We start from the raw sequence: 115,343 nt of genomic DNA, 5'->3' as shown, positions 1-115,343 counted from the left end.
GAGCAGATACTTCCCGGGCGTGTCGCGCACCGTCCACCACGACCGCGCCTCGCCCTGCGCAGGCCACGCAGCAGCGAAGGCATCGATGACGCCCTCACCGACTTCGTAGACGTGAGGTCCGATGCAGGGGCCGACGGCGGCGACCAGGTCGTCGGCGCGCGTCCCGAACCGTTCGCGCATGACGTCCACCATCCTGCCGGCCGCGCCCGCAACGGTCCCGCGCCATCCGGCATGCACGGCGGCCACGACGCCCGTCCGGCGATCGGCCAACAGGATCGGCACGCAATCGGCCGTCCGAACGGCAACGGCGACCTCAGGCTGGTCAGTCGCCAGGAGATCGCCATCGGGCCACGTGCCGTCACACGGCAGCGCATCCGTGTGAGCCGCCACACCGTGGACCTGCTTCAGCCGCCACACGTGTGACGCCGGAACGCCGAACCAGTCGGCGATCGCCAGCCAGCCCGTCCCCTCGTCTGCATGTGGCACGTCGATGCCTCGCGCCGTGAAGACATGGGTGGCGAACTCATTCAGCGACTCGCACTGCAGCGCAGGCCCCCATGGAGTCTCGACCCACATGAACGGCGCTCGCGGCTGCGGCAATGTCACGCCCGCGATCATGCAACGCGCGGTTCCCGACGCCAACTGTCGTTCCCCTGTCCCGAACGACACAAGACGCCGGCGCTTCGCGATAACTCGAATCGCTACGTCACGCCGACGACAACGCGCGTTCACAGCGATCGCGCTCCTGCCGGAGTTGGAGCGATGCCACCCATCGCCGATACGGCCAGACAAGTCATTCATTCACAGCGTGTTACAGGCCTGTACCGATGCCGATACGACATTTGGCAAGAAGGTTGAATTGACCTCGCGCAAGAGAACGCGACGCAGCGGAGGGGCCGGGCTTGCCCGGCCCGGCGATACGCGCCCGAGGAGAGACAGGCCATGACGATCAGGATCATCGCCGCCAACGAGCAGGCCAGCCCCGCAGGAAAACTTGCTGACGCCGAACTGCTCTTCACACAAGGCCAGTTGGATGGCCTCAAGCTGATCGGTTTCGCCATCTGGGAACGCCGAACCCCTGCAGGACGGCGCAACGTGACGTTTCCGGCGCGCAGCTATTCGGTCAATGGAGAGCGACGGAGCTTCGCGCTGCTGCGCCCGATGGCCGACTCGACGGCGCAGGAACCGTTGCGGGAGGCCATCCTGGCGGCCTACACCGAGTACGAGGCGCAGAACGCGCTCGCTACCGCGGACTCCGCGTGAGTCTCGCCGTGGACACATGGCCACCGGCGTCGTGGACGGCCTTGTCGCCGGCGAGCCACACGCGTGTGGTGACGGGTCTTCCGATCTCGGCACGCGGCGGCCAGTCGAAACGGGCGATGGCGCTGTCGGCGAACCGGTGCAGCAACTCCGCGCGTTCGGACTCGTCGAGCACGAACGCGAGCGGGCGGCTCTCACGGGCGGCCCAGTCGATCACGCGGTTGAAGGCGTCGGGCGAAAGGATGTCCGGCCGGATGACGGGCCGTCCGCTGTAGTACGGCGCCGAGGCGCTGTGCTGGGCGGCCACGATCACGACGTCCGCGGGTAGTTGAGTGCGCACGAATTCGCCCGCTGCCAGGTAGCGGTACTCGCGCGCGCGCACATCGAACACGCCGAGGTCGCGCGCGAGACGCAGGTTCGTGATGGTCAGGGCAAGGACGAGACAGGCGACGACAGGGAACGTCCATCGAGCGAGGCGACCATGCGCCAGACGACCGACGAGATGCGCGACACCGAGCGGCGCGATCACCAGAGGCATCAGTACGAAACGGAGATACGTCCACGAGTCGAACGGCTGGTACATCGCGTAGAGCACCACGGTGATGGCGGCCATCGCCGTGAGCGGACGCCAGGCCGCATCGCGCGAGGCGACCACGACGAGCCACACGGCGCCGGCAGCGAGAGCCACGCACGCGGGGCCGGCAATCGCCTCGCGCAGCCACGACGCGTAGCGGACGACGTTGGCGGGCGCGTGCGCGAGTGCGAACAACTCGGAGGCACGGCCGTAGCCGGACTGCATCGGCGATCCGTAGAGGAACGCCTGCACGCACGCCACTGTCACGACGGCGACGAGCGTGGCGGCGGCGATCGCGAGGACGCGTCGCAGGGCCTCGGAACGAAGGCCTGCCTGCCACGCGACGGCACATGCGAGTGGCGCGAGGTTGGGCCGGATCAGGATCGCGACGAGCGTTGCCACGGCAGCGCCGCCGAGCGACATCCACGCGCGGCCCGCGCGGGTGTGGCGCGACGCACGATCGGCCAGCGCGAGCGCGGCCAGCCACGCAGCGAGCGCAGGGACGTCGGACATCGGCTGGAGGGCCTGGTACAGGAACGGCGGCAGCGACGCCACGTCCGCAACGGCCACCGCGGCGCCGGTCATACCGGTCCGCGACAGGGCGAGGCACCAGAGCGCCAGGAGTGCGATGAGGGTCGCAACAGCGGGTATCACGCGAACGGCGGCAGCATGGCCGGCCGCGACGGAACCGCCCGCAGACAGGGCCACGGCTTCGAGCCAGGGCAGGCCGGGAGGGTATGTCGGCACTGTCGCCATGCCCGTCGCGTCCGGACGCACGCCAAGTCCGCTCTGCGCCCACGGGTCGGCCACGCCGGGGATCGACAGGGGCAGCGGCTCGTGCAACCGGCCGTTGCGCCACCGCTGCGCCTGCGCGAGATATCCGGCCGAGTCCGCGCCGCCAACGCTCACGGCGCCGCGTGCGTGCAGCAGCGCCGCCAACGCCAGCACGATGAGCACGAGCGTGGTCACGTAGGGCCCGCGCGCCCGCGCCAGGTCGTCGAGCAGTCGGCCAACGCCCCCACGGCACCACGCAGCCGCGAGTACGGCGATCGCCGCCATGGCGAGCAGACGGAAAGGATGCGAGATGGACAGCCCGATCGCCGGCACCGACAGCGGCCCGAGTCCGATCACCAGTGACGCAACAGCTGCGGCCGCCCAGGCGAGGACGAACAGCGGGATGGCCAGCCGGGCGCGCACGGAACAGGAGTGCCGGTCAGGAGATGACCGGGAGGAGACGTGCGTTGTCCTGCTGGCGCTTCGGCGGAAGTGTCCACTCGGCGCGCATGGCCTTGTCGAACTCGCTGCGGAAGAACGACGCCTTCATCCCGCCATCGATGACGTCCCACGGCAGGAACGCGTCGCGACTGCGGTCGCGGAAGATGTAGAAGTTCGCGTCGACGCCGGTCGCGGCAACGGCCTCGCGCCACTGGCCGCCGTTGCGCTCCGCCATGTCGATGACCGGCGCCACGCGCCTGTCGCCGAGCGACATGAGCGCCTGATAGTAGGAGTGCCGCTCGGACTTCACCGTGAAGTACACGTTGTCGAGACCGGAGACGAGTGTCTTCAGTCGTTTGGCCTTGCGATCGGTGATCGCCGGATCCTCCATCGGTAGCCACTGGTACGCCGTCCCGGGCTTCGGGATGAGCGGGTTGACGCTGGCCACGATGCGTCCGAGACGACCGCGCGTGCGCCCGTACTGGAGCATGACGGTGCGCAACTGCTCGGTCAGGTCGCGCATGGCGACGAGATCCTCGTCAGTCTCGCTCGGCAACCCGATCATGAAATACAGCTTCAGGTTCTCGACGCCGTTCGAGAACAGCAGGTGCGCCTTGGCGAGGATCTCCTCGTTGGTGAACGTCTTGTTGATCACCCGGCGCAGGCGATCGGACCCGGCTTCGGGCGCGATGGTGACGCCGCGTTCCCCGCTCTTCACGAGGCGCGAGACGATCGACGCGCTCAGGTCGTCGAGCCGCAGCGAGGCAGGGCTGATCGAGTAGCCCATGCCGGCCAGGCTCTCGAGGATGTGGTCGATCTCGGGGTGATCGCACAGCGCGATCGACACGAGGCCGGCACGCGTGGCGTGCGGCCGCGCCCGTTCGGCGAGCGCCAGAATGCGCTCCGCGTCGAACGCACGGACCGGCAGGTAGTTGTACCCGGCCCAGCAGAACCGACACAGGTTCGCGCACCCGCGCACGACTTCGACGAGGAACCGCGACCCGAACTCCGTGTCTGGCGTGAAGACCTGCGTGTGCGGCGGATCGAGCAACTCGGTGGTCCGCACCGCGGCTTTCTGCACCGGCGCCACGCCGCCGCGAGCGGGGTCGCCGATCATCCCGCGCAGCGACCCGTCTTCGGCGTAATCGGGGGTCCAGGCCGAGGGGATGTAAAACCCCCTGTCGTGCCCGAGCGCCTGCAGCAGGCCCGCGCGTCCGGTGGCCTCCCTGATCCGCTGCACCAGCGTGGGCACGAGCACCTCGCCCTCGCCGGCGGCAATCACGTCGGCAAAGAGCGCCAGCGGTTCAGGATTGACGAACGTGACGGCGCCGCCGAGCACGACGAGCGGATCGTGTCCGGCCTGTCGATCGGCCGCATACACCGGCAACCCCGCCAGCCGCAGCAACGTGAGGACGTTGGGATAGTCCCACTCGAACGACACCGACAGCGCGAAGACGTCGAAGTCCTTGACCGGCGTCTGCGACTCGATGGTGAGGAGCGAGAGGCCGGCGGCGCGCTGCGCCTGCAGTTCCTGTCGAGGCGGCAGGAACACGCGCTCACACACCACATCGTCCATCTCGTTGAAGAGACGGTAGACAGTCTGGAAGCCCAGATTGGACATCCCGATGTGGTAGGTGTTCGGGAACGCGAGGGCCACGCGGAGCCGCTGGCCGTGCGGCTTCGCGATCACGCCGGCTTCGCGGGCCAGCGTGGCCCGGGCCCGATCGCGGAGGTCCTGTGCCTTCATCGAGAGAATGCCTCGCGCACTCGACAGGACACGTCGATCGCGCATGGGGAATCCCTCGAAGATACCACGCGGGCCGGCGCCTCATCGCGAGGGTCGGGCCCGGCCCTCGACTCGGCTCTGGTCGCCCTGAGCCGGCCGAAGGGCCGACTCAGGCTACTGATGGCCGCGGTTGCTCAGGAACGCCGGGTAGTCGAGCGGCGACGCCGCATCGGTGCCGGTGGCGAGTTCCTCGTCGATCGAGAACGCCGTCGGCCCGATCTCGACAGGCAGCCGCCGCGTGAAGGGCGGTGCCACGCTCGGGACCGCGGGTGCGGCAGCGCCAGGCGGCGCCTGCCACACGCCCTCGCTCTGGTAGTGGGTCAGATCGGCAGGCGTGCGATGGGTCGCGCCGCGGTGCAGCGCATCAGTCCTGTCAAACCCCGTCGCAATCACCGTGATCTTGATCGTCCCCGCCATCGCCGGGTCGACCACCGCGCCGAAGATGATGTTGGCATCTTCGTGCGCGGCTTCCTGGATGATGGCGGAGGCTTCGCTCACTTCCGTGAGCGAGATGTCGGAGCCGCCCGTCACATTGATGATCACGCCGCGCGCGCCGCGCACGGAGGCGTCTTCGAGCAACGGGCTGGAGATGGCGCGATTGGCGGCCTGCATCGCTCGGTCTTCACCCTCGGCCACGCCGGTGCCCATGATCGCCAGGCCCATGCCCGACATGATCGTCTTCACGTCGGCGAAGTCGAGATTGATGAGCCCAGGCACCAGGATCAGGTCGGAGATGCCCTGGATGGCCTGGCGCAGGATGTCGTCGGCGGCGGCGAACGCCTCCGGCAGCGGCGTGCGGCGATCGATCGTCGCGAGCAGGCGCTCGTTCGGGATCGTGATGACGGTGTCCACGCACTCGCGCAGATCGTCGAGCCCGCGCTCGGCCTGCTGCGCGCGGCGCTTGCCCTCGAACTTGAACGGCTTGGTGACCACGGCGATCGTCAGCGCGCCGAGTTCGGTCGCCAGGCTCGCGATCACCGGCGCGGCACCGGTACCGGTCCCGCCACCGAGCCCTGTCGTCACGAACACCATGTCCGCGCCGTCGAGCACCTCGATGAGCCGATCCGTGTCTTCGAGCGCGGCGTTGCGGCCGACATTCGGGTCGGCCCCCGCGCCGAGTCCCTTGGTCAGCTTGCCGCCGATCTGGATCTTGGTCGACGCGGGACTCTGCTGCAGCGCCTGCACGTCGGTGTTGGCGACGACGAACTCGACGCCGGTGAGACCGGAGCGCACCATCCTGTTGACGGCATTGCTGCCGCCGCCGCCCACGCCCACGACCTTGATGCGCGCGCCGGCCCGTACTTCCGTGTCGAGCGTCAGGCGCAGTGCCTGCTCGTCGGTGATTCCCGCCAGTCGCCGCCGGCCGATGCCGCCCTGTCCGTTGCTGTCCATGCCTCCCCCGTCCCCTTGCCCCGCCGTCATCGCCCGATGAAGAAGTTGTTGAACATGGAGCTCACCGATTCCAGCAGACGCCGCCAGCCCATGGGCTTTGGTGTCACCTGGTTCCTGTTGCGGCTCGCATACATGACGGCACCGACGGCCGTCGCGTAGATGGGGCTGCTGGCCTGATCGCCAAGCCCGTACGCCCCCGTCGGCACGCCGCGGCGCACCGGCAGGTCGAAGATCTGCTCGGCGATCTCGGCCATGCCGTCGAGCGCCGCTCCGCCGCCCGTCAGCACGATGCCCGAGTGCAGCGAGTTGCTGCAGCCGGCCTTCTCGATCTCGTCCCACAGCATGTGACACACCTGCTCGGCGCGTGGTTGCAGGATCTGCGAGAGGATGCGGCGCGACATCACCCGCGGACGGCGGCCGCCCACGCTGGCCACCTCCATCGTCTCGTCCTCGCCCACCATCGAGTTGAGCGCGCACCCGCAACGGCGCTTCAGTTTCTCGGCGTCTGGCACCGGCGTGCGCAATCCGACGGCGATGTCGTTGGTGAAGTGATCGCCGCCGATCGCCACCACGCCCGTATGCCACAGGCTGCCGCGCTCGAAGATCGCGAAGTCCGTGGTGCCGCCGCCGATGTCGACGACAGCCACGCCGAGTTCGCGCTCGTCTGGCGTGAGCACCGCTTCGGCCGCGGCGATCTGCTCGAGCACCGTGTCCACCACCGTCACGCCCGCGCGATTCACGCAGGCGATGAGGTTCTGCATGGACGCGGCGCCGCCCGTCACGATGTGCACGTTGACGTCGAGCCGCGATCCCGTCATGCCAACCGGATCCGCGATGCCCTCCTCGTCGTCGACGGCGAAGTCCTGCGGGAGCACGTGCAGGATCTCGCGGCCGCTCGGCAGCGCGAACGCCTTGGCGGCGTCGATCGCGCGACGGACGTCCTCGCGCGTGATCTCTCGTGTCTTGCCCGAGACGGCAACCACGCCGCGGCTGTTGAAGCCCTTGATGTGGGCGCCAGACAGCGTCATGTAGACCGAGTCGATCTCGATGCCGGCGGTCAACTCGGCTTCCTCGATCGCCTTCTTGATCGACTCGACGGCTTCCTCGAGGTTGACCACGGCGCCGCGCCGGATCCCCCTCGCATCTGCCGTGCCGATGCCGATGATCTCGACGCCGCTTTCGTCAGTCACTTCTCCGACGATCACGGCGACCTTGGTGGTGCCCACGTCGAGCCCAACCAGGTAGCGTTCACTCCGCGCCACGGCGCCCTCCCCCCGTATCCATCCCGCCCTCACTGCTGCCCGTCATCGTCATCTGGCTCCGCCAGCGCCTCTTCCACGGTGCCCACGTCGGTCACCTGCGGCATCGACGCAAATGTCACCCCCGGCTTGCGGGGTCGTACGTACACGCGGTCTCCGAACCGCAAGTCCACCGACGCGACCTGATCGACCATGCGGGTCAACCGATCGCCCATCTCGAGGTACGCCTGCACGCGTTCGGCGAACCGCTCGCGTCCGAGGTGGAGCACCGCGGGATCGCCCATCAGCATCACGGCGAGATCCCGTGCGTCGGAGACGTCGATCTGCGACACGCGATCGAGCAGCGACGCGTCTCGCAGCGAGGCGACCGCCGCGGCCACGAGCGCGACGCGCGCTTGGTCGAACGGACCGTCGCCCGCCCTTCCGGCGGCGAGACCTTCGACGATCGGCAGGTCGATCGCGCCGTAACGGGGTCCGAACTCGTCCACGATCGCGCCCAGTTCATCGACCAGGAGCAGCGCGTCCCCCGCGCGCGCGATGACCATCGGCAGGCGTTCGACGATGCGGACCTCGATGGTACCCGGCAGCGCGCGCCGCAGGCTGGCTTCACGTACCCACGGCGACGCGAGCAGCTTCTCGCGCCACGTCTCGAGCGGCGTGGTCACGATGTTGTGGCCTTTCAGGCCATCAAGCAGTGCCTCGACCTCGCCCTCCGACAACCGCTGCGCGCCGATCACCTTCAACTCGCGCACGGCGAACGCCCGCGAACTGGTCATCACGTCCTGCACGTACCAACCCGATCCCAGGAGCAGCGCCACGATTGCGCCCACGCGCAGTACGTCGGGCGCGTACGTGCGCCACGCGCCGCCTCGGCGGTGTCCGCCGTCACGCGCACGCAACAGGCGCGGATCGCGCGTCGCTGACGGCACCCGACGCGTGCCCTGTGCCGTCTGGCGGCGAGGCATCAGGCCTGCACCTCCAGCGCGTCGAGCAGGCGCGGGCCGAGCGTGCCGATCGAACCGGCACCGAGCGTCACGACGAGATCGCCTTCGCGCAGGAGCGACGCCACTGTGGCCGGCGCCTCGACAAGATCTGCAACGAGGTGCACCGGTGCGCCGCCGTGCTTCGCGATGGCATCACCGAGCACTCCCGACGACACGCCGGCGATCGGATCCTCGCTCGCCGCGTAGATCGGGAGCAGGCACACCATGTCTGCCCGCGCCAGGACCTCGGCGAACTCCGGCAGCAAGCCCGCGGTGCGCGTGTAGCGATGCGGCTGGAACACGAGCACGAGGCGCCGGTTCCACGCCTCACGACAGGCCGCGATGACGGCCGCGATTTCCGTGGGGTGATGCCCGTAGTCGTCCACGACAAGCACGCCCGCGCGTTCACCCACCACCTGCAGCCGTCGCTCGGCACCGCGGAAGTCCGCGAGTCCTGCTGCGATCTGGTCGAACGCGAGTCCGAGCTCGAGTCCCACGCCGACGGCCGCGAGCGCATTGCGCAGGTTGTGGCGGCCGGGCACGTGCAGGCGCAGCGTACCGAGGTACTCAGCGGCGTCCACGCCCGGCGGACGCCGCCACACCTCGCACGACGATGAGCCCTGGCCCGACGTGATCGCGCGCGCGACGATCGTGGCGTCGTCGCGATCGGTGGCGTACGTCACGACGCGGCGTGTCATCCGCGACACGAGGCCCGCCAGCACCGGGTCGTCGACGCCCACGATCACGGCACCGTCGAACGGGACCGTGTTGGCGAACGTCACGAACGCGTCGAGCGCGCGCTCGAACGTGCCGTAGTGATCGAGGTGCTCGCGATCGACGTTCGTGATCACGCTGATTGCGGGCGAGAGCTTCAGGAACGAGCCGTCGCTCTCGTCGGCTTCGGCCACGATCACGTCGCCGCCGCCGAGGCGCGCATTGCTGCCGAACGCGCTCAGGCGGCCGCCGATGACGGCTGTCGGATCCAGTCCGGCGCGTTCGAGCATCAGCGCGACCATCGACGTGGTGGTGGTCTTGCCGTGCGCGCCGCCGATCGCCACGCCGATGCGGCGCAGCCGCATCAACTCGGCGAGCATCTCCGCGCGCGCGATCACCGGAATCCCGCGCCGGCGCGCCTCGACGATCTCCGGGTTGTCTTCACGGGCCGCCGACGTCACGACCACCACGGAGGCGTCGCCGAGATGGTCGGCGGCATGCCCCTCGTGGATGCGTGCGCCCATCGACGCGAGCCGTCGCGTGATGTCGGTGGCTCGCGCATCGGATCCGCTCACGCGGTAGCCGAGGTTCACGAGCAGTTCGGCGATGCCGCTCATGCCGATGCCGCCGATGCCGACAAAGTGCACGTGACGGGTCTTGGTGGCCATGTCAGTGCACCCCCGCCATCAGCGCATCGGCACGCGCGGCGATCACGTCGGCTGCGTCCGGTCGCGCCAGCCCGCGCGCGCGTGTGGCCATCGCCTGGCGTCTGGCATCGTCGGTGAGCAGCGCGCGCAGTTCGGCGGCGAGTCGCTCCCCGGTGAGCACCGGCTCCTCGAGCATCACCGCGGCACCCGCGGCTTCGAGCGTGCGGGCGTTGGCACGCTGGTGATCGTCGGTGGCGTGCGGGAACGGGATGAGGATGCCCACGCGGCCAGCGGCCGTGAGCTCGGCAAGCGTGGTGGCGCCGGCCCTGCACACCACCACATCGGCCTCGGCCATCTGGTGCGGCATGTCGTCGATGAACGCGCGCACGTCGGCCTCCACGCCGGCCTCCGCGTATCCCGCCTTCACCGTCTCGAGATCGCGCACTCCCGTCTGGTGCACGATGGCACACGGGCCCTGTATGTCACGTACGTGCGTCGCTGCCGCCACCATCGCCTGATTGATCGCGTGTGCACCCTGTGACCCTCCGAAGACGAGGACCCTCCGTTCACCGCCACTCGCGGCTGGCCGCGGCCCGATGGCGAGAAACGCCTCGCGCACGGGGTTGCCGGACACGAACCCGTGTCCATGGAAGAAGCGCAGCGACGACTCGTACGTGACGCCTGCCGCGTCGACGAGCCTGGCCAGCCACCTGTTGGTGAGGCCTGGCGTCGCGTTCTGCTCGAGCAGGAGCGTGGGGATGCCGCGGGCCGCCGCCAGCGCGACGACGGGCCCGGAGCTGTAGCCCCCCACGCCGATCACGAGATCGGGGCGGCGGCGCGACAGCGCCTGCCACGCGTCGAGGGCGCTGAGCGGCAGCAGGCCCACGCCGCGCGCAACGGCCCCCGCGCTCTTGCCCTTCAGTCCCGCGCTCCTGATCACGTCCAGGTCGAAACCCTCCTGCGGAACCACGCGCGCCTCGATGCCGCGCGCGGTCCCCACGAAACTCACCACCGTGCGCCCGTCGCGCCGGCGCAGCGCGTGCGCCACGGCCAGCCCCGGGTACAGGTGTCCCCCCGTGCCGCCCCCCGCGATCACCACGCGGCGTCCCCGTCCCTCACCGGTGCGCACATCCACGTCGTCACGCATCGATTGCCGCGTGCTGCGACACGTTGAGGAGGATGCCGAGGCCGATCAGGTTGACCAGCATCGACGACCCTCCGGCGCTCACGAACGGCAGCGGCAGGCCCTTGGTGGGCAGCAGGCCCAGCACCACGCTGATGTTGATGAGGCCCTGTATGGCCATCATCGTGGTCAGCCCGATCGCGAGGAACGCGCCGAAGCGGTCCTGCGCGTTGGCGGCGATGCGCAGGCCGCGCCAGGCGATGACGAGGAGCGCGAGGAGCACCGCCGTCGCACCCATCAGTCCTGTCTCTTCGGAAATCACCGCGTAGATGAAGTCGGTCTGCGGCTCGGGCAGGAAGCGGGCTTTCTGCACGCCCTCCATGAGGCCACGCCCGAACACGCCTCCGGTCCCCACCGCGATGAGCGACTGGATCACCTGGAAGCCGCTCCCGAGCGGGTCGGCCCACGGGTCGAGGAACGCCAATACGCGCGCGCGGCGATACGGGACCGTCCACACGAGGAGATAGACCGCCGGCGCCGCGGCCAGCGCGGAGAGCCCGAGATGTTGCAGGCTCAACCCCGCCGCGAACAGCATCGTGAACGCCACGATACAGATCGAGATGGTGGTCCCCAGGTCCGGCTGGTAGAGGATCAGCAGCGCCATCGCGCCGAGCACGCCACCGACGGGCACCAGGACGCTCCGCATGTCGTTGACGCGGTCCATGCGCTGGCTGAGGAGCCGTGCCACGAACAGGATCACGGCCAGCTTGGCGAACTCCGACGGCTGGATGCCGACGCTGCCCACGCCCAGCCACCGCACGGCGCCCTTCACGCTGTGTCCCAGGCCGGCCAGCTTCATCAGCGCGAGCAGCATGAGGGCCGCGAAGACGCCACCCAGTGCGGCGTTGATCACCGTCGAGTGCTGCCACACGCGGTAGTCCACGCGCATCACGACCACGGTGAGGAGGCCACCGAGCAGCGCCCACGTCGCCTGGCGCGCCAGCAACTGCGCCGACGCGGCGTCGATGGAACGGCCGGCCAGCGCGCTGTAGACCATCACCACGCTCACGCACACGAGGAAGAAGGCGGCCGCGAACAGCCACTTGTCCGATTTCAGCTTGCGAGCCATGGCCCCTCCCCTCTAAAGCCGCGGCGCGATGCGCCCGAAACGATGGGGTGCGGAACGAACGATGAGCAGCCAGCAGTCATCAGCAGACGTACGGGCCGAGACACCGACCTCGCAGACCGGGGCAGCCTGCGTTCCCAGCGGCCAGCTCTTGACCGCGTCACGCCTGCTGATGACTGCTCGCCGCTCACGCGTTCCGCACCTCCTGTGCCCCATCGCGCGCAAGCCGCGCCGCGATGGCCTTGAATGCGCGACCACGATCCGCGTAGTCGCTGAACATGTCGAAGCTCGCGCACGCAGGCGCGAGCAGCACCACGCCACCTTCGCGCCGTTGCGCGAGGGCTTCGACGACCGCGGCGTCGAGCGAGGACGCGCGCGTCACCGGCACGAACGGCGCGAGCGAACGTTCGACCAGCGGCGCAGACTCGCCGATGGCCACGACGGACCCGCCGCGCGCCCGCAACGGCTGACCGAGACGTCCGAGATCGCCGCCCTTGTACACACCACCCACGATGGCCGTCACCGGCACGTCGAACGCCTCGACGGCCATGAGCGCCGCTTCGACGTTGGTGGCCTTCGAGTCGTTGAAGAAGCGCGTCGCGCCGATCGCCGTCACGTACTCGAGCGCGTGCTCGAGCCCCGTGAACCCCTCGACGGCCTGCGTCATCTGCACGCCTGACACGCCAGCCAGATCCGCAACGGCGCACGCCGCCATCACGTTGCCGAGCATGTGACGCCCCGTGAGCTTCACGGCGGCCACCGGCACCAGCGGTTCGGTGGGCTCGCGCGATCGACGCCGCGCGATGACGTCGCCGGCAACGCCCACGCCATCCTCCACAGCGAGGTCGGCGCCGAACGCCACCACGCGCGCACCCGATCGCGACGCGTGCGCCGTGATGCGCGCGTCCGACGCAGGCACCACCGCCCAGTCCTCGGCCCCCTGGTTCTCGAACACGCGAGCCTTCGCGCGTTCGTACGCGTCCTCGGTCACATGACGATCGAGATGGTCGGGCGAGAAGTTGAGCCACGCCGCGATGTGCGGGTGATAGCGCTCGATGGTCTCGAGCTGGAAACTGCTCGTCTCCACGACGTGCCACGTCGCGGGCGTCGACGCCTCGACGAGTGCCGAGAGCGGCACTCCGATGTTGCCGCCGACGAGCACGGGCCGTCCCGACGCTTCGATCATCCGGCCCACCAGCGTTGTCGTCGTGGACTTCCCCTTCGAACCCGTGATCGCGATCACGGGTCCCGCAAGGAACGACGAGGCGAACTCGAGTTCGCCGATCACATGGACGCCCCGCGTGCGTGCGGCCCGCAGCAGCGGCGCGTCCGTCCGCACGCCGGGACTCACCACCACGAGCGTCGCGTCTTCGGGCACGTCGGCGGGCATCGGCCCGAGTTGCAGCGTCGCGCCGATCGCGTCGAGGGCATCACGCTCGGCCAGGTCGGGCTTGGCATCGATGAGCGTCACTCGCCCGCCACGACGCACGACGAGCGTGCTGGCGGCCAGGCCGCTCCTGCCTCCACCCACCACCGCCACGTGGCGCCCGTTGACGTCGATCGCGTGCATCCTCATCGCAGCTTGAGCGTGGTGAGGCTGAACAGCGCGCAGACGATCGCGATGATCAGGAAGCGGGTGATGACCTTCGGCTCGCTCCAGCCGATGAGCTCGAAGTGGTGATGCAGGGGCGCCATCCTGAAGATGCGCTTGCCGCGGAGCTTGAAGGAGCCGACCTGCAGGATGACCGACGCGGCTTCGAGCACGAACACGCCCCCGACAATCACGAGCAGCAGTTCCTGCTTGATCAGGATCGCAACGGTGCCCAGCGCGCCGCCGAGCGCGAGCGACCCGACGTCGCCCATGAAGATCTCGGCCGGGTACGAGTTGAACCAGAGGAACCCGAGGCTCGCGCCCACCAGCGCACCGCAGAACACCGTGAGTTCCGCGGCGGGAGCGAAGCGCACGAGCAGCAGGTAGTCGGCGAGCACGCGGTGCCCTGTGACGTACGCGAGCGCGGTGAACGCCGCCGCCGCGACAGCGAAGCAGCTGATGGCGAGCCCGTCGAGGCCGTCCGTGAGGTTCACCGCGTTGGATGCCCCCACCAGCACGAGCACCGCGAACGGCACGTACAGCAACCCGAGGTCCGGAATCAGGTCCTTGAAGAACGGGAAGATCAGCCGCGTGTTGTAGAGGCCCTTGTTCGCGAGGACGATGAGCGCCACACCGACGAGGAGCGCCACGGCGATCTGGCCGCCCATCTTGTAGCGCGGCAGCAGGCCGTGGTGGTTGCGGCGTGTGACCTTCAGGTAGTCGTCGACAAAGCCGATCGCCCCGAACCCGGCCGTGGCGAGCACGGCGATCCAGATGTACGCGTTGGTGAGATCGGCCCACAACAACGTCGGCACGATGGACGCCGCCAGGATCAGCAGCCCGCCCATCGTCGGCGTCCCGGCCTTGGGCCTGTGACTCTCCGGCCCTTCGTGGCGGATCACCTGCCCGACCTGGAACTCGCGCAGCTTGCGGATCAGCACGCCGCCGAACGCCAGGCTGATGACGAGCGCCGTGATGCTCGCCGCGGCCGTCCTGAACGTGATGTAGCGCGTGACGTTCAGGATCGAGAACGTGTCGTGGAAGCGGAACAGGAGGTGGTACAGCATCAGCGCCCCCCCTCCGTCAGTGCCTGCACCACGGCTTCCATGCGGATGCCGCGCGATCCCTTCACGAGCACCGTGTCGCCGGCGCGCACGATCGAACACACCAGGTCCGCTGCGGCAGCGCTGTCGGCCACGTGGTGAACGATGCGCACCTTCGCGGCGCGTGCTGCACGGGCCAGCGCCTCGGCCGACGACCCACCGACGGCGATGACGGCTTCGACACCTGCGTCACCCGCAACAGTTCCGCATTCCGCGTGCAGGCGTTCGCTGAAGTCGCCCAGTTCCAGCATCTCGCCGAGCACCGCCACGTGCCGGCCGGGCGTGGTGGCCAGCGTGTGCAACGCGCGCGTCAGCGCCGATGGACTCGAGTTGTACGCATCGTCGATGACCGTCCACCCGGCAGCCGTGCGGACCACCTCGCCACGATGCGATGGAGGCACGAGGCTCGCCACACCCGCGACGATGTCGTCAGCGGACAGGCCGGCGGAGAGCGCGACAGCCGATGCTGCGGCGATGTTGGCGAGGTTCGCCGTCCCCAGCAGGCGCGTCTCGATCGCGTGCACGTCGCCGCGCAGCGACAGGCGTGCCGTCGTCCCGTCGAAGCCGCGCGGTTGGATCGACGCGATCGACACGTCGGCCGGCACGTCGACACCGAACGTGACCACCTGACCGGCGAAGTCCGCCGCGCGTGCGATCACGCGCGAGTCGGCGGCGTTGGCCACGAACACGTCGCCGGCTGCCGCGCCTTCGAGGATCTCCGCCTTGGCCTCGGCAATCGCGTCGACCGACGAGAAGAATCCGATGTGCGCGTCGCCGACGTTCGTCCAGACGCGCACCTGGGGTTCGGCGATCGAGACCAGCCTGCTGATCTCGCCCGCACCGCTCATGCCGAGCTCGACGACGGCCCAGGCCGGCGCCGTGTGCAGTTCGAACAACGAGAGCGGCAGCCCGATGTGGTTGTTCAGGTTGCCGCGATTGCGGAACGTCGTGAAGCGCTGCGCGAGCAGCGTCGCCGTGATCTCCTTGGTCGTCGTCTTGCCGGCGCTTCCGGTGATCGCCACCACCGTCGATGCGGCGCGGCGACGGATCACGCGCGCCGCATCCTGCAGACCGATCAGTGTGTCGTCGACGGCGATGACGGGCAGCGTTGTCGACGTGACGGCTGACGCGTCGCTCACGACGACAGCACCCGCTCCGCGCGCGACGGCATCGGTCACGAACGCGTGCCCGTCGAACCGCGGGCCGCGAATCGCGACGAACATGTCGCCCGGCGCGATGGTCCGCGTGTCGATCGATACGGTCGGCAGCAGTCGATCGGCGGGCCCGCGCGCGAGCACGCCGCCGAAGGCAGCGGCCATCTCGGCGGCCGTGAGCGCGAACGGCGTGGTGCGCATCACGCGCCTCCCCGCCTGCGGCGAAGCGCCGTGCGCGCCACGCTGCCGTCCTCGAACGGCAGCACGCGATCGCCGATGGTCTGCGTGGATTCGTGTCCCTTGCCGGCGATGAGCACCACGTCACCGGGCTGTGCGTCGACGATGGCGCGTGCGATCGCCTCTTCGCGATCGACGATGGCGAGCCACGGCGTCGATTGCACGGCGGCCACCGCCTGGCCGGCGTGGCGCGTCGGACGCTCGGGCTGGACGAGCCCGCGCTTGATGTCCTCGATGATCGCCGCGGGATCCTCCGAACGCGGGTTGTCCGACGTGAGGATCACGAGGTCGCTCAGTCGCGCGGCAACGGCGCCCATCAGCGGCCGCTTGGTGCGGTCGCGGTCGCCGCCGCATCCGAACACGGTGACCACCCGCCGCGGGGCCAGCGCACGCGCGGTCTCCAGCAGGTTCCGCAGCGCATCGTCGGTGTGCGCGTAGTCGACGACGACGCTGATGTCGTCGGCGTCGGACGACACCAGTTCGAAGCGTCCCGGCACGGCCTTGACGTTCGCGAGGCCTTCCTCGATCGAGGCCACGGGCACGCCGAGGCCGATCGCCGCCGCGACGACGCCGAGCGCGTTGTAGGCGTTCGGGCGTCCGGGCAGGCGCGTGCGCAGGCGCAACGGGCCCGCGGGCGTCCGCACCATGGCGTCGATGCCGGTGAGCGTGAGATCGAGCGACGTGGGCCACACGTCGGCCTCGCGCGTGAGCGCGTACGTCACCGGACGGGCGACGAGACCGACGAGCGCGTCGGCGCGCGGATCATCGATGTTGATGGCGGCCGGCGCCTCTGGCGGCAGCATCTCGAACAGGCGACGCTTGGCGGCGAAGTACGTCTCCATGTCGCCGTGGTAGTCGAGGTGGTCCCGCGTCAGGTTGGTGAAGATCGCGGCACCGAAGCGCGTGAACGTGACGCGTTCGAGATCGAGTGCGTGCGACGACACTTCCATCGCGCACGCGCGACAGCCCTCGTCGACCATCTGGCGCAGCAGGTGCTGCAGGTCGGGCGCCTCCGGCGTCGTGCGCGCCGAGGCATGCTCCACGGCACCGATGCGGGATCCTGTGGTGCCGATGCGGCCACTCGTCCATCCGCACGCCTGGAACACGCCCTCGCACAGGTACATCGACGTCGTCTTGCCGTTGGTACCGGTGACGCCGACGAGCAGCAGGTGATCGCTCGGATGGCCGTAGAAGGACGCCGCAAACGCCGCGAGCGCCACGCGGCCGTTGTCGGCCACGATGCACGGCACGCCGGCGCCGGCGACGGCGCGGTCGGCGACGATCGCGATCGCGCCGTTCTTCACGGCCTGCTCGACGTACTCGGTGCCGTCGCGGTGCGCGCCGCGAAGCGCCACGAACACGGCACCGGGCGTGACGGCGCGCGAGTCGTACGCCACGGCCGTCACGGGCCGCGCCGCGGCGGGTCCGAGCTCGGGCACCTGCAACGGCGTCAGCCGCGCTGTGGCGGCCACGAGATCGTCGAGCGCATGCGCGGTCATCAGCGTCGCTCGCTCCGTTCGATCGGATCCGGGTCGGCAGGAAATGGGGCGAGATCGAGCAGGCACACGCCGCCGTGGCCGGCAGGCGTGCCTGCCGGCACGCTCTGCCGCGTCACGAACGACCCGGCCCCGCGCAGCCGCGGTTCCCACCCGAGATCGATCAGCGTGCGCACCGCTTCACGGGCACTCGTGCCGGCGAGGTCGGGGATCGTGTGCGGCGCGGCGGACGTCACCGTGGCTTCCGCGACGCGCACGGTGCTGGCGGGGGCGAGCGTCGGTCCGTCGGGCCCGCGGGCCACCACGATCGGCGGCTGCCGCTTCACGTTCGGCGCGATCGCGAGGTGCCGCAGCGCGGCGTCGGCGATGCGCTGGAACACGGGCGCGGCCACGGCGCCGCCGTAGTAGCCCTTCTTCTTCGGGCTGTCGACCACGACGATCATCGCCACCGCGGGATTGCGCGAAGGGAAGAACCCCGCCGTCGACGCCATGTACTCCATCACGTACCCGCGCCCGTTCGGATTCAGCTTGCGCGCGGTGCCCGTCTTGGCGGCGAGCGAGTAACCGTCGACGCGTGCCGACCTGGCCGTACCCACCTCGACGACGGACTCCATCATCGTGGTGAGCCGAGCCGCGGTCTCCGCCGAGATGGCGCGCCGCACGACGTCACGCGTCGTTTCCGTCCGCGTGGCACCCGCGATCCTGGCGCGCACGATGCGCGGTTTCAGCAACTCGCCACCGTTGGCCACCGCGCTCATCGCCGCCGCCATCTGCAACGGCGTCACGGCCACGGAATAGCCGATGGCCACGCGAGCCAGATCGTGTTCCCTGATCCGCGCCACGGGCATCACGATGCCGCTGCTCTCGGCCGGGAAATCGCGCGTGGCACGCACGCCGAAGCCGAACCGCTGCACGTACCGCATCAGCCGCTCGGTGCCAAGGCGGCCGACGGCCACGCGGGCCGTGCCACAGTTGCTCGATTTGGCGAACACCGTCTCGAACGACGTCACGCCAACCTGCTTCACGTCGGTGATCGGCTTGGCCGATCCGAACCGGCATGGCATCGTCGCGTCGACGATGTCGCCAGGACCGATGACGCCCTCTTCGAGTGCGGCAGCGGCAGTGAACGTCTTGAAGGTGGACCCGGGCTCGTAGATCGATTCGACGGCGCGGTTCACGCGCGACTGGCGATCGACGTGGCTCGAATCGTTCGGGTTGAAGTGCGGCTCGCTCACGAGCGCGAGGATCTCGCCCGTGTGCGGATCCATCATCACGACTGTGCCGCCCACCGCGCCGTGTTCGTCGACCGCCGCGCGCAGCTCGCGCTCGGCGATGTACTGGAGGCCGGAGTCGATCGTGAGCTCGAGCGAGACGCCCGCCGTCGGCTTCTCGCGCAGGCTCGTGGCGAGCACGCGGCGCTGCGCGTCGTGCTGGACGATCAACGTGCCGCCCGTGCCGCTCACGGCCTTGTCGTGCGTGAGCTCGAGCCCGCCGACGCCGGTGTTGCGCGCATCGACGAACCCGATCAACGACGAGGCGAGATCGCGATTCGGGTAGTAGCGCCGGCTCTCCTTCATGAAGCCGATGCCGGGCAGGTTCTGGGACGCCACGCGCTGCGCCTCCGATGGCGTCGCGCGCTTGCGGATGTAGACGAAGTCCTTCTTGCCCTGCAGGCGCTTCTGGATCGTCTCCTCGATGTCCTCGCTGCAGCGCGTGAGCCTGGCGCACACCCGCGTGGCGAGCGCCGCGGGGTCGGTGATCCCGCGCGTGAGCACCTTGAGCGTTCCCGTGCGCCCGCCCCTGCCGCGATCGACGACAAAACCGTCGACGCCGAGCGCCGCGATGCCATCGGCTTCTTCCGCCGAGAGCGTGCTCAGCACGATGGCCGTGTCGCGCCGGCTGTCCAGACGCTGCGCGAGTTCCTGACGCTCGACCGCGTCGCAGTTCTCGAGCGCGTCACAGAGTCGCGTGGCGAGCCCGGCGGGATCCGTGACGTCGCTCGGGACCGCATAGATGACGTCGCCGTCGACGCTGTAGGCCAGCACGCGCCCGTGCCGATCCAGGATGCGGCCACGCTGCGGGTTGAGGTCGATGGTCTGGCTCTGCTGCCGCTCCGCGCGCGCGACGAGCGAGTCGTACTGGTACACCTGCAGGTACACGAGGCGCGCGACGATGCCCGCCGACCAGAGCATCAGCAGCACGCCCAGGAACGCGAGGCGAGGCCTGACGACGGCGTGCCAGTCGCCGGCGACTTCCACCGGCTCCCCGACGGGGTCCGCACGCTGCGCGTCGCGCACCACGCGCGCGTTGTTGTGCGCGGCAGCGCTCGAATCGAGCCCGCTCAGAAGGTCCGGCGCGTTCCTCGACGATCGCGTCACCGGGCCGCCACCACGGAACGCGACGGCGACGGTGTCACGGTGACGCGCTCGATCACGGCAGACGTCTCCCGCGTCGGCGCCTTCATGTGCAGCTGGCGCGTCGCGATCGCCTGCACGCGCGCAAGACTTTCGAGCGACTGCAGCTCGAGCTCGAGATGACGACGCACTTCCATGTGCCGGCTGCGCGCCGTGGCGAGATCGACCGCCTCCTTCGCGAGCCGGCGCCCGTCGAGGTGCATCCACGCGGTGAAGAGCACCGTCGCGAGCACGCAGGCGCCGCCGACCGTCGTACGCACGAGGTCGCGCTGCCGCGCGTGATCCACTTCGCGCACGATGGGACGGTTCTGGACCGGCTTGCGCAGGACGTATTCGCGGTCCATGTCAGGCCAGCCTCTCGGCCACGCGCAGCTTGGCGCTGCGGGCGCGCGGGTTGCGCGCGACTTCCTCGTCGCCGGCTTCGACGGGACGGCGCGTGAGCAGCGCGATCAGCGGCTCGGGGCCCTGGGCCAGCGCACGGAACGTGTGCTTGACAATGCGGTCTTCGAGCGAGTGGAAGGCGATGATTGCCAGGCGGGCGCCGGCACACAGGCGGCTCACGGCGAGCCTGATGAACGCATCGAGATCGTCGAGCTCGCGGTTGACCCAGATGCGAATCGCCTGGAACGTACGCGTCGCAGGGTCGATGCGCTGCCAGCCGCGGGACGGCACGGCGCGACGCACGATCGACGCCAGCTGGCCCGTGGTTTCGATGGCGCCCGTCTGGCGGGCACCGACGATGGCGCGCGCGATGCGGCGTGAGAAGCGCTCCTCGCCGTAGCGGTAGATCACGTCGGCCAGGACCGTCTCGTCGACTTCCTGCAGCATCGCCGACGCCGGCAGACCACTGTCGCGATCCATCCGCATGTCGAGCGGGGCGTCTGCGCGAAAACTGAACCCGCGCGCCGCATCGTCAAGTTGCATGGAGGACACGCCGAGATCGGCCAGGACGCCGCCGTCGACGAGGCTGATGGCCCGGGCATCCAGGACGTCGCCGAGCGTCCTGTAGTCGGCGTGCACCATGTCCACGCGAGCGCGGTACGCGTCGAGCGACGCGGAGGCGAGCGCGAGCGCGCTGCTGTCGCGATCGAACGCGAGCACGCGGGACGCGCCGGCGTCGAGCAGAGCCCGGGTGTGCCCGCCCGCGCCGAGCGTGCAGTCGACGAACAGCCCGCCCCGAGCGGGTGCCAGGTGGCTGATGACCTCCGCGACGAGTACTGGTTCGTGCATGGGGATCTCAGATGCCGAGAGCGGCCAACTCGTCGAGGAATGTGTCGTTCAGTCCGTGCGATTCGACCTTGGCGCGGAGCCTGTCGGCGTTCCAGACTTCGATGGAGGTCTGCAGACCGAGCACGTCGACGTCGGCCAGCGCGGCGGCCGCGTCGCGAAGGGCGGGAGGGATGACGACCCGTCCCTGGGTATCGAACTCGGCCATGTGCCCCCAGTAGGACGTGGTCATCTCGAACGCCTTCCGGGCCTGGCTGAGCTGCGGGAGGGTCGCGAGCTTCTGCTCGATGCGTTCCCAGACCGCGAGGGGGTACAGACGCACGAACTCCCCGGTGGGAGACAGGCTGGTCAGGAACAGCGCCGGCCCGTATTCCGCTTCGATATGCGCCCGAAAGGCGCTGGGCACCTTCAGGCGCCCCTTGTCGTCAATCTTTGCCGGGATGCGTCCGCGGAGCACCAGAGATCTCCACTTTGGTCCACTTTGGTCCACGGCGAGAATAGGCACACCATCAACACGTGTCAACTTCGCTCAAGCTTCGCCAGGTGGCTGGCGTGCTAGCATGCGGCCGCTTGGCCCTGACGGTTGTCGTCTGCGAAGCGCAGGTGCCCTTCGTCCGGGGGGGTGCCGAGGCGCTGGTGCGCGAGCTGGTTCACCAGCTGGAACGCCACGGGTGCCTCGTCGAGCGGGTCAGCGTTCCGTTCAAGTGGTATCCGAAGCGCGAGCTGATGGCCCACGCCGCCGCGTGGCGGCTCCTCGACCTGTCCGAGAGCTGCGGACGGGCCATCGACCTGGTGATTCCCACCAAGTTCCCCGCCTACTGCGTGCGGCATCCCCACAAGGTCACGTGGCTGATGCACCAGTACCGGGCCGCCTACGACCTGTGCGGCACCGAGTACGCCGATTTCGACCACAGGGAGGAAGACACCGAGGTTCGCGAGCGCCTGCGCGCGCTGGACCGCGAGATGCTCGGTGAATGCGCCGCCGTCTACACGATTTCGCAGACGACCTCCGACAGGTTGACGCGCTTCAACGACGTCGCCTCGACGCCGCTGTATCACCCGTCACCCCTTGCGCCGAAGCTCCGGCCCGGTCCGTACGGCGACTACTTCCTCTCGGTGGGCCGGCTGGAAACGGTCAAGCGCGTCGAGCTCGCGATCGCCGCGATGGCGCACGTCCCGCCGCCGACGCGATTGCTGGTGGCCGGGGAAGGCACGTTCAGGCACGGCCTGGAGCAGCGGATCGAGGACCTGGGTCTCGGAGACCGCGTGGTCCTGCTCGGCGCCGTCGACGAACCGACGCTCATCGACCTGTACGCCGGCGCGCGGGGCGTGATTTTCGCCCCGTTCGACGAGGACTACGGGTACGTGACGCTCGAAGCGTTCCAATCCCGTAAACCTGTGATCACCGCTACCGACAGCGGCGGCGTGCTGGAGTTCGTCGTCCACGGCGTGAACGGCCTTGTCGCCGAGCCGGACGCCGAGGCGCTGGGGGCATGTCTGGCCGACCTCGCCGCGTACGAGGCGCGCGCTGTGGCCCTCGGAGAGGCGGGGTACGATAGCACCCGCGCGATTTCCTGGGATGGAGTCGTTGCCGCGCTCACCGCCGGGCTGGCGTGACGCGAGGAACCCGCTCGTCACCTCACATTCGTGGCTGCTCCCGAAACCGTCTCCATCCTGATCCCCGCGTACGACGAGGGCGCCGTCGTGGGCGACGTGATTCGCGCTCTGCGCGACGCCGCGCCGTGGCACGAGATCCTGCTCATCGACGATGGGTCGACCGATGAGACGGCGGCGGCGGCCACGGCGGCCGGCGGACGCGTGCTGCGGCATCCCTACAACAAGGGCAACGGTGCGGCGGTCAAGACAGGTATCCGCGCGGCAACGGGCGAGTTCGTGCTGGTGATCGACGGCGATGGCCAGCACAAGCCCGAGGACGCCTGCCGTCTCGTGGCGCAGCTCGGCGAGTACGACCTCGTGGTGGGCGCTCGGGCCGGCCACACGCAGGCGACGGGCATGCGGCGGTTCGGCAACGGACTGCTGAACGCGTTCGCGACGTACATGACGGGGCGCGAGATCCCCGATCTCACGTCGGGGCTCAGGGGGGCGCGGCGGTCGGTGCTCCGCGAGTTCCTGCACCTCATCCCGAACGGGTTCTCGACACCCACGACGACCACGCTCGCCTTCATCAAGGCGGGCTACAGCGTCGAGTTCCTGCCGATCGAGGCGCGCCAGCGGACGGGCGTCTCGAAAATCCGTCTCGCGCGCGACGGCACCAAGTTCCTGCTGATCATCCTGAAGATCGTCACGATCTTCAGCCCGATGAAGATCTTCCTGCCCGTGAGCGCCGGCTCGTGCCTGCTCGGTGTCTGCTACGGCGCGTGGACGGTCGCGACGTCGGGACGGATCGCGAACGGCTCGGTACTGCTGCTGATGCTGTCGGTGCTGGTCTTCCTCGTGGGTCTGGTGTCCGAGCAGATCTCGGCCCTGCGCTTCGAGGGCCGCCAGTGACGTCGCCGCCGCGCGTCCTGGTCGTCACGCCGACCTACAACGAGCGCGACAACCTTCCGGTGCTCGTCGAGCAGGTGCTCGCGCGCGGGCCGGAATTCTCGTTGCTCGTGGTGGACGATGCGTCGCCTGATGGCACGGGCGCGGTGGCCGACGCCCTGGTGCAGGCCCATCCGGGGCGCGTCCACGTGATGCACCGCGCGGGCAAGCGAGGCCTCGGCCGCTCGTACGTGGACGCCCTGTCGCGGGCCGTCACCATGGACGTCGACATCGTCTGCCAGATGGACGCCGACTTCTCGCACGACCCGCAGTACCTGCCCGATCTCGTGCGCGGCGTGACGGAGGGCGGCCTCGATCTCGTGGTGGGGTCTCGCTATCTGCACGGCGTGAGCGTGGTGAACTGGCCGCTGAGCCGGTTGATCCTGAGTACGTTCGCCAACAGGTACGTGCGTGCGATCACGGGTCTGCCGGCGCGCGACTGCACGAGCGGGTATCGCTGCTGGCGCCGCGACGCGCTCGCGCGCCTGCCGTTGCGGCGGTTCGTGTCCGATGGGTACGCGTTCCTCGTCGAGATGCTCTTCGAGGCGATGGGGGCGGGATGCCGGATCGGCGAAGTGCCGATCATCTACGTCGAGCGGCGCGAGGGGCAATCGAAGATGTCGCGGGGCGTGATTCTCGAGTCGATCTTCGTGCCGTGGCGGCTCGTGGCGCGACATCCGTCGTGGCGCGGCCGGCGCGGCTGAGGTGTGCTAAGGTCTTCTGTTCGCGTATGCCTGAAACGCCTGCCAGCACGCCTGCCGGACTGAGTCTGTTCTTCCCGGCCTACAACGACAGCGGCACCATCGCCAGCATGGTGGTGTCGGCGTTGCTGGCGGCGCGTGCGCTGACGCCCGATCACGAAGTCATCGTCGTCAACGATGGCAGCCGCGACAACACGCCGCAGATCCTCGACGAACTGGCCCGCATGTATCCGCAGGTCCGCATCGTCCACCACGTGAAGAACCGCGGGTACGGCGGCGCGCTGCGCAGCGGATTCGCGGCGGCCACCAAGGAGTACGTGTTCTACACGGACGGCGATGCACAGTACGACCCGTCGGAGGTGGCGCTCCTGTGGCAGCGGCTCGGGCCCGACGTGGATCTGGTGAACGGCTACAAGATCTCGCGATCGGATCCGCTGCACCGCATCGTGATCGGACGGCTGTACCACCACACCGTGAAGCTGCTGTTCGGTCTTCGCGTGCGCGACGTGGATTGCGATTTCCGGCTGATGCGCCGGTCCGTCTTCGACAAGGTCACGCTCACCAAGGACAGCGGCGTGATCTGCCTGGAGATGATGAAGAAGATCACCGACGCCGGCTTCCGCATCGCGGAAGTCCCCGTCCATCATTTCCACCGCGCGTATGGCAAGTCTCAGTTCTTCAACTTCCCCCGCATCTTCCGCACGGGCATCGACGTGCTGCAGCTCTGGTACGAGCTCGTGATACGCAAGCCGCAGGCGACACAGGCGAAGGGATGACCGACCACCGTGCGTTCTTTGCCGGGCGCCCCGTGATGATCACGGGCGGGCTCGGGTTCATCGGCAGCAATCTGGCGCGCCAGCTCGTGGACGCCGGCGCCGACGTGCTGCTCGTGGATTCGCTCATCCCTGAATACGGCGGAGCGCTCGAGAACATCAGGGGCATCGAGGATCGCGTCCGCGTCAACATCGCCGACATCCGCCAGCAGACCACGATGAACTGCCTCGTGCAGGGACGCGAGGTGATCTTCAACCTGGCTGGCCAGGTGAGCCACATCGACAGCATGCGGGATCCGTACACGGATCTCGAGATCAACTGCCGCAGTCAGATGACGGTGCTCGAGGCGTGCCGCCGCAACAATCCCGGCGCCAAGGTGGTGTTTGCCGGCACGCGACAGATCTACGGCAAGCCCGATTACCTGCCCGTCGACGAACGGCATCTCGTGCGGCCGACCGACATCAACGGGATCAACAAGGCCGCCGGCGAGCAGTATCACCTGGTCTACAACAACGTCTTCGGCGTACGGGCGTGCTCGCTGCGCCTGACCAACATCTACGGCCCACGTCAGCTCATCAAGCACAACCGCCAGGGTTTCGTCGGCTGGTTCATCCGCAGGATCGTCGAGGATCAGGAGATCGAGATCTTCGGCGACGGCATGCAGATGCGCGACTTCGCGTTCGTCGACGACGCGTGCGATGCGTTCCTGCGCGCGGGCGCAACGGATGCGGTCAATGGAGGCGTGTTCAACGTCGGTGGGTCTGAGCCCATCACGCACCGCGACCTCGTGGAACTGATGATCGACGTCGCGGGCTCCGGCCGCCGCCGCTTCGTGGACTGGCCCGCCGAGAAGAAGGCCATCGACATCGGCAGCTTCTACGCGGACTCCTCGCGCTTCACGGCAACGACGGGATGGGCGCCAACGGTGCCGCTCCGCGAAGGCCTCACGCGCACGATCGCGTTCTACCGCGAACACCTCGCCAAGTACCTCTGATGCACACCGATATCCGCGTACCCTTCCTGTCGCTGAAGCCCGGCGACGATGATGCGGCGATCAGAGCGGCGATCGCCCGCGTGATCGATCGCGGGTGGTTCATCCTCGGACCGGAACTCGAGGCCTTCGAGGCGGAGTTCGCGGCGGCCTGCGGCACGACGCACTCGGTGGGCGTCAACACAGGCACCGATGCCATCGCCCTGCTGCTGCGCGCCATGGGGATCGGCGCCGGCGACGAAGTGATCACCGCGCCGCTCTCGGCGGCGTATACGGGCCTCGCCGTGATGATGGCCGGCGCGCGTCCCGTGTTCGCCGACATCGATCCGCAGCGCCACACGATCGACCCGCGGGCCGTCGAAGCCGCGATCACGCCGCGAACGGCGGCGATCATGCCCGTGCACCTGTACGGGCAGTCGGCCGACATGACGGCGCTGTGCGCCATCGCCGAGCGACACGGCCTGGCGATCGTCGAAGACGCGGCGCAGGCGCATCTCTGCACGCACGAGGGCCGTCCCGTCGGCACGTTCGGCGCAGGGGCGGCGTTCAGCTTCTATCCGACGAAGAATCTCGGTGCGCTGGGCGATGGCGGAGCCGTGGTGACCAACGACGCGGCGATTGCCGACAGGCTGCGGCGCCTGCGCAATGGCGGACAGCGCGTCACCTACCAGCACGAGTCGTTCGGCGTGAACTCACGGCTCGACGAGATGCAGGCCGCCGTGCTGCGTGAACGTCTGCAGCGGCTGCCAGCGTGGACGGCACAGCGCCGGACGCTCGCGGTGCGCTACCGGACGCTCCTGCGGGACGCGCCCGTCCGCGTGCCGCGGGAGTTCGACACCGGGCACGTCTACCACCTGTTCCCTGTCCGCGTGGACAACCGGGCCGCGTTCCAGTCGCACATGACGGCCAGAGGGATCCAGACGCTCGTCCACTACCCGCACGCGCTCACGCGACAGCCCGCCTTCGCCGATCAGTCACCCGCGCCGTGCCCAGAGGCCGAGCGAGCCGCGGCCGAGGTCGTGTCGCTGCCGCTGCACCCGTTGCTGACCGCGGCCGATATCAATCTCGTGGCCGAGGCCGCGCGTACCTTCACGGAATAGCGCCCGGTGCGCGCTGCCCGGTGCCTGGCGCCCGGTGCATCACAGGTCTATACTCGATCCTCATGTGCCGGCACATCCTGTTGGGGGTCGCGCTGGCGCTGGCGGGCGTCGTGCCCGCCGGCGCGCAGACAGTGTCGTTGAGCCTGCATGATGGCCGCGTGACGCTCGTCACGCAGAACGCCACGCCATCGGCCATCCTCGCCGAGTGGGCGCGCCAGGGGCAGGTGAAGGTCGTCGACGGGGAGCGCGTTCCCGGCACGCCGCTCACGCTGCGCCTCGAGAACGTGCCGGAGCGCGAAGCGCTCGACATCATCCTGCGTGGAGCGGCCGGCTACATCGCGGCGCCGCGCGCGCAGGCGATGGCGGGCATGTCGCGGTTCGACCGCGTCATCGTGATGCCGACGTCGCCAGGTGCGGCCGTCGCGGCCCGCGCGGGCACAGGCACCAACGCCCGTACGATGAATCCCATCCCGCCGGCCGCGCAGATGCCGCCCCAGACCGACGCGGACTTCGGCCAGATGGCCGCCGCGCCGGTCGACGAGGGGCCGGCGCCCATGCCCGCCCCCGAACAGCCTGCATCGTCCACCGACTTCGACTACGCCAACCCGCAGCGGTACTTCGCCGCGCGACAGGCGGCCGAGGCCGCCGACACAGCGGCGGCGCAGCAGCAACAGCAGCAGGTGAACCAGCCGTCGACGTCGCCGTTGGGCAACCTGTCGCAGACCAGCGCCCGCCCGGGTTTCGCCCCGGCGCCACCGCCGCCGGATCCCGCCAGCGCGAACAATCCGGCGGCGATCAACCCGTACGGCCTTCCCGCCGGCCAGCAGCCGGGCTCGTCCACGACCCCGTCGACGCTCGAACCCGACCGCGCGAAGTACATCAACCCGTATTCGCCGACACCACCACGTCCGTAGCGGCCGTCGACACGGGGGCCCTACGCCTGCCGTACACTGCTCTCATGACCGGACAATCGCTGGCGGCGCGGGTCAATACGGACCTGGGCGTGGCACTGCGGGCGCGGGATCAGGAGACGCTCGACGCGCTACGGATGCTCAAGACGGCGCTCACCAACAAGCGCGTCGAACTCATGCGTGAGCTCGACGACAAGGAAGCGCTCCAGGTGGTGACCTCGCTCGTCAAGCAGCGCAAGGACAGCGTTGCGCAGTTCACGGCAGCGGGGCGACAGGCCCTGGCCGACAAGGAGCAGCGCGAGGCGGCAATCCTCGAGCACTACCTGCCCGCGGCCCTCGATCCGGAGGCGCTGTCGGCCCTCATCAACGAAGCCGTGGCCGAGAGCGGTGCCACGGGACCGAAGGACATGGGCAAGGTGATGAAGGTGCTCATGCCGAGGCTGGCGGGTCAGGTCGTCGACGGCAAGGCCGTGAACGAGCAGGTCCGTGCGCGTCTCGGCTCCGCCTGAGGCCGTCTTCCATCATTCCGACGCCTGATCGCACTCGCGCGTAAACTTTCCTGGCCGGGGAACGTCATATAGGAACGAGGTTCTGCAAGGAGCCTCTCATCCATCCTCCTTTGACGGCCTCGTCCCTCAACGAGGCCGTCCTTTTGTCAGCGCGCTCCCGCATCTCCGCCTGTGCCGTCCTGGTCGTGGCTGCTGCCACCGCGGCGAGCATGCAGGCTCCGATCCCGCAGTTCGAGAACGTTCAGCCGTCGAGTGGTGTCGGCTTCGTCCTCGCCAACGCGCCCACGCCCGACAAGCGCCTCATCGAGACGATGCCCGGCGGGTTCGCGGCATTCGACTACGACGGCGACGGCAAGGTGGACCTGTTCTTCGCCAACGGCAACGCGACGCACGCACTCGCCAAGGCCTCGCCCACGTTCCACAACCGGCTCTACCGCAACCTCGGCGACTTCCGGTTCGAGGACGTGACGGAGGCGGCTGGGCTCCAGGGACGCGGATTCGCGATGGGTGCGGCCGTGGCCGACTACGACAACGACGGGCACCCCGACCTCCTGGTGCCGGGCGTTGGGGCGCCCACGCTGTATCGCAACACCGGCAAGGGCACGTTCGAGGACGTGACGGGCGCGGCGGGTATCGGCCCGTCGGCGTGGTCGGTCGCCGCCGCGTGGGTGGACGTCGACGCCGACGGATGGCTCGACCTCTTCCTCGTCAACTACCTCGACTGGCACGAGAAGGCCGATCGCTTCTGCGGCGACCGCGTGCGCGGCCTGCGCGTGTACTGCCATCCGAAGTACTACAACGGCCTGCCGAACCAGTTGTACCGGAACAAGCGTGACGGCACGTTCGAGGACATCTCGAAGGCCAGCGGCGTCGGCGCGCACGTCGGCAAGGGCATGAGCGTGGGCGTGGCCGACTTCGACGGGGACGGCAGGCCCGACCTGTTCGTCTCCAACGACGCCGTGCCGAACTTCCTGTTCCGCAACGTGGACGGCACGCGCTTCGAGGAAACCGCCCTGCTCGCGGGCGTCGCGCTCCCTGGCTTCGGCAGGCCCGTGTCGAGCATGGGCGTTGCGGCGCGGGACTTCACGGCAGACGGGCGTCCCGACATCCTCGTCACCGCCCTCAGGGGCGAGACGTTCCCGCTCTTTGTCAACGACGGCACGCTCACCTTCCACGACGGCACGCACAAGGCCCTGCTCACGGCGGCGAGCAGCAACCACAGCGGTTGGGGCGTCGTCGCCGCCGACGTCGACAACGACGGTCGACCCGACATCCTCATCGCCAACTCGCACGTGAACGACCTCATCGACAGGTTCGAGGCGTCGCCGTATCACGAGGCCAACCAGGTCCTCATGAATCGCGGGGCGACGTTCGAGGACGTGACGGCGAAGGCCGGCGCGGGGGTGGCGCGCGCGATCTCGGCGCATCGCGGTCTCGTGGCCGTGGATCTCGACGGCGACGGTCGGCTCGACTGGGTCACGACGAGCCTCGGCGGCCCCGTGGAGATCTGGAAGAACGCCGGGCCGGCCGGCCACTGGATTCGCGTGCAGCTGCGCGGAGGCACGTCCAACAGGGATGGCCTTGGCGCCACAGTCACCGTTGGCGGCCAGACGTTCCCCGTCTCATCGGCCGTCGGCTACGCGTCGTCCTTGCTGCAGGGCACCCACATCGGCCTCGGGACGTCGACGACAGCGCCGCGGATCGAAGTGCGATGGCCGTCGGGCCGGACGCAGGTGGTCGACGCGCCAGGCGTCGACACGGTGGTGACGGTCACGGAACCGGAGGCGTGATCGTCGGGGCGCTGGCGGGCGAGACGGGCTCTGGCGGTGCGGCGGCCTCCGCGCGCTTCTGATACTCGGCCAGCAGGACCTTCGCACGCTCCGCGTTGCCCGTACGCTGCACCGCCTGCGCGAGCTGGTAGTGGACGCTGCCGTCCTGGTCCGCGGCCAATGCCGCTTCGAGGTGCGGGATGGACCCCGCGGCGTCGCCCGCCTGGAGCAGCGCGCGCCCGAGCAGCCCCTGCGCGGCCGTCTGCGACGGATCGAGGCTCACCGCCTTCTTCAACAGCGTGACGGCCCGCTCCACCTGCGTCCCCCGCAGCAGGCCGTCGCCAACGGCGATCAGCAGATCTGGGGCGTTCGGGTTCGACGCCAGGAGCTTCTCGAGCAGCGGCAGCGCCTGCTCGACGTCGCCCGACGCGTACAGCGCGCCTGCCAGATCGCGTTCGAGCCCCGGATCGCCGGGTGCGAGCTTCAACGCCTCGCGCAACTGCGCCGCGGCTTCCAGTGGCTGGCCCTGATCGCGCGCGATGCCGGCCCGCACGACGAAGCGATCGACGGAGGGAGGCAGTTGCTCCAACGTGCCGAACGCGCCGATGGCCAGGTCGTTGGCCGCACGCGCACGCCAGTAGAGCGCCGTGGCCTGTGTTGCCGTCGCCGTGCGCGTGATCACGTCGCGGTACTTGCCAGCGAGATACGCGCAGGCCACCGGCACCGTCGCGCACGCGGGCTTCTCGGCGTCGGCGCGCTGCTGTTCCACGGCCGCCCAGTCCGCATGACCGCTCGCGGCATACACGGTCGCGAGTTGGCGATGGACGCCCGGCAGCGTCGGCAGCGCCTCCTGCGCCTTCCTGATCAGATCGAAGGCCTGCGCGTGCTTCTCTTCCACCACCATCACGTCGGCGACGAGCAGCCATACGTACGGCGAGTCGGGATCGATCTCCTGGAGGCGTGCGAACGCGGCGCGCGAGATCCCTTCGTAGGTGCGTCCGAGCGCCGCCCATACCTGCGGCAGCGCCGGCTGCGCCTTCGTCACGGCCTCGAGTTGCACGCTCGCCTCGCCGAACTGCTCCAGCGCGAGCAGCGCTTCGGCCAGCGCCTGACGTGCGTTGACGTTGCTGCCGTCGGCCTGCACCACCTGCCGCAGCGGAGCCACGGCGTCCTTCGGCCTGTTCACTTCCATGTAGGCGATGCCGAGGAACAGCTTCGCGGGCAGGAGGTCCGGGCGCAGACGCAGGGCCTCACGCAATGGGGCAATTGCCTCGGCCGCACGCCCGCTCATCGTCCGCGCCATTCCGAGTTGCAGGCGCGCGATCGGATCGGCGGGCGTGAGGCCCACGAGCTTCTCGAAGATCGCTTCCGCGTCTTCGAACCGCGAGGCGTCCATCGCCGCCTCGCCGTTGGCGCGCAGCGTCGCGATGTCACCGCCGGCAGGCGCCTGGCGGGCCTGCGCGTCAGGCGCGCGATGCGCGTAGCCGGTCGAGGCGGGCAGCCACAGGACACCCGACGCGAGGAGGACGATGAAGCTGCCACGGCGACTGCGCATCATCCCCTTGTAGGTCCCAAACCCCAGCCGCGTCAACGGCTGCGTGCGATGATGACGTGGTGACATCGCCGCGCGGCGCCTCGCTGACTCGTGCTGCAGGACTCATCGGCAGCGCGACGATGGCGAGCCGGATCCTGGGACTCGTGCGCGAGCAGGTCCTGGCGCACGCGTTCGGCGCGAGTCATCAGATGGACGCCTTCAACGCGGCGTTCCGCCTCCCGAACCTGGTCCGCGATCTCTTCGCCGAGGGCGCCATGACGGCCGCCTTCGTCCCCACCTTCAGCCGGACGCTCGCGCGCGATGGCCGCGAGGCCGCCTGGACGCTCGGACGACGGGCCATCACCGCGTTGCTCGTGGTCACGTCGGTAATCGCCGGTGTCGGCATGGTGTGCGCCGAGCCCATGACGCGCGCGTTTGCCGGAGGCTTCGCGAGCGTGCCTGGCAAGCTCGAACTGACGGTGCAGCTCACACGGCTCATGTTCCCGTTCCTGCCGCTCGTGGCGGCGGCGGTGGCGGCGATGGGCATGCTGAACGCGCTCGGCCGGTTCTTCATGCCGGCGCTCGCGCCCGCGATGTTCAACGTCGCGTCGATTGCGGCCATCCTCCTGCTCGTGCCACTGATGCCGGCGTTCGGGATGGAGCCGGTGACGGCGCTGGCATTCGCCGTGCTCCTTGGCGGGCTCGGACAGATCGCGCTCCAGTGGCCGCAACTGCGGCGCGAAGGCTTCAGGTATCGCTTCGACTTCGCGCCCAACGATCCCGGCCTGCGCGAGATCCTCCTGCTGATGGGGCCAGGCACGCTCGGCGTTGCCGCCACGCAGTTCAACGTCTACGTGGGCACCGTTCTGGCGACAAGCGAGGTGGCCGGATCGGTGTCGTGGCTGAACTACGCGTTCAGAATCATGTACCTCCCCATCGGCATCTTCGGCGTGGCGATCGCGGGCGCATCCCTGGCGCTGCTCTCGCAGCACGCCGCGCGCGAGGACATGGACGCGCTGCGCGCCACGCTGGCTCACGCCCTGCGACTCATGCTGGCGCTGACGGTACCGGCGACCGTCGGCCTCGTGGTCCTGGGCGTGCCGATCGTCAGGCTGATCTTCGAACGCGGCCAGTTCCAGCCGTCCGACACGCAGAACGTGGCGCTGGCCCTCATGGGGTATTCGCCGGGTCTCATCGGCTATTCGGCCGTGAAGGTTCTCTCGCCGACCTTCTACGCGCTGCGCGACACCCGCACGCCCGTGGCAGTGAGCGTGGCGGCCGTGCTGATCAACGCGCTGCTCAGCGTGACGCTCGCCCGCGTGCTCGGGTTCGGATTCGTGGGCCTGAGCCTGGCGACGGCGCTCGCGTCGCTGGTGAACGCCGGTCTGCTGCTGATCCTGTTGCGGCGGCGTCTCGGATCGATCGGGGCGCGCGCCATCCTCTCGACATTGGTCAGGATCACGCTGGCGAGCCTGGTGATGGCCGGTGCGGCATGGGCGCTGCACGGGTGGCTCGACACACGCGTGCTGACGGGCGATGCGTTCGTCGTACAGGCCGTCCGCGTCGGCGTCACGATCGGCGCAGCGCTCGTGGTGCTCGCCGGGGCGGCACGCCTGTTCGGCGTGCGCGAGTTCGACGAGGCGTTCGGCAGGATCGTGGGCCGACTGATGAAGCGGCGCGCGCCGAAGGATGCCCGTGAATGAGATGACGCAGGTCCGTCGTGTCGACGCACGGCCGCTCGGCATCGTGTCGTCGGCGCACTTCATGGTCGACGCGTACTCCAACATGTACGCGCCGCTGTTGCCGCTGTTGATGCCGCGGCTCGGCATGAGCCTGCAGGCGGCCGGCACGCTGATGATGGTCTATCAGGCCGCCGCGTCGCTGTCGCAGCTGCTGTTCGGCCGTCTGGCCGATCGCGGCTACGCGCGCGTGTTGCTGATGGCGGGTCCGCTCGTCAGCGCCGTCGCCCTGAGCCTGCTGGGGCTGGTCCACCACCAGACCACGCTGGCGATCATGCTGGTGTTCGGCGGGTTCGGCATCGCCGCGTTCCATCCGCCGGGCGCGATGGTGGCGCATACGGCGGGCCACGCGCGGCCGGGCACCGCGATGAGCGTGTTCGTGACCACAGGTACGCTCGGCTTCGCGCTCGCGCCATTGCTCGTGGCCAACGCCGCCGAGCGGTTCGGCCTGAGCGCCACGGCGTGGTTCCTGCTGCCGGGCGTGACGTGCGCGCTGCTCTTCGCTCGCACGGTGCCCACGCTGCCACTCGCGCCTCCGCGGCCACACGGCGGCGGCCTGCGGACGTTGCGGCCGCACGCCCGTCCCCTGTTCCTGCTGTACACGCTCGTGGTGCTGCGCACGGTGGTGTCGCTCTCGTTCGCGACGTTCGTGCCGGTACTCCTCACCAGCCAGGGCATGAGCGTCGGCGAGGCGGGCACGGCGATGGCGCTCTACCTGTTCATGTCGAGCATCGGCGGGTTCTGGGGCGGGACGCTCGCCGACCGCTTCGGTCCGCGACAGGTCATCGTGTGGTCGCTCGTGCTGGCCACGCCGTTCCTGCTCGGCGCGCCGCAGACCACGGGCTGGACGTTCGCAACGCTGCTCGCCGTGGGCGGGCTGTTCCTGCAGTCGACGCTGCCGGTGAACGTGAGCTTCGGCCAGGCCCTCGCGCCGCACAGCGCGGCCACCGTGTCGTCACTGATGATGGGCGTGGCGTGGGGCACGGGGGGCATGCTCGTCCCGGTGACAGGCATGATGGCCGACGCGATCGGACTGCCGCTCACGCTGACCCTCCTTGCAGGTCTCCCGCTCGGGGCCGCAGCCCTCGCCACACGCCTTCCCGCCGCACCACCGAGAACGGTCCACGTTCAGGGAAATGCCGGGAATGCCGCGATGCCTGGGGCTGAGTCCTGAGTACACTGACTCGGTGACTCGATCCTACTCGCGCATCTCGTATCAGTTCGGACCGGGCCGTGTGACGCCGGCCGTCAAGGCGCTGCTCATCGCCAACGGCGTCCTGTTCCTGGTGCAGATCGTGATGCCGATGATCACCGTGTACGGCGGGCTCACGCCTGCGGCCGTGATCGAGTCGCTGTGGCTCTGGCAGCCGTTCTCGTACATGTTCCTGCACGCGGGGCTGTCGCACCTCGTGTTCAACATGCTCGCGCTGTGGATGTTCGGCACCGAGCTGGAGCAGATCTGGGGCACGCGCGCCTTCGTGCGGTTCTACATGGCCTGCGGGCTCGGCGCGGCGGCGACGACGATGGTCGCGTCGCTGCTGCCGTTCTCGTTCGCCGACTTCATGTACGTGACGCCCACCGTAGGTGCGTCAGGCGCCATCTACGGCCTGCTCGCGGCTTACGGGATCATCTTCGCGAACCGGCCGATCTACATGTACTTCCTGTTCCCCGTGCCGGCGCGCATCTTCGTGCTGATCACCGGGGCCATCACGCTGCTGATGTCGGTCACGTCTTCAGGCGGCGGCATCGCGCATCTCGCGCATCTCGGAGGGCTCGCGACGGGTGCCGTGCTGATGCTGCGCGGCAGCGGCAGTGGCGGCCTCATGACCGAGATCAAGTACCGCTACACCAAGTGGCGACTCCAGCGCGCCCGCCGCAACTTCGACGTCCACCGCGGCGGCCGTGGCGGATGGAACGTGCACTAGCAGTGCAAACGGGCAATCGGCAACCGGTCAGCATTGATGGCGACGACTATCGGTTGCCCATTGCCGGTTGCCCGTTGCCGGTCATGCTGAAGGCCCCCAGAACGAATGTGTCGTCCAGCGCGACGGCCTGGTGGGCCACGCCGGCGGGGATGTGCAGGACTTCCCCTTCTTCGACGCGGATGTCCTCACCACCGACGAGGAATTGCAGCGCGCCCTGGAGCACGTACGTCATCTGCTCCTCGTCGTGCGCGTGCAGCGGCACGAGCGCGCCCTTCTTGAGGTAGACCTGCGTCAGCATCTCGCGCTCGCCGCGCACCACCTTGCGCGACACCATCTCTGTCACCTTCTCGAGCGCGATCTCATCCCAGCGATAGAGAGCCACGGAGGGAATCGTAGCCTGTGCGGGCCGGGCCCGGATGGCGAAGTCGGGCCGGTTGCCGGTTGCCGGTTGCCGGTTGCCGGTTGCCGGAGACTATAATCCCCCGTCATCGAATCAGTGGTGTTCGTTATGCCAGAGTTCGTCTCGAATCGTCTCGCCGGGGCCGCCGCATAATGGGGGGCGTGGCGCTGCAGTCGTCTCCCTCGCACCCGGTCCACGCGACGCTCCCGCCTCGTGACGAGCGGCTGTTGCGGGCATACCGCCTGATGGTCTTGTCGCGTCGCCTCGACGACAAGGAGATCCAGCTCAAGAACCAGAGCCAGATCTTCTTCCAGGTGAGCGGCGCCGGGCACGAAGCCATCCTCGTGGCGGCGGGACTCGCGCTCAGGCCGGGCGTCGACTGGGCCTATCCCTACTATCGCGACCGCGCCTTCTGTCTCGCCCTCGGCGTGACGCCGCTCGAGATGCTCCTCCAGGGCGTGGGCGCCAAGGACGACCCCGCGTCGGGCGGCAGGCAGATGCCGTCGCACTGGGGACACACGCGCTGGAACATCGTGTCGGGATCGAGTCCCACTGGCTCGCAGTGCCTCCAGGCCATCGGCTGCGCGGAGGCGACGCGACTGCTCACCGAGTTGCCCGGCCTCCCCGATCACGCGCGACCCGCGCCAGACGCCGTCACGTACGTCTCGGTTGGCGACGGCACCACGAGCGAGGGCGAGTTCTGGGAATCGCTCAACACGGCGAGCAACGCGCAACTGCCCGTCGTGTATGTCGTGGAAGACAACGGTTACGCGATTTCGGTGCCGGTCGAGGTGCAGACACCTGGCGGCGACATCTCCCGCCTCGTCGAGAGCTTCCCGCACCTGAAGGTCTTCCGCGTCGACGGCACCGACATCCAGGCCAGTCTCGCGGCGATGGACGAGGCGGTGGCGTACGCGAGGAGCGGCGAAGGCCCGGCGTTCGTCCACGCGAAGGTCACGCGCCCGTACTCGCACTCGCTCTCCGACGATGAGCGTCTGTACAAGACGGCCGCGGAACGTGCCGACGAAGCCGCGCGCGATCCGATCGCGCGCGCAGCGGAGTTCCTGCTCGCCGAGGGCCTCGTCACGCGCGAGCAGCTCGACGCGATCCACGCGTCGGTGGATGCCGAAATCGATGCCGCGACGGACATCGCGCTGAAGGCCGAACGCCCCGCGCGCGACACCGCCGGACTCTACGTCTACTCGCCGGATGTCGACGTCACGGCCTCGTCGTGGGACTCGGAGCCCGCGACCGACGGCAAGCCCGACACGATGGTGGCCGCGATCAATCGCACGCTGCGCGACGAGTTGCACGCCAACCCGCGCATGATCGTGTTCGGCGAGGACGTCGCCGACGCGAGCCGCGAGAGTGCGCTCGCCGAGGTCGCGGGCAAGGGCGGCGTGTTCAAGGTCACGCACGGACTGCAGCGCGAGTTCGGCGGTCAGCGCGTGTTCAACTCACCGCTCGCCGAAGCCAACATCGTCGGCCGCGCAACGGGCATGGCCACGCGCGGGCTCAAGCCGGTGGTCGAGATCCAGTTCTTCGACTACATCTGGCCCGCGATGATGCAGATTCGCGACGAGCTCACGATGCTGCGCTACAGATCGAACAACACGTTCTCGGCGCCCGTCGTGATCCGCACGCCGATCGGGGGGTATCTGCGCGGCGGGTCGCTGTATCACAGCCAGTCCGGCGAGAGCATCTTCGCGCACTGCCCCGGCATCCACGTCGTGTTCCCGAGCAACGCCGTCGACGCCGCGGGGTTGTTGCGCACGTCGATCCGCTGCGACGACCCCGTGCTGTTCCTCGAGCACAAGCACCTGTATCGGCAGACGTACAACAAGGGCGTCTACCCGGGGGCCGACTTCACGATTCCGTTCGGGAAGGCCGCGGTACGTCGGCCCGGCACGGACCTGACGGTGATCACGTGGGGCGCGCTCGTGCAGCGATCGCTGCTCGCGGCGCAGCAGGCCGAGAAGGACGGCATCAGCGTGCGCGTGATCGACCTGCGGACGATCGCGCCGTGCGACTGGGAAACCATCGGCACCGCCGTCCGCGAAACCAATCGCATCATCGTGGCGCACGAGGATTCGCTGACCGCCGGGTTCGGCGGCGAGATCGTCGCACGGATCGCCGAGCATCACTTCGAGCACCTCGACGCCCCGGTGCTGCGCGTGGCCGCCATGGACACGCCGATTGCGTACTGTCCCGACCTCGAGGAGGAGATCCTCCCGCAGTCGTCGGACGTCCTCACCGCGATCCGTAAACTCGCCGCGTATTGAGCCGACGATCGGGTTGAACCCCGCCTGCTCCATCTGCAGCGGATGGAGACCGGGGGCCATGAAGGCGCCGTTCCGCTGGCAGGTTGGGAACACGCTCATCTCAGACGCTGACGCAGTGTGTTCATCATGGGAACACTTGCGCTATTGACACGCCCTGCATTGTCGATCAGTATCCTGCCACTGTTAGTCAAAACTTGAGAGCTCGCTCGCCGCCGGGTGTGCCGCGGTGTTCATCATGTGAACACCGCGGCGATCCGCATCAGGGAGGGTAGTGTCATGGGTTCACCTGTGATGACGATGGCGGGCGTGATGCTCGTCGCGGGGCTACCGCTGGGGGTGCGCAGCGCCGCGCGTCGGCGACGGCGGGCGCGAGGACAGCGGCGTCTTCCGATCCAACGAGCCGGCCACGCCGATCGACGTGATGTTGAAGACACAGAGGTTGCGCGAGATGGACGGCCACGTCGAGTCCGAGCGCGTGCTGCGGGAACGCGAGGGGACACATGCACCGCCCCGTCCGCTGCCCGTCCCGTGACCGGTGCGATTGTTCGAGGAGCCATGATGTTTCACGACGCGTTGTCGCGCAGCCAGCAGGTCATTCGATCGGTCGTCGTCGTCGGCCTTCTCTCGTGCCTTGCCGCCCAGCCCTCACTGGGCCAGGGCATCACGGGACGCATCGATGGCATGGTGTCCGATTCGCAGGGTGGTGTCCTCCCCGGAGCGAGTGTCACGATCGTCAACGAGAACACCGGCCTCACGGTGGCGCGCGTCACCGACGGGCAGGGCATCTTCACGGTGACGAACCTGCCGGTCGGCATCTACACGATCACTGCCGAATTGCAGGGATTCCGCCGCCAGCAGAAGACCGGTTTCGACCTCACGGCCGATGGCCGGTTGACCGCCGACTTCGCGCTCGGCGTGGGCGAGTTGAGCGAGTCGGTCGACGTCACGGCCGTCGCCGGCGAGATTGTCAACAGGACCTCCGGTGAGGTGTCGCGCACGATCGACACGCAGCAGATCAAGGACCTGGCGTTCAACGGCCGCAACTACATGGAACTGGCCTCGCTCATCCCGGGTTCGGTCGCGACGACCTTCGATCCGCTCGAACTGGCGACCAGCCTTGCCACGACCGGGCAGTCGATCAACGGCGCACGCGCCAATACGAACAACCTGACAATCGACGGCACGTCCAACGTCGACTCTGGTTCCAACGGCGGTCAGGTGAACAACGTCAGTCTGTCCTTCATCGACCAGGTCAAGATCCAGACGTCGAACTTCTCGGCGGAACTCGGACGCAGCAGCGGCGCGGCGATCAACGTGGTCACGCGCAGCGGCACCAACAGATATCGCGGCACCGCACGCTTCGACATCCGCGATGAGGCGTTCGACGAGGCCAACTACTTCGCGCCGCGAGACGCCAACGGGGCACGCATCAAGGCGCCCCTCGAGTTCCGCAATTTCGAAGGTGCCCTCGGCGGCCCCATCGTTCGCAATCGACTCTTCTTCTTCGTCGGCCAGCAGTACCGCACGATCAATCGGTTCACCAACCCGTCGCGGCACACGCTGCCGACGTCGGCCGAACTCAACGGTGATTTCAGCGTCCGTCTCCGCGGTGCCGACGGTATCGTCGGGACGGCCGACGATGGCGTGCTGCGCGATGCGGCGACCGGCCAGCCGTTTCCCGGGAACGTGATCCCGCAGAACCGTATCTCGCCGAACGGCCGTGCCTTTGCCAACATCTATCGCGCCCTGCAGGGCCGTGCAGCGCAGTGGTCCGACACGCCCACCGTCAACAACGCGACGTTCCAGGAGTTCAACCCGTTCAAGCACCGGGAGGACATCGTCCGCCTGGATTGGCAGGCGACGGGCACGCAGCGCTTCTACGGGCGATACATTCACGACCAGTACACCCTGATTGACCCGCTGGGGACATTCTCGGGGACGACCTTGCCGACCGTCCCGACCGACAGGTCGCGCCCGGGGACGAGCTACCAGATCGGCCACACATACGTCGCGAGCACGAACCTGATCAACGAAGTGAAGATCGGTGCCTCGTGGAACGGTCAGCGCATCAGGCCGGTTGGCGATCTGTGGCTCCGGGACACGCACGGCATCACGTTCCAGGAACTGTTCGACACGCCGGGGTTTGTCGCCGGCGGTATTCCGAACGTCGCGGTGACGGGCTTCTCCAGTATCCGCGGTCCGGACTTCGCGCTGCTGTCGCCGACCACCGACATCACCGTGCAGGACACGCTGACCTGGGTGCGCGGGCGCCATTCACTGCGTAGCGGCGTGGCGATCTCGCGCAACCGGAAGGATCAGAACGGGCGGGGCAACTACTTCGGCTCACTCGCCTTCAACCCCTCAGGCAATCCCAGGAGCAGCGGCAATGCCGTGGCCGACATGCTGCTCGGGAACTTCCGCACGTACGGCGAGGCCTCGGCCGATCCGGTGGGCTTCTTCCGGTTCACGACGTACCAGGCGTTCGTGTCCGACACGTGGCGCATCCGCGACAACCTGAGCGTTGAAGTCGGCCTGCGGTATGAGTACACGACGCCGACATACACGCAGCAGAACAATCTGGTGAACTTCGACCCGTCGCGATACGACCCGAGCCAGGCGGTGCAACTGCGCACCAACGGTCTGCTGGTGCCTGGCATCGGCAACCGCTTCAACGGGCTGGTCATGGGCGGTGACGGCGTTCCCCAGGATCAGCAGGGCCGCGTCAGCCTGCTGACGGGGGGCGACTACGACCGGATTCCGTACGGCGCGCCCCGCGGCCTGTACGAGGCGCAGCACCTGTTCATGCCGCGCCTCAGCTTCTCGTACTCCATCAATCCGACAACTGTCGTGCGCGGCGGGGTGGGTCTCTTCTACGACAAGCCGGAGGGCAATCTCGTCTACTCGCAGATGAACCTGGCACCGGTCCTGGAGAGCCTGGTCTACGAGAACTTCAACATCGACACCCTGGCCGATGCCACCGCCGGTGCCGCCGGTGCGATGGGTGGCATCAATGCCATCGACCCGAACCTCACCCTGCCTCACCAGACCAACTACAGTCTCGGTGTGCAGCGCGAACTCGGCGGCGGCTACTTCGTCGAGGCGAGTTATGTCGGCAACACCGGGCGCGATCTCCTCCGGCTGCCGGACATCAACCGCGCCAGCTTCGACGATCTGCGCGCCAACGCCGCCCTCCCCGCAGCCCAGCGGGTGTCCGAGAACTACCTGCGGCCGTACAAGGGATACTCGTCCATCCGCCTGCGGGTGAGCGACGCGAGTTCACAGTACCACTCGATGCAGCTGTACGGAGCCAAACGCCGCGGCGACCTGCAGTTCACCGTGTCCTACACCCTGGGCCGGGCCATGACCGATGCGAGTGGCAACGCCGACAACGACACCGCCGACGGTGCGGGCGACCTGCGCTTCTTCTATGGGCCGGCGACGTTCGACCGTCGGCACGCGTTGGTCAACACGCTGACCTATCGCCTGCCGTGGCTGCGTGATCGCGGCGGCGTCCTCGAAGCCGTCGCCGGAGGCTGGGAGGCCAGCAGCAAGTTCCGCTTCCAGTCAGGTCAGTACCTGACGGCGACAGGCAACTCGTCGATCGGCAACCGCCGGGCCGAGTATCTCGGAGGCGAGATCGATGTCGACGGCGACGAGAATGGCTGGTTCAACCGCGACGCCTTTGCCAACCCGCCCGAGGACCGGCGCGGCACCGCCACCGTCGGGCAGATCGAGGGCCCCGGCTTCAAGCAGCTCGACCTGTCGTTCCGCAAGAACTTCCGCTTCGGCAAGCGGTACAACCTCACGCCGATCGTCGACGTGTTCAACGTCTTCAACACGGTCAACTTCGGAAACCCGAACGTCGTTCGGGACAACGCCGCGTTTGCCACGATCAGCACCGCGCAGCCGCCGCGCCAGTTCCAGCTCGGCGTGCGGTTCGACTTCTGACATGGGACCGGCGGGAGTGTTCGACATGGGCATGAACGGGCAGCCATCGTCGCGACCGCGAGCCTGGGCACCATGGTCGGCTGTTCGGTGCCATCGCGTGGAGGTCGTCGGCCAGTGGGGCATCGCGTGGTTCGCCAGGCGGCGCGGGGGCCAGCCATGACGCGTCTCGGCGGTCCGGCGGGGGCAGCGTGCGTGGCCGCGATCGCGACGTGGGTGTCGGTCCATGCGGCCACTCCGGCCGTGGGCCGCCATGTCGCTCACCGCCAGGCGGCCGCGCCGCCGCAGGCTGGTGGCGCGTGTATCGGTGCCCCCTTCACCCCGGGCGGGCCGGATCCATGGGGTGGCTGCTGGCCAGGCCCCGGCAACACCGGCGTGCCGGCCGGGACGACGCTCACGCCGTATGTCGGTTCGTGCACCATCACGACCGCCGGCACCGTCATCGATGCGCGGACGGTCGATTGCAGCCCACTCGAGGTGCGTGCGTCCGGTGTCACCATCACGAGATCCCGGCTGAACGGCGGCGTCGACATCGCGTCGGACGACTGCGACACGGCAAGCGTCACGATCACCGACAGCCGCGTGGACCTCCCGGCCGAGGTGACGACCGGCAACTCCGGAAGCACCGGCATCCTGCGGTGCAGCTTTCGCGTCAACAGGGTCGAGGTCACGGGCGGACGCCGGTCGATCTACTGCGTGCGCAACTGCGTCATCGAGAACTCGTGGGTACACGACCAGGGTGTCGACCCGCAGGCGAAGGCGCATTTCAGCGGCATACGCATGGAGCAGCAGACGACCCTCCGGCACAACGCCATCACATGCGAGGCGACGCGGTCCGGCCCCGGATCGGGTTGTTCGGCCGGTCTGACCGGGTACCCCGATTTCGCGCCGGTCACCGACAATCTGATCGAGAAGAACCTGTTCTACCGCGGCGGCGCGGGCGGGTCCACCGTGTGCGCGTACGGTGGCGCCACGGGCGGCAAGCCGTACTCTCGCGATCCCGACAATGCGACCCGCATCCGGTTCATCGGGAACCGGTTCGTGCGGGGCAGCAACGGCCACTGTGGGAACGTGGGCACCATCCTGCACTTCGACGCGAGCCGGCCGGGCAATGTCTGGACCGACAACGGCTACGACGACGGCATGGCCGTGAGCGTGACGCCGATCGCCGCACCGCTCCAGGGCAGCATCAGGTCCGTCACGATCTCCACCGCTTCCCTCCGGGCTGCGACCGACAGGTCGTCCCACCCGCGTGGCACCCCGGGCATCGCGGCCCTTCGACCTGCTACACCCGCTGGAGGCGGGCGACGAGCGCCGCGCGCTGCGTGCGGCACTCCTCGTCGAACCAGATCGTCGCGAAGGTCTCCACCATCGCGGCGATCTCGTCAGCGGTGTACGGCGGTCCGCCTGCGGCCTCGACGAGCGCGGCCTTGTGCAGCGCGAACGCGCGCGGCGGCCTCGACGCGAGTTGCCGCGTCAGCGTGATCGCACGGTGCCTGATGTTGCCGAGCGGCACGAGTTCCTCGACGATCCCGTGCGCCTGCGCGTCGTGCGCGCGCCACGCGTGCCCTTCGAGGAACATCTGCCTCGCCGTCGGCCCCGGGACGACGGCCGCCATCGCCTGCACCATGCGCGTGGGCAGCACGACGCCGAGCGACACCTCGTTCAGCGCGAACTGAAAATCGCCTTCGGCCATGATGCGTTCGTCGCACGCGAGCGCCAGCGCCGCACCGCCACCGTAGCAGTGGCCGTTCAATCCGGCGACGACAGGCTTGGGCAGATGACGCAGCGTGTCGAACAGCCCGATGAAGCGCGTCATGTACGACCGGAGCGTCTCCGGCGGATATTCGAACACCTCCAGCACGTCGAACCCGCCGCAGAACATCCGCGGCGTGCCGCTCGTAATCACCACGCCGTGCGTGCGCGCGTCGGCATGCGCGTGGTTCAGGGCCTGTTGGAGCTCGTCGACCATCTCGCAGTCGAGCGCGTTGGCCTTGCCGCGGGCGAGCGTGATGACGAGGATGCCTTCTTCGCGATCGAGAGTGATGTGTTGCACGAGACGACTCCGTCCGGAGGAGAACGGCCGTCTTGTATCAGACACGTCGACCGTTATCAAACATCTCGATGAGCGCCACCTCGGCCGATGCGGCGTGTTCTACCTCATCCACGACGCCAACCGCGAGACGCGCGTCACGGTCTTCGGCGCTCGTGCCCCGGGATATACTCCGCGCCAACGCCTGGGCCTCGGAGAGTGGACATGATTCGTTACGCCTGCAGTGTCAGGCCTCTCGCAGACATCCGTACAACAGTGCTTTGTGGCGCCTGGCTGCTGGCCGCCTGCGCCACCGAGGCGCCTCCCGCTCAGGCGCCGCCACCGGTCGAGGTGCGCGTGGTCGTCGCGGCGCGGCAACCAACCACCCAGATTCACGAGGTCCCCGGACGACTCGGCGCGGTCCGAACGGCTGACGTGCGGGCGCGCGTCAACGGCATCCTGCAGCGTCGCCTGTATCAGGAAGGCACGGACGTGCGGGCGGGGCAGCCGCTGTTTGCGATCGACCCACGGGAGTTGCGCGCGCAACTGAGTGCCGTAGAGGCCGCGCTCGAGCGAGCCCAGGCGACGGCGGCCAACGCGGCCCAGGACGTCAAGCGCTACGACGGGCTCGTCGCGCAGCAAGCCATCAGCCAGCAGGAGTACGACACGGCAGTCGCGCGCCTCCGGACCGCCGAGGCCGATGTGTCGGAGGCTCGGGCACAGGTCGAGACTGCCCGGCTCAACCTCGGCTACGCCACCGTGGACGCGCCGATCGCTGGCCGGGCCGGCCGCGCGGAGGTGACCGAGGGCGCCCTCGTCAGCGCCGCCGAAGCGACCCTGCTCACGCGCGTCGAGCAACTCGATCCCCTCTTTGTCAACTTCTCTGTGTCTAGCGCGGAGCTGCTCGCCTTTCGTCGCCAGGTTTCCGCGGGCGAACTCGAGACACAGGCCCTGAACAAGGTGCCGGTCCGCGTCATTCTCGAGGACGGTACCGAATACGAGCATGCTGGCCACCTGAACTTCGCCGATTTCCGGATTGACGAGACCACGGGCTCGAACGCGGTGCGCGCGGAGTTGCCCAACCCCGAGCGTGCGTTGGTGCCCGGACAGTTCGTGCGCGTCCGGACCGCCCAGGGGACGCGGCCCGACAGCATCCTCATCCCGCAGCGTGCGGTGAACGTCACGTCTCAGGGCGCGGTCCTGATGGTCGTCGGCGCCAAGGACGTCGTCCAGGCCCGTGCTGTCACGCTGGGGCCGCTCGAAGGCGAGTTCTGGGTGATCCTCGGCGGGCTGTCCGCGGGGGATCGCGTGATCGTCGACGGTCTCCAGAAAGTGCAACCAGGACAGACGGTGCGCGTGACGACAGCCACCATGGCGGCGCCGTCTCAGCTCGCTGCCGACACGCCGCCGCCGGCAGCCACGGCCGACCGGCGCTGAGACGCCAGCCATGAGCCCCCGCTTCTTCATCGATCGCCCCGTCTTCTCGTGGGTCCTCGCGCTGGCCATCGTCCTGGCTGGCGTGATGGCTCTCCGCGCGCTGCCGATCGAGCAGTACCCGAACATCGCCCCCCCCTCGCTGACGATCGCGGCAACGTATCCAGGCGCCGAGGCGTCGGTGGTCGCCACGACCGTCACGCAGGTGATCGAGCAGGAGCTGAACGGCGTCGAAGGTTTCCTCTACATGGACTCGTCGAGCGACTCAACCGGGTCGGCCTCGGTGACGCTGACGTTCGCGGCGGGGACCGACATCGACGTGGCGCAGATGGAGGTCCAGAACCGGGTCCGCCGTGCGGAGCCACGCCTTCCCGAGGAAGTTCGCCGGCAAGGCATCCAGATCAACAAGGCGGGCACCGGCTTTCTGATGATCGTGGCGTTGACGTCCAAGAGCGGCGCGGCATCGACGCTCGAACTGGGCAGCTTCGCCGCGACCCGCGTGATCGACGAGTTGCGTCGGGTGCAGGGCGTGGGAGACATCCGTGCCTTCGGCTCCGAGCACGCGATGCGGATCTGGCTCGATCCCGACAAGCTCGCCAACTACCGGTTGTCGCCGGCCGAGGCACTCGCCGCCGTCCAGGAGCAGAACAGCCAGTCGACGGGTGGCTCGCTGGGCGATCAGCCGCTGGCCAACGGCTTCGAGATCAACGCCTCCATCCTGACGCAGCAGCGTTTCACCACGCCCGAGGAGTTCGCGAGCATCATCCTGCGCGCCGCGCCTGATGGGTCGGTCGTCCGACTGCGCGATGTCGCGCGCGTCGAGCTCGGCGCGCAGAGCTATCTGTCGAGCATGGACCTGAACGGGAAGCCGGCCGCGGGCATCGGGGTGCAACTGCTCACCGGTGCCAACGCGCTCGCCACGGCAGCCGGCGTCAAGGCGCGACTGGCCGAACTGGAAACGAACTTCCCGCCCGACATCACGTGGGCCGTGCCGTACGACACGACGCCATTCATCGACGCGTCGATCGCCGCCGTCCTACAGACCCTTCTCGAAGCGATGGTGCTCGTCTTCATCGTGATGTACGTCTTCCTGCAGAACTGGCGGGCGACGCTCATCCCGGCGATCGTCGTGCCGATCTCGCTCGCCGGCGCGTGTCTGGGGCTCTGGGCTCTCGGCTACTCGATCAACGTCCTGTCGCTGTTCGCGATGGTCATGGCCATCGGCATCCTGGTCGACGATGCCATCGTGGTGATCGAGAACGTGGAACGGATCATGGCCGAGGAGCACCTGTCGCCCTATGACGCGACGGTCAAGGCCATGACCCAGATCACGTCGGCCATCGTCGGCATCACGCTGGTGCTCATCGCGGTGTTCGTGCCGATGGCCTTCTTTCCCGGGTCGACGGGCGGCATCTACCGGCAGTTCTCCATCACGCTGGCCATCTCGATCGCGTTCTCGGCACTGATGGCCCTGACGCTCACGCCCGCGTTGTGCGCCACGCTGCTCAAACCCCATCAGCCTGCGACCGAGCGTCGACCGAATCTCATCAGCCGTTTCATGAGCGGGCTGTTCGGAGGGTTCAACCGCTGGTTCGATCGCACGACGGCGCGCTATCAGCGCGGCGTCGGCGTCATCCTGGTGCGGCCGCTGCGGTTCTTGGCGCTCTTTGTCGCGCTCGTCGCCGTCACGGGACTGCTGTTCGGGCGGCTGCCAACCAGCTTTCTGCCGATCGAGGACAACGGCACCTTGATGACGGTGGTGCAGGCGCCACCAGGCGCGACGACCGAACGCACCGAGCGGGCGATCGTCCAGATGCAGGACTTCTACGGGACCCAGCCGCAAGTCGCCAACGTCATCGTCGTCCGCGGCTTCAGCTTCTTCGGCGTCGGGCAGTCCAACGCCATGGCGTTTGTCACGTTGCATCCGTGGGATCAACGCCCCGGTGCGGACAACACCGCGCAGGCCCTCGTGGCCCGGGCGACGCGCACGCTCTTCGCGATGAAGGAGGCGCTGGCGTTCGCACTCATCCCGCCGTCGATACCAGGCCTGGGCGTCGCCAGCGGGTTCACGTTCAAGCTGCAGGACCGCGCTGGCCTCGGTCTTGGCGCGTTGGTGCAAGCCCGCGACCAGCTGTTGGCGCTCGCCAGCGAGAGCCCGGTGCTCACCGGGGTGCGAGCCGAAGGCGAGGCAGATGCGCCACAGCTCCGCGTCAGCGTCGATCGCATCTCGGCGCGTGCGCTGGGCCTGTCGATTGCCGACGTGAACTCCACGCTGGCGATCGCCTTCGGCAGCGCCTACGCCAACGACTTCAGCCGCGACGGACGCATTCTGCGTGTCCTGCTGGCGGCAGATGCCCCGTACCGCATGACCCCGCAGCACATCCTGGACCTGCGGGTACGGAACGCCCAAGGCGGCATGGTGCCTTTCGGCGCCTTCACGACCGTCGAGTGGACCTCTGGCCCGCCCCGGGTGCAGCGGTACAACGGCTACCCCGCGTTGACGATCTCGGGACTACCCGCCTCGGGCCGATCCACCGGAGAGGCCATGGACGAGATGGAACGGCTCGCCGGCCAACTGCCCGAAGGGTTCGCTTTCGAGTGGACCGGTGTGTCCTACGAGGAGCGGCAGGCGGCGGGACAAATCGGTCTCCTGCTGGGTCTGTCGCTGGTGGTGGTGTTCCTGTTGCTGTCGGCCCTGTACGAGAGCTGGACCGTCCCGGTCGCCGTCCTGCTGATCGTCCCGCTCGGCGTGCTCGGTGCGGTGCTGTTCTCGATGGCCAGAGGCCTGGCGGCGGACGTGTACTTCAACGTCGGACTGTTGACCATCATCGGCCTCGCGGCCAAGAACGCCATCCTGATCGTCGAGTTCGCCATCGAGGAGGAAGCGCGTGGCGTGCCTCCCTTCGACGCGGCGATGAACGCGGCGAAGCTGCGGCTCCGCCCGATCATCATGACGTCGCTCGCGTTCATCCTCGGCATGGTCCCGCTGGTCATCGCGACCGGCGCCAGTGCGGCGAGTCGCATCGCGGTGGGCACCGGCGTCGTCGGCGGCGTGCTCGCGGCCACCGTGTTCGGCATCTTCTTCGTGCCGCTGTTCTACCTGGCCGTCCGGCGGTGGCTCAGCCGCCGGCGGCCGGCCGTCGGAACGCCCACGACACCGAACGAGCCGGAGGCGTCGCATGCGTAGGGCCCTGGTCCTGGTCGCGCTGCTGGTGCTCGGCGGCTGTCGGCACCTGGCACCGCCACACGTTCGTCCCGAACCGCCGACACCGCCGATGTACGCGGCTGACGCGGGCGGAGATGTCGCGATCGGCCAGCGCGCCAGCGAGATCGGCTGGCGGGACTTCTTCGAGGACCCCCGCCTCGAAGCCCTCGTCGCGACGGCGCTCACGCGCAACCGCGATCTCGCGGTCGCCGACGCCCAGGTGGAAGAGGCGCGCGGCGTGCTCCGTGTTCAGGAGGCCGCGCGACGACCAGCCGGTGTGCTGGGCGGCGACGTCGTGCGCACTCGGACGGGCGCGGCGGCGACGGCTCTGCCCGGCGTCGAGTCCACCACGGCGAACCGCTACTCTGTCGACGTCGGCGTCACCGCCTTCGAGCTGGACTTCTGGGGCCGCCTGCGGAACCTGGCCGACGCGGCGCGCGGGGAGTTCCTCGCAACGGTCGAAGCCGCGCGGGCCTTTCGCCTGTCGCTCATTCGTGCGGTCGCCTCGACATATCTCTCGACGCTGGAGCTCGGCGAGCGCATGCGCCTCGCGGAGGCGACCGTCGAGAGTCGGCGCGACGGCCTGCGCATCGCCAGGGTGCGACTGGATGCCGGCATCACGTCGGCGCTGGATTTCCGCCAGGCCGAGTCGTTGCTGACGCAAGCCGAGTCCCAGCTGGCCGAACTCCGACTCGGTCTGGCGCAGGGCGAGAACGCCCTCACGGTGCTCATCGGAGGGCCCGTTGCGCAGCCGCTGCCGGACGCCTTGCCGCTCGCCCGGCAGGCCACGTTTCCGGCCATCAACGCCGGACTTCCAGCCGATTTGCTGGTCGCGAGACCCGACATCCTGGCGGCGGAGGAGCGCCTGCGCGCCGCCAACGCCAACATCGGTGCCGCGCGAGCGGCCTTTTTCCCGACCATAAGGCTGACGGGCAGCGTCGGGTTCGCCTCCCTCGAGCTGGACCGGCTCGTGGGCAGCGATGGCCTCGCCTGGAACTTCGGCCCGTCGATCACGGTGCCGATCTTCAATCGCGGAGCGCTGCGCGGCAACCTGACGGCTGCAGAAGCGCGTCAAGACATCGGTGTCGCGACGTACGAGCGCACGGTGCAGACCGCGTTTCAGGAAGTCGCGGACGCGCTGGCCGGCCGCCGCCATCTTGCCGAGCAGGTCGCCGCGCAGGAACGCGGGCTGGCCGCGCAGCGCGTGATCGCCGATCTCGCGCGGCTACGCTACCAGGAAGGCGCCGTCAGGTACCTCGAAGTGCTGGACGCGGAACGCAATCTGTTCGCCGCCGAGCAGACGCTCCTGCAGGTGCGACGAGCCGAGGTGGAGAATCTCGTCGCGCTGTACATCGCGCTTGGCGGCGGGACATTCGAACAACGGTGAAGGCGCGATAGGCGCCGCATCGACCACCGCGGGCACCCGGGCCCGGCGTACGGCCTCCTGTCGTATTGTCCCGTCACGCGCGGGTGTAGGTCTGGAGGCCGTCCGTCGATACCGCCACGTAGTCGTGGTCCTTGTCGGAGTCGCACCGCAGGTGGAGGTACACGCTCGCCGGTTCGCCTGCGCGCGCACGTACCGCGGCGATCCTGAAGCGGGGCAACCCGACTCCACGCGACTGCGCCACCGGACGCACGGCATCCGACGCACGCAACGTGGCTTCGAAGCTGCGCTGGACGACGCTGCGCGCGGCATCGAGCGCACGCGGGTCCGGCGCCGTGGCATCCCCCTCGATCCTGACGGAGAACTCGCGATCGGCCCCGTGTGCCCACCACGCGTTGTCGGCCTGGTTGAACGTGAGCCGCCCGAGCACGCGATCGTCGTGCCCGTCGCGGCCCGACGACTGACGAGACGCGGGCCCGTGCGCACCCGCGTGTGCGCGCTCGACCTGTGAGGCCGCCTCCGTCCGCGGCCTCGTGGCAGCGGCAAGGGCGTCGAGGCCAGGCGATGTGCGCGACCCCTTCGACTTCCCCGACCGCTTGCGCAGGCGCGTAAGCGTCTCGGCGTTGGCCGACGCGACCGACCGCCCGCGTGTGGCGCTCTCTGCCGGCATCGGCGGCGAGGCGAGGTGCCGGACGGCGGTGCGGAGAATTCTGTAGGCCACCGACAGACCGATCGCGTACGGGATCCAGTCGGCCGGTCGATCGAGGGCCGCCGTGCCCAGCTCGATCGCGCGATCCGACCACTGGCGGGCCTGATGCGACGGGTCGCCCGCGACGATCCCCGCCCACGCCCAGTCCGCGAACCGGCCCACGAACACGAGGAGGAACGGGATGGGGATGAGATTCAGCAGGCAGCCGCCAAGGCCTTTGGCCGCTTGCGCCGCGGTCAGCTTCCTGTCTGTCGACGTTTTCGCGGGACGTCGCAGCAGCCCGCGCACGAGCCAGCTCCAGACGGCGATGTACAACCAGAACGACGCCACGACACGGATGGCGTAGCCCGCCTTGGGCGCTTCGGGGTCATCGAGGCCGATGAGATGTGCCGACAACAGGTAAAGCCCGGTGACCACCACCAGGTTGAAGGCCAGCCGCAGCGTGGCGCCCAGGACGTGGTCGACCCAGTTCAGGAGGGCTATGGACCTCTTGGCCTGCCGGAGATCTGTCATCGTCGGAGGGGTGATTCTACGGCAGGTCGGGCGCGGCTATTCTCGGGCCTGCCGGGCCATGGCCCCGATGGCGCGCGGGGGCGCGACATCGGGCGGAGGCGGGCCGGTGCCCGGTATACTGGTGGGATGTCTGCTGCCGAACACGCCCGACAGATTGCCAATCCTCACCGGCGCAACGTCGCCATCATCGCCCACGTGGACCATGGCAAGACCACGCTGGTCGACGCGATGTTCGGGCAGGCCGGCACCTTCCGGTCCAACGAGCGCGTGGCTGAGCGCGCCATGGACTCGATGGACCTGGAGCGCGAGCGCGGCATCACCATCCTGGCCAAGAACACCGCGGTCCGGTACCTGGACCACGTGATCAACATCTGCGACACGCCGGGCCACGCGGACTTCGGCGGCGAGGTGGAGCGCACGCTGTCGATGGTCGACGGCGTGGTGCTGCTGGTCGATGCGTCGGAAGGCCCGCTGCCGCAGACGCGGTTCGTGCTCCGCAAGGCCCTCGAACGCCGTCTCTCCCCCATCGTCGTCATCAATAAGATCGACAGGCCGGACGCGCGCGTGCAGGAAGTGCTGAACGAGGTGTACGACCTGTTCATCGACCTCGACGCCGACGAGGAGCAGTTGGAGTTCCCGATCATCTATGCCGTCGCGCGCGACGGGCAGGCCAGCACCGACGCGAGCGTGCGCGGCGAGGACCTGCGACCACTCTTCGACGCGATCATCGATCACATCCCGCCGCCGAAGGGCGACGTCGACGGCATCCTGCAGATCCTGATCGCGAACCTCGACGCATCCGAGTACCTCGGGCGCATCGCGATCGGCCGCATCTTCAACGGCCGCGTGAAGGTTGGCGACTTCGTGGGCGTGGCCAAGCTCGATGGTTCGATCCAGCAGACGCGCGTCACCAAGCTGTTCGCGTTCGACGGCCTCAAGCGCGTCGACGTGGAGGATGCTGCCGCCGGCGACATCGTGTGCCTCGCGGGCATCGAGGACATCACCATCGGCGAGACGGTGACCAGCGCCGAGCACCCCAAGCCCATCCCGCCCATCGCGGTGGACGAGCCGACGGTGTCGATGATCTTCGGCGTGAACACGTCGCCGATGGCGGGGCGCGACGGCACGTTCGTCACGTCGCGGCAGATCAAGGAGCGCCTCGAGAAGGAGTTGCTCGGCAACGTGTCGCTGCGCGTGGAGCCGACCGACACGCCCGAACAGATGCGCGTCATCGGACGTGGCGAGCTGCAGCTCTCGATCCTGATCGAGATGATGCGGCGCGAAGGCTACGAACTGCAGGTCTCGCGCCCCGAGATCGTCACGCGGGAGACGGCCGAGGGCCGGCTCGAGCCCGTCGAGGACGTGGTGATCGACGTTCCAGAGGAGTTCCAGGGCGTGGTCATCGCCGCGCTCGGGACGCGCAAGGGCACGATGACCAAGATGGTGAACAACGGCAGCGGACGCGTACGGCTGGAGTTCCGTGTGCCGGCCCGCGGCTTGATCGGGTTGCGCTCCCAGTTCCTCACCGACACGAAGGGCACCGGGATCATGAACCACATCTTCGCTGGCTGGGAACCGTGGGCGGGCCCGATCCCGGCGCGTCCGACGGGCGCCCTGGTGGCCGATCGCACGGGAGTGGCCACGGCGTTCGCGATCTCCAACCTCCAGGACCGCGGCGAGATCTTCATCGACCCCGCCGCCGAGGTCTACGAGGGCATGCTGATCGGCGAGAACTCGCGCAACAACGATCTCGACGTCAACGTGACCAAGGAGAAGAAGCAGACCAACATGCGGGCGTCGACGGCCGACGAAGCCATCCGCATCATCCCGCCGCGCAAGCTCGGTCTCGAGGTCGCCATCGAGTTCATCAACGACGATGAGCTCGTCGAGATCACGCCGAAGGCCATCCGTCTGCGCAAGAAGATCCTCGCCGCCAACCAGCGCCCGCGCCGCGATTGATCACGCGGGTTTGCCGAGGGCTCTGGTGACGATGCCGAGGCGGTCCATCAGGTCGTAGAGCGCCGACCGGCGCAGGGGCTTCGACAGGTAATCGTCCATGCCCGCGGCGAGACACCGCTCGCGGTCGCCGGCCAGGGCGTGCGCCGTGAGCGCCACGATGGGCGTCCGTCGGCGCACGCGCCGGCGCGTCTCCACGTCGCGGATCTCCTCGCACGCCTGCAGGCCGTCGAGCTCCGGCATCTGCACGTCCATCAGCACGAGGTCGTAGCGTTCGGCGTGCCACGCGGCGACGGCCTCGCGGCCGTTGCGCGCGAGCGCCACGTCGCAGCCGCGCGCCTCCAGCAGTTCACGCACGATGCGCAGGTTCAGCTCGTTGTCGTCGACGGCCAGCACGCGGGGTGTGTGGACCAAGCGCGGCACGATCGCCAGCGCGCCAGACGGCGCACGCGTCGCGTCGTCGAGTGGCTCACTGGCCGCTGCCGCGAGCACGGCGCCTGCGGCATGACGGCGCAGCGGGCGGGCCAGCGACGGGTACGGCGACGTCCCTCCCGAGACGGAGCTCTCCGTCGCAAGAAGGAGCTCGACAACGGGGATCCCCGACCGTGCCGCCTGCGCCACGTCCAGCTCCGCGCCCTCGAGCGATTCGCGATCGATGAGCACCAGCCCCCACCGCCGCTCGCGCATCAGGGGTCCGATCGCCGCGTCGTCGGCAGCGCACGTGACCTCCGCCCCCCACCCCGTCAGCCATGCCGCCAGCACGTCGCGCGACGCCGTCAGGCGATCGGCGAGGAGGACCTCTCGGCCGGCGAGCGCCTGCGGCAGCGTCTCGGCGGGCGCGTCCTCGTTCGGCGACGCGACGGGCATGGTGAAGGTGACGGTCGTGCCCTGACCTTCCCGGCTCTCGACGACGAGCGCGCCGCCCATCAGATGGACGAGACGTCCGCAGATCGGCAGACCGAGGCCGTTGCCTTCGAAGAGCTGGGGCTGGCCCGTCGCTGCCTCGCGCAGCATCCGGCGAATCGCGTCGAGCTGCGTCTGCGAGATGCCGACGCCAGTGTCGGCCACGCTCACGCGAAGCACGGCCCGGCCCGGTGTATCGGTGCGATCGACCTCGACCGTCACACGCACGGAACCCACGTTCGTGAACTTGACGGCGTTGCCGAGCAGGTTGTTGAGCACCTGGCGGAAGCGTGCGGCGTCGGCCGTGACGCTTGCCGGCAGCGGCACTTCCTGCGCCCAGACCACGTCCAGATCCTTCTGGTGCGCGCGGATGGCCACCGCGGCAAGCGCGTCGTGGACCTGCGCCGCGAGGTCGAACGGCCCCTCGTGCAGCTCGATGCGGCCGGCCTCGATCGTCGAGAGGTCCATCACGTCGTCGATCACCGTCATGAGGTGCTCCGACGAACGGCGGATGGTCTCCAGGTACTCGCGCTGCCGGGGCGTGAGGTCCGAGTCGAGCGCGAGCTCGGTCATGCCGAGTACGCCGTTCATCGGCGTGCGGATCTCATGGCTCATCGTGGCCACGAACTGGCTCTTGAAGCGGTTGGCGCTCTCGGCGCGCTCCTTCGCTTCGCGCAGCTGGGCGGTGCGGCGGGCGACCTTCTGTTCGAGCTCGTCGCGATGGCGCTGCAGTTCGACGTCGCGCGCGGCCAGGTGCGACAGCATCCCGTTGAACGCGCGCACCAGTACGCCGACTTCGTCGTCGGTGACGCGATCGGGGAGCCGAACGTCGAAGCGCTCGGTCCGCATCACCTCGTCGGCGGCGATCGACAACTGGCGCAGCGGCGTCACGATCGGCCGCTGCAGCGTGGCGCCGAGGACGTACGCAAGGCCCAGGGAGGCGACAAAGACGGCAAGGAAGATGGCGAGCGTGTCGCGGCTCCTGGCCGCGATGCGGCGCAGGTCCGTTTCGACGAGAATCGACCCGACGCAGCCATCGGGCAGGCAGACCGGCCTCACCACGCGCACCACGTCTCCGACGGCCTCGGCCCCGACGGGCGGCACGCGGTCTGGCGCGAGGTTGCCACCGGGCACCTGCGCGAAGAGACGGCCGTCGAGACCGTACAGCGCGGCGACCCGGAGGTCCGCACGAGCACGCAGGACGCCAAGCGTGTCGTCGGCAAACGACGGGTCCTCGAAGGTCAGGGCAGCGGCGCTGCCTTCGCCCACGACGTCGGCCACCGCCTCGATCTCCTGGACGAGCGACGCGCGCGCGGTGGCCTGGTCATACACGGCGATACCGATTCCCGTGAGCGCAAGCGCACACGTGATGGCGGCGATGAGAACCAGGGTGAGCTGACGACGGAGCGAGTGGCGAAGCATCGAACAGGCGGGAGCGCCCCTTTTCCCTGAATCGGCACGCTGGCGCGGCAATTGAACCCGCCATTCAAGTCCACGCGACCACCGCCGATTCCCCGAACATGACGACGCAGGACCCTCGCGCGCCGGCCCGGATCACTTCCACCCTGCTGGCGGTCGCCCTGTGCCTGGGCGCCGTGGCCGGGAATCCGGCCGTTGCTGCCGCTGAGGTACCCGACACGGCACGCGTTACGACAATCGTGGGCATGCTGCGGTTCGTGGAGTGGCCCGCTCTCACGGCAGGGACCAGGATCACGATTGCCGTCGTGGCCAATACGCCGCTGGGTGCGGCGTTGCGCGCGGCGTACGCTCAGCAGCCCGGCGTCCGGACCATCACCGTGGTGGATGTGCCCTCGGCCACCGCCCTGGCCCACGTGGACGCGTCCGTCGTGGTGCTCGGCGCGGGCACCGCGGCCATCGCACGCAAGCTTGCGGATCAGGGAGTGGTGACGGTAGGGGACGGCAACTGCGCCGATCAGTCAGGCCTCGTGCTGAACCTCGTGGCCGACGGCCCGCGCTTCCGCTTCACCGTCAACCCCGCCGAAGCCGCCCGCGCCGGCGTCAGCATCAGCGCCCGCCTGCTCAGGCACGCGCAGATCGTGAATTGAGACGGCAACGGGCAACCGGCAACAGGCAACCGGGGCTCAACGGAACGGCGTGGAGCGGGAACCCGTCCACCGCGTGACGAGCACGCCGACGGCGACGAGAGCGGCGCCGAGGAGGCGCACGCCGGCGAGGCGTTCGCCGAGCCAGACCATCGCCACGACGAGCGCAGCCACGGGAACCACGTTCGAATACAGCGAGGTACGCGACGACCCGAGTTGCCGCACGCCGAGATACCACGACGTGTACGAGAAGTTGAGCGCGAGCAGCGACGAGAACACCAGGCACACCCACGCGACGACGCGCACGTCGCGCCATGCCGTCCGCGCGAAGTCTCCCACGGCGAACGGCATGAACAGCACCGTGCCGATCGCCATCGACAGGCCGGTGATCACGATGGGTGAATACGACACGAGCAACGGGCGCGCGGCAACGGTGTAGACCGTCCAGCACAGCACGCACGCGATCATCATGATGTCGCCCACCGGCGACGACACACCGCTCACCGCACCTCCGCCGACGATGAGCGTGACGCCCACGAACGACAGGGCCGTGCCCAGCCAGTGCGCGAGCGGCAGTCGCTCGTGCCCCAACGCGGCAGACACCACGCTCACGGCGATCGGTGTACAGGCGATGATGATCGACGCGTTCATCGCGCTCGTGCGCTCGAGCCCGTCGATGAACAGAATCTGGTACATGAACTGCCCGACGATGCCGAGCAGGACCACGACGGCCCAGTCGCGACGCGAGAGCCTCCGCACGTGATCCATGCGGCGCGCGGCGATGACCGACAGGAAGACCGCCGAGGCAATGGCGAGCCGCAGTCCATTGAAGGCCCGGCCGGGCACATCCTGGACCACGAACTTGATGACGCTGTAGTTGCTCCCCCAGATGATCGCTGTCAACAGGAGGTAGACGTCGACGCGAGACATCGGTGGGTCCGCGGGGCGGGTGGGCCGGCGGGCGGCACGGAGCCGCACCGCCGGTGAGACATCGACTCGTTACGCCAGGCCGAGTGCGCCGTTACGAACGAAGAAGATGATCAGCGAGACGAGCAGCACGTAGATCACCAGCGACTCGATCAGCACGAGGCCGAGCAGCAGCGCGCCGCGGATCTGGTCTGCCGCGCCCGGGTTGCGCGCGATGCCTTCGGCGGCCGCGCTCACGGCCTTGCCCTGCGCCAGTGCGCCGAACGCCGCCGCGATGGCGAGCGCGAATCCGGCCGTCACCACGGCCCACTGCGTGACGCCGGCCGCCACACCACCGCCGGCCACTTCCTGCGCGTACGCCGGCGAAACGAAACCGGCGGCCATCACCATCGCGAGAATCACGGAAAACTTCTTCATCATGTGCATGCCTCCTCGAGGCCCTTCAATCACGTCTTCGTCGGCATTACACGGATACACGACCATGTGGTCGCGGGCGTCGCCTGTGGCGCGCCTGGGGTCGACGATGCAGACCGGGGCCCGACGGTTGCCGAAGTCTGCCGACCCGATGCCTACGCCGCGGCGTGCGCGTGCGCAGGCGAGTCGCCGTGCGCATGCCCATCGTCGTGATGGGCATCGTCATGCCCGTGCTCGACGTGGACCGCGCCAGCCAGATAGATGATCGTCAGCAGCGTGAAGATGTAGGCCTGCAGCGACCCGGTGACCACGCCGAGGAACATCATCGGCAGCGGCACGAGGAACGGGATGATGCTGGCCATGATCAACACGACGAGCTCTTCGCCGTACACGTTGCCGAACAGACGCAGCGAGAGCGACATCACGCGCGACACGTGGCTGATCAGCTCGATGGGCGCCATGATCGGCGCCACGAACAGCGGCACGCCCGGCGGAATGATGAAGTGCTTGATGTACGCGACGATGCCCTGCGCCTTGATACCCTGCAGGTGGTAGTAGACCCACACCGTGAGCGCGCAGCCGAGCGTGGTGCTGATGTTGGCCGTCGGCGACATCAGGCCGGGCACCTTGCCGATCGCGTTGGCCAGGAAGATGAACACGAAGATGGAGCCGACGAGCGGGAGGAACTTCGAGCCCTGCGGTCCGATGTGCTCCTTCAGGAGGCCGTCGAGGAAGCCGACGATGTCTTCGAGCACGATCTGGAGCCGGCCGGGATTGTCCACGCTGAACGTGGACCGCACGGCCAGGCAGAACACCGTGACGGCCAGCACGATCAACGCGCACATGACGAGATGATCCGGAATCACCTGCAGGCCGGGTGTGTAGGTCTTGCCGAGGAGCGACGCCACGAACGGCCCGAGCAGGCGGTTGACGGCCTCGACGATCCAGAGTGTGTGATGTTCCATGAGACTTCGGCCGGCTAGCGCCAGGACCTGGCGGTCTCCATCATTGCGGCAACGACCACGGCGGAGACGCCCACCAGCACCCCCAGCGGGTGCAGGTGCAAACGGCCAATGATAACGTAGCCCGCTCCGAGCAGCAACGCGTGGCGCAGAACCAGTCCCACCGCCACCCTGGCAGATGACGGACGCCTGTACGCCTCATCCGCCGCTGGCGGTCCCAGCGCGACGACAGCCCTGTAGAGGACGACGCCGCTGAGGGCCGAGAGCACGCCTCCACCGACCACGCCGCCCGCCATCCGGACGCCGCTCAGCAACCACGCGGCCAGCGCGCTCAGCGCCAGGACGATGAGCGTGTCCCTGCCGAGTCGCCGCGCCACGGCGCGCGATCCGATGGGATTGGCGGGGTCAGGACTTGCCATTGCCGAGCGCCCGGCGCGTGATCCGCACCACGTTGAGCACGGCGGCGGCAAAGCCCAGGCAGAATCCGGCGAACATGCCCCATGGGCTCGTGGTGAACGTGCGATCGATCCAGAGGCCCGCCCACGTGCCGATGACGATCGCCAGCACGAACGACAGCCCGAGCGAACCGAGTTCGCCAACGGTCCGCCAGTAGTCCGGAGGGCGGGGTGAAGGGGTCAACGGACCCTCGACTATACTCCATGGGCGGGCCCCTGCCGCGACGGAGACACCCCGATGCGCCATCTCTTCACCCTCGTCGTTGCTGGTCTGCTCGGTTCCGCCACGGGCGTCGCAGACGCCCATGGGCAGGCCAACCCCCGTCAACGCACGCTCCTCGTCACCGCCGTCGGCGAGAACGACACGCCGGTCGAGACCCTCTCGGCCAACGACGTGATCGTGCGCGAAGACGGCATGGCCCGCGAGGTGGTGAGTGTCACGCGCGCCACCGAACCCGTGGACATCACGCTGCTCGTGGACAACAGCGTGGCGTCGACGCGCGCCCTCCAGGACATGCGCATCGGCCTCGAGAAGTTCGTCACGGCATTCGCCGGGCCGAACCCGATCACGCTCATGACCGTCGCAGACAGGCCGACCGTGCAGGTCCCCTCCACGACGAGCCAGGCGCAACTGCTGCGCGGCGTGAAACGGCTCTTCATCCAGCCGTCGTCGGGCGCGACGACGGTCGAGGGAATCATCGAGGCGTCGCGTGCGATCGAAAAACGCCACCCCGCGCGTGCCGCGCTCATCGTCGTCACGAGCATGGGCAGCGAGTTCAGCGACCGCCCGTACGACCTCGCCCTCGACACGCTCGCCAAAGCGGGAGCCGTCCTGCACGTGCTGGAACTCCAGGACACCACACGCGCCGACACGCAGAGCCAGAGCGTCCGCGATCGCAACATCGTGATCGATCGCGGCACGACGGAGACCGGCGGACTGCGCGAACTGCTCATCACCAACCTGAGCATGTCCGATGCGCTGCAGAAGGTCGGACGCGCGGCGACCACGCAGTTCCTCGTCGTGTACGGCCGCCCCGACCGGCTGATTCCTCCTCGCAAGGTCGAAGTGTCCTCGGCGCGCCCCACCCTGAAGGTGCGTGGAAACACGCTGCCGGACAACCGGGCGCCGCGATGACGCGTCAGTTCCTGGCCGCCGGCGTGGCGGCGCTCGTCGTGCTGACGGTACGCGTGGACACGCAGGAGCGGGTGCCGCCGGCGCAGCCGCCGGAGACGGAGATCCTGCTGCCCCCCGGGTCTCAGCCGGCCGATCAGCCGACGTTCCGATCGGGCGTCGAAGTCGTGTCGCTCAACGTCACCGTCACGGAGAAGGACGGCCGGTTCGTCACGGGCCTGCCGCGTGAGGCGTTCTCGGTGTTCGAGGACGGCGTCAAGCAGGAGGTCATGTTCTTCTCCGGGACGCAGTTGCCGACCGCGTTGGGCCTGCTCGTGGACACGAGCGCCAGCATGGTGGACAAGCTGCCCATCGCGCAGCAGGCCGCCGTCGGGTTCATCGAGCGCATGCGCGGCGACGACATCATGACCATCGTCGACTTCGACAGCCGCGCCGAGATCCTGCAGACGTTCACGTCGGAACGCGACAGGCTGGTGACCGCCGTCCGGCGCACGACCGCGGGCGGGTCCACCTCGCTGTACAACGCCGTCTACATCGCGCTGAACGAGTTCAAGCGGATGCGCGCCAGCGTGCAGCAGGACGTGCGGCGCCAGGCGATCGTCGTGCTCTCCGACGGCGAAGACACGTCGAGCCTCGTGCCGTTCGAGGAGGTGCTGGAACTCGCGAAGCGCTCCGAAGTGGCCGTCTACACGATCGGCCTGAAGGACGGCAATGCGAAGAGTCGGCCGCTGGGCGGGTTCTCGGAAGCCGATTTCGTGCTGAAGCAGTTCTCGCAGGAAACCGGCGCCAAGTCGTTCTTTCCGACGAGCGCCAACGAACTCCCGGCCATCTACGGATCCGTCGCCGACGAACTGGCGGCGCAGTACACGGTGGGCTACGCATCGCGCAATCAGCGCCGTGACGGGCGCTGGCGCCGCATCGTCGTGCGCGTGGAACGACCCAACACCCTGGCCCGCACCAAGCAGGGCTACTACGGCCCCACCGAGTAGCCGCCGCCAGCGATGACACTCGCGCTGCTCTACTTTGCCGCCTTCTCGGCATACGTGTGGCATTTCGTCACGCGACGCGGACTGGCAGGACGCGTGGCCACCGGGTGTCTGATGCTGGCGGTGCTCGTGCACACGTTCGTGCTCGGGATGTACACCATGGAGCTCGGCATGCCGCCGATGACGGGCCGCACCGGCGCGGTGTCCACGTTCGTCTGGATGCTGGCCGTATCGTACCTGTCGATCGAGGTCTCGACCGACGAACGGGGCATCGGCATCTTCGTCACGCCGCTGATGGTGGCGCTCCAGGGGCTCGTCGCGCACGGCGAGATGCCCACCACGGTGCCGGCGTTCTTCGACGGCCCGTTTGTCGCCCTCCACGTCGGCGCGGCGCTGTTCGCCTACGCGGGCTTCGCGCTCGCGTGCGTCATCGGCATCACGTACGTCCTGCTGTTCCGTGAACTCAAGCGTCGCTCGCCCGGCATGTTCTTCCAGCGGCTGCCGTCGCTCCAGGTGCTCGACCGCATGAACATGCGCGCGATCACGATCGGCTGGGTGCTGCTCACGCTCGGCCTGGCCGGCGGCGCGGCATGGCTGCGCACCGCGGGCGCCGAGATGGTCGACGACCCGCGCCTGCCGCACATGACCCTGACCGACCCGAAGATCCTGATGGCGCTCGCGACCTGGCTGCTGTACGGTTTCTTGCTGGCGACCCGCCGCTGGGGCGGCCTCACGCCACGGCGCGCGGCGTGGCTGTCTGTCATCGGCTTCGCCCTCGTGCTGCTCAATTTCCTGCCCGTGGCGTACTTCTTCGCCCGGAGCCACAACTTCTCCTGATGCACCTCGTCCTCGTCGGCCTCAGTCACCACACGGCGCCCGTCGACGTGCGCGAACGGATCGGGATCAGCCGATCCATGGTGCCTGCCGCGCTCGATCGGCTCGCCAACGATGGCTGCGAGGACGCCGTCCTGCTCTCCACGTGCAACCGCACGGAGGTCTACGCGGTGGCCGACGACCCGTCGGCGATGGGTCAGCGCATCATCGACTGCCTGGCCGAGTACCGCGGCGTGCCGCGCGACGAGATCGACGCGTCGCTGTACGTGCGCACCGACGCCGACGCGGCGCGGCACCTCTTCCGCGTGGCCGCCGGCCTCGACTCGCTCGTCGTGGGCGAGCCGGAGATCCTGGGCCAGGTGAAGGACGCGTACAAGGTGGCGAGCGAAGAGCGCGGAACCGGTGCCGTCATCAACAGGCTCTTCCACGGCGCGTTCGCAATAGGTAAGCGTGTACGTACTGATACAGGGCTCTCGGAGGGCGCCGTCTCGCTGAGCCATGCCGCGCGCACCCTGGCACGCAAGATCTTCGGCGACCTCTCGCAGCTGCACATGATGGTGTTCGGCGCGGGCGAGATGGCGCGGCTCTGCGCGCAACACTTCCAGGAGCAGGTCGCGAGCCTGACGATCGCCGCACGCAGTCGCGATCGCGGCGACGCGCTCGCGGCCGAGGTGACGGGGCGCGGCGTGGCGTGGGAGTCGCGGCTCGACACGCTCGCGGAGGTGGACATCCTCGTCGCGGCCACGGGCGCGGCGGATGTCGTGCTCACCAGTGCCGACATCAGGGCCATTCAGGACGCGCGCCGCGGACGTCCGCTCTTCATCGTGGATCTCGCCGTGCCGCGCGACGTGGCCGCAGACGTCGCGGCGATCGAAGAGGTCTTCCTCTACAACATCGACGACCTCCGCGGCATCGTCGAAGAGAACCTCGCGCGGCGCAGGCAGTCGGTGGAGAAGGCCGAACGTCTCGTGAACGACGAGGTCACGGTCTGGCACGGCTGGCTGCGCTCGCGCGCCGCGATCCCCACCGTCGTCGCGCTGCGCAGCCGGTTCGAACGCGTGCGCCAGGCGGAGCTCGAACGTCTCGCCCCGAAGTTCACGGGCCTCGGACCCGAGGCACGCGCGCGCGTCGACGAGGTCACGCGGCTGATGATCGAGAAGCTGCTGCTCACGCCGACAGAGCAGCTCAAGTCGATCGACGACCGCGAGACGATGGACGCGTGCTCGACGGCGTTGCGCCGCCTGTTCGCACTCGACGAGGACGGCGAAGGCGAGACCGGGTCGACCGCCGACGCCACGGCCGACACGACGGAGACGCCACGATGAGCCTCGCGTGGCGGATCGGCACGCGCGGGAGCGCGCTGGCGCTGTGGCAGGCCAACACCGTCAAGGCGCGTCTCGACGCCCTCGGCGTGGCGCCGTGCGAGATCGTCGTCATCAGGACGGACGGCGACCGCCTCCAGGACGCGCCGCTCTCGGACATCGGCGGCAAGCGGCTCTTCGTCAAGGAGATCGAGGACGCGCTGCTCGCCGGCGAGATCGACGTCGCCGTCCACAGCGCGAAGGACATGGCCGTGACGTTGCCCGACGGCCTGCACATCGCCGGTGTGCTGCCGCGCGCCGACGCACGCGACGCCGTGGTGCTGCCCGACGGACGGACGCTCGGCGATGCGCGCGTCGCCCAGTTGCGCGGCGCGCTCGGCGACACGCCGCGGATCGGCACGAGCAGCGTGCGGCGCGTGGCTCAACTGCACAGGCAACTGCCCGGTGCCGAGTTCCTGCCCGTGCGCGGCAACGTGGACACTCGGCTACGCAAGCTCGACAGCGGCGAATACGACGCGCTCGTCCTGGCCGCCGCCGGACTACAGCGGCTCGATCGCGGCGATCGCATCAGCGGCTGCCTTCCCATCGACGTGTGCATCCCGGCGCCAGGCCAGGGCATCGTGGCCATCGAATGTCGCGAGGATGCCGACGACGTCACGCAGACGCTGGTGGCGATCGCCGATCCGGCTGCCGATGTGGCGCTGCGCGCCGAACGCGCGCTCGTCGTGGCCCTCGGCGGCGGATGCCAGCTTCCTCTCGGCGCGCATTGCCGCGCGACGGCAGACGGCGGCCTCGAGATGCTCGCGTGCGTCACGTCGATCGAGAGCGACACGGAAGTGCGCGCGATCGGCTTCGGACAGGCGTCGGATCCGGAAGCACTCGGGGAACAGGTCGCCGACCGTCTCCTCGCCGACGGCGCCGGCACCATCCTCGACGCGGTCCGCGAATACGACGGCCCGCTGCCCGGACACGACTAATCTCCGCGGTCCGACGAAGGAGTTGCACGCGCCTCGCCCGAAGATGTCGGGCACCCGTTGTGGGTGCCCGATCCGAGCGGGCGGCCACCCTCTCTGCTGCTGCACAGCTACGGAGGGCAGGCCCCATGGCCGGCGGGCGTTCGCTGTAAGATGCCCCGCATGACTCCCGTGTCCATCGTGGGCGCCGGCCCGGGGGATCCATCCCTGATCTCGGTGCGTGGGCTGCGCTGTCTCGCCAGCGCTGACGTTGTCGTCCACGACGCGCTGATCCATCCGCGGCTGCTACGGATGGCACGCCCCGACGCCGAGTGCATCGAGGTGGGCAACGCGGCGCCAGATGAACCGGCGCAGAATGCGATCTGCCTGCTGCTTGCCGAGAAGGCCCGCGAGGGCAAGTCCGTGGTCCGCCTGAAGTGGGGTGACCCCTTCGTGTTCGACAGCGGCGGCAAGGAAGCGCTGTTCCTGCACGAGCAGGGCATCGGCTTCGAAGTGGTGCCTGGCGTGCCCGCGCTCGTGGGCATCCCGGCGTATGCAGGCATCCCCGTCACGTATCCCGGATCGGGCAACACGCTGACGTTCATCCGCGGCTACGAAGACGGCGACCAGAAGGCGCCCGAGCTGGACTGGAGCCAACTCGCGCGCGTCGACGGCACGCTGGTCTGCTACGCCGGGCCGCGCCAACTCGCGCGCGTGGCGTCGCAGCTGCTCCTGCATGGCAGACCCGCCGACGACTCGGCGGCAGTGGTGTACGACGGCACCACGCCGCGGCAGCGCACCACGGCCGGCACACTCGGGGAACTCGCGCGCCAGTTCGAGGCACAACCGCCGCAAGCACCGGCGGTCCTCGTGGTCGGCCCGTCGTGCGGCCTGCGTGAACATCTCCGCTGGTTCGATGAGCGCCCTCTCTTCGGCACGCGCATCGTCGTCACGCGATCGCGCGAACAGGCTGGCGAGTTCGTGGATCGGCTTGTCGATCTGGGTGCCGACGTCATCCAGGCGCCGTCGATCCGCATCGAACCACTCGATGACTACACCGAAATCGACGCCGCCATCGCCGACATCTCGCGGTACCACTGGCTGGTGTTCACGAGCGCCAACGGCGTCGACCATTTCATGAGACGCGCGCTGTCGCGCGTGCGCGACATCCGCGACCTGCACGGCCCGCGTCTCTGCGCCGTCGGTCCCGCGACGGCCGAGCGCCTGCAACGCCTGCACCTGCGCGTCGACGTCACGCCGGAGGAGGATCGGGCGGAAGGCGTGATCGCGGCGCTGAAAGTCACGGGGCACCTCGACGGGTTGCGCATGTTGCTGCCGCGCGCCGACATCGCGCGCGAGATCCTGCCCGATGAACTGCGCAGGGCCGGTGCGCACGTCGACGACATCGCGGCGTATCGCACGGTGCGCGCCACGTGGGGCCAGGAAGGCCAGCCCGATATCTACAAGCAACTGCTCGAAGGCGACGTGGACATCGTGACGTTCACGAGCGCGTCGAGCGTGCGGCACTTCGTGACCAACCTCGGCGAGGACCAGGCAGCCGACCTGCTGCGGCAGGTGGCCGTCGCCTCGATCGGGCCGGTGACGGCAGAAGCCGCCCAGCAACTCGGCGTCGCCACGAGCATCATGCCCGGCGCGCCGTACACCATCGCCTCGCTCGCCGACGCCATCGTGGCGCACGTGCGCGCGCGGCGCTGAGACTGCATGCCTCTCGATCTGACGCACCGCCCCCGGCGGCTCCGGCGCACGCCCGGGATTCGCGCACTCGTGCGCGAGACGCACCTGGAGCCGTCGCAGCTCATCTATCCGCTGTTTGTCTGTTTCGGTGAAGGCGTGCGCAAGCCGATCGCATCGATGCCAGGTGTGGCGCAGATGTCGGTCGACACGATCGTGGAGGAGGTCGGCGCGGCGGCGGGCGATGGCGTGACGTCGGTCCTGCTCTTCGGCCTTCCCGCGCACAAGGATGAACGCGGGACGAGCGCGAGCGATCCGCACGGCCCCGTCCAGGAGGCGGTGCGTGCCATCCGCGCAACACATCCGGACACCGTCATCGTCACCGACGTGTGTCTCTGCGAATACACATCCCACGGTCACTGCGGCATCGTCACCAACGGCGTCGTGGAGAACGACCCGACCGTGGAGTTACTCGTGCTGGAAGCGCTGTCGCACGCCAAAGCCGGTGCCGACATCGTGGCGCCGTCGGACATGATGGACGGGCGTATCGGCGCCATCCGCGAGGCGCTCGACGCGGCGGGGCATGCAGGCACGGCGGTGATGAGTTACGCCGCCAAGTATGCGTCGGCGTTCTATGGACCGTTCAGGGATGCTGCCGATTCGACGCCCGCCTTCGGCGATCGCCGCAGTCATCAGATGGATCCGGCCAACGCGCGTGAAGCGTTGAGGCAGGTGGCGCTCGACGTCGATCAGGGTGCGGACATGGTGATGGTCAAGCCCGCGCTGCCTTATCTCGACATTCTCTGGCGCGTGAAGGACACGTTCGGCCTGCCGACGGTGGCCTATCACGTGAGCGGCGAGTACTCGATGGTGAAGGCCGCGGGCGCCAACGGATGGATCGACGAACCGCGCGCGATGATGGAGTCCCTCATCGCCATCAGGCGCGCCGGAGCCGACGCCATCATCACGTACTACGCCAGGGACGCGGCACGGCAGCTCACGCGCCGGTCGTGACCCACACTCGATAGAGGTCTCATGTCAGCAGGAAAGTCTGTGCGATCCGCGCAGTTGTTCGCACGCGCGCGACAGGTGATGCCCGGAGGGGTGAACAGCCCCGTGCGGGCGTTCAAGGCGGTTGGCGGCACGCCGCGATTCATCAGGCGGGCGAAGGGCGCGCGCATCACCGACGAGGATGGGCGCACGTACCTCGACTACGTGATGTCGTGGGGACCGCTGATTCTCGGGCACGCCCCGAAGGGTCTGCTCGACGCACTGGCGACTGCCGCAAGGCACGGCACGAGCTTCGGCGCACCGACGCGGCTCGAGATCGAGATGGCCGAGACGGTCCGCACACTCGTGCCGTCGATGGCAGTGGTGCGATTCACGAGTTCGGGGACCGAAGCCACGATGAGCGCGCTGCGCGTGGCGCGCGCGGCAACGGGCCGCGATGCGATCGTGAAGTTCGCCGGCTGTTATCACGGGCATGCCGACGGATTCCTCGTGGAGGCAGGCAGCGGCGCGATCACGCTCGGCGTGCCGACGTCGCCCGGCGTGCCTCCCGCCATCGCCGCACTCACGCTGACGGCCCGCTACAACGACCTCGCGTCTGTCGAAGCCATCGTCAAGCGAACGAAGCGCGGCGTGGCCGCAGTCCTCGTCGAGCCGATCGCCGGCAACATGGGACTCGTGCCGCCGGAGCCCGGTTTCCTCGAAGGCCTCCGCGCGCTGTGCGATCGCACAGGGGCGCTGCTCGTGTTCGACGAAGTGATCAGCGGGTTCAGGGCCTCGCGCGGTGGCGCGCAGCACCTGCTCGGCGTGCGACCCGACCTGACTTGTCTCGGCAAGATCATCGGCGGCGGCCTGCCTGTCGGCGCGTACGGCGGACGCGAGGATCTGATGCGCCAGGTGGCACCGGACGGTCCCGTCTATCAGGCAGGCACACTCTCGGGTAACCCGCTGGCGATGACGGCGGGCCTCTGGACCCTGTCGCACCTGAGCGACGCGTTGTATCTGAAGCTCGAACGCCTGGGCGCACGGCTAGCGGAAGGACTGGTCGACGCCGCGCAGCGCGCGGGTGTCGACGTGAGCATCAACAGGGTGGGGTCACTACTCACCGTGTTCTTCACCGATCGCCCGGTGATGAACTACGACGATGCGCGGATGGCCGACGCGGGGGCGTACGGCAGGTTCTTCCGGGCGATGCTGGCGCAGGGCATCTATCTGCCGCCGTCGCAATTCGAGGCGTGGTTCCTGAGCGGCGCGCACACGCGGCGGCACGTGGAGGAAACGATTCGCGCCGCGCACAAGGCATTCAAGGCCGCGCGTCGAGGGTGACACGCGGCCCGTCATGATGGCTACCCCTTGGCGGCCCGCACCTTGGCCCACCGGCGCTTCTGCGCCTCGGCGATGCGGCGACGCGCGTCGGCGCTGAGCTTGCGCTTCTTGCGAGCCTTCGGTGCCTTGGCAGTCGACTCGGCCGCCGATGCGGCCACGGTGGCCTTCCCGTCGCCACGCAGCTTGCGCGCGTGTGCCTCGAGCTCGCGCAGACGCTCGCGCGTGCTCTCGATCAGTTGTTCGAGACCGTGGAGCGCCCACGTCACCAGTTCGTTGCTGCCGGATGCTGCCTTCGCCGATTTGCGGGACTTTGCCATGTACTGGACTCCGTGAGAGAGATGATAGGTTTTCGCGCCGACAAGCATAGCGTGCTTTTCCGTATGTGGCCCGCCATATGTGCTCAGAGTCCTCACCACGAATCGAGATAGCGTCCGGCTTACCACCCACCTACGACGCATGGTCAACCCGGGTATCGGTCCTGTCACAGGGCGACCGGTTGCCCGAACGGCCGGGTCGCGGATAACGTCTCCCTGTCCGATGGCGAAGCGACGCTGGGTCACCTGTCTCGTGGGCGTACTGCTCCTGCTGGCTGTGGGTGTGGTTGCGCTCGCCGGCAGTTGTGCCTACGTCGTCCGTCAGCAGGTGCGAGTCACTCCCTCCTCATCGCTCGCCGACTTCGAACACGAGGCCGCCGGTGTCCTCGCGCGATTCAAGGACGTGCCGCCATTGATCGAAGACGGGCCGGCTGGCCCGGCCGTCTCGCGAAAAGCCCTCGCGGCTCGCAGCAAGCACGGCGGTGCCGTCGCTCACATGCGCATCCTTGTGTTCTCCACGCACGAGCACAAACTCGTGCGGTTGTCGCTACCAATGTGGCTCCTGCGCATGTCGCCCGACGGAAGCGTGGACTTCAAGAGCGACGAGCTCGACTTCGACAAGGTCCACTTGTCCATCTCCGACCTCGAGCTCGCGGGCCCCGGGCCGCTCTACGTCCGTTCGCACAAGGATTCGCACGTCCTCGTCTGGACCGAGTGACACGCGCGGCCCGGGCTGTCCTTCACCGCGGACACCCGGACTGGCACGACGTTTGATTCATGGGTAGGTGTCGCCGGAAGGGGGACACCATGAATCGCACACTGCCAGTCGTCTCGCTCGTCTCGCTCCTCACCCTTGGAACGCCTGCCCTGTCATTGGCACAGCCTGTCATGGCGACCGTGCAGTTCGGTGTCGCACGCGGACCGTTCCAGCGGAGTTTCGACGAGGGATACAGGTCAGGCCTCCGGAGCGGCGAACGCGACGCACGCAGTGGCCGCCGGCCCGACTTCCGCCTGCATGCCGACTACCGCCGAGGAACGAGGGGCTGGGGCCACGACAACTCGGCCGGCGGCGACGCGTTCCGCCGCGGGTTCGCACGCGGATATGGCGACGGCTACGACCGCGTGCGCATCTCCGTTCGTCCGGGTCATCCGAGCTACCGCCGCCCGGGAGTGGTGGCACCGCCGCGCGGCGGGTACGCCTACTCGCCGGCAGCCCAGCGCGGATTCGACGATGGCTACCGCGACGGCCGCAACGACGCCCGCGACGGCGATCGGTACGAGCCGCTGCGCAAGAAGAAGTATCGCAACGGCGACGAGGGTTACAGCAACCGCTTCGGGTCCCGGGAACGGTACAAGATCGAGTACCGCCAGGCGTTCAGGGACGGCTACGACAGCGGATACAGGGACGGGCGGTGACTCGTCGGCAGCCCCAACCGCGGAAGCGGCGCCGGGCTGCCGGCAGACTGCGTGCCATGGTTGGTAGCGGTACGGGGATTCGAACCCCGGTCCCGTGGCTGAGAACCACGTGTCCTAACCCCTAGACGATACCGCCGCCCGGGCACACAGACTCTCAAGACTACGGGCAGCGCCCGTGGCTGTCAACCCGCCATTCGGCTACCATCGCGCAGATGCGTACGCTGCTGTCGATCGTCGTGGGGGTCCTGATTGCCGCGGCCCTCGTGTGGTTCCTCGCGGGTCGTGCGGCAGGTCCCACGATCGCCGTTGACGCGCCCGCCGCTGTCGTCGGCGTCAGGACGCCGTTGAAGGTGGACGTCTTCTCGCCGGGTGGCACGCTCACGGATCTGGACGTGAGCGTCGAACAGAACGGACAGGCGCAGTCGATTGGTACGCTGGCCGCACCGCAGGGGCTGGCGCTCACGCCCGGTGCCGACAAGGTCACTGTGACGGGCGAGATCGGGAGACAGTCGGCACCCGCGCTCCAGAGCGGCGCGGCGACGATCGTCGTGCGGGCCACGCGCCCCGTGCTGTTCGGGCTGCGCGAGGTCGCGTCCACCCTGCGCAAGGACGTCCAGGTGCGCCTCACGCCGCCGACGCTCTCGGTGCTCTCGCAGTTCCACTTCATCAACCAGGGCGGCGCGGAAGTCGTCGTCTATCAGGTGAACCCCGCCGACGTCGAATCGGGCGTGCGCGTGGGCGAGACGGAGTATGCCGGCCTGCCCGCGTCGGGCGCGGGCATCGCGAACGCCGCGCCAGGCCTGCGCGTGGCGTTCTTCCCGTTCACGTACGACCGGACGCCGAACACGCCTGTGGCGCTGTGGGCACGAGACGAAGCGGGCAATACCGGTCAGGCGGGTCTCGATTCCAGGGTGAACGTCAAGCAGTTCCGCAGGAGCACGATTCCGCTCGACGATGCGTTCCTGCAGAAGGTGGTGCCGGCCATCCTGCAGGCCACGCCGGACCTGCGCGTGGACGATCCGAACGATCTGCTCGCGAGTTACCTGGCGATCAATCGCGAGCTGCGCCGGCGGAACAACGAGACGATCCGGCAGATCGGCGTCACGAAGTCCGCGAAGGAGATTCTGTGGCGCGGGCCGTTCCGTCAGATGATGAACTCGGCGGTCGAAGCCGGGTTCGCCGACGACCGCACGTACGTCTACCAGGGCAAGTCCGTGGATCGGCAGACGCATCTCGGGTTCGACCTCGCCTCCACGCAGCACGCCCCGATCCTCGCTGCCAACCGCGGCGTGGTGGTGTATGCCGGTTATCTCGGGATTTATGGCAACTGCGTGATCGTCGATCACGGCATGGGCCTGCAGACGCTCTATGCACACCTCAGTTCGATCGGCGTACAGGAAGGACAGGCCGTCGAGATGAACGCCGAGCTCGGACGCAGCGGGCAGACGGGCCTGGCGGGCGGCGACCACCTGCACTTCACCACGGTGCTGCACGGCGAGTTCGTGACACCCGTGGACTGGTGGAGTGCGCAGTGGATCGAGGATCGCGTGATGCGGAAGCTGCGCGCCGCCGGTGCGCCGGCCGCGGCATCGACACCGGCCGGAGCGCCCTAGAGCGATGCAACCTGAAGCGATCGCCTACCCCGTCGTCTCGAGTCGGTTCGCCGACTACCTCCAGCTCACCAAGCCGCGGCTGAACCTGCTCGTCGTCTTCTCGACGGGCGTGGGCTACTGGCTCGGCGTCGCCGGCCATGTGAGTCCCGCCGTGCTGTTCCACACAGTGGTCGGTACGGCACTGGTCGCCGGGGGGTCGGGCGTCTTCAACCAGTTGTACGAACCCGACGTGGACGCCCTGATGGCGCGTACGCGGCTTCGTCCACTCCCCGATGGCCGCGTGACACCGTGGCGCGCGTTCGTGTTCGGCATGGTGCTGTGCACGATCGGCCTCGCGCAACTCGCGTTCGGCGTCAACCTGCTGAGCGCCGTCGTCGCCTACGCCACCCTCGTCTCCTACGTCGTGTGGTACACGCCGATGAAGCGCCGCTCTTCGCTGGCCACCGTCGTCGGCGCGATTCCAGGCGCGCTGCCGCCGGTGATCGGCTGGGCCGCCGCGACGGGCACCGTGAGCCGGGAGGCGTGGCTGCTCTTCGCGATCCTGTTCCTGTGGCAGATGCCGCACTTCCTCTCGCTGGCGTGGCTGTTGCGCGAGGAATACGAACGCGCGGGCTTCCCCGTGCTGCCTGTGGTCGAGCCCACGGGTCGCAGTACGGCGCGGCAGACGGTGATGTACACGGCGGCGCTGATTCCCGTGAGCCTCGCGCCGGCGCTCACCGGGCTGGCCGGCCCCCTGTATTTCGCCGTCGCACTGGTATTGGGCGTGGCGTTCCTGTGGCTCGCCGCGCGGTTCGCCCGCGACCTCCACCGCACCACCGCGCGACGCCTGTTCCTCGGCTCGCTGATCTATCTGCCTCTGATCTGGATCTTCATGATCGCCACGCGGGTGCCGTGACGCAGGCGGCACAGGGCCTACAGCTCGCGCTCCATCCGGTGCCCGGCTACCGGTGCCCGGCCGCAGGCCGTGATACATGATCTGACGTGGCTGTTTCCGATCTGCCTGCGCTGAACGCAACGCTCAATACGCTGGCGACGTGCTTCCTGCTCGCCGGCTATGTCTTCGTGAAGCGCAAGCAGGTGAACGCGCACCGCGCGTGCATGGTGGGCGCGCTGACGATGTCCGCGCTCTTTCTCGTCAGCTACGTCATCTACCACGCCAACGCGGGATCGCGACCGTTCACCGGGACGGGACCGATTCGCGTCGTCTACTTCTCGGTCTTGATCTCTCACGTGATACTCGCCACGGCGATCGTGCCGCTGGTGCTCGTCACCGTCTCGCGGGCGCTCTCGCGCAGGTTCGACGCCCACAGGCGCATCGCACGCATCACATGGCCGTTGTGGATGTACGTCTCGGTGACAGGCGTGGTGGTCTACCTGATGCTGTACAGGATGTAGGAGCATCCATTGTGGGTGCTGGAATCCGGCGGAGAACCGACGTGCGAATGGAGACCTCGCGGTGTCGCTGACAAACAGAGTGGCGCTCGTCACCGGAGGGCGACGTATCGGTCAGGTGGTGGCCGAGGAGCTCGCCCGTGCGGGTGCCGACGTCGTGCTGTCGTACCGCTCGTCACGGCAGGAAGCGGAAGCGACGGCGTCGCGCGTGCGAGCGCTCGGGGCGCGGGCGCTGGTGGTGCAGGCTGACGTGAGTCGCCCCGACGACTGCGCGCGGCTCGCCGACGTGATTGCGTCGGAGATGGGCGCGCTCGACATCCTCGTCAACATGGCGTCGACGTACGTCTCCAGACAACTCGAATCGATCGACGAGGCGGCGTGGCGGGCCGACATCGACGCGAACCTGTCGTCGGCCTTCTACGTCACGCACGCGATGCTGCCGCTGCTTGGCCGCCAGCGGCCCGCGCACGTCGTCCACTTCACCGACTGGCTGCCCGCGAGCGGACGTCCCGCGTACACGGGCTATGTGGCGTACTACGTCGCGAAGGCGGGCGTGAAGGCACTCACCGAAGCGCTGGCGCTCGAACTCGCGCCGGCCGGCATCCTCGTCAACGCCATCGCCCCCGGCCCCATCGTCGCGCCGCCGGACATGGACGCGGAGGAAATCGACATCGTCGCCGCCGCCACACCGCTCCAGCGATGGGGCGGCGAGATGGAAGTCGCGCGCGCCGTCCTGTTCCTCGTCACGACGGCATTCGTCACTGGAGAAACGGTCCGCGTCGACGGCGGCAGGCACGTGAGGTGATGAGTCCGGCAACCGGCAATGGGCAACCGGCAACCGGTCCGCCTTCGGCATTCGATGGAGCGGCGTTGCGACTGCTGGTCTTGTTACCGCTGATGTGTGCGCTCACAGGTTCGGCCTGTCAGACACAGGTGCGGGGCGAGGACTGCCTGCCGCTCACGCCCGACGGCAGCCAGGGCGCGGCATTGCTGCCTGGCGGGTTGATGAACGTGCGCTACGGCGGCACGTCGCGTGAACCGCTGCGGCTCGACGTGTATCCCCACGCCGACGGGCCTGGCAAGCCCGGCCCCTCCGACGAGATGGGTGTAGAGGCCGGGCTTGCCCGGCCCGCCCGGCCGCTCGCACTCGTGCTGCGCGGCGGCGCGGGCACCGTCGGTCAGCGCTCGTCGTACGTCGGCCAGTTGATCGAGACGTTCGGCGACGCCGGGTACGTCGTGGCCACCGCCGACTATCGTTTCGGCGTCGTGAGCACCGCGGCCGACGATGTGCAGCGCGCGCTGGCGATGCTGACGATGTGTCACGCGACAGCGCTGCACGTGGATGCCAGGAGGACGGTGCTGGTTGCCGAAGACAGCGCGGCGCCCGTCGCGTTGCATCTCGCGGACACGCTGCACCGGCTGCGGCTCGGACGATTCGGCGGCGCGCCTCAGGCACCCGCGGCTGTCGTGATTGCCGGAGGGCGCTTCGACAACGTCGTTCCCCCCGTCGTCCCGACATACATCGTGCACGGTGGCAGTGACAGTGACGTGCCGCTCGCCCGGGCGCGCGCAGCGTGCACGGGCGCTACTGCTGCATGCGACGTCGTGGAGGTCGCCGGGGCGAGCCATCGCGTGGAGAACTGGTGGCCGTCGCAGTGGGGCTACAAGGCGGCGATGCTGCGCGCACTGGACGCGCGCATCGGCGCGGTCCCCGAAGCCGCACATCCGTCGCCCGCAGGCGGCCTGCACAAGCGCGTCGTGTTCGACGCCGTGAACGGGCTCACGCTCGATGCGTGGGTCCCGGCCGGAGAGACACCGCACGCAGCCGTCGTGATCGTGCATGGCGGCGGATGGGAAGCCGGCGACCGCGTCACGTACGCAACACCGATGGTGCAGCTGGCCTCGTCGCTCGACATCGCGTGGGTGTCGATCGACTACAGGCTCACGCCACGGGTCACCAATCGCGAACAGATGACTGACGTCGCGACGGCGCTGGCGTGGCTGCGCGAACACGGCCGTCCGCTGCGGATCGATCCGTCGAAGCTGATCCTCGTCGGCGAATCCGCCAGTGGACAGATCGTGACGCATCTCGCCGCAACGGAGCGCTCACTCGCCGGCGTGGTGTCCTTCTACGGGGTGTACGACATCGAGGCGATGGCGGGCGATCCGGCCAACCCGCGCTCCCTGGCGCGCCGGCTGTTCGGCCTGACCTCGCTCGACGACCCCGCACGCGAGACGCTGCGCGCGTTCTCGCCCGTGCGTCACGCTGCGAAGGAGATGCCACCGCTCCTGCTCGTCGCCGGCACGTCGGATCGCCTGATCGATCAGCAGCGCGCGTACGTCGCCACGGTGCGATCCGCCGGCGCCCGCGTCACGGCCGTCGAAATCGATGGCGCCCCGCACGGCATGGAAGCCTGGCACGACCAGCCTCGCTGGCGCATCTGGGAGCGGGAGGTCGCCGCCTGGCTGCGGGGGGTGATCGGGGTGAATGCCGAATGACGAATGCCGAATGACGAAAAAGGCACCACGTTCCGGTGCCCGGCGATCGGTGCCCGGTGGCCTGCCGCGCCGTAGCGCGCCAGCGCGAAGGCGGGCCCCTACTTGTACATCAGGTATTTCGCGCGCAGCGTGTGCCAGGCGACTTCGTCGGTGGACCACTGTTCTGCGAGGAGTGCCGGATCTTCGCCCGTGAGCGCGCGCGCGAGTTGATCGGCCGATCCATACAGGATGGCCGTGCGCTTCAGATCGAGCTTGCCGGGAAACAGGCGGCCAAGCGCGCTCACGATCTCCAGCCCCACGCGCACCGGACGCAGCGCCGTGCGATCGGTGACGATGAAGTACACGCCCTGGCACTCCTCGTCCTTGTACACGCTCGCGTTGGGCGTGAAGGTGATCGGGTAGAAGCGGATGCCGGGCAGGTTCCGTGCGTTGAGCGCCTCGGCGAGCAGCAGGCCATCGATCCACGGCGCGCCGATCCGCTCGAACGGCGCGTCAGTGCCGCGCCCCACCGAGAGGTTCGCGTACTCTACGGCGCCGATGCCCGGATACAGCGTGGCCTGCGTCACGTTGCGCATGTTCGGCGACGGATTCACCCACATAAGCGCCGTCTCGTCCCACCACGACTCGCGCGACCAGTGCTGCAGCGGCACCACCGTGAGCGTTGCGCCAATCTTCCCCTCTTCGTTGAACAGCCTCGCCAGTTCGCCCAGTGTCATCCCGTGCCGTACCGGCATCGTCGGCCAGTAGGCGATGTACGGCCGCTGTTCGCCCGCGGGACTCGGGTCCGGCTTCGGTCCCTCGACCTGCCAGCCGTTGACCGGGTTCGGACGGTCGAGGACGACCACTTCGAAGTTCTGCGCCGCCGCATCCTCGAGAAGGTAGCCGAGCGCGGACATGTACGTGTAGAAGCGGCTGCCGATGTCCTGCAGGTCCACCACCATCGTGTCGATGCCCTTCATCGTCTCGGGCGTGACGCGGCGCGTCTTGCCGTAGAGGGAGTGGATCGCGAGCCCCGTCTTCTCGTCGACAGATGACGGCACTTCCTCGTCGAGGATGCCGCGGATGCCGTGTTCGGGACTGAAGAGCGCCACGAGCGTGAGGTTCTTCGCGGCCGCGAACGCATCGATGGTGGACTGCCCGCCGCGCGTGCGGCCGGTGTGATTGGTGAGCAGGCCGATCTTCCTGCCGGCGATCCGCGCGAACGACTCGGCCTGCAGCACGTCGATGCCCGTCATGGTTCGCATCGCGGGTCGCGCCGGAATCACTCCCGACGCGGGTGTCTGCGAGAAACCGTGCGTGCTCACCACGGGCGTCGGCGCGACACGAATCGCACCGCCAGCGATGTTGGCGACCTTCGCGCGCAGGGCCGTGACGTCGCCCTTGCCGTCGGGATGCACGCGATTGGACAGGAACACGACGAACGTCCGCGTACCGGGGTCGATCCACAGCGACGTGCCGGTGAAGCCCGTGTGGCCGAACGACAGCGTCGGCGTCAGGTCACCTTTGTTGGCCGAGAAACTGGAGTTGATGTCCCAGCCGAGCCCGCGCACGTTGCGCTGTCCCGGGGGCGTCGACGGCGACGTCATGCGCGCAACAGTCAGCGGCGACATGATGCGCACGCCTTCGAGCTGGCCGCCGTTGAGCAGCATGCGCGCGAACCGCGCGAGATCGGCGGCCGTGGTGAACAGTCCTGCATGACCCGCCACGTTGTCCATGCGCCGCGCCGTCGGGTCGTGGACCACGCCACGCAGCCACGTGCCGCCGTCCTGGCCGCACGGATACGAGATCGGCAGGCACTTCTCCGTCGGCGCGATGCGGCGTGCGAGCGACGCGGGCGGCTTGAACATCGTGTCCTTCATCCCGAGCGGGATGAAGATGCGCTTGCGCGTGAACTCGTCGAGCGGCTCACCGGACACCACGCGGACGATGTGGCCGAGGAGGAAATAGTTGATGTCCGAATAGATGACGCGCACGTCGAGGCCTGCCACGGGCACTTCGTCCGTGGCTTTCGAGATGGCGGTGTCGTAGCCGTTCCATTCCGGGTTGAACTCGAGGTCTGGCCTGAGTCCGGACGTGTGCGTCATCAGGTGACGGATCGTGATATCGCGCTTGCCGTAGCGCTCGAAGCCCGGGATGTGCAGCGCCACCCGATCGGTAAGTCGAAGCCTTCCCTGCTCGACCAGCATCATGATGGCCGTTGTCGTGGCGACGACCTTGGTGAGCGACGCGGCATCGAAGATGGTGTCGGCCGTCATCTTCTCCGGCGCCGGCTGCAGCGAGCGCTGGCCGATCGACGCCTGCCAGGCGATCCCCGTCTCCGTGCCCACGGCTACCACGGCGCCGGGCAGTTCCTTGCGTGCGACGGCCTCTTCGACGAGCGCCGGGATGCGGGCGAGCCGCGGCAGGTCGAACCGGCTCGACGCCGACGCGGGGCGTGCGCGCCGCGCCGGCGTCTGGGCGCTGACGGCAGGCGCATGCGCAAGAACGCCGATCAGCAGGCAGGCAACATACAAGGTGAACGGTCGCGACATGACTCGGCATTATCTACCCGAACACCGCCGGTGAGGCGTGGCCTCCCACTGCTCCAACCGGTTGCCGGTTGCCCATTGCCGGTTGCCGGTCCTTGTTTCCTGCGCTCCTGATGAATAATGCGCAGACGTGTCGAAGCCCCTTCGCAACGCCATCGTGGTCGGCGCCGGGACGATGGGTGCGCAGATCGCCGCGCATCTGGCCAATGCCGGCGTCCCGGTCCACCTGCTCGATGTCGACGCCGCCGCGGCGGCAGCCGGCTGGAAGCGCGCGCAGGCGCTGAAGCCTGACCCGCTCTTCACCGCGGAGCAGGGTGCGCTCGTGCGCACCGGTGCCATCGACGATGGTGATTTCGGCAGTGCCGACTGGATCATCGAAGCCATCGTCGAGCGGATCGAGCCCAAACGCACGTTGTTCGAGCGGATCGACGCCGAACGCGGGTCCGAGACGATCGTCAGCTCGAACACGTCTGGCCTGCCGCTGACGAGCCTCGTCGAGGGACGATCCGACGCGTTCGCGAGCCATTTCGTCGGCACGCACTTCTTCAATCCGCCGCGCTACATGCCGCTTGTCGAAGTGATCCCCGTTGCCGCGACGAGCGACGACACGGTGGCGCGCGTGCGGCACTGGCTCGACGTCAGGCTCGGGCGTAGCGTGGTGGTGGCGAAGGACTCGCCCAACTTCATCGCGAACCACATCGGCCTGTACGGCCTCTTCGCGGTACTGCGCGCCTGGGAACTGGGGCCGTTCGACATCGACACGATCGACGCGATGACGGGTCCCGCGATCGGCAGACCGAAGAGCGCGACGTTCAGGACGCTCGACATCACGGGCCTCGACGTCGCGGTCCAGGTGGCACGCAACTTCGTCGAGCGCACCACGGATCCCGCGCTGCGCGAGTTGTTCACTGTGGGTCCCCGCATCGCCGGCCTGCTCGAGCGTGGATGGATCGGCGAGAAGGCCGGCCAGGGCTTCTTCAAGCGCGTGAAGGGCCCGGGCGGGGCGTCCGAGATCCTCGTCCTCGATCCGGCCACGTTCGAGTACGTGCCGCGCATACCCGTCGTACGCCCGGCGCTCGACGCATTGCGCGACGCACGGGGCGGTGCCGCCGGACGCATCAAGGCGCTGATGCTGGGTTCCTCGGAGGAGTCGGCGTTCACGCGCGCCACGCTCGGCGGGACGCTGCTCTACACCGCGCGCGTCTGGCCGCAGATCGCCCACCACATCGACGATGTGGACAGGGCGATGCGATGGGGGTTCGGCTGGGACCTGGGCCCGTTCGAGATCATCGACGCGATCGGAATCGAGGCGCTGATCGGTGCGATGCGCGGCGAGTCGGGAACGTCCGACGACCTCCCGCCGATCCTCGCCGACGCCCGTGCCGCGGGGCGCGATACGGTTCGCGAACGGGGTGCCTTCCGCGCGGAACCCGCCGAGCTGTTGATTCTCGCCAGTGCGCGCGAACGGCAGGCTGTCGTGGCGTCCAACACCGCGGGGTCGATCCTCGACACCGGCGACGGCGTCTTCGCCGTCGAACTGCACTCGAAGATGAACGCCATCGGCGGTGACACGCTCGCGATGATCCAGGAGGGCCTCGATCGCGCCGAGCGAGAGGGTATCGGCCTCGTGATCGGCACGCAGGGCCCCGTGTTCTCGGCGGGCGCCAACCTGCTGCTCGTGCTGATGGAAGCGCAGGATGGCGAGTGGGATGCGCTCGACGCGATGGTGCGGACGTTCCAGCGCACGGTGCTGCGGCTGCGCGACGCGCAGGTGCCCGTCGTGACGGCGATCAACGGGCTCACGCTCGGTGGCGCAACCGAGATGGCGCTGCACGCGTCGGGCGTGCAGGCCGCGGCCGAGACGTACATGGGGCTCGTCGAGGTTGGTGTCGGCGTCATCCCTGCCGGCTGCGGCACCAAGGAAATGCTGTGGCGTGCAATGCAGCAGCGGCCGTCGACGCAGGCCGACGTGCTGCCGTTCGTGCAGCGCGTGTTCGAGACGATCGGCTTCGGTCTCGTCTCGACGAGCGCGGCGCACGCACGCGCGCTGGGGTACCTGCGTCAGGGCGATGCGGTGAGCATGCATCGCACGCGCCTGCACGCCGATGCACGCGAGCTCGTGAAAGCGCGCGCCGCCTCGTACGCGCCGGGTCACGCGCCCGCGGCGATTCCCGTCGGCGGTCCCGATGTGCGGGCGGCGCTCGACCTCGGCGTCCACCTGGCACACCGGGCCGGGCGGATCAGCGACCACGACGCGACGATCGGCCGCAGGCTCGCGTGGATCCTCGCCGGTGGCGACGTGCCGCACGCCACGGAGGTCAGCGAAGCGTCCCTGCTCGATCTCGAACGCGAGGCGTTCCTGAGCCTGTGTGGCGAACCCAAGACCCAGGCCCGCATCGCGTACACGCTCGAAACGGGCAAGACGCTCCGGAACTGATGATCGTCACGGGACACGGACCCACGCTGCTGGTGATCCCCGGCATCCAGGGACGCTGGGAGTGGATACGTCCGGCGGTCGAGGCTCTCGCGCGCCGCCATCGCGTGGTGAGCTACTCGCTCGCGGGCGAACACGGGACGGTGCCGCCCCTCGCGCCCGCGTCGTTCGACGACCTCGTCCGGCAGGCGATCAACGCGCTCAACCGCGTCACGAGCGGCCCGGCGATCGCGTGCGGCATCTCGTATGGCGGGCTGGTGGCCATCAGGCTGGCCGCGCGATTTCCCGAACGCGTGCGGGCGCTCGTGCTGGCGTCGCCTCTCAACGCCGACTACACGCCAGACGCGCGCATCAGCCGCATGGCGAACCACCCGTACCTGCTCGCCCCGGTGTTCTTCGGCGGATCACCCCGTCGCGTCATGCCGGAGTTGCGCGCTGCGTACGGCGGTGCGTGGCACACACGGGCGCTGGCGATGCTCGGGCTCGCCGTGCAGGCGCCACAGTCGCCCGGACGCATGGCGCACCGGCTGCACCTCCTTGCCGGCGAGAACCTCGTGCATGACTGCCGGCAGGTTCACCAGCCGACGCTGCTGGTCACCGGTGAGCGTGGACTCGATCGCATCGTGCCGGCCGAGGCGAGTTGCCGGATGATGGACTGGCTGCCCAACGCGCGACACGTGACGCTCGACCGCACGGGACACTGGGGCTGCGTGACGCGTCGTGACGTGTTCGCCGAGGAGGTGGCGCGCTTCGTGGAGACAATACCGTGACAGATGCCGTTCTCGTCGCCGCCGTCAGGACACCTGCCGGCAAGGCTCCGAAGGGCCGGTTCCGATACATGCGTCCCGACGATCTCGCCGCACTGGCCCTCCAGGCGGCGCTCGCGCGCGTACCGGCGCTCGATCCCGCGCTCGTGGACGACGTGATGCTGGGTTGCGCGATGCCCGAAGCCGAACAGGGCATGAACGTGGCGCGCATCGCCAGCCTGCGCGCGGGCGTGCCGCATACGGCGTCGGCCGTGACGGTGAATCGCTTCTGCGCGTCGGGCCTCGAAGCGATCGCGTGTGCCGTCGATCGCATCAGAGCGGGAAGCGCCGACGTGGTGCTCGCCGGCGGTACCGAGTCGATGAGCCTCGTGCCGATGGGCGGCCACAAGATCGCGCCGAACCCGACGCTCGTGGCCGGCTATCCGGATGTGTACCTGACGACGGGCCTCGTCGCCGAGAACCACGCACGCGAGTATGGCATCTCGCGCGAGGCGCAGGACGCGTACGCGCTGGAGAGTCATCGCCGCGCCATCGCCGCACAGCAGGCAGGACGCTTCGACGCCGAGATCGTCCCGGTGGTGTGCCAGGGACAGATCGATCGCGTCGAGGTGACCGCAGACGAGGGTCCCCGTGCCGACACGTCGCTCGACGCATTGGCGAAGCTCAGACCCGCGTTCCATGCGAAGGGCACCGTGACGGCGGGTAACTCGTCGCAAATGAGCGATGGCGCGGCCGCCGTTGTCGTGATGAGCGAGACGCGCGCGCGGGAACTCGGTCTCACGGCGCTCGCACGCCTCGTCGCGTACGCCACGGCTGGCGTGGAGCCGGAGCGGTTCGGCATCGGCCCCGTACCCGCCGTGCGCAAGCTGCTCGTGCGAACCGGCCTCACGCTCGACGACATCGACCTCATCGAGCTGAACGAAGCGTTCGCGAGCCAGGTGCTCGCGTGCGCGCACGATCTGGACCTCGACCTCGCGAAAGTGAACGTCAACGGCGGCGCGATCGCGCTCGGCCATCCGCTCGGCTGCACCGGCGCGAAGCTCACGGCGACGATCGTGCACGAACTGGCGCGGCGCAAGGCACGGTACGGCATCGTGACGATGTGCGTGGGAGGCGGGATGGGAGCCGCCGGCCTCATCGAGAACCTGGGACCGCGCGCGTGACGCCGCACATTCTCGTCGTCGCGGCGACGGCGATGGAGCTCGCCCCACCCGCAGGATGGCGCACGCTCGTGTGCGGAGTAGGCCCCGTCGACGCGGCCGTGGCGACGGCGACAGCGCTTGCCACCGACAAGCCTGCGGCGATCGTCCTCGTCGGTATCGCCGGTGCACGTCGACGTGCGGCGCTCGCACCGGCCACGCTCGTGATCGGCACCGAAGCGCGATACGTGGACCTCGGCGTACCGGAACGCTTCGCGCCGTCGATCGTGGCGGCGTCTCCACAACTGGTCGACGCTGCGGCTCGCGCGCTCCCGTCGGCACCGCGTCTGGCGATCGGCACCAGCGCACGCGTGGGCGGCACGACGGGCGAGGACGTCGAAGCGATGGAGGGTTTCGCGGTGCTGCGCGCCGCACGGCAGGCGGGTGTTCCCGCTGTCGAGATCCGGGCGATCTCGAACGAGATCGAAGAGGCGGACCGGGCACTGTGGCACTTCGACGCGGCGATCGCGGCGATCGCCAGCGCCACGCCGCGTGTCGTGCACGAGGTGGCGCGATGCGTGATCTGACGTTCGGGTATTCGCCGTGTCCGAACGACACGTTCGCGTTCCACGCGCTCACGTTCGGGCTCGTCGATGCACCGTTCCGCGTGAAGCCCGTGCTGCTCGACATCGAGGAACTGAACCGGCGCGCGCACGACGGTGAGTTCGACCTCACGAAGCTGAGCGTCGGCGCGTTCGCGGCCGTCGGCGATCGGTATCGCCTGCTTCGCAGCGGCGCGGCGCTCGGCCGTGGCGTGGGGCCGCTCGTCGTGGCGCGCGCGGCGATGTCGCTCGCCGATGCCGCACGCGGGCGCGTGGCGATACCCGGCCGCGAGACGACGGCGTATCGGTTGCTGCGCCTCGCGCTGGAACGACAGGGCGGGTCCCTGCGCGGCGAACCGGAACTTCCCGAGTTCGTGGAGATGCGCTACGACCGCATCCTCCGCGCCGTCGCCGCCGGCATCGTCGATGCCGGCCTCATCATCCACGAGAGCCGCTTCACGTATCGCGACCATGGTCTCGTGCAGGTGATCGACCTCGGCACGTGGTGGGAAGGCGAGACCGGGCTGCCGGTACCGCTCGCGGGCATCTGCGTGCGCAACGACGTGGATGACACGACACGCGCCAACGTCGAGCGCGCGATTCGCGCGTCGGTGCGCCACGCGTTCGATCACCCCGGCGCGAGCCGCGCGTACGTCAGCGCGCACGCACAGGAGATGTCGCCCGAAGTCTGCGCGCAGCACATCGCGCTCTACGTCAACCAACACAGCCTCGACATCGGCGACGATGGATACGAAGCGATCCAGCGATTGATCGCCGTGTAGGGCTCGGACATTCCCATGAACTGGCTCTTCAGCACTGATTCGGCAAGGGTGTTCACTCCTGAGGATTGCGGCGACGAGCACCGCATGATCGGGTCGACGGCGGCAGCGTTCGTCGAGCAGGAGGTGTGGACGCGCCGGGAGGCACTCGAGGCGAAGGACTGGGCGCTCGCGCGGTCGCTCGTACACCAATGCGGCGAACTCGGCCTGCTCGGCGTCGACGTCCCGGAGGCGTTCGGCGGCGTGGGACTCGACGTCGTCAGCTCCGTCATCGTCTCCGAAGCGATGGGCCGCTACGCGTCGTTCGCCACGACGACAGGTGCGCACATGGGACTGTGCGTCATCCCGATTCTGTGGTTCGGCACGCCGGAGCAGCGCGCGGCATACCTGCCGCAACTCACGGCGGGTACGATGGTGGGCGCTTACGGATTGAGCGAGGCGGCGTCGGGATCCGACGCGCTCGGCGCGCGTGCCACTGCCACGCGACTGCCCGATGGCGGTTACGAGCTCAACGGCGAGAAGCTCTGGATCACCAACTGCGGGTTCGCCGATCTCTTCGTCGTCTTCGCCAAGGTCGACGGCGAGCACTTCACCGCATTCCTCGTGCCGCGCACGACGCCCGGCGTGACGCCCGGACGCGAGGAACACAAGATGGGGCTGCACGGATCGTCGACGGCGCCGCTGCTGTTGCAGGGCGCACGCGTCGGAGCCGACGCCGTGCTCGGTGAGGTCGGCAAGGGACACAAGGTCGCGTTCACGGTCCTCAACTACGGCCGCTTCAAGCTCGGCGCCATGACGACGGGCGGGGCGAAGTTCATGCTGAAGGACGCCGCTCGGTACGCGGCGGAGCGACGGCAGTTCGGGCAGCCCATCGCGAACTTCGGTGCGATCAGGATGAAGCTGTCCGAGATGGCGGCGCGTACCTACGCCGCGGAGAGCGCGCTGTATCGACTCGCGGGCTCGCTCGATGACACGGAACTGCCGCATGAGTCGCGCGCGCGTGTGTTCGAGCAGCATGCCGTCGAGGCGTCGATCCTGAAGGTGCTCGCGAGCGAGACGCTGCAGTACGTGCTCGACGAGGACGTCCAGATCCACGGCGGGAACGGCTTCGTTCGCGACTATCCGGCCGAAGGGGCGTATCGCGACGCGCGCGTGAACCGCATCTTCGAGGGGACCAACGAGATCAACAGGCTGCTGCTCGCGGGTCAGATCGTCCGCGCGGCGGCGAAGGGCGAGATTCCGCTGATCGCCGCCGCGAAAGCGCTGCCGGGCCAGTTCCCGTTGCTGCCGCTCACGCCGCCAGAGGAACCTGTCGCACTGCTGGCGCACGTCGCGTCCGGGCTCAGGCAGGCCACGATCCTGCTTGCCGGGGCGGCGATGCAGCGCTACCAGGAGCGGCTCGCCGACGAGCAGGAGGTCCTGATGTGGATCGCGGACCTCGCCATCGACGCGTACGCCATCGACAGCACGGCGATCCGCGCGGCGCGTGCCATCGCGCGTGGCGACGCGTCTGTGGACACACATCGCCACGCGGCGCTCATCGCCGCCACCGAAGCCGCGCTGCGTGCCGACACGCTCCTGCGGCGCGCGCTGCCAGCCGTGCTCGACGGCGACGTCCTCCGCATCGCCCTCTCCGGCGCCAGGCGCCTGCTGAAGCTCCCGCCGGTAGACCAACGCCCCTGGCGCCGCGCATTGGCCGCATCGCTGTAGCCGACGAGCAGCATGTATTCTTGCCTCGTGAGTCTTTCTCTCCGATCGACCGGGGCGATGATCGCGGCGTGCCTGCTGTACGGCTGCTCGACGCAGCCGCCGCAGGTCGATCACACCGCCAGCCTCGCCGCACAGCGCGCCGCCAAGGACGCGATGTTCGCGCAGGCGGCCGATTCGCCCGTACAGCCGGAGAACCGCGCGCGCTTCCTGCCGCTCGCGTACTACCCGATCGATGCGGCGTGGCGCACGCCCGCATCCCTCGCACCGCTGTCTGACGCCGAATCGCCCGCCTTCGAGATGCCCACCTCGACAGGCCAGCGTCGTCAGATGCGCAGGGCCGGCAAGCTGCGCTTCTCGATCCACGGCGAGACGTACGTGCTCACCGCGTTCGTGAGCGCCGACGACAGCACACGCCAGCGGCTCTTCGTGCCCTTCCGCGACACGACAGCCGGGATCGAGACATATCCCTCCGGCCGGTACCTCGATCTCGATCGCACGCCGACGGGCCTCTACGACATCGACTTCAACGCGGCCTATCAGCCGTACTGCTACTACGACCCGACGTACGATTGCCCCATCCCTCCACCCGAGAACCGTCTCGCGGTGCCCATCAGGGCCGGGGAGCGAATGCGCGACAGCCTGAAACTGGAACGGTGACATGCTCGCAGGTGTGATCTTCGACTTCGATGGCGTGCTCGCGGACAGCGAGCCCGTCCACCTGCAGGTCTTCCAGGACGTGCTCGACCAGATCGGCATCACGCTGACGGCCGAGGAGTACTACGAGCGATACCTCGGTTACAGCGACAGGGACGCCTTCGCGGAAGTGTTCCGCGACAGGGGCGTGACGATGGACGCCGCGGAGATCGAGGCACTGCTGGAACGCAAGAAGGGCCTGTTTCCGCGGGCAATCGGCGATCACACCCTGTACGCCGGCGCGGCGGCGTGCGTGGCGCGCGTGGCGGGGCGCGTGCCGATCGCGATCGCGTCCGGCGCGCTGCGCCAGGAGATCGAGCTGATTCTCGATCGGAGCGGACTCCGCGATCGCTTCCCGGTGATCGTCGCCGCCGGCGAGACGCCGCGCAGCAAGCCGGCGCCCGATCCCTATGCCCGTGCGTTCGAACTGCTTCGCGAGTCAGGCGCGCTGCGCGCCGGTGCAACACCTGCCGACGTCGTGGCGATCGAGGACTCCGAATGGGGCCTGCAAGCCGCGCGCGGCGCGGGCCTGCGGACGGTGGCGGTGCTGACCTCGTATCAGCGCGACAAGCTGCCGAGCGCCGACGCGTGGCTGCCGTCGATCGCCGACGTCACGCTCGACGTCCTCGACGAGGTGGTGTCGCGCGCGAGGGCTACGACGTGACACCCGACGAGGTCTCGGCGTTCCTGACGCTGGCGCAGCGGCCGGGCGAGGACGACCTGGCGGAAGCCGCGCTGCATCTTGCGCGGCTCGAGTATCCGGCGCTGCGGACCACCGACACGCTTGCGCAGTTGCAGGTACTGTCGGAGCGCGCGCGCCTACACGTGCAGTCGTCGGCAACGCACGGGGACGTGCTGGGCCACCTTCAGAGTCTCGGCCAGTTCCTCTTCGACGACGAGGGCTTTTCCGGCAGTCCCGACGACTACGACGACCCTCGGAACAGCTTCCTCAACGACGTCCTGACGCGGCGCACCGGCATTCCCATCACCCTGTCGGTGGTCTACATGCACGTGGGCAGGCGCGCCGGGCTGTGGCTCGAAGGCGTGAATTTCCCGGGCCATTTCCTCGTGCGCTGCAAGGGCCTGCTCGGCGACGCGGCACCGACCGAGGACCTGATCCTCGATCCGTTCCACGGCGGCATCGTGCTCACCGAACGTGACTGCGCGCGGTTGCTCTCGAAGCACGCCGGATCGGACTCACGGTTCGATCGCGTGCTGCTGGCGCCGGCGTTCAAGGCGCAGATCCTGGTGCGGATGCTCGTGAACCTGAAGCGAGCCTACGCGAAGCTTCGATCGTTCGCGCGGGCTCGCGACGTCTCCGATCTGTTGCTGGCCCTCGACCCGACGTCGCTGACCGAGCTCCGCGACAGGGGCCTGCTCTCCTACCAGATGGGCCACTTCGGCGTGGCGCTCGCCGACCTCGAGCGCTATCTCGCCCTCACCTCCCGTCGTCCGCGCCGCGACGAGGGCGATGACGAGTCGGACGAGCGGGAGGAGTTCGAGGCGCTCTGGGAGCACGTCAAGCAACTGCGCCGCCGCGTCGCCTCACTCAACTGAGGTGGCCCTCGCCCCTCGGCCTTGGGCCTTCGTCCCGCTCCGCGTCTTTGGCAAGCTGTTCGTCATTCGTCATTCGTCATTCCCATGAACTGGCCCACCGCCCTCACCGATCCAGGTGCGTTGCGTACGCAGGGGCTCTTCGTTGCAGAAGGTCGCATGGTGGTGCAGCGGATTCTCGACGGCGCGGCCGGTGGGCCAGAGGCGATCGTGTCGGTGATGGCGGTTCCGGCGGCTGTCAGCGCACTCGACCTCGAAGGGCGACTCGGGGATTGCCTCGACGTCCGCACGCCAGCCGAGATGGCCGCGATCACGGGCTTCTCGTTCCATCGCGGCGTGTTGGCGCTCGTGCGCCGGCCTCGACCGCTGGCTGTCGACGAGGCCCTCGACAGCGGCGGTCCGCGTCGCGTGCTCCTCATCGAGCGTCTTGCGGACGCCGACAATGTCGGCAGTTGCTTTCGCAACGCACGCGCGTTCGGCGCGACGTGCGTGCTTGTCGACGACCGATCCGCCGACCCGCTCTATCGGAAGGCGGTTCGCACGTCGACGGGACACGTGCTCGACATGTCCTGGGCGCAGGCACCGATCGACGAACTGCTCGACGCGCTCACCGCGCGCGGCATCGTGACGATCGGGCTGACGCCTCGTGCGACGGATTCGATCGAGCGTGTTCATGCTGACATGGCGGGTGATGCGTCGATCGCCGTGCTCGTCGGCAACGAGGGAGATGGACTGTCCGCCGAGACACTCGTCCGCTGCGACCGCCTCGCGCGCATCCCGATGTCGCCTGCCGCGGATTCCCTGAACGTCGCCACGGCAGCGGCGATCGCGCTGTACGTGGCCTTTCAACGCAGACAGGGCCAGCCCATGGGCTGACCCTGTTCACAGTCACGACTTCCGTTCGACACGGAATCGGCCAACATCGGTCGGCCGATTCCGCGCTCGGGACTTCAGAACACCACGCGGACGCCGAAGCGGAGGATGCGCGGTGCCACGATGCCAGTCACGAAGTTGGCGTTGGCCGACGTCTGGTTCAGGCTGCGCGTGAGCACGGTGTTCACGTTACCCACGTTGAACACGTCCATGCTGCCTTCCACGCTGCGACGGCCGAACACGAAGCGCTTCGAGACGCGCAGGTCGATGGTCTGGAGCGTGTCGTAGCGGGTGTCGCCCCACGTGTCGTAGTACAGGTTCACCGTACCGGCCGCGTTGATGCGCGGCAGCGTCAGCACGCGGCGAGGATAGATATAGCCCTGCCGCGCGTTGTAGAACGCACCGACGTTGATGTCCCACGGGGCGGTATAGACACCCGAGAGCTTGACGAGGTGCTTGGCGTTCGGGAAGACGTTGTCGATGCCGCTGCCGCCGGCCTCAGGCGCGTACTGGCCACCGTTGTAGATCGCGTAGTTGGTGGGATCCGACGTCGTGCTGTAACCCTCGATGCTGGCGAACTTGTCCACCGCGCTGTTGAACGCGTAGCTGCCGTCGAACATCCACCTGTTGGCCATCCGCTTGGTGAACACGGCTTCGATGCCGTTGAACGACCTCGTGTAGCCATCCCGGTTCATCGTGCGCTGGGCCGCCGGGATCTGGAAGTTGGGCTGGTAGTACCTGAGCGGCGAGCACGTCGTCCCCGACACCGGGCAGTTCGGCGTGAACGTGGCCTCGGTCCAGTCGGCGGCGGTGATGCCGACACGCTTGTCGAAGCGGAAGTCCGAGTAGTGCCGGTAGATGTAACTGAGCGACACGGCCATCCGCCGGCCGAGCTGGTGATCGATGGTGGCGGTCCACTCGACGGTCTTGTCGTTCCTCGTGTTCGTGTCGACCGAATTGGGCGTGCCGAGTGCGGACGGGTTGTTCGGGTTGTAGTTCCCGCTGAAGGCGAGGATGCGCGTCTGGTCGATCTCGTTGACCGAGACGACGCGGTCGCGGTTGAGGTCGGTCCACGGGAACGTGATGCTGGCCGCCGTGAGCGGGTTGAGGATGGCAGACAGCGAACCCGGCGCAATCTGGCCGTAGTACACCGAGAACGACGACCGCGCCACGGTGCGGCCCGTGCCGAAGATGTCGTAGCCCGCGTTCAGGCGCGGCGACCAGTTGGAGAACACGATGCCGCCATCCGCGCCATCGAAGGTCACGCCGGGCAGCCACTGCGGGATGAGGCGATTGGCCGGCACCGAGGACGCGCGCGCCGAGTCGTCCTGACGATCCCAGCGGATGCCCGCGCTCAACGTCAGCTTGCCCTTCGTGAACGTGTCCGAGATGAAGGCGCTGTGCGTCGTCATGTCGTACGCCGTCGACGAACTGCGATAGAACTGCGCGCGCTCGGCGACACCGTTGCGCTCGAAGACGAAGACATCGCCGCCGTACACGGTGCCGGACTCGCTCGGCGTGTCGCGGAACACGTACCCCACCTTGAAGGCGTGGTCGCCGCCCCACATCGCCGGCTTGAAGTACGTGGACGTGAGCTGGATGCTCGTGGCGGGCCTGTTGAACTCGGACTGGTTGTACGAACGCTCGTAGCGGCCTGTCGTGATCTCCTGGAGGGGCTGGACGTCGATGTTGCCGGGCTGGTTGAAGAGCAGCCCGAAGCCGCCACCCACGTGCGCCCACGCGGCCTCGGCGATCCACCTGTCGCTGAACACGTGGCGGTCGCTGGCCTTGTGCGTCCACACGGGACCTTCCTGGATGTACGTGGTCTCGATCGGTCGCGTGTCGCTCGCGTCGCGAGCGTTGCGGACCTTGTCGGCGAAGTTGCTGTGCCAGGTGAACGTGTTGCCCGAGAAGAGCAGCGCGCTGCCCTTGATGTTGTAGTTGTCCAGCGTCGTCGTGTCGGGGTTCAGGCAGGCGTTCAGGTCGGCGACCGACATCGAGTTCGCCAGCGGATCCGCGGCGTTGACCGGGCACCCCGAGACCTTCTTGAAGAAGTTCACCACGCCGACGTTGACGTCCTGCTTGGAATAGGAACCCCAGAACCATGCGCGGCTGCGCCAGATCGGGCCGCCGCCCTCGATGCCGTAGTCCTTGATGCTCTGAACCGGAGCGCCGGAACGCGCGCCCTGCTTGCGCAGGTCGTCGGTGAGGTTGACCGAGCCGAACTTGTCGTCGGTCACGTAGTAGCGGCCGGACCCGCGGAACTGGTCGCTGCCGCTCTTGGTCACCAGGTTGATGCCCACCCCGCCGGTCTGCTGCGTGACGTCATTGCCGCCCGTGCTGATCTGCAACTCTTCGAGCATGTCGAAGTCGTAGTACACCGCCGAGGCGCCCGTCGCGGCCTGGTCGGTGATGTCCACGCCGTCGAGCAGCCACTTGTTGTTGGTGGTCGTCGCGCCACGCGAGATGTACCCCGACTGCTGCCCCGACTGGCTGCCGCCCACGTTCGTGCGGTCCATCGTGATGCCGGGCGTGCGCTCAAGCATCACCCACGGGTCGCGCGCCGACGGCACGTTCTGCAGCTGTTCCTGCGTGAAATTGGTCTTCGTACCCGCCTTGCGCGTGTCGACCAGCGGCGCCTCGCTCGTGACGGTGACACTCTCCTCGAGCGCCGACACCTCGAGCGTGATGTTCGTGGTCGTGCTGGCGCCGACGTTCACCTGCACGCGTTCGACGATCACCGTCCTGAAACCGGTGAGTTCGAACCTGACGGTGTACAGACCCGGCTGGAGGCCAGGGAAAAGGTAGGTACCCGTGTCGCCCGTGACGGCCGACATCGGCTGCAGTAGCGCGCCGCCGCTGGCGCTCACCGCCACGCCCGGCAGGACGGCGCCGGACGAGTCCACCACGCGACCCACGATGTCGCCGGTTGGTGCCTGCGCCATCGCCGAACCTGCTCCAAACATCATGCACAGCGTCGCCACGAAGGCGAGCAAGTTGCCTCTCATCCGGTTCCTCCTGAATGTTCAAGGAGCCACGACGCCAAGACGCGCCGTGAGCTCGGTCCTGCATACGGCCCGGGACCGCTCGCGACACCTGTCGCCATCACGACAGGACTGCTTCGCCGCGCGCGGGGCAGGCCCGGGACCGACCGGATGCCTGCCGGGTTGAACCGGACCGATGCGGTGGTCACACAGCAACCTTCCTGCCAGCACGACGAAGCCGTGCTGGAGGCGAAATCCTGCGCGTTCAGGCCATGCCACGGGCGCCAGCGGAGTCGTCGATCCGATTCGTTGGATGGCATCGATCCGGCTGAACGGATCCGCCCGGCTCATCTGCCAGGACACTTCAAACAACAAAGCACATTGCCACACAGCGGGCTACGGTCCGCAAGGGCGACGCATATGCCGCCCCGACAACGGCTGGCGCGCCTCCGGGAGGCCGGCGGAATCGTCCGTCGGACCGGACACCCACCAGGCGTGCCTCCACATGTAGAGGGTCAGTTGCCGTCAGGCGAATCTGACTGGGCCAGCCGATCCAGCGCGCCGACGAAACCCGCGTCAGACTCCAGTAACCTGGCGCTGACACGTGAGCTGAGATTCCACTCGTCCATGCAGAGCATGTCCGATGGCCGCGACCGAACGCTGCGGCCGGGCTCGGAGGACCGGCCCCCCGTCGGGCGCCACGCAACCCCTATCCCCTGCGCGCGAGGGCGTGGGCGGGGTTGGTGACGAGGACCTGCGAGACAGCCGCGTCGCCGAGTGCCGCGCGCAGCGCCGGCACGAACTCGGTGAAGAGCGTGTCGTACGGGCGGAATGTCCCGCCGCCCTCTTCGCCAACGTGGTACCAGCCGGCGTCCTGCGACACGAGGACCCGGCCGAGATGTCCGGCGTCGGCCATCATCTTCACGCGCTGCACGTGGCGATCCACGGAGTCCGGCGCGATACCGTCCAATTCCACCCACGCCCCACGCTCGGCCGCGCGACGCACCTGTTCGTCATCGCCCTCGTCCTGCGCGTGCACCCAGATGAACGCGTCGAGCGGCACGCCCTGCGACGCCAGGACGTCGAGCGACTGGTGCGCGGCCTCGGCGCCAGGCGTATGCGAGGCGATCGGCAACCCCGTCGCCTTGTGCGTCAGGCCAGCCGCCTCGACCAGCTTGCGGTCCACCTCGGACAGCGGCCCCGCGTCGACGCCGATCTTCATGAACCCCGGGAGCACGTCGGTGCCGTCGATGCCGCGCCGCCGCTCGTCTATCCAGCGCTGCGCAATCTGCTGCGCCGAGTCCTTGAACGCGTGCGCTGGCAGGTGCTTGTCGCCAGCCGCGCCGTAGTAACCCGTGTTCGAGATGATGCGCAGTCCCGACTCCTCCGACAGCCGCCGTAACAGCGCCACGTTGCGGCCGAGGAACGCCGGCGTGCACTCCACCAGCGTGCGGCAGCCCAGTTCCTTCGCCCGCTGCAGGTGCGGCAGCGCGGCACGCACGACGGCGTCGGCGTCGTAGCGGCTCCGGCTCACCTTGTCGGCGCCGATGAAGTCGACCATGACGTGCTCGTGCATGAGCACCATGCCAAGGTCGCGCACCGGCACGTCGCCTGTCACCGTGGAGACAGTCCCCTCCTGCGCTCCCACCACTGTCGGGACGGCAGCCATGGCCACCATCAAGCTCAGGAATTCACGTCGATCTCGCATGAAGCCATCATCGCCCGCCTTCGCGCTTGCGCGCTACGGCGCGGCAGGCCCGCCGGCACCGCCCACCGGCGATGCACAATGGCTCGGTGACTGATTTCACGATTCCCGGGCCGGCGGGAGCGCTGCGGGCGACGGTGTACGAGGCGGCCGACGCACGGCACACGCTGATCCTCGCGCACGGGGCGGGCGCCGGACAGGGACATCCCTGGATGCGCGCGCGGGCCGGCGACCTCGCCACCCGCGGGACGCGCGTCATCACGTTCGACTTTCCTTACATGTTTTCGGGGCGCAAGGTGCCCGACCGGACGCCTGTCCTGCTCGACGCCTGGCGCGCAGTGGTGGCCGGCGTGGCAGCGCGCTTCCCCGCCGAACTGCTCGCCATCGGCGGCAAGTCCATGGGCGGCCGGATGGCCACGATGGTGCTGGCCGAAGGCGATGCGCCGCGCGCGGTGCGCGGGTGCGTCGCGCTGGGCTACCCGCTCCACCCGCCGGGCAAGCCGGACCAGCTTCGCGTGGCGCACCTCTCGGCGGTCCGCGTGCCGCTGCTCGTCGTGCAGGGAACGCGCGACCCCTTCGGCGGGCCAGACGAGATCAGGCAGGCCTTCGCCGCCGCCGGCGCACGGCCCGAGGTGGTCGAGGTGCCGCACGGCGGGCACGGCTTCGAGGTCCGCGTCCGCGACGCGAAGCAGGCAGACGTGTACGCGCGCGTGGCCGACACGCTGTCGCGATGGCTTGATACACTGCCTGCCACTCCCGACTGAAAGGGTCCCCGTCGATGTCCATCCGTCTGCTGCCCGTTGCCCTCGTCGTCGGGCTGCTCGCCCACGGTGTGTCCGTTGGCGCGCAGCCGCTGCGCGTTCCTGCGTCCGACGCCGCGGCCACCGCACTCGATCGCTACGTCGCCACACCGGATCCCGCGTACCGCTGGCAGGTCGTCGCCACGCGCCAGGAAGGCCCGCTCGTCGTCACGACGATCGAGATGACGTCGCAGACATGGCGCGCGCAGGGTGAAGTGGACCGCACGGAGTGGAAACACTACCTCACGGTGCTGCGGCCAGAGCAGGTGGAGAGCGACACGTCGCTCCTCTTCATCGGCGGCGGGGCCAACGATCGCACGGCGCTGCCGAAGACCGACGGGATGCTGGCGGCGCTCGCCACGCGCACGAAGACGATCGTGACCGAGCTGCGCATGGTGCCGAACCAGCCGCTCACCTTCTTCAACGATGGCGTGGCGCGCAAGGAAGACGACCTCATCGCGTATGGCTGGCGCAGGTTTCTCGACGGCGCCGACGATGGCTGGCTCGCGCGCCTGCCGATGACCAAGGCCGCGGTGCGCGCGATGGACACCGTGCAGGCCTTCGCGCAGTCGCAGGAAGGCGGCCGGCGCGCCATCACGAAGTTCGTTGTCGCCGGTGCGTCCAAGCGCGGCTGGACGACATGGACCACGGCAGCGGTGGACAGCCGCGTCGTGGCGATCATGCCGGCGGTGATCGACGTGCTGAATGTGCGGACCTCGATGACGCACCACTACCGCGCGTACGGCTTCTGGGCGCCAGCCGTGGGCGACTACGTGACGCACGGCATCATGGACCGCCTGAGCGCGCCGCGTTTCGACGCGCTGCTCGCGATCGAGGACCCGTATTCCTATCGCAGCCGGCTCTCGATCCCGAAGTACATCGTCAACGCGAGCGGCGATCAGTTCTTCCTGCCCGACTCGTGGCAGTTCTACTACGGCGAACTGCCGGGCGAGAAGTACCTCCGATACCTGCCGAACACCGACCACTCGCTCAAGGACTCCAGCGTCGCCGAGGACATCCTCGCCTTCTACGCGTCGGTCGTGTCAGGTACACCGAGGCCCACGTTCGATTGGAAAGCCGGCGCCGACGGGTCACTCGAACTCACTTCCACGGCCAGACCGAAGAAGGTGCTGTTCTGGCAGGCTGTGAATCCGTCGGCGCGCGACTTCCGGATCGAGTCGCTCGGTCCCGTCTGGACGTCGACCGACCTGCAGCCGGATGCCGACGGCACCTATCGCGCCCGTGTCGAGGCGCCTGGCAAGGGCTACCGGGCCGGGTTCATCGAAGTGACGTTCGACGCAGGTGGACCGGCACCGATGGCTTTCTCGACGGGCGTGCGGGTGATGCCGGACGTCCTGCCGTTCGCCCCGCCCCGCCCGGGTCAGCCCGCCGCGCCCACGCCACGGTGAGGCCCTGACGTCCGTGACACCGACCACGATCAGCCGTCCGCGTGCGCTGCTGCGCGCCGCCGTGGCCGCGCTGGGCGTGTGTCTTGCCGTGCTCGCGGCGATGAACCTGTTCGTCGTCGGCCGATCGGCCACCGACGAGAACGTCTTCATCAATCCGCTCTCGGCCGTCTACGTCGTCGAGCACGTCGCGGGTGAGCGCGGACCGCAGCGCAGCGAGACGTTCGCGCTTGTCGCGGGGTTCATCGACGGCGTGGAGCCCGTCGAGTCGCTCGAACCCGGCGACATCCTCGCCGAGATCAACAGGCGCATGTTGTCGGGTACCGACGAGGCGCGCGAGCGGATCGCCGGCCAGGACCGCGTGGAAGTCACGGCGTATCGCGCGAGCACGCGCAGGCTGGTCTCGGTGATCGTGCCGGCCGCCGGTTTCATGGATGCCGTGCGATCGATCAGCAAGACCGTGGTCGTCACGCAGGTGACGCCAGGGGGCGCGTCGGATCGCGCCGGCATGCTGCCCGGCGACGTGATCACGCGGATCAACGGCCAGGGCTTCGCGAACGACCTCGACGCCGACCGCCTGATGCGCGCATCGCACGTGGGCCGCGTGAGCGAGTACGAAGTCCTGCGCAACGGCGAGCCGCTGACCCTCGAGGTGCGACTGTCGGCGTTCGGGATCGGCATCGCAGCGCTGCTGCTGGCGATCGTCGGCCTGCTCTACATCGTGGGCGGGACGCTGCTGGCGACGTACAGGACACACATCAAGGCGGCGTACTACCTCGGGCTCGCGTGGATGGGGACGGGGTACACGATCGCCGTCGCGTTGAACCGTCCGAGGCGGACGCTGCCGACCTGGTACCTGTTCACGTCGGACTTCCTGCTCTCGTGTGCCGCCGGCCTCGGCGTGGCGTTCTGGCTGCACTCGATGCGGTACTTCCCGCGCGAGCGGCCGGGCCTCGTGCGTCGACGCTGGGCCATCACCGGCGGCTACGTGCTCGCGATCCTGCTGGCCGTCGTGGGGCTCGCCCTCATATGGGGACGGCCCAGCAACATCGACGGCGTGCCGTACGCGACGGCGATCATCATGGTGTCGTACGCCGCGATTGCGTCGGCGGGTACGCACCGGAGCTACAGTCCGGAAGACCGGCAGATCTCGCGACCGACGTCCATCGCCACGAGCCTCGCCGTGGGCTTCATGATCGGCCCGATCGTCGTGGGTGTCCTCGGCAGACTGATGGGGCTCTCGCTGGGGATCGCTCCGGCGTCCGTGGCGCAGGGGCTGAACGCGCTCGTGTACCTCGCGGTCCTGGTGGTGTACCTGCTCGTCATCGGGCGCTATCACCTGCTCGAACTGGACCTGCGCGTGCGCCGCAACGTGCAGTACCTGCTCGTCAGTTCGGCGTGGACGCTGCTGGTCGTGGGGGCGGGCCTGTGGTTCTGGTGGCGGATGATGCACCTCGAACTGTCCCTGCCCAACGTGCGGCTCACGAGCGAGGCCATCGAAGTACTGCCCACGCCGGTCGATCCGGCTCGCCGCGCACTCGTCGAGAAGGGCGTGCTCATCGCGGCGGCGGTGGTGTTCGCGTATGCCTTCCGATCGCTCCTCAAGCGCGGGCACCGGTTCCTGGCCGAGCAGTACTACCAGGAGGGGCATGACTATCGCCGCGCCACGCGCGAGCTCGGCGAGATCATGGGGCCGCGGCTCGATCTCGACGGCCTCGCCGACGGCGTGCTCACCGTGATCGATCGTCTGATGCCGCTCAAGCGCGCGGGGCTCGTGTTCGTGCAGGGCCCGCGCCTCGTGAGCTCGAAACGGTCAGTGGGCTTCGAGCCCGAGGACTGGGCGGCGTTCTGCGGGACGTGCGCCGAGGAGGCCGTGCAGGTGCTGCGCGCGGCGCGCGGTGCCGAACTCGACGCGGAGTACGCACCGCCGCGGCTCCGACTTGCGTTGAGGCGCGCGCAGATCCACCACCTCTATCCGATCGGTGGCCACGACGAGTTGCGCGGCGTGATCTTCATCGGCGAGAAGCTGTCCGAGGCGGCCTACAACGCCGACGATTCGGCGCTCCTCGGCGTGATCGCGAGCCAGGCGAGCCTGCTCGTGGAGAACGCGTTCCTGTACGAGAACCTCGCCGCGCAGGAACGCGCGCGGCAGGAACTCGCCATCGCGCGACGCATCCAGCTCGAGTCGCTCCCGCAGCACGCGCCGACGGTCGCGGGGCTCGAGGTGTTCGGGATGTCGATCCCGGCGCAGGAAGTCGGCGGCGACTACTTCGACTACCTCGAGAGCAGCGAGGGCCACCTCACCGTGATGATCGGCGACGTGAGCGGCAAGGGGACGTCCGCCGCGCTCTACATGTCGAAGCTGCAGGGTGTCGTCAGGTCGCTGCACGGCTTCGGTCTCACGCCGCGTCAGCTCTTCGTCCGCACCAACGCGCTGCTCGGACGAGACATGGAACGCCGCTCCTTCGTGACGGCGCTCGGTGTCTTCTTCGACACGACAGCGAGGACGATCACCATCGCGCGCGCCGGCCACCTGCCGCTGTACCACTACGAAGCGGAGACGGCTCGGGTGAGGCGCTGGCTGCCTCGCGGCCTGGGCCTCGGCCTGTCGTCGAGCACGCTGTTCGAGTCGGAGCTCGAAGAACGCCAGATTCCCTATGCACCGGGCGACGTCTTCCTGCTCGTCACCGACGGGATCGTCGAAGGCCAGGGCGACGATCAGGAAGAGTTCGGCGAGACGCGCCTCGTCGACCTGTTCACGTCGCTCGCCAACGCCGCAACGCCTGTCGAAGGCATCGTGCAGGCCATCAACGCCGCCGCCGCCGAGCATGCCGGCAGCGCCCCGCAACATGACGATCAGACGGTGGTCGTGATCAGGGCGCGATAGAGAAAGCGGTGGCACGGCCGGCCCTCCGGGCCCGGCCGCCATGGCGCGACAGGCGGTCGGTACGCTGTGGCATGCTTCAGCGGTGACTCTCCGGTCCCTGTTCGTCCTGCTCGTTGCCGTCTCGTCGCTCTCACTGCAGGCACAGCCTGCAACCCCTGCGCGAGACGCGCGCGCGACGCACGCGAAGAGCGAGCACCTCGTGCCGATGCGCGATGGCGTACGGCTCCATACCGCCGTCTATTCGCCGCGCACGTGCCCGGAGGGTGGAGCGCCCATCCTGCTTCAGCGCACACCCTACAGCACGAGCCCTTACGGCACGGACACGTACCCGCAGACGGTCGGTCCTTCGCGAGAGTTCGCCGACCAACCGTGGATCGTCGCGTATCAGGACGTGCGCGGACGATATCTCTCCGAGGGTGAATGGGAGGAAGTGCGGCCGTACGTGCCGGGCAAGACGGGACGACAGACCGACGAGGCCTCCGACGCGTACGACACCATCGACTGGCTGGTGACGCACGTGCCGTGCAACAACGGGCGCGTGGGAATGTGGGGCATCTCGTATCCCGGCTTCTACGCGCTGGCGGCGCTCATCGACGCGCATCCGGCGTTGAAGGCCGTCTCGCCGCAGGGCCCTGTCACCGACTATTACCTCGGCGACGACGCGTACCACAACGGCGCGTTCCTGCTCGCGCACAACTTCTCGTTCTATGTGAACTTCCTCCCGCGCGGACCGCAGCCGGTGACACCGGAACGCGGCAAGCCGTTCGACTACGGTACGCGCGACGGCTACGCGTTCTACAGGGATGCGGGATCGCTGATGGAGCTGAGCCGGCGGTACGGGCTCGACAAGAACCCGTACTGGATGCAGAACCACGCGCACACGACGTACGACGAGTTCTGGAAGGCCCGCTCGATCTGGCGTCACCTGCGCAACGTCACGCCGGCGGTGCTCATCGTCGGCGGCTGGTACGACGCCGAGGATCTCGCCGGCCCGCTGCTGGCGTTCAGGACGCTGCGATCACAGAGTCCTGCCACGGAGAGTCACCTCGTGATGGGTCCGTGGACGCACGGCGGATGGGCGCGCGGCGACGGCACCAGGACCGGCGAGATGGTGTTCGGACAGGCCACGTCCGAGCACTACAGGAAGGAGATCGAGCATCGCTTCTTCGCACGGTCGTTGCGAGACGATGCGGTCCCCGCCGTCGCAGGGGTGTCGATTTTCGAGACGGGCACGAACAGGTGGCGTTCATCCGACGCATGGCCGGTGGAAACGATACCGCGCGCGTACTACTTCGCCGCCGATCGCGGACTCGGCGTCGACGCACCGGCAGCCACCAGCGCGTACGACGCGTACGTGAGCGACCCCGCGCAGCCCGTGCCGCTGGTCGGCGTCGAGGCGATCGGGATGCCGCGCGACTACATGGCGTCCGACCAGACGTTCGCCGGCAGGCGCGCCGACGTACTGACCTATCGCAGTCCCGTGCTCACCGAGGACGTCACGGTGCTCGGACCGATCGGCGTGTCGCTGCACGTCTCGACCACGGGAACCGACGCCGACTTCGTGGTGAAGGTCCTCGACCAGACCGGCGAAGGTGCGCAGATCCTCGTACGGGGCGAGCCGTTCCGCGGCAAGTACCGGCGATCGTTCGAATCACCGGTCCCCTTCACGCCCGGTCAGCCTGACGAGGTCCGCTTCGACCTCCCCGACGTGGCGCACACGTTCCGCAAGGGTCACCGCATCGTGGTCCACGTGCAGAGCTCGTGGCTGCCGATGATCGACAGGAACCCGCAGACGTTCACGGACATCCCGAACGCGAAGCCGTCCGACTTCGTGGCGGCCACACACACCGTGTACCGCCAGACCGGCCGCGCAAGTCACATCACGCTGCCGGTGTCCCGGTGATGTCCTACCGCTCTACCCCCGCCAGTTCCTGGTACAGGTAAGCGGACGCCAACACGCCGTTGTGGAAGTTGGAGAGGTCGAGCCACTCGTTCGGCGCGTGCGCGTTCTCGCCGGGCAGGCCGATGCCGAACAACACGCTCGGCAGGCCGAGCACGTCCTGGAACGTCGACACCACGGGGATCGATCCCCCTTCGCGGACGAACACCGGCGGACGGCCGAACCCCTTCTCGATCGCACGGCCCGCCGCCTGCACCCACGCGTTGTCGAACCCGGTCGTCCAGGGCTTGCCACCGTGCATGTGCGTGACGGTGACCTCGACGGTCTTCGGCGCAAGCTTCTTCACGTAGTCTTCGAACAGCTTGCCGATGGTCTGCGGATCCTGATTGGGCACGAGGCGCATGCTGACCTTGGCCATCGCCGTGGCGGGGATGACGGTCTTGGCGCCTTCGCCCGTGAAGCCGGCGAGCAGCCCGTTGATCTCGAACGTCGGCCGCGCCCACTTGCGTTCGAGCGTGGAGTAGCCGCTCTCGCCTGACGGCTTCGACAGGCCGATCTCGCGCGCCCACCGCTTCTCGTTGAACGGGAGCTTCGCGAACTCCTTCTTCTCGGCGGCGGTAACGTCGACGACGGCGTCGTAGAACCCCGGGATCCTGATCTTGCCGCTCTTGTCCTTCATCTGCGCGAGCAGTTGTGCGAGCACGATAGCCGGATTGGCGACGGCGCCTCCGTACGATCCCGAGTGCAGATCGGTGCTGCTGCCGCGCACGTCGATCTGGAAGTACGCGAGACCGCGCAACCCGTAACAGATCGATGGCACGTCGCGATCGAACATCGGCGAGTCGGAGATCACCACGACGTCTGCCGCGAGCAGATCCCTGTTGGCGGCGATGAAGGTATCGAGATTGGCGCTGCCGACTTCCTCTTCCCCTTCGAGCATCACCTTCACGTTGATGGGCAGTGCACCCGCCTGCGACAGCGTGGCCTCGATGGCCTTGAGGTGCATGAAGATCTGCCCCTTGTCGTCGGCGGATCCTCTCGCGTAGATGGCGCCTTCACGTACGGTCGGCTCGAAGGGCGGCGACTCCCACAGATCCACCGGATCCACGGGCTGCACGTCGTAGTGCCCGTAGAACAGCATCGTCGGTGCGCCAGGTGCGCCGAGCCATTCGCCGTAGACGATCGGGTGGCCCGGCGTCTCGTGCAGCGCGACGTTGCGAAGACCGATGCGATTCAACTCCGTCACGCACCATTCCGCGCACTGGCGCACGTCTCCCGCGTGTGCCGGCAACGCGCTGATGCTGGGGATCGCGAGGAATCCCTTCAGTTGATCGATGTACTGATCGCGGTGCGTCTGGATGTAGTCGAGAACTCGATTCATGGCCATGGTCTTCAGTCGACCTCCACAGGGAGTTCGAGGCGGTCGCCCCATTCCTTCCAGGATCCGACGTAGTTACGGACGCGAGGGTAGCCCAGGAGACGGAGCGCCAGGTAACCGTGTGCGGCGCGGTAGCCGCCCTGGCAGTACGTGAACACTTCCTTGTCCGGCGTCACGCCTGCGGGTTCGTACATCGCGCGCAGTTGGTCGGCGCTCTTGAACGAGCCGTCGGGGCGGAGGTTGGTGGTCCACTCGACGTGCACGGCGCCAGGGACGCGACCGCCACGCGCAGCGCGCACCAGCGTGCCGTGATACTCGCCGTCGGAGCGCGTGTCGAGGACCACGGCGTCGGCGGCATCGAGTCGTGCCAGCACGTCGCGATACGAGGCCATCCTGTCGTCCACGGGCACACCCGTCCACGTGGTCGACTTCGGCGACACGGGTTCCAGGCTCACGGAATGACCGCCCGCCCGCCACGCCCCGAAACCGCCGTCGAACAGGCGCGTCTGCGTGTGCCCGAAGTATTCCAGTGCCCAGAACGCACGCGCCGCGCGCATGCCAGAGTGCTCGTCGTACACCACGACGGGACGGTCGGCAGAGACACCGCGTGATGCGAGCAGGTGCTCCAGGATCCAGAGGAACGCGCGCAGGGGCGCGGGGTCGGTGTCGATCAGGCTGATGCCGAAGAGGTCGAGATGGACGGCCGTCGGCACGTGACCCGCGGCATACGCCTCGGCAGGACGCAGATCCAGCACGAGCGGCGCGTCAGGGCCGTCGAGCGCGGCGGCCAGGTCGTCGGCCTCGATCAGGAGGTCTGGGTTGGCGTAGCCCTTCGGGTTGCCGGCCATACGGGTGATTGTATGCGGATGCGACAGCAGCGTACGATGCAGGCGGCGGGCGTTTCCGCCGGATGCCCATGACAGAACGTCTCAGGACACAGGACGATGTGCCTGTGGGCCGGTTGCGTGGTTTTCGACCGCGAGTGCGGTCGATCGATTCACATGCCGACCCTTCGTCTCCGTTGAACCTCGACAAGCTGATTCACGAGCGCCTGCGCCTGGCGATCGTGAGCACGCTCGCGGTGCAGGAAAAGCTGTCGTTCAACGACCTGAAGATCCTGCTGCGCACCACCGACGGCAACCTCAGCGTGCACGCGCGCAAGCTCGAGGACGCGGGCTACATCGCCTGCACGAAGACCTTCGAAGGGCGCCTGCCGCGCAGCGAGTACGTCCTGACGCGCGCCGGCCGCGTGGCGCTCGAACGATACCTGGGCCACATGGAAGCGTTGATCACCACCACGCGTGCGGGCAGCGCCGCCCGCGCAGCCGACGCCTGATCCACGGGCCTGGCATCCTCCCCGCGGCCCGTCACTCCACGACGTTGACCAAGGTGCCGATGCCGTCGATCGTGATGGCGATCTCGTCGCCGCTGGCGAGCGTGAAGTCGTCGGGCGGCACGATGCCCGTGCCGGTGAACAGGTAGACGCCCACTGAAAACGTCGTCTCGCGCCGGAGCCAGCCCACCAGTTCGGCGAAGCCGCGCTTGATCCGTCCTGTCGTCGTCTCGCCGTCGAACGCGACGCGACCGTCACGCGTGATGCGGAGCCCGATCGCGGTACTCGCGTCCAGCGGACGCGGCGTGACGAGCACCGCCGGACCGATGGCGCAGCTGCCGTCGTACATCTTGGCCTGCGGCAGGTACAGCGGATTCTCGCCCTCGATGTCGCGCGCGCTCATGTCGTTGCCGACGGTGTACCCGATCACGGTGCCGGCGGCGTTGATCACCAGCACGAGCTCAGGTTCCGGCACCGACCACGTCGAGTCGCGGCGCACGCGCACCACGCCGCCGGGCCCCACCACGCGGGACGCCGTGCTCTTGAAGAACAGCTCGGGCCTCTCGGCTTCGTAGACGCGGTCGTAGAACGTCGCGGCTCCGCTCTCGCGCGCCTCGTCCATCCTCGCGTCGCGGCTCCTGTAATACGTGACGCCGGCCGCCCACACGTCCTGCGATCCGATCGGCGCGAGCATCACCTGCGGCGTCGCGCCGTCGACTTCAGCGGCGTCTGTCGCAAGCAATGCGAGCCGCGCGAACGGATCGGGATCCTGGAGCAGCGCGTCGAACGTGAGCGTGGGCAGGGACAGCGAGCGTCCGCCCGTGACCAGGACGAGTCCCTGCGGGGTGCGATACAGCAGCATCAGGCGCTCCGGAGGTGCCAGTCATCGCCCGCACACGCCACGCGGCCGTCCTCTTCGAGCTTGCGAAGGTGAGCGATCGCGTTCTGTCGCGCGGCGGGTCTCAGGGTGTCGGCGAGGCCAGCATACAGCGTGTCGACGATCGCATCGGTCGACGCAATCCCCGCTGCGAGGCACTCGAGCACCTGTCGCTCGCGCGCGATCCTGTGCGAGATGTAGCCACGTAGCAACGCCGCGGGTTGCAGGATGGGCTCACCGTGGCCGGGCAGGATGACGCGCGGCTGCAGGTCCAGTACGGCGTGCAGCGACGCCATGTACTGGCGCAGGCTGCCGCCATGGTCGGCCGGGATGGCCATGGTGCTGCCATTCATCGCGATATCTCCACCAATCAGGATGCCTTCGTGCACGTCGAACAGGCACGCATGATCGGGCGCGTGTCCCGGCGTGGCGATCATCCACATCTGCGTGTCGCCAACGGCGAGCATCGGCTCCTTCTCCACCACCTGCCAGGCGATCGCATCGGCAACAGGCAGCGGCGCGCGCTTGCGGAAGACCGCCTGCGGCCAGCGCGCGTGGATACCCGCCGCACCGTCGATGTGATCCGGATGGCCGTGCGTGACGATCACCTGCCGGAGCGGACCGTCGCCGGCTGCCGTGAGCGCATCGGCGATCTCGTCCAGGAACGCGGGCGTCGCAGACGGCGCGTCGACGAGCGTGGGCACGGCACCGTGTACGAGGTACGCGTGCACGGAGCCCTGGGCGAATGGTGAATCGTGTGGAGCCGTCAGCCGCGTGTAGCGCATCGATCACGTCCGCGTCGTGCGGTTCAGTGTCCTGCGATGGTTGCGTGCTGATGGAGCTGGCGCGAGGAAGAGCAGCTGAGGGCGCCAGGCACTGTATGGAGGATTATTACGAGGAAGTACTTGACCAGGCGGGCCTGAACTACGAAGGCTCACCATCCCTTCCGGAAGAGGTCGCTTCCCGGATGGGCTTGAAGGTGTTTGGAACGGATGCCCGTCGACCCTCAGCTTGAGACGCATTATGTGAAATCTTTCACAAGGCCGTCAAGGAGTTTTTTCCGGCGTGCCTGACGGGGCCTGGAACAGGGCGCACACGGCCCCGGCCGGGTCGCGGATCACGGCGAATCGGCCCACCTCCATGTCCGTCGGTCCGCGGAGCACCGCCCCGCCACGCGCCACGGTCTCGTCGACGGCGAACTGCAGATCCAGCACCGTGAAATACACGAGCCATTGCGCCGGAACGCCCTCGTTGATGCCCCTCGCATGACAGATGCCCGTCACGTCGCGGCCTTCGAGGTTGGTCATCGCGTAGTCGGCGTAGCCGCCTTCCATCTGCACGTCGCGATACTCCCACCCGACAACGGCCCTGTAGAAGTCACGCACCTGCGTCGCGTTGTCGACGGTGAGGTCGACCCACCCGATCTCGCCTGGCTGGATGTCCTGTGTCATGCGCGTCACGGCTCGCGACCGGGTCCGCCGGCCGCAATCCCCTCGTACGCGGCGATGCGCGCACGGAAGTCGTCTGGAATCGGCGTGGGCGTCTGGTTCGCGTAGTCGAAGAACAGCTGCGCCGTCCGGCCCACGGCCACGACGGTATCGCCACGCCTGACCTCGTACGACACCCAGAAGCTCGTTGTCTTCAACTCGGTGATCGCCGCAGCAATGGTCAGCATGTCGCCCGGGTACGCCTGTCCCTTGAAATCGACCGACGCGTGGACGAGCGCCATCCCCGGAAACGGGATGTCGGGGACGACGGCGTTCCAGTAGTCGAGGCGTGCCTCCTCGAAATACGAGAGGTAGCTGGCGTTGTTGAGGTGACCGAACGCGTCGCAGTCGGCCCATCGCACGCGAAGGCTGGTCGAGAACCCGGGCGACCGCGTGCTCACGCGGGAGCCACCTCGCCCAGCACGAGCGTGCGCGCCTGCTCCATCTGGTGGCGATATGCCTGCCAGCCGCTGAAATTGTTGAAGCGCGCGTCATCGCCCGCCGCAACGGCAACATGCTCGAACGGCGACCAGTGTCCGGCGTCGAGCAACTGGCGATAGAGCCGCATGTCGGCGTCGATGTCGCGCGTGCCGACGTGCGTCAGGTAGCTGACGCGCGCGCAGCGCGCCACCGACACCTGCTTGCGCTCCTCGATCGCGAGCACCTCGTCGTCAGGTCCGATGAACGGCAGGTGCCATTCGCCGGACGCGTGAGGAACGGGCGTCGACGCCGCGAAGCGCTCGCGCATCATGTCGGCGAGGCGCTTGATCTCGGGTTGCGCGTCGGGATGGCAGCGCAGCGTGAAGAAGTTGTCGTACGTGGTGGACGACACGATCACGCTCGTCCACATCCACGGCTCGAGCACGCGATTGACGATCTGCTTGTGCGCACCGATGGCGCGGAGTCGATCGGCGTGCGCGAGCGCCGCGTCACGCGCGGCAAGCCACTCGGCTTCGGCGGCCGACGCGGCGGCGGCATCGAGTACTTCGCGCGCCTGCATCCCCGCCTGGTTGCGTCCCCATTCCACCGGCAGGACGGGGTCCTCGCGGAGCTGCTGCATCAGCTTCGTCGTGGGAATCGCGCGCGAGCTCGACGCGTTGCGCGAGAACATGCGGTGCGTGTTGAACTCCGACAGCACGAACCGCGGGAACCGCAGCACGAACGTCGTCAGCCGCTGACCCGCCGGGTTGACGCTGTCGAGCAGGACCTCGGCATGGTAGGCCATGGCTTACTCGTCCTCCTCGTCGGCGCCCGGGCTGCGGTGGTAGCGCGAGTACTCCTCGAGGAACGTCAGCGACCCGAACGTCGACATGCGATCGAAGAACAGCACGCCGTCGAGGTGATCGGTCTCGTGCTGGACGACGCGGGCCTGGAAGTCGCGCAGCTCCATCTGGAACGGCTTGCCCTTGCGATCGAGGGCGTCGATGCGGATGTGCGCGTGCCGGGGCACGCGGCCGCGGATGTCGGGGATGCTGAGGCAACCCTCCCAGTCCTCGGCCGTCGCGTCAGACAGCGGCGTGATCACCGGGTTGACGAACGGCGTCACGCGCAGCTTGCCCTGCCCATCGTCAAGACCGGCGACAAACAGGCGCACGCCTTCATGGACCTGCGGTGCTGCCAGACCGATGCCCTCGTACTCGAGCATGGTGTCCATCATGTCGTCGATGAACTTCTGCATCACCGCCGCCCGCACTTCCGACGGATCGAGCGCCCGCGCGCGCGCGCGGAGCACCGGATGGCCCATGCGGGCGACTTTCAGGATGGACATGGCAGAACGTCTCGGCAACGGGCAACGGGCAACCGGATACAGAGCCCCCGTCGACTCGCTTCACTCGCTCAGGGCACGCGCCGGAAAACCGGCAGAATCAGGCGATCGTGATCGCCTTGTCCAGGTACACGTCCTGGAGCAGGTTGAGCAGCCTGACGCCGTCGGCGAACGGGCGCTGGAAGGCGCGACGGCCGAGGATCAGCCCCATGCCGCCCGCGCGCTTGTTGATCACCGCAGTCCTCGCCGACTCGGCGAAGTCGTTGGCCGTGCTCGCGCCGCCCGAGTTGATGAGGCCGATACGGCCCATGTAGCAGTTGGCGAGCTGGTAGCGCGTCATCTCGATCGGGTGATCGCCCGGAATCAGATCGCTGTAGACCTTCGGGTGCGTCTTGCCGAACTTCAGCGCGTTGTAGCCGCCGTTGTTCTCCGGCATCTTCTGCTTGATGATGTCGGCCTCGATCGTCACGCCGAGGTGGTTGGCCTGACTCGAGAGGTCGGCCGATACGTGGTAATCCACGTCCTTGGTCTTGAACGCCGGGTTGCGCGTGTAGCACCAGAGCACCGTCAGCATCCCGAGTTCGTGTGCGCGCGCGAACGCCGCGCTCACTTCCTGGATCTGCCGCGTCGACTCCTCCGACCCGAAGTACACGGTGGCGCCCACCGCGATCGCGCCCATCTCGAATGCCTGCTCGACGGTGGCGAACATCACCTGGTCGTAGCGGTTCGGGTAGCTCAGGAACTCGTTGTGGTTCAACTTCACCATGAACGGGATCTTGTGCGCCCACTTGCGCGCCACCGACCCGAGCACACCGAGCGTGGAGGTGACGCAGTTGCAGCCGCCCTCGTACGCCAGCTTCACGATGTTCTCGGGGTCGAAATACAGGGGGTTGAGCGCGAAGCTCGAGCCCGCGGAGTGCTCCACGCCCTGGTCGACGGGGAAGATCGAGACGTAGCCGGTGCCGGCCAGGCGGCCCGTGTTCAGGATCTGCGCGTAGTTGCGCAGCACGCTCGGCGATCGGTCCGTGTGCGCGAAGACGCGGTCGATGTAGTCGGGACCCGGCAGGTGCAGCGTGTCCTTCGGGAAGCCCTTGGCCTCGTATGTGAGGAGAGCTTCGGCGTCGGCGCCAAGCAGCGCGTGGATCTCGGACGTCGGTGTGATGGTCGCGGTCATGAAGGTACCTGGAACGTGAGGAACTGGGGGCGAAGAACGACGGGCCCGCCGGGAATTGTAGCGCGTGGACCTCAGGCCACGGCAGCGGCGGCCGCATGACCCGAGGCGATGGCCCCTTCGATCGTCGCGGGGAGGCCCGTATCGGTCCAGTCGCCCGCGAGCAGCAACCCCTGCACCGACGTATGCGAGGCAGGTCGCGACGGTTGGCCCGCCGCCAGCGAGAACGTCGCGTTCGGCTCGCGAACCACGCGGATACGCTGAACTTTCGCCTGTCGCAACTCCGGCAGTGCGTCGGTGGCCTCCCGCAGCGCGAGGTCGGCGAGTTCCTCGTTGGTACGCCGCAGGACGGCGTCGGCACCACTGGCCACGAGCGTGAAATGGTTCGCCGACTCGCCGAACGCCCAGCGCTTGTCGAACATCCACTGGAAGGTCCGTTGGGGCAGGCCCACGAGCGGCGACGGCAGCGCCGCCCGCTCCAGCCACAGGTTCACCGAGACGATCGATGACGAGGCACGCGCGGCCTCGCTCTCCAGCAACCCGCGCAGCGCGCCCTGCTCGCTGCCCCGGAACACGGCCGGCAGGCTGAACCACGGCACGGCGACGATGACCGTCGCGGCCCTGATCGAGGTGCCTCGCGTGTCGACGTAGCCGACGCGGTCGCCGGCCACCACCACGCGGGCGAGGGCGTCGAGCTTCACCTGGCCGCCGCGCGCCTCGATGAATGCGCGAGCCGGTTCGCCGAACACCTCGTGCAACGGCCGCGTGGGCATGCCGAGCGCGGCATCAGACGGGTCGTCGCTGAAGATCTGCCCGAGGATCCGCACAAACGGCGCGGCTTGCGCCTCGGCCACCGACTGGTTCAACGCCGCAACGGCCAGCGGCTCCCACAGCAACGCCACAAGGCGCGGCGTCTGTCGGTGCCGCGCCAGCCATGCGCCCACGGTCTCACCCGGAAGCACCGGTGGCGGCGCGCCATGCGTGACGGCACGCCGCGCCGCAGCCAGGCCTCTCCTGATCCGCGTGGCCGCGAGCCTGTCGCCCCAGCCCAGCGCGCGCCAGCGCAGGAGCCCGCCCGCCAGGTGCAGCGGCGGGCGCCAGTCGGGACACTCGAGCCGCGACAGCGCGCCATGCGCATCGACACAGGTGAACGCGAGCTGCTTCTGGAACTGCACCGCGTCTGACGCGCCAACGCGCGCCAGGTAGTGCTTGGTCTGGTGATAGCAGCCGAGCAGGACGTGCTGGCCGTTGTCCACGTACTCGCCCGATTCGCGATCGAGGAACGCCGTCGCGCGCCCCCCGAGTTGCCCTCGCGCTTCGAGCACCAGCACGCGGGCGCCGCGGGCGGCCAGCGCGCACGCCGCCGACAGCCCCGCGCAGCCCGCGCCGATCACGATCGCATCAGGCGATGTCATTTCGCGACGCCGACTCCTGCGGACGCCGGCGACGAGAGGACGGTGCGCAGCCACGTGGCGAGCGCGAGCCTCGCCTTGTGGAAGCGCGGCACGCGCACGCGGCTCGAGAACACGTCGTACCCGCAGGCCGCGATGCGATTCAGCAATTCCCTGTAGATCGCGCCCATGATGCGCGCGGCGACCAGACCACGCGCGTCCTCGGGCGGGAGCGCCGCTTCGGCCCTCGCGAACTGATCTCGCGCGCGGGTGGCCTGCCGCTCGAACAACGACGCAATCGCCGGCGTGAGTCGCCCTTCGCGAAGATCCTCTTCGGTGACGCCGTGGGCCGCAAGCTCGTCGAGCGGCAGGTACAGCCGGCCGCGCGCGAGGTCCGAGGGCACGTCGCGCAGGATGTTCGTGAGCTGGAGCGCGAGCCCGAGCTGCTCGGCGTACTCGCGCGTCTTCGGGTTGTCGTAGCCGAAAATCTCGATGCAGATGAGGCCGACGGTGGACGCCACCTTGTAGCAGTACACGCGGAGCTCGGGGAACGATGCGAACCGCGTCGGCACGAGGTCCATCGCGCACCCATCGATCAGTTCCTCGAAGGCGTGTCGTGGCAGGGGAAATTGTCGGGTCACCGCTTGCAGCGCGCGCCCCTGCGACGTGAGAGGCTCACCGCCGTCGAAACACGCGGCAATCTCCGCGCGCCAACGCTCGAGCCCCGCGCGACGCTCCGCGAGAGGCCGCTCCTCGTGCTCGTCCACCTCATCGTCTATCGCACGACACACGTCCCACACGGCCGTGATCGCCATCCGGCGATCGGGCGCAAGAGCGAGGAACGAGTAGGCGAAATTCGTGTCGCGACCCACGGACCGCCTGATTCTAGCCCGCGGGCGTGGCCCGAGCGGAGGCCGCAGGCACGTCTCCGGACACGCGGGGCGACGCATGCGTCGCCCTCAGCGCGCGCAGAGGACGGGTGGGGCCCGTTCATGGCGTCCGGAGACAGGCGGCGATGGCGATACGGAGGAGGTCGCCGCGCGACAGGGCGGGGCGCTCGTCGAGCGAGCGGCGGCGGACGTCGAGCGTGCGGCGCAGGATCGTGGTGCCGCCAAGCCATGTGGCTCGCAGTTCGTACCGCAATCGCCCGCGCACCGCCTCGGATACGGGCCTGCCCTCCGCAAACAACGCCATCGTCTTCTCGCCGAGGTCGTCGAGCACCTCACGCCAGGCGGGGTCGGGGACACCGGCATCGAGCGCGGCCGTCGTCGCGCCGTGACGGGCCATGACGTCGGCAGGCACGTACAACCGCTGGCGCACGCGCCAGTCGTCGCCAAGGTCCTGCCAGAAGTTGGTCAACTGGAGCGCCGTACACACGGCGTCGGACTGGCGCAGGGCGTCGGCGTCGCGGACGCCGGCGATACCGAGCACCAGGCGGCCCACCGGATTGGCCGATCGCCGGCAGTAGTCGAGCACGGCGCGCCACGTGTCGTAGCGCGTGGTGGTCACGTCCTGCGCGAAAGCGGACACGAGGTCGTCCAACAGTGCCGGATCGAGACCGCAGCGCGCGATGGTGTCGTGCACGGCGACGAACGTCGCCCGCACGTCGGCGGCAGACACGTGCCCGACAGCTGGTGCCATCGGCGCGGTGCCAGCACCAGCCTCGCGCAGGCCGCGCCACGCCTCGAGCCACGCCAGGCGCTCCTGTTCGCCTGCCCGCCCCTCGTCGGCGAAATCGTCTGCCGCGCGCGCGAAGGCGTACACGGCGGCGATGTGCGGCCGCATCCGCGCCGGCACGAGGCGCGACGCCACGGGGAAGTTCTCGTAGTGCGCGGCCGCAATCGCCTGGCACCGCGCGTAGCTCTCGTCATGGGGCATCATGTGTCGGGTTTCACTGCCTCGCATGCTCGACACGCCATCGCCGCCGGCCCGACGACGATTCAGGACGCAGTTGCTGACGTGGTACCGCGCGCAGGGCCGCGACCTTCCCTGGCGGCGGACCGGCGACCCGTACCACATCCTTGTCTCCGAGATCATGCTCCAGCAGACGCAGGTGGATCGCGTGCTGCCCAAGTATCTCGAATGGCTGGAGAAGTATCCGTCGTTCGAGGCGCTCGCTTCGGCGCCCGAGCACGACGTCGTGCAGACGTGGCGTCCGCTCGGCTACAACATCAGGCCGCGGCGGCTGCAATCGATCGCCCGCGAAGCGGTGACGCAGTACGGTGGCCAGCTGCCGTCCGACGAAGAGACGCTGCTCTCCTTCAAGGGCATCGGCGCCTATACGGCCGGCGCCGTCATGAGCTTCGCGTTCGGCAAGCGCGCAGCGATCCTCGACACCAACGTGGCGCGCGTGCTCTTCCGCGTCTTCGTCGGCACGGGCGATCCGAAGTCGCACGCCATGCGCAAACACCTGTGGGCGGTGTCTCGCACGGTGTTGCCTCACAAGCACGTCTTCGACTTCAACCAGGCGCTCATGGATTTCGGCGCCACCGTGTGTACGGCACGCAAGCCGCTCTGCACGACGTGCCCCATGCGCCGGCACTGCGTCCACATCACGTCTCGGCCTGCCGGGTGACGGGCACCCACACGGGGTGCCCCTGCGCTGGGCCTCTACCGGCAAGGGGTGTCTCTCTACGCGGTGAGCAGCGCCACGAGGTCTGCGTCCGCCTCGGGCAATGGCAGCACTCCGAGTTCCTGCCTCGGCACCCAGCGCATCTCCTGCCCGAGCTGCGGCACCGGCTCGCCATCGATCGTCACAGTGAAGAAGTGCAGCTCGACGTGGACCTCTTCGTAGGCGTGTCGAGTGGTAAGGAGGTGCTGCCCTATCGTCGCGGCACACGCGAGCTCCTCGCCGATCTCGCGCACGAGCGCGTCCTCGACGCTCTCCCCGGGTTCGACCTTTCCACCCGGGAACTCCCACTTCCCACCGAGGTGCGAATCCTTCGCACGACGCGTCAGCAGGAACGTCCCGTCCCTCTCGACGACGGCCGCACTGACGATGATGGAGCGCATCAGGGGAGGGCCCTGACGGTCGCGTCGAGTCCGTCGATGGTGACGACAGTGCCGGGCGCGAACGCGTCGCGATGCACCATCGCGATACAGAGGAGGCCTCCGCGCGAGGGTGACCAGCACGCGCTCCCCACCTTGCCCACGATCTTGTCGCCGAGCCTGACCTCGGTCCCCGGCTCCCACACCTGGCGTTCCGGCCCGCACGGCGTGTGCTCGACCCACACGAGACGACGCGCCACGCGGCCCTGCCCGCGGTGCAGGATGCGGATGACCACCTCCTGCCCCACGTAGCACCCCTTGTCGAAGCCGATCGCCCGCGATTCGAGACCGGCCTCGAGCGGGATCGTGTCTTCGTGCATGTCGACGCCGAAGCGCGGCCTGCCCGCCTCGATGCGCGCCGTATGGAGCAGGCCGGCCTCCGCCTCGCGCACGCCAGCGGCATCCGCCGCCGCACGCCATCCCGCGAGCGTCGCCGGATCCGCGAGCAGGTCGAAGCCGGGTACGCCGAACTCGCGCGTCGCGACCACGAGCGCGGCATCGCCTTCCGTCGCAACGTGGGCGTACTCGGTCAGCGTGTCGAGCGTCGTGGCGTCCAGACCGGTGACCTGCGCGACTGTCGCACTCGCTCGTGGTCCGAGCACCGTCAGGCAGCCCAACGACGCCGAAACGTCCTGAATCGCGACGTCCTCCGTGATCACGAACTGATCGAGCCGCGTGCGGACCGTCTCGCTGATCGATGCTGGGACTTCGAGCAGGAACGACGCCGCGCGCCGGAGCGCGACGAGGTGCGCGATCATGCGTCCCTGCGGCGTGAGGTATGCCGCTTCGGCGCCCTGGCCTGGCTGGAGCGCCTTCATGTCCTGCGTCAGCAGACCCTGCAACCAGTCGGTCGCATCAGGCCCGCTCACGTCGATGCGCGCATCGCATCCGGATCGATCGGCCCACACGGCGGCAGCGTGCAGGGCGCGGTACTCCTCGTCGAAGGTCATGGTCATTCGGGCACTGTTATGCTGAGCAGATGGCCATAGTCCTTCGCCATTGTACGTGCCTCATCGTCCTCCTCCTGTCGGTGACCGCGGCGCTGCCCGGCCGCGCGCAACCCCCTGCCGACGACATCTGGAATGCCACGTTCCGCATCGTCGTGCAGGGTCGCAGCGTGGGAGCGGAGGAGGTCGCGGTTCTGCGCGAAGCCTCGGGAACGACGGTCAGATCCTCCGGCGGCATGACGGGAGGCGGGTTCGTGCTGCGGAGCGCCGAGCTCGTGTACGACTCGACGGGCGCGCCGGTGCGGCTGCGCACCGAGGCCATCGTGAAGGATCAGCCGCTCATCATCGAGACGACGGTCTCGGGCGGGCGCGGCGTCAGCAGGATTCTGCAGGGCGAGACGACGTCGGAGGTGGCGCACGACATCGCGGCCGATGCGATCTTCCTGCCCAACAACGTGTTCGCCGCGGCGCAGGGCCTGGCGTTCCGCGTGATCGGCCTCCAGCCCGGAGCGGCACTCTCCCTGTACGTCGCGCCGCAGGGTCAGATCAAGGGAACGCTTTCTGCCGTTGCCGACGAGCGCATGCAGACGGCCGACGGCATGTACGAGGTGCGCAGGCACGCCGTCGACATCGACAACAACGGCACGCCGCTCGTGCTGCTCCTGTGGGCCGAGAAGGCGACGGGGCGACTGGTTCGCTACTCGATTCCCGCCGCGAACGTCGACGTGGTGCGCGACGACCTCACCAGCGTCTTCACGCGCGAGGTGAAGGAGTACCGGGAGAACGATCAGGCGCTGCTCATTCCCGCGCTCGGCTTCAACCTCGGGGCCACCGTGTCGCGTCCGGCGGGCAAGGTGGCTGCGGGCAAGAAGGACAAGAACGTCGAGCGCCTGCCGGCGATCATCCTCGTCGGCGGGTCGGGCAACGTCGATCGCGACAGCATCGCATACGGCGTACCTGTGATGGGCCAGCTCGCGGGGCATCTCGCCGACGCGGGATGGCTCGTGGTGCGCTACGACAAGCGCGGTGTGGGTCAGAGCGGAGGCCGGGCCGAATCAGCAGGCATCGCCGACTACGCAGACGATGTGGTGAGCGTGGTGCAGTGGCTGCGCAAACAGCCTGACGTGGATCCGAAACGCATCGTCGTCGTCGGTCACAGCGAGGGCGGTTCTGTCGGCCTGATCGCCGCGTCGCGCTCCAAGAACATCAGGGCGCTCGTCACGATCGCCGCGCCCGGTACGAAGGGCAGCGATCTGATCCTGGAACAGCAGCGTCGCGCGCTCGATGGCCTGAAGATCCCCGACGAGGAGAAGCAG

The 115,343-nt window shown here is 68.6% G+C and carries 99 protein-coding genes and 1 tRNA gene (1 of these 100 running past the window's edge); 52 read left to right on the top strand and 48 right to left on the bottom strand.

Annotated elements, in window-relative coordinates; genetic code table 11:
* Window positions 1–606: the 5' portion of a peptidoglycan editing factor PgeF gene (gene pgeF / locus IT182_15160; GenBank protein MCC6164688.1), read on the bottom strand. It extends 186 nt beyond the left edge of the window; only the first 606 of its 792 coding nucleotides appear in the window; its start codon is at window positions 604–606; the stop codon falls past the left edge of the window.
* A 336-nt stretch (window positions 607–942) separates the two neighbouring features.
* Here pgeF and IT182_15155 point away from each other — a divergent pair, with 336 nt between their 5' ends.
* Window positions 943–1,263, top strand: a complete 321-nt coding sequence (locus IT182_15155; protein ID MCC6164687.1) for a hypothetical protein — start codon at window positions 943–945, stop codon at window positions 1,261–1,263.
* On the opposite strand, the gene IT182_15150 is transcribed toward IT182_15155, so the two are convergent.
* The 16 genes from IT182_15150 to IT182_15075 form a co-directional block, all read right to left on the bottom strand.
* A complete protein-coding gene (locus IT182_15150; GenBank protein MCC6164686.1) occupies window positions 1,244–3,031 on the bottom strand; it encodes a hypothetical protein in 1,788 nt (595 codons plus the stop codon). The two genes, IT182_15155 and IT182_15150, sit on opposite strands and share 20 nt — an antisense overlap.
* A 16-nt stretch (window positions 3,032–3,047) precedes the next feature.
* Complete coding sequence (locus IT182_15145; protein ID MCC6164685.1) at window positions 3,048–4,841, bottom strand: radical SAM protein; 1,794 nt, start codon at window positions 4,839–4,841, stop codon at window positions 3,048–3,050.
* A gap of 108 nt (window positions 4,842–4,949) precedes the next feature.
* Window positions 4,950–6,227 (bottom strand): cell division protein FtsZ, encoded by a 1,278-nt coding sequence (gene ftsZ, locus IT182_15140; GenBank protein MCC6164684.1) that lies wholly within the window; start codon window positions 6,225–6,227, stop codon window positions 4,950–4,952.
* Window positions 6,228–6,253: 26 nt separating this feature from the next.
* Window positions 6,254–7,489, bottom strand: a complete 1,236-nt coding sequence (gene ftsA / locus IT182_15135) for a cell division protein FtsA (GenBank protein ID MCC6164683.1) — start codon at window positions 7,487–7,489, stop codon at window positions 6,254–6,256.
* A 29-nt stretch (window positions 7,490–7,518) separates the two neighbouring features.
* Window positions 7,519–8,451 carry an FtsQ-type POTRA domain-containing protein gene (locus IT182_15130; GenBank protein MCC6164682.1) on the bottom strand — a complete coding sequence of 311 codons (933 nt, stop codon included), beginning with the start codon at window positions 8,449–8,451 and terminating at the stop codon, window positions 7,519–7,521.
* Window positions 8,451–9,851, bottom strand: a complete 1,401-nt coding sequence (locus IT182_15125; GenBank protein ID MCC6164681.1) for a UDP-N-acetylmuramate--L-alanine ligase — start codon at window positions 9,849–9,851, stop codon at window positions 8,451–8,453. Before IT182_15125 ends, IT182_15130 begins: the two co-directional genes overlap by 1 nt.
* A gap of 1 nt (window position 9,852) precedes the next feature.
* Window positions 9,853–10,977, bottom strand: coding sequence for an undecaprenyldiphospho-muramoylpentapeptide beta-N-acetylglucosaminyltransferase (gene murG / locus IT182_15120; GenBank protein ID MCC6164680.1), 1,125 nt, complete (start codon window positions 10,975–10,977; stop codon window positions 9,853–9,855).
* Window positions 10,970–12,082, bottom strand: coding sequence for a putative lipid II flippase FtsW (gene ftsW, locus IT182_15115; protein MCC6164679.1), 1,113 nt, complete (start codon window positions 12,080–12,082; stop codon window positions 10,970–10,972). The genes murG and ftsW overlap by 8 nt, the downstream gene beginning before the upstream one ends.
* Window positions 12,083–12,266: 184 nt before the next feature.
* Complete coding sequence (murD, locus tag IT182_15110; protein MCC6164678.1) at window positions 12,267–13,649, bottom strand: UDP-N-acetylmuramoyl-L-alanine--D-glutamate ligase; 1,383 nt, start codon at window positions 13,647–13,649, stop codon at window positions 12,267–12,269.
* Between the two features lie 2 nt (window positions 13,650–13,651).
* Window positions 13,652–14,737, bottom strand: coding sequence for a phospho-N-acetylmuramoyl-pentapeptide-transferase (locus IT182_15105; protein MCC6164677.1), 1,086 nt, complete (start codon window positions 14,735–14,737; stop codon window positions 13,652–13,654).
* Window positions 14,737–16,128 (bottom strand): UDP-N-acetylmuramoyl-tripeptide--D-alanyl-D-alanine ligase, encoded by a 1,392-nt coding sequence (locus IT182_15100; protein ID MCC6164676.1) that lies wholly within the window; start codon window positions 16,126–16,128, stop codon window positions 14,737–14,739. The genes IT182_15105 and IT182_15100 overlap by 1 nt, the downstream gene beginning before the upstream one ends.
* A complete protein-coding gene (locus IT182_15095; protein ID MCC6164675.1) occupies window positions 16,128–17,663 on the bottom strand; it encodes a UDP-N-acetylmuramoyl-L-alanyl-D-glutamate--2,6-diaminopimelate ligase in 1,536 nt (511 codons plus the stop codon). Before IT182_15095 ends, IT182_15100 begins: the two co-directional genes overlap by 1 nt.
* Window positions 17,663–20,038, bottom strand: a complete 2,376-nt coding sequence (locus IT182_15090; GenBank protein MCC6164674.1) for a PASTA domain-containing protein — start codon at window positions 20,036–20,038, stop codon at window positions 17,663–17,665. Before IT182_15090 ends, IT182_15095 begins: the two co-directional genes overlap by 1 nt.
* Window positions 20,035–20,418 carry a cell division protein FtsL gene (locus tag IT182_15085; GenBank protein ID MCC6164673.1) on the bottom strand — a complete coding sequence of 128 codons (384 nt, stop codon included), beginning with the start codon at window positions 20,416–20,418 and terminating at the stop codon, window positions 20,035–20,037. The genes IT182_15090 and IT182_15085 overlap by 4 nt, the downstream gene beginning before the upstream one ends.
* 1 nt (window position 20,419) lies before the next feature.
* Complete coding sequence (rsmH, locus tag IT182_15080) at window positions 20,420–21,304, bottom strand: 16S rRNA (cytosine(1402)-N(4))-methyltransferase RsmH (protein ID MCC6164672.1); 885 nt, start codon at window positions 21,302–21,304, stop codon at window positions 20,420–20,422.
* A gap of 7 nt (window positions 21,305–21,311) precedes the next feature.
* Entirely contained in the window at window positions 21,312–21,758 is a 447-nt protein-coding gene (locus tag IT182_15075) for a division/cell wall cluster transcriptional repressor MraZ (GenBank protein MCC6164671.1), read from the bottom strand.
* 119 nt (window positions 21,759–21,877) lie between these two features.
* On the opposite strand from IT182_15075, the gene IT182_15070 reads away from it, so the two are divergent.
* The 9 genes from IT182_15070 (at window position 21,878) to IT182_15030 (ending at window position 30,621) form a co-directional block, all read left to right on the top strand.
* Complete coding sequence (locus tag IT182_15070) at window positions 21,878–22,918, top strand: glycosyltransferase family 4 protein (protein MCC6164670.1); 1,041 nt, start codon at window positions 21,878–21,880, stop codon at window positions 22,916–22,918.
* A gap of 30 nt (window positions 22,919–22,948) precedes the next feature.
* Window positions 22,949–23,809 carry a glycosyltransferase family 2 protein gene (locus IT182_15065; GenBank protein MCC6164669.1) on the top strand — a complete coding sequence of 287 codons (861 nt, stop codon included), beginning with the start codon at window positions 22,949–22,951 and terminating at the stop codon, window positions 23,807–23,809.
* On the top strand, window positions 23,806–24,549 hold the full coding sequence (locus tag IT182_15060; protein ID MCC6164668.1) for a polyprenol monophosphomannose synthase: 744 nt from the start codon (window positions 23,806–23,808) through the stop codon (window positions 24,547–24,549). Before IT182_15065 ends, IT182_15060 begins: the two co-directional genes overlap by 4 nt.
* A gap of 26 nt (window positions 24,550–24,575) precedes the next feature.
* On the top strand, window positions 24,576–25,322 hold the full coding sequence (locus IT182_15055) for a glycosyltransferase family 2 protein (GenBank protein MCC6164667.1): 747 nt from the start codon (window positions 24,576–24,578) through the stop codon (window positions 25,320–25,322).
* Window positions 25,319–26,314, top strand: a complete 996-nt coding sequence (locus IT182_15050; GenBank protein ID MCC6164666.1) for an NAD-dependent epimerase/dehydratase family protein — start codon at window positions 25,319–25,321, stop codon at window positions 26,312–26,314. Before IT182_15055 ends, IT182_15050 begins: the two co-directional genes overlap by 4 nt.
* The gene (locus IT182_15045) at window positions 26,314–27,411 is read left to right on the top strand and encodes a DegT/DnrJ/EryC1/StrS family aminotransferase (GenBank protein MCC6164665.1); all 1,098 of its coding nucleotides are present in this window, start codon (window positions 26,314–26,316) and stop codon (window positions 27,409–27,411) included. Before IT182_15050 ends, IT182_15045 begins: the two co-directional genes overlap by 1 nt.
* A 62-nt stretch (window positions 27,412–27,473) precedes the next feature.
* Window positions 27,474–28,325 (top strand): hypothetical protein, encoded by an 852-nt coding sequence (locus IT182_15040; protein MCC6164664.1) that lies wholly within the window; start codon window positions 27,474–27,476, stop codon window positions 28,323–28,325.
* 44 nt (window positions 28,326–28,369) lie between these two features.
* Window positions 28,370–28,831: a GatB/YqeY domain-containing protein gene (locus IT182_15035; protein ID MCC6164663.1), complete on the top strand. Its 462-nt coding sequence runs from the start codon at window positions 28,370–28,372 to the stop codon at window positions 28,829–28,831.
* 209 nt (window positions 28,832–29,040) lie between these two features.
* Window positions 29,041–30,621 carry a CRTAC1 family protein gene (locus IT182_15030; GenBank protein ID MCC6164662.1) on the top strand — a complete coding sequence of 527 codons (1,581 nt, stop codon included), beginning with the start codon at window positions 29,041–29,043 and terminating at the stop codon, window positions 30,619–30,621.
* On the opposite strand, the gene IT182_15025 is transcribed toward IT182_15030, so the two are convergent.
* A complete protein-coding gene (locus tag IT182_15025; protein MCC6164661.1) occupies window positions 30,602–32,155 on the bottom strand; it encodes a tetratricopeptide repeat protein in 1,554 nt (517 codons plus the stop codon). The genes IT182_15030 and IT182_15025 overlap by 20 nt on opposite strands.
* A gap of 59 nt (window positions 32,156–32,214) precedes the next feature.
* Here IT182_15025 and murJ point away from each other — a divergent pair, with 59 nt between their 5' ends.
* From murJ to IT182_15010, 3 genes are read left to right on the top strand one after another with little or no spacing between them, the layout of a single operon-like run.
* Entirely contained in the window at window positions 32,215–33,837 is a 1,623-nt protein-coding gene (gene murJ, locus IT182_15020; GenBank protein ID MCC6164660.1) for a murein biosynthesis integral membrane protein MurJ, read from the top strand.
* 1 nt (window position 33,838) lies between these two features.
* Complete coding sequence (locus tag IT182_15015) at window positions 33,839–35,047, top strand: MFS transporter (protein MCC6164659.1); 1,209 nt, start codon at window positions 33,839–33,841, stop codon at window positions 35,045–35,047.
* Window positions 35,048–35,060: 13 nt separating this feature from the next.
* Window positions 35,061–35,798 carry a rhomboid family intramembrane serine protease gene (locus tag IT182_15010; GenBank protein ID MCC6164658.1) on the top strand — a complete coding sequence of 246 codons (738 nt, stop codon included), beginning with the start codon at window positions 35,061–35,063 and terminating at the stop codon, window positions 35,796–35,798.
* Window positions 35,799–35,844: 46 nt separating this feature from the next.
* Here the strand turns inward: IT182_15010 and IT182_15005 are convergent, their stop codons facing one another.
* Window positions 35,845–36,180 carry a cupin domain-containing protein gene (locus IT182_15005; GenBank protein ID MCC6164657.1) on the bottom strand — a complete coding sequence of 112 codons (336 nt, stop codon included), beginning with the start codon at window positions 36,178–36,180 and terminating at the stop codon, window positions 35,845–35,847.
* 170 nt (window positions 36,181–36,350) lie between these two features.
* On the opposite strand from IT182_15005, the gene IT182_15000 reads away from it, so the two are divergent.
* Window positions 36,351–38,480 (top strand): dehydrogenase E1 component subunit alpha/beta, encoded by a 2,130-nt coding sequence (locus IT182_15000; protein ID MCC6164656.1) that lies wholly within the window; start codon window positions 36,351–36,353, stop codon window positions 38,478–38,480.
* Between the two features lie 555 nt (window positions 38,481–39,035).
* Window positions 39,036–42,428 (top strand): TonB-dependent receptor, encoded by a 3,393-nt coding sequence (locus tag IT182_14995; protein MCC6164655.1) that lies wholly within the window; start codon window positions 39,036–39,038, stop codon window positions 42,426–42,428.
* Between the two features lie 257 nt (window positions 42,429–42,685).
* On the opposite strand, the gene IT182_14990 is transcribed toward IT182_14995, so the two are convergent.
* The 3 genes from IT182_14990 to IT182_14980 all read right to left on the bottom strand — a co-directional run bounded on the left by IT182_14990 (window position 42,686) and on the right by IT182_14980 (window position 44,481).
* Window positions 42,686–43,057: a hypothetical protein gene (locus tag IT182_14990; protein MCC6164654.1), complete on the bottom strand. Its 372-nt coding sequence runs from the start codon at window positions 43,055–43,057 to the stop codon at window positions 42,686–42,688.
* Window positions 43,058–43,555: 498 nt separating this feature from the next.
* Entirely contained in the window at window positions 43,556–43,693 is a 138-nt protein-coding gene (locus tag IT182_14985) for a hypothetical protein (GenBank protein ID MCC6164653.1), read from the bottom strand.
* Between the two features lie 17 nt (window positions 43,694–43,710).
* Window positions 43,711–44,481 (bottom strand): enoyl-CoA hydratase/isomerase family protein, encoded by a 771-nt coding sequence (locus IT182_14980; GenBank protein ID MCC6164652.1) that lies wholly within the window; start codon window positions 44,479–44,481, stop codon window positions 43,711–43,713.
* Window positions 44,482–44,682: 201 nt separating this feature from the next.
* Here IT182_14980 and IT182_14975 point away from each other — a divergent pair, with 201 nt between their 5' ends.
* The 3 genes from IT182_14975 to IT182_14965 are packed head-to-tail and all read left to right on the top strand — an operon-like array spanning window position 44,683 to window position 50,483.
* Window positions 44,683–45,894, top strand: coding sequence for an efflux RND transporter periplasmic adaptor subunit (locus tag IT182_14975; GenBank protein MCC6164651.1), 1,212 nt, complete (start codon window positions 44,683–44,685; stop codon window positions 45,892–45,894).
* 10 nt (window positions 45,895–45,904) lie between these two features.
* The gene (locus IT182_14970) at window positions 45,905–49,078 is read left to right on the top strand and encodes a multidrug efflux RND transporter permease subunit (GenBank protein ID MCC6164650.1); all 3,174 of its coding nucleotides are present in this window, start codon (window positions 45,905–45,907) and stop codon (window positions 49,076–49,078) included.
* The gene (locus IT182_14965; protein ID MCC6164649.1) at window positions 49,071–50,483 is read left to right on the top strand and encodes an efflux transporter outer membrane subunit; all 1,413 of its coding nucleotides are present in this window, start codon (window positions 49,071–49,073) and stop codon (window positions 50,481–50,483) included. Before IT182_14970 ends, IT182_14965 begins: the two co-directional genes overlap by 8 nt.
* Window positions 50,484–50,556: 73 nt before the next feature.
* Here the strand turns inward: IT182_14965 and IT182_14960 are convergent, their stop codons facing one another.
* Complete coding sequence (locus IT182_14960) at window positions 50,557–51,702, bottom strand: hypothetical protein (GenBank protein MCC6164648.1); 1,146 nt, start codon at window positions 51,700–51,702, stop codon at window positions 50,557–50,559.
* A 126-nt stretch (window positions 51,703–51,828) separates the two neighbouring features.
* Between IT182_14960 and typA the strand changes: the two genes are divergently transcribed.
* Entirely contained in the window at window positions 51,829–53,661 is a 1,833-nt protein-coding gene (gene typA, locus IT182_14955; protein ID MCC6164647.1) for a translational GTPase TypA, read from the top strand.
* Here typA and IT182_14950 read toward each other — a convergent pair whose 3' ends face one another.
* On the bottom strand, window positions 53,662–55,983 hold the full coding sequence (locus IT182_14950; GenBank protein ID MCC6164646.1) for a response regulator: 2,322 nt from the start codon (window positions 55,981–55,983) through the stop codon (window positions 53,662–53,664).
* 242 nt (window positions 55,984–56,225) lie between these two features.
* On the opposite strand from IT182_14950, the gene IT182_14945 reads away from it, so the two are divergent.
* A complete protein-coding gene (locus tag IT182_14945; GenBank protein ID MCC6164645.1) occupies window positions 56,226–56,627 on the top strand; it encodes a YfiR family protein in 402 nt (133 codons plus the stop codon).
* Window positions 56,628–56,663: 36 nt separating this feature from the next.
* Here IT182_14945 and IT182_14940 read toward each other — a convergent pair whose 3' ends face one another.
* The 5 genes from IT182_14940 to IT182_14920 all read right to left on the bottom strand — a co-directional run bounded on the left by IT182_14940 (window position 56,664) and on the right by IT182_14920 (window position 59,566).
* On the bottom strand, window positions 56,664–57,554 hold the full coding sequence (locus tag IT182_14940) for a DMT family transporter (GenBank protein ID MCC6164644.1): 891 nt from the start codon (window positions 57,552–57,554) through the stop codon (window positions 56,664–56,666).
* A gap of 69 nt (window positions 57,555–57,623) precedes the next feature.
* On the bottom strand, window positions 57,624–57,971 hold the full coding sequence (locus IT182_14935) for an ATP synthase F0 subunit C (protein ID MCC6164643.1): 348 nt from the start codon (window positions 57,969–57,971) through the stop codon (window positions 57,624–57,626).
* 149 nt (window positions 57,972–58,120) lie between these two features.
* Window positions 58,121–58,930, bottom strand: a complete 810-nt coding sequence (gene atpB, locus IT182_14930) for a F0F1 ATP synthase subunit A (protein MCC6164642.1) — start codon at window positions 58,928–58,930, stop codon at window positions 58,121–58,123.
* Between the two features lie 14 nt (window positions 58,931–58,944).
* Window positions 58,945–59,346 (bottom strand): ATP synthase subunit I, encoded by a 402-nt coding sequence (locus IT182_14925; GenBank protein ID MCC6164641.1) that lies wholly within the window; start codon window positions 59,344–59,346, stop codon window positions 58,945–58,947.
* A complete protein-coding gene (locus tag IT182_14920; GenBank protein MCC6164640.1) occupies window positions 59,333–59,566 on the bottom strand; it encodes an AtpZ/AtpI family protein in 234 nt (77 codons plus the stop codon). The genes IT182_14925 and IT182_14920 overlap by 14 nt, the downstream gene beginning before the upstream one ends.
* A gap of 54 nt (window positions 59,567–59,620) precedes the next feature.
* Between IT182_14920 and IT182_14915 the strand changes: the two genes are divergently transcribed.
* The 8 genes from IT182_14915 to hemL all read left to right on the top strand — a co-directional run bounded on the left by IT182_14915 (window position 59,621) and on the right by hemL (window position 68,635).
* Window positions 59,621–60,517 carry a VWA domain-containing protein gene (locus IT182_14915; GenBank protein ID MCC6164639.1) on the top strand — a complete coding sequence of 299 codons (897 nt, stop codon included), beginning with the start codon at window positions 59,621–59,623 and terminating at the stop codon, window positions 60,515–60,517.
* A complete protein-coding gene (locus IT182_14910; protein MCC6164638.1) occupies window positions 60,514–61,503 on the top strand; it encodes a VWA domain-containing protein in 990 nt (329 codons plus the stop codon). The genes IT182_14915 and IT182_14910 overlap by 4 nt, the downstream gene beginning before the upstream one ends.
* Before the next feature lie 12 nt (window positions 61,504–61,515).
* The gene (gene ccsA, locus IT182_14905) at window positions 61,516–62,337 is read left to right on the top strand and encodes a cytochrome c biogenesis protein CcsA (protein ID MCC6164637.1); all 822 of its coding nucleotides are present in this window, start codon (window positions 61,516–61,518) and stop codon (window positions 62,335–62,337) included.
* Window positions 62,337–63,659, top strand: coding sequence for a glutamyl-tRNA reductase (locus IT182_14900; GenBank protein ID MCC6164636.1), 1,323 nt, complete (start codon window positions 62,337–62,339; stop codon window positions 63,657–63,659). Before ccsA ends, IT182_14900 begins: the two co-directional genes overlap by 1 nt.
* Window positions 63,656–64,633: a hydroxymethylbilane synthase gene (gene hemC, locus IT182_14895; protein MCC6164635.1), complete on the top strand. Its 978-nt coding sequence runs from the start codon at window positions 63,656–63,658 to the stop codon at window positions 64,631–64,633. Before IT182_14900 ends, hemC begins: the two co-directional genes overlap by 4 nt.
* A 159-nt stretch (window positions 64,634–64,792) precedes the next feature.
* On the top strand, window positions 64,793–66,325 hold the full coding sequence (cobA, locus tag IT182_14890; protein MCC6164634.1) for a uroporphyrinogen-III C-methyltransferase: 1,533 nt from the start codon (window positions 64,793–64,795) through the stop codon (window positions 66,323–66,325).
* 6 nt (window positions 66,326–66,331) lie between these two features.
* Window positions 66,332–67,315 carry a porphobilinogen synthase gene (gene hemB / locus IT182_14885; protein MCC6164633.1) on the top strand — a complete coding sequence of 328 codons (984 nt, stop codon included), beginning with the start codon at window positions 66,332–66,334 and terminating at the stop codon, window positions 67,313–67,315.
* A gap of 21 nt (window positions 67,316–67,336) precedes the next feature.
* Window positions 67,337–68,635, top strand: coding sequence for a glutamate-1-semialdehyde 2,1-aminomutase (gene hemL / locus IT182_14880; GenBank protein MCC6164632.1), 1,299 nt, complete (start codon window positions 67,337–67,339; stop codon window positions 68,633–68,635).
* A gap of 20 nt (window positions 68,636–68,655) precedes the next feature.
* Here the strand turns inward: hemL and IT182_14875 are convergent, their stop codons facing one another.
* Window positions 68,656–68,952: a hypothetical protein gene (locus IT182_14875; GenBank protein MCC6164631.1), complete on the bottom strand. Its 297-nt coding sequence runs from the start codon at window positions 68,950–68,952 to the stop codon at window positions 68,656–68,658.
* A 220-nt stretch (window positions 68,953–69,172) separates the two neighbouring features.
* On the opposite strand from IT182_14875, the gene IT182_14870 reads away from it, so the two are divergent.
* Both IT182_14870 and IT182_14865 read left to right on the top strand, forming a co-directional pair.
* A complete protein-coding gene (locus tag IT182_14870) occupies window positions 69,173–69,667 on the top strand; it encodes a hypothetical protein (protein ID MCC6164630.1) in 495 nt (164 codons plus the stop codon).
* Window positions 69,668–69,756: 89 nt separating this feature from the next.
* Complete coding sequence (locus IT182_14865) at window positions 69,757–70,365, top strand: hypothetical protein (protein ID MCC6164629.1); 609 nt, start codon at window positions 69,757–69,759, stop codon at window positions 70,363–70,365.
* Between the two features lie 61 nt (window positions 70,366–70,426).
* On the opposite strand, the gene IT182_14860 is transcribed toward IT182_14865, so the two are convergent.
* Window positions 70,427–70,501: transfer RNA gene (locus tag IT182_14860), tRNA-Glu, on the bottom strand.
* A gap of 76 nt (window positions 70,502–70,577) precedes the next feature.
* On the opposite strand from IT182_14860, the gene IT182_14855 reads away from it, so the two are divergent.
* From IT182_14855 to IT182_14835, 5 genes are all read left to right on the top strand, one after another.
* Entirely contained in the window at window positions 70,578–71,978 is a 1,401-nt protein-coding gene (locus IT182_14855) for a M23 family metallopeptidase (protein MCC6164628.1), read from the top strand.
* Window positions 71,979–71,982: 4 nt separating this feature from the next.
* Window positions 71,983–72,873, top strand: a complete 891-nt coding sequence (gene cyoE, locus IT182_14850; protein MCC6164627.1) for a protoheme IX farnesyltransferase — start codon at window positions 71,983–71,985, stop codon at window positions 72,871–72,873.
* An 86-nt stretch (window positions 72,874–72,959) separates the two neighbouring features.
* Entirely contained in the window at window positions 72,960–73,373 is a 414-nt protein-coding gene (locus tag IT182_14845) for a DUF420 domain-containing protein (GenBank protein ID MCC6164626.1), read from the top strand.
* Window positions 73,374–73,434: 61 nt separating this feature from the next.
* Complete coding sequence (locus IT182_14840) at window positions 73,435–74,175, top strand: SDR family oxidoreductase (GenBank protein ID MCC6164625.1); 741 nt, start codon at window positions 73,435–73,437, stop codon at window positions 74,173–74,175.
* Window positions 74,176–74,267: 92 nt separating this feature from the next.
* Entirely contained in the window at window positions 74,268–75,869 is a 1,602-nt protein-coding gene (locus IT182_14835; protein MCC6164624.1) for an alpha/beta hydrolase fold domain-containing protein, read from the top strand.
* A gap of 98 nt (window positions 75,870–75,967) precedes the next feature.
* Here IT182_14835 and IT182_14830 read toward each other — a convergent pair whose 3' ends face one another.
* Window positions 75,968–78,400, bottom strand: a complete 2,433-nt coding sequence (locus IT182_14830) for a DUF1343 domain-containing protein (protein ID MCC6164623.1) — start codon at window positions 78,398–78,400, stop codon at window positions 75,968–75,970.
* 127 nt (window positions 78,401–78,527) lie between these two features.
* Here IT182_14830 and IT182_14825 point away from each other — a divergent pair, with 127 nt between their 5' ends.
* The 10 genes from IT182_14825 to IT182_14780 all read left to right on the top strand — a co-directional run bounded on the left by IT182_14825 (window position 78,528) and on the right by IT182_14780 (window position 88,951).
* The gene (locus IT182_14825) at window positions 78,528–80,834 is read left to right on the top strand and encodes an enoyl-CoA hydratase/isomerase family protein (GenBank protein ID MCC6164622.1); all 2,307 of its coding nucleotides are present in this window, start codon (window positions 78,528–78,530) and stop codon (window positions 80,832–80,834) included.
* The gene (locus IT182_14820; protein ID MCC6164621.1) at window positions 80,834–81,601 is read left to right on the top strand and encodes an alpha/beta hydrolase; all 768 of its coding nucleotides are present in this window, start codon (window positions 80,834–80,836) and stop codon (window positions 81,599–81,601) included. The genes IT182_14825 and IT182_14820 overlap by 1 nt, the downstream gene beginning before the upstream one ends.
* Complete coding sequence (locus IT182_14815) at window positions 81,598–82,761, top strand: acetyl-CoA C-acyltransferase (GenBank protein MCC6164620.1); 1,164 nt, start codon at window positions 81,598–81,600, stop codon at window positions 82,759–82,761. The genes IT182_14820 and IT182_14815 overlap by 4 nt, the downstream gene beginning before the upstream one ends.
* Window positions 82,758–83,324: a hypothetical protein gene (locus IT182_14810; protein ID MCC6164619.1), complete on the top strand. Its 567-nt coding sequence runs from the start codon at window positions 82,758–82,760 to the stop codon at window positions 83,322–83,324. Before IT182_14815 ends, IT182_14810 begins: the two co-directional genes overlap by 4 nt.
* Entirely contained in the window at window positions 83,312–84,121 is an 810-nt protein-coding gene (locus IT182_14805) for a 1,4-dihydroxy-6-naphthoate synthase (protein MCC6164618.1), read from the top strand. The genes IT182_14810 and IT182_14805 overlap by 13 nt, the downstream gene beginning before the upstream one ends.
* Window positions 84,122–84,205: 84 nt before the next feature.
* Window positions 84,206–85,828 (top strand): acyl-CoA dehydrogenase family protein, encoded by a 1,623-nt coding sequence (locus IT182_14800; protein ID MCC6164617.1) that lies wholly within the window; start codon window positions 84,206–84,208, stop codon window positions 85,826–85,828.
* Window positions 85,829–85,855: 27 nt separating this feature from the next.
* Entirely contained in the window at window positions 85,856–86,485 is a 630-nt protein-coding gene (locus tag IT182_14795; GenBank protein MCC6164616.1) for a DUF1684 domain-containing protein, read from the top strand.
* A gap of 1 nt (window position 86,486) precedes the next feature.
* Window positions 86,487–87,185 (top strand): HAD family phosphatase, encoded by a 699-nt coding sequence (locus IT182_14790; GenBank protein MCC6164615.1) that lies wholly within the window; start codon window positions 86,487–86,489, stop codon window positions 87,183–87,185.
* On the top strand, window positions 87,182–88,078 hold the full coding sequence (locus IT182_14785) for a transglutaminase family protein (protein ID MCC6164614.1): 897 nt from the start codon (window positions 87,182–87,184) through the stop codon (window positions 88,076–88,078). Before IT182_14790 ends, IT182_14785 begins: the two co-directional genes overlap by 4 nt.
* An 84-nt stretch (window positions 88,079–88,162) precedes the next feature.
* Window positions 88,163–88,951: an RNA methyltransferase gene (locus IT182_14780; protein ID MCC6164613.1), complete on the top strand. Its 789-nt coding sequence runs from the start codon at window positions 88,163–88,165 to the stop codon at window positions 88,949–88,951.
* 74 nt (window positions 88,952–89,025) lie between these two features.
* Here IT182_14780 and IT182_14775 read toward each other — a convergent pair whose 3' ends face one another.
* Both IT182_14775 and IT182_14770 read right to left on the bottom strand, forming a co-directional pair.
* The gene (locus IT182_14775; protein ID MCC6164612.1) at window positions 89,026–91,893 is read right to left on the bottom strand and encodes a TonB-dependent receptor; all 2,868 of its coding nucleotides are present in this window, start codon (window positions 91,891–91,893) and stop codon (window positions 89,026–89,028) included.
* A 748-nt stretch (window positions 91,894–92,641) separates the two neighbouring features.
* Window positions 92,642–93,640 carry a phosphotriesterase gene (locus IT182_14770; protein MCC6164611.1) on the bottom strand — a complete coding sequence of 333 codons (999 nt, stop codon included), beginning with the start codon at window positions 93,638–93,640 and terminating at the stop codon, window positions 92,642–92,644.
* A gap of 86 nt (window positions 93,641–93,726) precedes the next feature.
* On the opposite strand from IT182_14770, the gene IT182_14765 reads away from it, so the two are divergent.
* The 4 genes from IT182_14765 to IT182_14750 all read left to right on the top strand — a co-directional run bounded on the left by IT182_14765 (window position 93,727) and on the right by IT182_14750 (window position 100,633).
* A complete protein-coding gene (locus IT182_14765) occupies window positions 93,727–94,401 on the top strand; it encodes an alpha/beta fold hydrolase (protein ID MCC6164610.1) in 675 nt (224 codons plus the stop codon).
* Window positions 94,402–94,415: 14 nt separating this feature from the next.
* A complete protein-coding gene (locus IT182_14760) occupies window positions 94,416–95,846 on the top strand; it encodes a PhoPQ-activated pathogenicity-related family protein (protein ID MCC6164609.1) in 1,431 nt (476 codons plus the stop codon).
* A 13-nt stretch (window positions 95,847–95,859) separates the two neighbouring features.
* Window positions 95,860–98,730 (top strand): SpoIIE family protein phosphatase, encoded by a 2,871-nt coding sequence (locus IT182_14755; GenBank protein ID MCC6164608.1) that lies wholly within the window; start codon window positions 95,860–95,862, stop codon window positions 98,728–98,730.
* 82 nt (window positions 98,731–98,812) lie between these two features.
* Entirely contained in the window at window positions 98,813–100,633 is a 1,821-nt protein-coding gene (locus IT182_14750) for a CocE/NonD family hydrolase (GenBank protein MCC6164607.1), read from the top strand.
* Between the two features lie 4 nt (window positions 100,634–100,637).
* Here the strand turns inward: IT182_14750 and IT182_14745 are convergent, their stop codons facing one another.
* Window positions 100,638–102,011: a dipeptidase gene (locus IT182_14745; protein ID MCC6164606.1), complete on the bottom strand. Its 1,374-nt coding sequence runs from the start codon at window positions 102,009–102,011 to the stop codon at window positions 100,638–100,640.
* 11 nt (window positions 102,012–102,022) lie between these two features.
* A complete protein-coding gene (locus IT182_14740) occupies window positions 102,023–102,856 on the bottom strand; it encodes a sulfurtransferase (GenBank protein ID MCC6164605.1) in 834 nt (277 codons plus the stop codon).
* Window positions 102,857–102,924: 68 nt separating this feature from the next.
* Between IT182_14740 and IT182_14735 the strand changes: the two genes are divergently transcribed.
* Complete coding sequence (locus tag IT182_14735; GenBank protein MCC6164604.1) at window positions 102,925–103,344, top strand: transcriptional regulator; 420 nt, start codon at window positions 102,925–102,927, stop codon at window positions 103,342–103,344.
* A 31-nt stretch (window positions 103,345–103,375) separates the two neighbouring features.
* On the opposite strand, the gene IT182_14730 is transcribed toward IT182_14735, so the two are convergent.
* The 10 genes from IT182_14730 to hpnC form a co-directional block, all read right to left on the bottom strand.
* A complete protein-coding gene (locus IT182_14730) occupies window positions 103,376–104,203 on the bottom strand; it encodes a fumarylacetoacetate hydrolase family protein (protein ID MCC6164603.1) in 828 nt (275 codons plus the stop codon).
* The gene (locus tag IT182_14725) at window positions 104,203–105,003 is read right to left on the bottom strand and encodes an MBL fold metallo-hydrolase (protein MCC6164602.1); all 801 of its coding nucleotides are present in this window, start codon (window positions 105,001–105,003) and stop codon (window positions 104,203–104,205) included. Before IT182_14725 ends, IT182_14730 begins: the two co-directional genes overlap by 1 nt.
* Window positions 105,004–105,264: 261 nt before the next feature.
* Entirely contained in the window at window positions 105,265–105,669 is a 405-nt protein-coding gene (locus IT182_14720) for a VOC family protein (protein MCC6164601.1), read from the bottom strand.
* A gap of 5 nt (window positions 105,670–105,674) precedes the next feature.
* Entirely contained in the window at window positions 105,675–106,106 is a 432-nt protein-coding gene (locus tag IT182_14715) for an acyl-CoA thioesterase (protein ID MCC6164600.1), read from the bottom strand.
* Window positions 106,103–106,930, bottom strand: coding sequence for an FAD-dependent thymidylate synthase (locus IT182_14710; GenBank protein MCC6164599.1), 828 nt, complete (start codon window positions 106,928–106,930; stop codon window positions 106,103–106,105). The genes IT182_14715 and IT182_14710 overlap by 4 nt, the downstream gene beginning before the upstream one ends.
* A gap of 3 nt (window positions 106,931–106,933) precedes the next feature.
* On the bottom strand, window positions 106,934–107,473 hold the full coding sequence (def, locus tag IT182_14705) for a peptide deformylase (GenBank protein MCC6164598.1): 540 nt from the start codon (window positions 107,471–107,473) through the stop codon (window positions 106,934–106,936).
* Window positions 107,474–107,570: 97 nt separating this feature from the next.
* A complete protein-coding gene (locus IT182_14700) occupies window positions 107,571–108,644 on the bottom strand; it encodes a class I fructose-bisphosphate aldolase (protein ID MCC6164597.1) in 1,074 nt (357 codons plus the stop codon).
* Window positions 108,645–108,715: 71 nt separating this feature from the next.
* Window positions 108,716–110,056 (bottom strand): FAD-dependent oxidoreductase, encoded by a 1,341-nt coding sequence (locus IT182_14695; GenBank protein MCC6164596.1) that lies wholly within the window; start codon window positions 110,054–110,056, stop codon window positions 108,716–108,718.
* The gene (hpnD, locus tag IT182_14690) at window positions 110,053–110,904 is read right to left on the bottom strand and encodes a presqualene diphosphate synthase HpnD (GenBank protein ID MCC6164595.1); all 852 of its coding nucleotides are present in this window, start codon (window positions 110,902–110,904) and stop codon (window positions 110,053–110,055) included. Before hpnD ends, IT182_14695 begins: the two co-directional genes overlap by 4 nt.
* Before the next feature lie 118 nt (window positions 110,905–111,022).
* Entirely contained in the window at window positions 111,023–111,913 is an 891-nt protein-coding gene (hpnC, locus tag IT182_14685; GenBank protein MCC6164594.1) for a squalene synthase HpnC, read from the bottom strand.
* 22 nt (window positions 111,914–111,935) lie between these two features.
* On the opposite strand from hpnC, the gene IT182_14680 reads away from it, so the two are divergent.
* Window positions 111,936–112,607 (top strand): A/G-specific adenine glycosylase, encoded by a 672-nt coding sequence (locus tag IT182_14680; protein ID MCC6164593.1) that lies wholly within the window; start codon window positions 111,936–111,938, stop codon window positions 112,605–112,607.
* Window positions 112,608–112,663: 56 nt separating this feature from the next.
* Here the strand turns inward: IT182_14680 and IT182_14675 are convergent, their stop codons facing one another.
* Both IT182_14675 and IT182_14670 read right to left on the bottom strand, forming a co-directional pair.
* Window positions 112,664–113,044 (bottom strand): (deoxy)nucleoside triphosphate pyrophosphohydrolase, encoded by a 381-nt coding sequence (locus IT182_14675; GenBank protein MCC6164592.1) that lies wholly within the window; start codon window positions 113,042–113,044, stop codon window positions 112,664–112,666.
* Complete coding sequence (locus IT182_14670) at window positions 113,044–114,036, bottom strand: hypothetical protein (protein MCC6164591.1); 993 nt, start codon at window positions 114,034–114,036, stop codon at window positions 113,044–113,046. The genes IT182_14675 and IT182_14670 overlap by 1 nt, the downstream gene beginning before the upstream one ends.
* Before the next feature lie 23 nt (window positions 114,037–114,059).
* Here IT182_14670 and IT182_14665 point away from each other — a divergent pair.
* Window positions 114,060–115,343, top strand: a 1,284-nt coding sequence (locus IT182_14665) for an alpha/beta fold hydrolase (GenBank protein MCC6164590.1), incomplete at its 3' end; no start/stop codon positions are given.

The sequence above is a fragment of the Acidobacteriota bacterium genome (assembly GCA_020845575.1).
Lineage (GTDB): Bacteria > Acidobacteriota > Vicinamibacteria > Vicinamibacterales > Vicinamibacteraceae > Luteitalea.
This window is presented reverse-complemented; position numbering and strand designations above follow the sequence as displayed.

What these genes read in the sequence shown, in the direction of transcription:
- IT182_15155 (MCC6164687.1), top strand. Translation starts at nt 943, where the DNA reads ATGACGATCAGGATCATCGCCGCCAACGAGCAGGCCAGCCCCGCAGGA.
- IT182_15145 (MCC6164685.1), bottom strand. Translation starts at nt 4,841, where the DNA reads ATGCGCGATCGACGTGTCCTGTCGAGTGCGCGAGGCATTCTCTCGATG.
- ftsZ (MCC6164684.1), bottom strand. Translation starts at nt 6,227, where the DNA reads ATGGACAGCAACGGACAGGGCGGCATCGGCCGGCGGCGACTGGCGGGA.
- IT182_15130 (MCC6164682.1), bottom strand. Translation starts at nt 8,451, where the DNA reads ATGCCTCGCCGCCAGACGGCACAGGGCACGCGTCGGGTGCCGTCAGCG.
- IT182_15125 (MCC6164681.1), bottom strand. Translation starts at nt 9,851, where the DNA reads ATGGCCACCAAGACCCGTCACGTGCACTTTGTCGGCATCGGCGGCATC.
- murG (MCC6164680.1), bottom strand. Translation starts at nt 10,977, where the DNA reads ATGCGTGACGACGTGGATGTGCGCACCGGTGAGGGACGGGGACGCCGC.
- ftsW (MCC6164679.1), bottom strand. Translation starts at nt 12,082, where the DNA reads ATGGCTCGCAAGCTGAAATCGGACAAGTGGCTGTTCGCGGCCGCCTTC.
- murD (MCC6164678.1), bottom strand. Translation starts at nt 13,649, where the DNA reads ATGCACGCGATCGACGTCAACGGGCGCCACGTGGCGGTGGTGGGTGGA.
- IT182_15105 (MCC6164677.1), bottom strand. Translation starts at nt 14,737, where the DNA reads ATGCTGTACCACCTCCTGTTCCGCTTCCACGACACGTTCTCGATCCTG.
- IT182_15100 (MCC6164676.1), bottom strand. Translation starts at nt 16,128, where the DNA reads ATGCGCACCACGCCGTTCGCGCTCACGGCCGCCGAGATGGCCGCTGCC.
- IT182_15095 (MCC6164675.1), bottom strand. Translation starts at nt 17,663, where the DNA reads ATGACCGCGCATGCGCTCGACGATCTCGTGGCCGCCACAGCGCGGCTG.
- IT182_15085 (MCC6164673.1), bottom strand. Translation starts at nt 20,418, where the DNA reads ATGGACCGCGAATACGTCCTGCGCAAGCCGGTCCAGAACCGTCCCATC.
- rsmH (MCC6164672.1), bottom strand. Translation starts at nt 21,304, where the DNA reads ATGCACGAACCAGTACTCGTCGCGGAGGTCATCAGCCACCTGGCACCC.
- IT182_15055 (MCC6164667.1), top strand. Translation starts at nt 24,576, where the DNA reads ATGCCTGAAACGCCTGCCAGCACGCCTGCCGGACTGAGTCTGTTCTTC.
- IT182_15050 (MCC6164666.1), top strand. Translation starts at nt 25,319, where the DNA reads ATGACCGACCACCGTGCGTTCTTTGCCGGGCGCCCCGTGATGATCACG.
- IT182_15045 (MCC6164665.1), top strand. Translation starts at nt 26,314, where the DNA reads ATGCACACCGATATCCGCGTACCCTTCCTGTCGCTGAAGCCCGGCGAC.
- IT182_15040 (MCC6164664.1), top strand. Translation starts at nt 27,474, where the DNA reads ATGTGCCGGCACATCCTGTTGGGGGTCGCGCTGGCGCTGGCGGGCGTC.
- IT182_15035 (MCC6164663.1), top strand. Translation starts at nt 28,370, where the DNA reads ATGACCGGACAATCGCTGGCGGCGCGGGTCAATACGGACCTGGGCGTG.
- IT182_15030 (MCC6164662.1), top strand. Translation starts at nt 29,041, where the DNA reads ATGCAGGCTCCGATCCCGCAGTTCGAGAACGTTCAGCCGTCGAGTGGT.
- IT182_15025 (MCC6164661.1), bottom strand. Translation starts at nt 32,155, where the DNA reads ATGCGCAGTCGCCGTGGCAGCTTCATCGTCCTCCTCGCGTCGGGTGTC.
- IT182_15015 (MCC6164659.1), top strand. Translation starts at nt 33,839, where the DNA reads ATGACGCAGGTCCGTCGTGTCGACGCACGGCCGCTCGGCATCGTGTCG.
- IT182_15000 (MCC6164656.1), top strand. Translation starts at nt 36,351, where the DNA reads ATGGGGGGCGTGGCGCTGCAGTCGTCTCCCTCGCACCCGGTCCACGCG.
- IT182_14995 (MCC6164655.1), top strand. Translation starts at nt 39,036, where the DNA reads ATGATGTTTCACGACGCGTTGTCGCGCAGCCAGCAGGTCATTCGATCG.
- IT182_14990 (MCC6164654.1), bottom strand. Translation starts at nt 43,057, where the DNA reads ATGCCGGTGCTTCCGGAGTTGCCGGTCGTCACCTCGGCCGGGAGGTCC.
- IT182_14985 (MCC6164653.1), bottom strand. Translation starts at nt 43,693, where the DNA reads ATGCCCGGGGTGCCACGCGGGTGGGACGACCTGTCGGTCGCAGCCCGG.
- IT182_14975 (MCC6164651.1), top strand. Translation starts at nt 44,683, where the DNA reads ATGATTCGTTACGCCTGCAGTGTCAGGCCTCTCGCAGACATCCGTACA.
- IT182_14970 (MCC6164650.1), top strand. Translation starts at nt 45,905, where the DNA reads ATGAGCCCCCGCTTCTTCATCGATCGCCCCGTCTTCTCGTGGGTCCTC.
- IT182_14965 (MCC6164649.1), top strand. Translation starts at nt 49,071, where the DNA reads ATGCGTAGGGCCCTGGTCCTGGTCGCGCTGCTGGTGCTCGGCGGCTGT.
- IT182_14960 (MCC6164648.1), bottom strand. Translation starts at nt 51,702, where the DNA reads ATGACAGATCTCCGGCAGGCCAAGAGGTCCATAGCCCTCCTGAACTGG.
- typA (MCC6164647.1), top strand. Translation starts at nt 51,829, where the DNA reads ATGTCTGCTGCCGAACACGCCCGACAGATTGCCAATCCTCACCGGCGC.
- IT182_14950 (MCC6164646.1), bottom strand. Translation starts at nt 55,983, where the DNA reads ATGCTTCGCCACTCGCTCCGTCGTCAGCTCACCCTGGTTCTCATCGCC.
- IT182_14945 (MCC6164645.1), top strand. Translation starts at nt 56,226, where the DNA reads ATGCTGCGGTTCGTGGAGTGGCCCGCTCTCACGGCAGGGACCAGGATC.
- IT182_14940 (MCC6164644.1), bottom strand. Translation starts at nt 57,554, where the DNA reads ATGTCTCGCGTCGACGTCTACCTCCTGTTGACAGCGATCATCTGGGGG.
- IT182_14935 (MCC6164643.1), bottom strand. Translation starts at nt 57,971, where the DNA reads ATGATGAAGAAGTTTTCCGTGATTCTCGCGATGGTGATGGCCGCCGGT.
- atpB (MCC6164642.1), bottom strand. Translation starts at nt 58,930, where the DNA reads ATGGAACATCACACACTCTGGATCGTCGAGGCCGTCAACCGCCTGCTC.
- IT182_14925 (MCC6164641.1), bottom strand. Translation starts at nt 59,346, where the DNA reads ATGGCAAGTCCTGACCCCGCCAATCCCATCGGATCGCGCGCCGTGGCG.
- IT182_14915 (MCC6164639.1), top strand. Translation starts at nt 59,621, where the DNA reads ATGCGCCATCTCTTCACCCTCGTCGTTGCTGGTCTGCTCGGTTCCGCC.
- IT182_14910 (MCC6164638.1), top strand. Translation starts at nt 60,514, where the DNA reads ATGACGCGTCAGTTCCTGGCCGCCGGCGTGGCGGCGCTCGTCGTGCTG.
- ccsA (MCC6164637.1), top strand. Translation starts at nt 61,516, where the DNA reads ATGACACTCGCGCTGCTCTACTTTGCCGCCTTCTCGGCATACGTGTGG.
- IT182_14900 (MCC6164636.1), top strand. Translation starts at nt 62,337, where the DNA reads ATGCACCTCGTCCTCGTCGGCCTCAGTCACCACACGGCGCCCGTCGAC.
- hemC (MCC6164635.1), top strand. Translation starts at nt 63,656, where the DNA reads ATGAGCCTCGCGTGGCGGATCGGCACGCGCGGGAGCGCGCTGGCGCTG.
- cobA (MCC6164634.1), top strand. Translation starts at nt 64,793, where the DNA reads ATGACTCCCGTGTCCATCGTGGGCGCCGGCCCGGGGGATCCATCCCTG.
- hemB (MCC6164633.1), top strand. Translation starts at nt 66,332, where the DNA reads ATGCCTCTCGATCTGACGCACCGCCCCCGGCGGCTCCGGCGCACGCCC.
- hemL (MCC6164632.1), top strand. Translation starts at nt 67,337, where the DNA reads ATGTCAGCAGGAAAGTCTGTGCGATCCGCGCAGTTGTTCGCACGCGCG.
- IT182_14875 (MCC6164631.1), bottom strand. Translation starts at nt 68,952, where the DNA reads ATGGCAAAGTCCCGCAAATCGGCGAAGGCAGCATCCGGCAGCAACGAA.
- IT182_14870 (MCC6164630.1), top strand. Translation starts at nt 69,173, where the DNA reads ATGGCGAAGCGACGCTGGGTCACCTGTCTCGTGGGCGTACTGCTCCTG.
- IT182_14865 (MCC6164629.1), top strand. Translation starts at nt 69,757, where the DNA reads ATGAATCGCACACTGCCAGTCGTCTCGCTCGTCTCGCTCCTCACCCTT.
- IT182_14855 (MCC6164628.1), top strand. Translation starts at nt 70,578, where the DNA reads ATGCGTACGCTGCTGTCGATCGTCGTGGGGGTCCTGATTGCCGCGGCC.
- cyoE (MCC6164627.1), top strand. Translation starts at nt 71,983, where the DNA reads ATGCAACCTGAAGCGATCGCCTACCCCGTCGTCTCGAGTCGGTTCGCC.
- IT182_14835 (MCC6164624.1), top strand. Translation starts at nt 74,268, where the DNA reads ATGTGTGCGCTCACAGGTTCGGCCTGTCAGACACAGGTGCGGGGCGAG.
- IT182_14830 (MCC6164623.1), bottom strand. Translation starts at nt 78,400, where the DNA reads ATGTCGCGACCGTTCACCTTGTATGTTGCCTGCCTGCTGATCGGCGTT.
- IT182_14820 (MCC6164621.1), top strand. Translation starts at nt 80,834, where the DNA reads ATGATCGTCACGGGACACGGACCCACGCTGCTGGTGATCCCCGGCATC.
- IT182_14805 (MCC6164618.1), top strand. Translation starts at nt 83,312, where the DNA reads ATGCGTGATCTGACGTTCGGGTATTCGCCGTGTCCGAACGACACGTTC.
- IT182_14800 (MCC6164617.1), top strand. Translation starts at nt 84,206, where the DNA reads ATGATCGGGTCGACGGCGGCAGCGTTCGTCGAGCAGGAGGTGTGGACG.
- IT182_14790 (MCC6164615.1), top strand. Translation starts at nt 86,487, where the DNA reads ATGCTCGCAGGTGTGATCTTCGACTTCGATGGCGTGCTCGCGGACAGC.
- IT182_14780 (MCC6164613.1), top strand. Translation starts at nt 88,163, where the DNA reads ATGAACTGGCCCACCGCCCTCACCGATCCAGGTGCGTTGCGTACGCAG.
- IT182_14775 (MCC6164612.1), bottom strand. Translation starts at nt 91,893, where the DNA reads ATGGCGCAGGCACCAACCGGCGACATCGTGGGTCGCGTGGTGGACTCG.
- IT182_14770 (MCC6164611.1), bottom strand. Translation starts at nt 93,640, where the DNA reads ATGCGAGATCGACGTGAATTCCTGAGCTTGATGGTGGCCATGGCTGCC.
- IT182_14760 (MCC6164609.1), top strand. Translation starts at nt 94,416, where the DNA reads ATGTCCATCCGTCTGCTGCCCGTTGCCCTCGTCGTCGGGCTGCTCGCC.
- IT182_14745 (MCC6164606.1), bottom strand. Translation starts at nt 102,011, where the DNA reads ATGAATCGAGTTCTCGACTACATCCAGACGCACCGCGATCAGTACATC.
- IT182_14740 (MCC6164605.1), bottom strand. Translation starts at nt 102,856, where the DNA reads ATGGCCGGCAACCCGAAGGGCTACGCCAACCCAGACCTCCTGATCGAG.
- IT182_14735 (MCC6164604.1), top strand. Translation starts at nt 102,925, where the DNA reads ATGACAGAACGTCTCAGGACACAGGACGATGTGCCTGTGGGCCGGTTG.
- IT182_14730 (MCC6164603.1), bottom strand. Translation starts at nt 104,203, where the DNA reads ATGCTGCTGTATCGCACCCCGCAGGGACTCGTCCTGGTCACGGGCGGA.
- IT182_14725 (MCC6164602.1), bottom strand. Translation starts at nt 105,003, where the DNA reads ATGCGCTACACGCGGCTGACGGCTCCACACGATTCACCATTCGCCCAG.
- IT182_14720 (MCC6164601.1), bottom strand. Translation starts at nt 105,669, where the DNA reads ATGACACAGGACATCCAGCCAGGCGAGATCGGGTGGGTCGACCTCACC.
- IT182_14710 (MCC6164599.1), bottom strand. Translation starts at nt 106,930, where the DNA reads ATGGCCTACCATGCCGAGGTCCTGCTCGACAGCGTCAACCCGGCGGGT.
- def (MCC6164598.1), bottom strand. Translation starts at nt 107,473, where the DNA reads ATGTCCATCCTGAAAGTCGCCCGCATGGGCCATCCGGTGCTCCGCGCG.
- IT182_14700 (MCC6164597.1), bottom strand. Translation starts at nt 108,644, where the DNA reads ATGACCGCGACCATCACACCGACGTCCGAGATCCACGCGCTGCTTGGC.
- IT182_14695 (MCC6164596.1), bottom strand. Translation starts at nt 110,056, where the DNA reads ATGACATCGCCTGATGCGATCGTGATCGGCGCGGGCTGCGCGGGGCTG.
- hpnC (MCC6164594.1), bottom strand. Translation starts at nt 111,913, where the DNA reads ATGATGCCCCATGACGAGAGCTACGCGCGGTGCCAGGCGATTGCGGCC.
- IT182_14680 (MCC6164593.1), top strand. Translation starts at nt 111,936, where the DNA reads ATGCTCGACACGCCATCGCCGCCGGCCCGACGACGATTCAGGACGCAG.
- IT182_14675 (MCC6164592.1), bottom strand. Translation starts at nt 113,044, where the DNA reads ATGCGCTCCATCATCGTCAGTGCGGCCGTCGTCGAGAGGGACGGGACG.
- IT182_14670 (MCC6164591.1), bottom strand. Translation starts at nt 114,036, where the DNA reads ATGACCATGACCTTCGACGAGGAGTACCGCGCCCTGCACGCTGCCGCC.